103 protein-coding genes and 2 pseudogenes (1 of these 105 cut by a window edge) are annotated in these 111,784 nt (G+C 72.3%); 64 read left to right on the forward strand and 41 right to left on the reverse strand.

What is annotated here, in order from left to right; all coding sequences use genetic code 11:
* Positions 1–168: pseudogene (locus ACGF5O_RS45860) on the forward strand (DNA-directed RNA polymerase subunit alpha); the annotation flags it as partial.
* A gap of 153 nt (positions 169–321) precedes the next feature.
* On the opposite strand, the gene snpA reads toward ACGF5O_RS45860, so the two are convergent.
* Positions 322–1,128, reverse strand: a complete 807-nt coding sequence (gene snpA, locus ACGF5O_RS45865) for a snapalysin (protein WP_393815892.1) — start codon at positions 1,126–1,128, stop codon at positions 322–324.
* Between the two features lie 540 nt (positions 1,129–1,668).
* On the opposite strand from snpA, the gene ACGF5O_RS45870 reads away from it, so the two are divergent.
* The 3 genes from ACGF5O_RS45870 (at position 1,669) to ACGF5O_RS45880 (ending at position 6,205) form a co-directional block, all read left to right on the forward strand.
* Entirely contained in the window at positions 1,669–4,806 is a 3,138-nt protein-coding gene (locus tag ACGF5O_RS45870; RefSeq protein WP_393815893.1) for an FG-GAP-like repeat-containing protein, read from the forward strand.
* 220 nt (positions 4,807–5,026) lie between these two features.
* The gene (locus ACGF5O_RS45875) at positions 5,027–5,947 is read left to right on the forward strand and encodes an NADP-dependent oxidoreductase (RefSeq protein WP_393815894.1); all 921 of its coding nucleotides are present in this window, start codon (positions 5,027–5,029) and stop codon (positions 5,945–5,947) included.
* 54 nt (positions 5,948–6,001) lie between these two features.
* Entirely contained in the window at positions 6,002–6,205 is a 204-nt protein-coding gene (locus ACGF5O_RS45880; protein ID WP_393815895.1) for a hypothetical protein, read from the forward strand.
* Here ACGF5O_RS45880 and ACGF5O_RS45885 read toward each other — a convergent pair.
* Positions 6,180–6,773, reverse strand: coding sequence for a TetR/AcrR family transcriptional regulator (locus ACGF5O_RS45885; protein WP_393815896.1), 594 nt, complete (start codon positions 6,771–6,773; stop codon positions 6,180–6,182). The genes ACGF5O_RS45880 and ACGF5O_RS45885 overlap by 26 nt on opposite strands.
* Positions 6,766–7,602, reverse strand: a complete 837-nt coding sequence (locus tag ACGF5O_RS45890) for an alpha/beta fold hydrolase (protein WP_393815897.1) — start codon at positions 7,600–7,602, stop codon at positions 6,766–6,768. The genes ACGF5O_RS45885 and ACGF5O_RS45890 overlap by 8 nt, the downstream gene beginning before the upstream one ends.
* Positions 7,603–7,980: 378 nt before the next feature.
* Here ACGF5O_RS45890 and ACGF5O_RS45895 point away from each other — a divergent pair, with 378 nt between their 5' ends.
* From ACGF5O_RS45895 to ACGF5O_RS45915, 5 genes are all read left to right on the forward strand, one after another.
* A complete protein-coding gene (locus ACGF5O_RS45895) occupies positions 7,981–8,274 on the forward strand; it encodes a hypothetical protein (protein WP_393815898.1) in 294 nt (97 codons plus the stop codon).
* Positions 8,275–8,504: 230 nt separating this feature from the next.
* Positions 8,505–10,754, forward strand: coding sequence for a protein kinase (locus ACGF5O_RS45900; RefSeq protein ID WP_393815899.1), 2,250 nt, complete (start codon positions 8,505–8,507; stop codon positions 10,752–10,754).
* Positions 10,755–10,884: 130 nt separating this feature from the next.
* Positions 10,885–11,340 carry an ATP-binding protein gene (locus tag ACGF5O_RS45905; RefSeq protein ID WP_393815900.1) on the forward strand — a complete coding sequence of 152 codons (456 nt, stop codon included), beginning with the start codon at positions 10,885–10,887 and terminating at the stop codon, positions 11,338–11,340.
* 117 nt (positions 11,341–11,457) lie between these two features.
* Complete coding sequence (locus ACGF5O_RS45910) at positions 11,458–12,258, forward strand: DUF4239 domain-containing protein (RefSeq protein ID WP_393815901.1); 801 nt, start codon at positions 11,458–11,460, stop codon at positions 12,256–12,258.
* Positions 12,259–12,361: 103 nt separating this feature from the next.
* A complete protein-coding gene (locus ACGF5O_RS45915) occupies positions 12,362–14,224 on the forward strand; it encodes a glycoside hydrolase family 15 protein (RefSeq protein ID WP_393815902.1) in 1,863 nt (620 codons plus the stop codon).
* A 51-nt stretch (positions 14,225–14,275) separates the two neighbouring features.
* Here the strand turns inward: ACGF5O_RS45915 and ACGF5O_RS45920 are convergent, their stop codons facing one another.
* Positions 14,276–15,070 (reverse strand): SDR family oxidoreductase, encoded by a 795-nt coding sequence (locus ACGF5O_RS45920; RefSeq protein WP_393815994.1) that lies wholly within the window; start codon positions 15,068–15,070, stop codon positions 14,276–14,278.
* Between the two features lie 495 nt (positions 15,071–15,565).
* Between ACGF5O_RS45920 and ACGF5O_RS45925 the strand changes: the two genes are divergently transcribed.
* From ACGF5O_RS45925 to ACGF5O_RS45940, 4 genes are read left to right on the forward strand one after another with little or no spacing between them, the layout of a single operon-like run.
* Positions 15,566–15,805, forward strand: coding sequence for a ferredoxin (locus ACGF5O_RS45925; protein WP_393815903.1), 240 nt, complete (start codon positions 15,566–15,568; stop codon positions 15,803–15,805).
* Positions 15,802–17,196 (forward strand): NAD(P)/FAD-dependent oxidoreductase, encoded by a 1,395-nt coding sequence (locus ACGF5O_RS45930; RefSeq protein WP_393815904.1) that lies wholly within the window; start codon positions 15,802–15,804, stop codon positions 17,194–17,196. Before ACGF5O_RS45925 ends, ACGF5O_RS45930 begins: the two co-directional genes overlap by 4 nt.
* A 43-nt stretch (positions 17,197–17,239) precedes the next feature.
* Positions 17,240–18,472, forward strand: a complete 1,233-nt coding sequence (locus ACGF5O_RS45935; protein WP_393815905.1) for a cytochrome P450 — start codon at positions 17,240–17,242, stop codon at positions 18,470–18,472.
* Positions 18,473–18,505: 33 nt separating this feature from the next.
* Positions 18,506–19,138, forward strand: a complete 633-nt coding sequence (locus tag ACGF5O_RS45940) for a TetR/AcrR family transcriptional regulator (protein WP_393815906.1) — start codon at positions 18,506–18,508, stop codon at positions 19,136–19,138.
* Between the two features lie 339 nt (positions 19,139–19,477).
* On the opposite strand, the gene ACGF5O_RS45945 is transcribed toward ACGF5O_RS45940, so the two are convergent.
* On the reverse strand, positions 19,478–20,164 hold the full coding sequence (locus ACGF5O_RS45945; RefSeq protein ID WP_393815907.1) for a response regulator transcription factor: 687 nt from the start codon (positions 20,162–20,164) through the stop codon (positions 19,478–19,480).
* 87 nt (positions 20,165–20,251) lie between these two features.
* On the opposite strand from ACGF5O_RS45945, the gene ACGF5O_RS45950 reads away from it, so the two are divergent.
* From ACGF5O_RS45950 to ACGF5O_RS45970, 5 genes are read left to right on the forward strand one after another with little or no spacing between them, the layout of a single operon-like run.
* Positions 20,252–21,460, forward strand: coding sequence for a lipid II:glycine glycyltransferase FemX (locus ACGF5O_RS45950; protein ID WP_393815908.1), 1,209 nt, complete (start codon positions 20,252–20,254; stop codon positions 21,458–21,460).
* The gene (locus ACGF5O_RS45955) at positions 21,457–22,458 is read left to right on the forward strand and encodes a D-isomer specific 2-hydroxyacid dehydrogenase family protein (protein WP_393815909.1); all 1,002 of its coding nucleotides are present in this window, start codon (positions 21,457–21,459) and stop codon (positions 22,456–22,458) included. Before ACGF5O_RS45950 ends, ACGF5O_RS45955 begins: the two co-directional genes overlap by 4 nt.
* Positions 22,451–23,491 carry a D-alanine--(R)-lactate ligase VanA-Sc gene (gene vanA-Sc / locus ACGF5O_RS45960; protein WP_393815910.1) on the forward strand — a complete coding sequence of 347 codons (1,041 nt, stop codon included), beginning with the start codon at positions 22,451–22,453 and terminating at the stop codon, positions 23,489–23,491. The genes ACGF5O_RS45955 and vanA-Sc overlap by 8 nt, the downstream gene beginning before the upstream one ends.
* The gene (gene vanX / locus ACGF5O_RS45965; RefSeq protein ID WP_393815911.1) at positions 23,488–24,192 is read left to right on the forward strand and encodes a D-Ala-D-Ala dipeptidase VanX; all 705 of its coding nucleotides are present in this window, start codon (positions 23,488–23,490) and stop codon (positions 24,190–24,192) included. The genes vanA-Sc and vanX overlap by 4 nt, the downstream gene beginning before the upstream one ends.
* On the forward strand, positions 24,189–24,344 hold the full coding sequence (locus ACGF5O_RS45970; RefSeq protein WP_393815912.1) for a DUF6131 family protein: 156 nt from the start codon (positions 24,189–24,191) through the stop codon (positions 24,342–24,344). Before vanX ends, ACGF5O_RS45970 begins: the two co-directional genes overlap by 4 nt.
* 6 nt (positions 24,345–24,350) lie before the next feature.
* Here the strand turns inward: ACGF5O_RS45970 and ACGF5O_RS45975 are convergent, their stop codons facing one another.
* Together ACGF5O_RS45975 and ACGF5O_RS45980 are read right to left on the reverse strand one after the other, a co-directional pair.
* Complete coding sequence (locus ACGF5O_RS45975) at positions 24,351–25,028, reverse strand: GAP family protein (RefSeq protein ID WP_393815913.1); 678 nt, start codon at positions 25,026–25,028, stop codon at positions 24,351–24,353.
* A 123-nt stretch (positions 25,029–25,151) separates the two neighbouring features.
* A complete protein-coding gene (locus ACGF5O_RS45980) occupies positions 25,152–26,174 on the reverse strand; it encodes an aromatic acid exporter family protein (RefSeq protein WP_393815914.1) in 1,023 nt (340 codons plus the stop codon).
* A gap of 323 nt (positions 26,175–26,497) precedes the next feature.
* Between ACGF5O_RS45980 and ACGF5O_RS45985 the strand changes: the two genes are divergently transcribed.
* The gene (locus ACGF5O_RS45985; protein ID WP_393815915.1) at positions 26,498–26,812 is read left to right on the forward strand and encodes a hypothetical protein; all 315 of its coding nucleotides are present in this window, start codon (positions 26,498–26,500) and stop codon (positions 26,810–26,812) included.
* Between the two features lie 101 nt (positions 26,813–26,913).
* Here the strand turns inward: ACGF5O_RS45985 and ACGF5O_RS45990 are convergent, their stop codons facing one another.
* On the reverse strand, positions 26,914–27,642 hold the full coding sequence (locus ACGF5O_RS45990) for a DUF4232 domain-containing protein (protein ID WP_393815916.1): 729 nt from the start codon (positions 27,640–27,642) through the stop codon (positions 26,914–26,916).
* Positions 27,643–27,829: 187 nt separating this feature from the next.
* On the opposite strand from ACGF5O_RS45990, the gene ACGF5O_RS45995 reads away from it, so the two are divergent.
* The 3 genes from ACGF5O_RS45995 to ACGF5O_RS46005 all read left to right on the forward strand — a co-directional run bounded on the left by ACGF5O_RS45995 (position 27,830) and on the right by ACGF5O_RS46005 (position 32,560).
* Positions 27,830–29,263 carry a helix-turn-helix domain-containing protein gene (locus ACGF5O_RS45995; RefSeq protein WP_393815917.1) on the forward strand — a complete coding sequence of 478 codons (1,434 nt, stop codon included), beginning with the start codon at positions 27,830–27,832 and terminating at the stop codon, positions 29,261–29,263.
* A gap of 132 nt (positions 29,264–29,395) precedes the next feature.
* Entirely contained in the window at positions 29,396–32,062 is a 2,667-nt protein-coding gene (locus ACGF5O_RS46000) for a SpoIIE family protein phosphatase (protein ID WP_393815918.1), read from the forward strand.
* Between the two features lie 93 nt (positions 32,063–32,155).
* A complete protein-coding gene (locus tag ACGF5O_RS46005) occupies positions 32,156–32,560 on the forward strand; it encodes a cupin domain-containing protein (protein ID WP_393815919.1) in 405 nt (134 codons plus the stop codon).
* Here the strand turns inward: ACGF5O_RS46005 and ACGF5O_RS46010 are convergent.
* Complete coding sequence (locus ACGF5O_RS46010; protein ID WP_393815920.1) at positions 32,557–33,879, reverse strand: phosphatase PAP2 family protein; 1,323 nt, start codon at positions 33,877–33,879, stop codon at positions 32,557–32,559. The two genes, ACGF5O_RS46005 and ACGF5O_RS46010, sit on opposite strands and share 4 nt — an antisense overlap.
* A 275-nt stretch (positions 33,880–34,154) precedes the next feature.
* Here ACGF5O_RS46010 and ACGF5O_RS46015 point away from each other — a divergent pair, with 275 nt between their 5' ends.
* Entirely contained in the window at positions 34,155–35,501 is a 1,347-nt protein-coding gene (locus ACGF5O_RS46015) for a S8 family serine peptidase (protein ID WP_393815921.1), read from the forward strand.
* A gap of 208 nt (positions 35,502–35,709) precedes the next feature.
* Entirely contained in the window at positions 35,710–38,484 is a 2,775-nt protein-coding gene (locus ACGF5O_RS46020) for a SpoIIE family protein phosphatase (RefSeq protein WP_393815922.1), read from the forward strand.
* Positions 38,485–38,711: 227 nt separating this feature from the next.
* On the opposite strand, the gene ACGF5O_RS46025 is transcribed toward ACGF5O_RS46020, so the two are convergent.
* Together ACGF5O_RS46025 and ACGF5O_RS46030 are read right to left on the reverse strand one after the other, a co-directional pair.
* On the reverse strand, positions 38,712–38,948 hold the full coding sequence (locus tag ACGF5O_RS46025; RefSeq protein ID WP_393815923.1) for a hypothetical protein: 237 nt from the start codon (positions 38,946–38,948) through the stop codon (positions 38,712–38,714).
* Between the two features lie 71 nt (positions 38,949–39,019).
* A complete protein-coding gene (locus ACGF5O_RS46030; protein ID WP_393815924.1) occupies positions 39,020–40,060 on the reverse strand; it encodes a LacI family DNA-binding transcriptional regulator in 1,041 nt (346 codons plus the stop codon).
* A gap of 430 nt (positions 40,061–40,490) precedes the next feature.
* Between ACGF5O_RS46030 and ACGF5O_RS46035 the strand changes: the two genes are divergently transcribed.
* Positions 40,491–41,597 (forward strand): sugar ABC transporter substrate-binding protein, encoded by a 1,107-nt coding sequence (locus tag ACGF5O_RS46035; RefSeq protein ID WP_393815995.1) that lies wholly within the window; start codon positions 40,491–40,493, stop codon positions 41,595–41,597.
* A gap of 91 nt (positions 41,598–41,688) precedes the next feature.
* Here the strand turns inward: ACGF5O_RS46035 and ACGF5O_RS46040 are convergent, their stop codons facing one another.
* On the reverse strand, positions 41,689–42,996 hold the full coding sequence (locus ACGF5O_RS46040) for a hypothetical protein (protein ID WP_393815996.1): 1,308 nt from the start codon (positions 42,994–42,996) through the stop codon (positions 41,689–41,691).
* A gap of 176 nt (positions 42,997–43,172) precedes the next feature.
* Positions 43,173–45,455 (reverse strand): (Fe-S)-binding protein, encoded by a 2,283-nt coding sequence (locus ACGF5O_RS46045; protein WP_393815925.1) that lies wholly within the window; start codon positions 45,453–45,455, stop codon positions 43,173–43,175.
* A gap of 228 nt (positions 45,456–45,683) precedes the next feature.
* Here ACGF5O_RS46045 and ACGF5O_RS46050 point away from each other — a divergent pair, with 228 nt between their 5' ends.
* The 5 genes from ACGF5O_RS46050 to ACGF5O_RS46070 all read left to right on the forward strand — a co-directional run bounded on the left by ACGF5O_RS46050 (position 45,684) and on the right by ACGF5O_RS46070 (position 50,953).
* Positions 45,684–46,703, forward strand: coding sequence for an MraY family glycosyltransferase (locus tag ACGF5O_RS46050; protein WP_393815926.1), 1,020 nt, complete (start codon positions 45,684–45,686; stop codon positions 46,701–46,703).
* 94 nt (positions 46,704–46,797) lie between these two features.
* The gene (gene dnaK / locus ACGF5O_RS46055; RefSeq protein WP_359206418.1) at positions 46,798–48,633 is read left to right on the forward strand and encodes a molecular chaperone DnaK; all 1,836 of its coding nucleotides are present in this window, start codon (positions 46,798–46,800) and stop codon (positions 48,631–48,633) included.
* The gene (gene grpE, locus ACGF5O_RS46060; RefSeq protein ID WP_393815927.1) at positions 48,630–49,286 is read left to right on the forward strand and encodes a nucleotide exchange factor GrpE; all 657 of its coding nucleotides are present in this window, start codon (positions 48,630–48,632) and stop codon (positions 49,284–49,286) included. Before dnaK ends, grpE begins: the two co-directional genes overlap by 4 nt.
* A gap of 36 nt (positions 49,287–49,322) precedes the next feature.
* A complete protein-coding gene (dnaJ, locus tag ACGF5O_RS46065) occupies positions 49,323–50,501 on the forward strand; it encodes a molecular chaperone DnaJ (RefSeq protein WP_393815928.1) in 1,179 nt (392 codons plus the stop codon).
* 5 nt (positions 50,502–50,506) lie between these two features.
* Positions 50,507–50,953 carry a heat shock protein transcriptional repressor HspR gene (locus tag ACGF5O_RS46070; RefSeq protein ID WP_351713617.1) on the forward strand — a complete coding sequence of 149 codons (447 nt, stop codon included), beginning with the start codon at positions 50,507–50,509 and terminating at the stop codon, positions 50,951–50,953.
* A 50-nt stretch (positions 50,954–51,003) separates the two neighbouring features.
* On the opposite strand, the gene ACGF5O_RS46075 is transcribed toward ACGF5O_RS46070, so the two are convergent.
* Positions 51,004–52,266 (reverse strand): fibronectin type III domain-containing protein, encoded by a 1,263-nt coding sequence (locus ACGF5O_RS46075; RefSeq protein ID WP_393815929.1) that lies wholly within the window; start codon positions 52,264–52,266, stop codon positions 51,004–51,006.
* A 248-nt stretch (positions 52,267–52,514) separates the two neighbouring features.
* Here ACGF5O_RS46075 and ACGF5O_RS46080 point away from each other — a divergent pair, with 248 nt between their 5' ends.
* Positions 52,515–52,715 carry a hypothetical protein gene (locus ACGF5O_RS46080; protein ID WP_393815930.1) on the forward strand — a complete coding sequence of 67 codons (201 nt, stop codon included), beginning with the start codon at positions 52,515–52,517 and terminating at the stop codon, positions 52,713–52,715.
* 235 nt (positions 52,716–52,950) lie between these two features.
* On the forward strand, positions 52,951–54,057 hold the full coding sequence (locus tag ACGF5O_RS46085) for a sugar ABC transporter substrate-binding protein (RefSeq protein ID WP_393815931.1): 1,107 nt from the start codon (positions 52,951–52,953) through the stop codon (positions 54,055–54,057).
* 161 nt (positions 54,058–54,218) lie between these two features.
* Here ACGF5O_RS46085 and ACGF5O_RS46090 read toward each other — a convergent pair whose 3' ends face one another.
* Genes ACGF5O_RS46090 through ACGF5O_RS46100 form a run of 3 tightly spaced genes read right to left on the reverse strand, consistent with a single transcriptional unit; the run spans position 54,219 to position 57,539 of the window.
* A complete protein-coding gene (locus ACGF5O_RS46090) occupies positions 54,219–55,061 on the reverse strand; it encodes a transglutaminase N-terminal domain-containing protein (RefSeq protein WP_393815932.1) in 843 nt (280 codons plus the stop codon).
* A 1-nt stretch (position 55,062) separates the two neighbouring features.
* Positions 55,063–55,995 carry an alpha-E domain-containing protein gene (locus tag ACGF5O_RS46095; RefSeq protein ID WP_393815933.1) on the reverse strand — a complete coding sequence of 311 codons (933 nt, stop codon included), beginning with the start codon at positions 55,993–55,995 and terminating at the stop codon, positions 55,063–55,065.
* Complete coding sequence (locus ACGF5O_RS46100; protein ID WP_393815934.1) at positions 55,992–57,539, reverse strand: circularly permuted type 2 ATP-grasp protein; 1,548 nt, start codon at positions 57,537–57,539, stop codon at positions 55,992–55,994. Before ACGF5O_RS46100 ends, ACGF5O_RS46095 begins: the two co-directional genes overlap by 4 nt.
* A 394-nt stretch (positions 57,540–57,933) precedes the next feature.
* On the opposite strand from ACGF5O_RS46100, the gene ACGF5O_RS46105 reads away from it, so the two are divergent.
* Positions 57,934–58,998, forward strand: coding sequence for a LuxR C-terminal-related transcriptional regulator (locus tag ACGF5O_RS46105; RefSeq protein WP_393815935.1), 1,065 nt, complete (start codon positions 57,934–57,936; stop codon positions 58,996–58,998).
* On the opposite strand, the gene ACGF5O_RS46110 is transcribed toward ACGF5O_RS46105, so the two are convergent.
* Positions 58,961–59,950 (reverse strand): helix-turn-helix transcriptional regulator, encoded by a 990-nt coding sequence (locus ACGF5O_RS46110; RefSeq protein ID WP_393815936.1) that lies wholly within the window; start codon positions 59,948–59,950, stop codon positions 58,961–58,963. The two genes, ACGF5O_RS46105 and ACGF5O_RS46110, sit on opposite strands and share 38 nt — an antisense overlap.
* The gene (locus tag ACGF5O_RS46115) at positions 59,947–60,951 is read right to left on the reverse strand and encodes a helix-turn-helix transcriptional regulator (protein WP_393815937.1); all 1,005 of its coding nucleotides are present in this window, start codon (positions 60,949–60,951) and stop codon (positions 59,947–59,949) included. The genes ACGF5O_RS46110 and ACGF5O_RS46115 overlap by 4 nt, the downstream gene beginning before the upstream one ends.
* Before the next feature lie 355 nt (positions 60,952–61,306).
* Here ACGF5O_RS46115 and ACGF5O_RS46120 point away from each other — a divergent pair, with 355 nt between their 5' ends.
* From ACGF5O_RS46120 to ACGF5O_RS46130, 3 genes are all read left to right on the forward strand, one after another.
* Positions 61,307–61,642: a hypothetical protein gene (locus tag ACGF5O_RS46120; RefSeq protein ID WP_089100103.1), complete on the forward strand. Its 336-nt coding sequence runs from the start codon at positions 61,307–61,309 to the stop codon at positions 61,640–61,642.
* A 449-nt stretch (positions 61,643–62,091) separates the two neighbouring features.
* Positions 62,092–64,725, forward strand: coding sequence for an ATP-dependent chaperone ClpB (gene clpB, locus ACGF5O_RS46125; RefSeq protein WP_393815938.1), 2,634 nt, complete (start codon positions 62,092–62,094; stop codon positions 64,723–64,725).
* A gap of 102 nt (positions 64,726–64,827) precedes the next feature.
* Entirely contained in the window at positions 64,828–65,358 is a 531-nt protein-coding gene (locus ACGF5O_RS46130; protein ID WP_351486951.1) for a YbjN domain-containing protein, read from the forward strand.
* Between the two features lie 3 nt (positions 65,359–65,361).
* Here the strand turns inward: ACGF5O_RS46130 and ACGF5O_RS46135 are convergent, their stop codons facing one another.
* From ACGF5O_RS46135 to ACGF5O_RS46160, 6 genes and pseudogenes are all read right to left on the reverse strand, one after another.
* On the reverse strand, positions 65,362–66,543 hold the full coding sequence (locus ACGF5O_RS46135) for a hypothetical protein (RefSeq protein WP_393815939.1): 1,182 nt from the start codon (positions 66,541–66,543) through the stop codon (positions 65,362–65,364).
* A gap of 142 nt (positions 66,544–66,685) precedes the next feature.
* On the reverse strand, positions 66,686–66,997 hold the full coding sequence (locus ACGF5O_RS46140) for a hypothetical protein (RefSeq protein ID WP_393815940.1): 312 nt from the start codon (positions 66,995–66,997) through the stop codon (positions 66,686–66,688).
* A gap of 55 nt (positions 66,998–67,052) precedes the next feature.
* Positions 67,053–67,487: pseudogene (locus ACGF5O_RS46145) on the reverse strand (aminotransferase class I/II-fold pyridoxal phosphate-dependent enzyme); the annotation flags it as partial.
* A 79-nt stretch (positions 67,488–67,566) separates the two neighbouring features.
* Positions 67,567–67,974, reverse strand: a complete 408-nt coding sequence (locus tag ACGF5O_RS46150) for a PIN domain nuclease (RefSeq protein WP_393815941.1) — start codon at positions 67,972–67,974, stop codon at positions 67,567–67,569.
* Positions 67,971–68,162: a type II toxin-antitoxin system VapB family antitoxin gene (locus ACGF5O_RS46155; RefSeq protein WP_393815997.1), complete on the reverse strand. Its 192-nt coding sequence runs from the start codon at positions 68,160–68,162 to the stop codon at positions 67,971–67,973. Before ACGF5O_RS46155 ends, ACGF5O_RS46150 begins: the two co-directional genes overlap by 4 nt.
* Positions 68,163–68,180: 18 nt before the next feature.
* Positions 68,181–69,038, reverse strand: coding sequence for a PaaX family transcriptional regulator C-terminal domain-containing protein (locus tag ACGF5O_RS46160; RefSeq protein WP_393815942.1), 858 nt, complete (start codon positions 69,036–69,038; stop codon positions 68,181–68,183).
* A gap of 131 nt (positions 69,039–69,169) precedes the next feature.
* Between ACGF5O_RS46160 and ACGF5O_RS46165 the strand changes: the two genes are divergently transcribed.
* Positions 69,170–70,945: a CocE/NonD family hydrolase gene (locus ACGF5O_RS46165; RefSeq protein WP_393815943.1), complete on the forward strand. Its 1,776-nt coding sequence runs from the start codon at positions 69,170–69,172 to the stop codon at positions 70,943–70,945.
* Positions 70,946–71,294: 349 nt separating this feature from the next.
* Here ACGF5O_RS46165 and ACGF5O_RS46170 read toward each other — a convergent pair whose 3' ends face one another.
* Positions 71,295–72,485 (reverse strand): pyridoxal phosphate-dependent aminotransferase, encoded by a 1,191-nt coding sequence (locus tag ACGF5O_RS46170; protein ID WP_393815944.1) that lies wholly within the window; start codon positions 72,483–72,485, stop codon positions 71,295–71,297.
* 188 nt (positions 72,486–72,673) lie between these two features.
* Here ACGF5O_RS46170 and ACGF5O_RS46175 point away from each other — a divergent pair, with 188 nt between their 5' ends.
* From ACGF5O_RS46175 to ACGF5O_RS46215, 9 genes are all read left to right on the forward strand, one after another.
* Positions 72,674–73,090, forward strand: coding sequence for a hypothetical protein (locus ACGF5O_RS46175; RefSeq protein WP_393815945.1), 417 nt, complete (start codon positions 72,674–72,676; stop codon positions 73,088–73,090).
* A gap of 134 nt (positions 73,091–73,224) precedes the next feature.
* Positions 73,225–73,518: a hypothetical protein gene (locus ACGF5O_RS46180; RefSeq protein ID WP_393815946.1), complete on the forward strand. Its 294-nt coding sequence runs from the start codon at positions 73,225–73,227 to the stop codon at positions 73,516–73,518.
* 330 nt (positions 73,519–73,848) lie between these two features.
* On the forward strand, positions 73,849–74,379 hold the full coding sequence (locus ACGF5O_RS46185) for a DUF2617 family protein (RefSeq protein ID WP_393815947.1): 531 nt from the start codon (positions 73,849–73,851) through the stop codon (positions 74,377–74,379).
* An 85-nt stretch (positions 74,380–74,464) separates the two neighbouring features.
* Positions 74,465–76,108: a polyamine aminopropyltransferase gene (locus ACGF5O_RS46190; RefSeq protein ID WP_393815948.1), complete on the forward strand. Its 1,644-nt coding sequence runs from the start codon at positions 74,465–74,467 to the stop codon at positions 76,106–76,108.
* 58 nt (positions 76,109–76,166) lie between these two features.
* Complete coding sequence (locus ACGF5O_RS46195; RefSeq protein ID WP_393815949.1) at positions 76,167–76,913, forward strand: SRPBCC family protein; 747 nt, start codon at positions 76,167–76,169, stop codon at positions 76,911–76,913.
* A 275-nt stretch (positions 76,914–77,188) separates the two neighbouring features.
* Positions 77,189–77,977, forward strand: a complete 789-nt coding sequence (locus tag ACGF5O_RS46200) for an aldose 1-epimerase (protein WP_393815950.1) — start codon at positions 77,189–77,191, stop codon at positions 77,975–77,977.
* Positions 77,978–77,987: 10 nt separating this feature from the next.
* A complete protein-coding gene (gene pyrE, locus ACGF5O_RS46205; protein ID WP_393815951.1) occupies positions 77,988–78,560 on the forward strand; it encodes an orotate phosphoribosyltransferase in 573 nt (190 codons plus the stop codon).
* 163 nt (positions 78,561–78,723) lie between these two features.
* On the forward strand, positions 78,724–79,746 hold the full coding sequence (gene fbaA, locus ACGF5O_RS46210; protein WP_393815952.1) for a class II fructose-bisphosphate aldolase: 1,023 nt from the start codon (positions 78,724–78,726) through the stop codon (positions 79,744–79,746).
* 67 nt (positions 79,747–79,813) lie between these two features.
* Complete coding sequence (locus ACGF5O_RS46215) at positions 79,814–81,256, forward strand: MFS transporter (protein ID WP_393815953.1); 1,443 nt, start codon at positions 79,814–79,816, stop codon at positions 81,254–81,256.
* Positions 81,257–81,318: 62 nt separating this feature from the next.
* Here ACGF5O_RS46215 and ACGF5O_RS46220 read toward each other — a convergent pair whose 3' ends face one another.
* Genes ACGF5O_RS46220 through ACGF5O_RS46230 form a run of 3 tightly spaced genes read right to left on the reverse strand, consistent with a single transcriptional unit; the run spans position 81,319 to position 83,473 of the window.
* Positions 81,319–81,996, reverse strand: coding sequence for a hypothetical protein (locus tag ACGF5O_RS46220; protein ID WP_393815954.1), 678 nt, complete (start codon positions 81,994–81,996; stop codon positions 81,319–81,321).
* Positions 81,993–82,997, reverse strand: coding sequence for a metallophosphoesterase family protein (locus tag ACGF5O_RS46225; protein WP_393815955.1), 1,005 nt, complete (start codon positions 82,995–82,997; stop codon positions 81,993–81,995). The genes ACGF5O_RS46220 and ACGF5O_RS46225 overlap by 4 nt, the downstream gene beginning before the upstream one ends.
* Positions 82,994–83,473, reverse strand: coding sequence for a plastocyanin/azurin family copper-binding protein (locus tag ACGF5O_RS46230; protein WP_393815956.1), 480 nt, complete (start codon positions 83,471–83,473; stop codon positions 82,994–82,996). Before ACGF5O_RS46230 ends, ACGF5O_RS46225 begins: the two co-directional genes overlap by 4 nt.
* Positions 83,474–83,655: 182 nt before the next feature.
* On the opposite strand from ACGF5O_RS46230, the gene ACGF5O_RS46235 reads away from it, so the two are divergent.
* From ACGF5O_RS46235 to ACGF5O_RS46255, 5 genes are all read left to right on the forward strand, one after another.
* Positions 83,656–84,258: a sigma-70 family RNA polymerase sigma factor gene (locus tag ACGF5O_RS46235; RefSeq protein WP_393815957.1), complete on the forward strand. Its 603-nt coding sequence runs from the start codon at positions 83,656–83,658 to the stop codon at positions 84,256–84,258.
* Positions 84,259–84,283: 25 nt separating this feature from the next.
* Positions 84,284–85,069, forward strand: coding sequence for a zf-HC2 domain-containing protein (locus ACGF5O_RS46240; RefSeq protein ID WP_393815958.1), 786 nt, complete (start codon positions 84,284–84,286; stop codon positions 85,067–85,069).
* A gap of 73 nt (positions 85,070–85,142) precedes the next feature.
* Positions 85,143–85,274: a hypothetical protein gene (locus ACGF5O_RS46245; protein WP_393815959.1), complete on the forward strand. Its 132-nt coding sequence runs from the start codon at positions 85,143–85,145 to the stop codon at positions 85,272–85,274.
* A 240-nt stretch (positions 85,275–85,514) separates the two neighbouring features.
* Positions 85,515–85,943 (forward strand): ATP-binding protein, encoded by a 429-nt coding sequence (locus ACGF5O_RS46250; protein ID WP_393815960.1) that lies wholly within the window; start codon positions 85,515–85,517, stop codon positions 85,941–85,943.
* Positions 85,940–86,341, forward strand: a complete 402-nt coding sequence (locus ACGF5O_RS46255; protein WP_393815961.1) for a hypothetical protein — start codon at positions 85,940–85,942, stop codon at positions 86,339–86,341. The genes ACGF5O_RS46250 and ACGF5O_RS46255 overlap by 4 nt, the downstream gene beginning before the upstream one ends.
* 22 nt (positions 86,342–86,363) lie before the next feature.
* Here the strand turns inward: ACGF5O_RS46255 and ACGF5O_RS46260 are convergent, their stop codons facing one another.
* Complete coding sequence (locus ACGF5O_RS46260; protein ID WP_393815962.1) at positions 86,364–86,783, reverse strand: DUF3151 domain-containing protein; 420 nt, start codon at positions 86,781–86,783, stop codon at positions 86,364–86,366.
* A gap of 103 nt (positions 86,784–86,886) precedes the next feature.
* Between ACGF5O_RS46260 and ACGF5O_RS46265 the strand changes: the two genes are divergently transcribed.
* The 3 genes from ACGF5O_RS46265 (at position 86,887) to kynU (ending at position 90,255) form a co-directional block, all read left to right on the forward strand.
* Entirely contained in the window at positions 86,887–88,062 is a 1,176-nt protein-coding gene (locus ACGF5O_RS46265) for a M23 family metallopeptidase (RefSeq protein WP_393815963.1), read from the forward strand.
* Positions 88,063–88,205: 143 nt separating this feature from the next.
* Positions 88,206–89,048, forward strand: a complete 843-nt coding sequence (locus ACGF5O_RS46270; RefSeq protein ID WP_393815964.1) for a tryptophan 2,3-dioxygenase family protein — start codon at positions 88,206–88,208, stop codon at positions 89,046–89,048.
* Positions 89,041–90,255: a kynureninase gene (gene kynU, locus ACGF5O_RS46275; protein ID WP_393815965.1), complete on the forward strand. Its 1,215-nt coding sequence runs from the start codon at positions 89,041–89,043 to the stop codon at positions 90,253–90,255. The genes ACGF5O_RS46270 and kynU overlap by 8 nt, the downstream gene beginning before the upstream one ends.
* Before the next feature lie 123 nt (positions 90,256–90,378).
* Here the strand turns inward: kynU and ACGF5O_RS46280 are convergent, their stop codons facing one another.
* The gene (locus tag ACGF5O_RS46280) at positions 90,379–92,094 is read right to left on the reverse strand and encodes an RIP homotypic interaction motif-containing protein (RefSeq protein ID WP_393815966.1); all 1,716 of its coding nucleotides are present in this window, start codon (positions 92,092–92,094) and stop codon (positions 90,379–90,381) included.
* A 2-nt stretch (positions 92,095–92,096) separates the two neighbouring features.
* The gene (locus ACGF5O_RS46285; protein WP_393815967.1) at positions 92,097–92,522 is read right to left on the reverse strand and encodes a hypothetical protein; all 426 of its coding nucleotides are present in this window, start codon (positions 92,520–92,522) and stop codon (positions 92,097–92,099) included.
* Positions 92,523–92,902: 380 nt separating this feature from the next.
* Here ACGF5O_RS46285 and ACGF5O_RS46290 point away from each other — a divergent pair, with 380 nt between their 5' ends.
* The 4 genes from ACGF5O_RS46290 (at position 92,903) to ACGF5O_RS46305 (ending at position 96,950) form a co-directional block, all read left to right on the forward strand.
* Complete coding sequence (locus ACGF5O_RS46290; protein ID WP_393815968.1) at positions 92,903–93,778, forward strand: alpha/beta hydrolase; 876 nt, start codon at positions 92,903–92,905, stop codon at positions 93,776–93,778.
* Between the two features lie 95 nt (positions 93,779–93,873).
* The gene (locus ACGF5O_RS46295) at positions 93,874–95,241 is read left to right on the forward strand and encodes a sensor histidine kinase (protein ID WP_393815969.1); all 1,368 of its coding nucleotides are present in this window, start codon (positions 93,874–93,876) and stop codon (positions 95,239–95,241) included.
* The gene (locus ACGF5O_RS46300) at positions 95,238–95,912 is read left to right on the forward strand and encodes a response regulator transcription factor (RefSeq protein ID WP_362594037.1); all 675 of its coding nucleotides are present in this window, start codon (positions 95,238–95,240) and stop codon (positions 95,910–95,912) included. Before ACGF5O_RS46295 ends, ACGF5O_RS46300 begins: the two co-directional genes overlap by 4 nt.
* A 198-nt stretch (positions 95,913–96,110) precedes the next feature.
* The gene (locus tag ACGF5O_RS46305; RefSeq protein WP_393815970.1) at positions 96,111–96,950 is read left to right on the forward strand and encodes an MHYT domain-containing protein; all 840 of its coding nucleotides are present in this window, start codon (positions 96,111–96,113) and stop codon (positions 96,948–96,950) included.
* Between the two features lie 11 nt (positions 96,951–96,961).
* On the opposite strand, the gene ACGF5O_RS46310 is transcribed toward ACGF5O_RS46305, so the two are convergent.
* The 3 genes from ACGF5O_RS46310 to ACGF5O_RS46320 form a co-directional block, all read right to left on the reverse strand.
* A complete protein-coding gene (locus ACGF5O_RS46310) occupies positions 96,962–97,276 on the reverse strand; it encodes a hypothetical protein (RefSeq protein WP_393815971.1) in 315 nt (104 codons plus the stop codon).
* The gene (locus ACGF5O_RS46315; protein WP_393815972.1) at positions 97,273–97,563 is read right to left on the reverse strand and encodes a hypothetical protein; all 291 of its coding nucleotides are present in this window, start codon (positions 97,561–97,563) and stop codon (positions 97,273–97,275) included. Before ACGF5O_RS46315 ends, ACGF5O_RS46310 begins: the two co-directional genes overlap by 4 nt.
* Before the next feature lie 76 nt (positions 97,564–97,639).
* A complete protein-coding gene (locus ACGF5O_RS46320; protein WP_393815973.1) occupies positions 97,640–98,056 on the reverse strand; it encodes an ATP-binding protein in 417 nt (138 codons plus the stop codon).
* A 304-nt stretch (positions 98,057–98,360) separates the two neighbouring features.
* Between ACGF5O_RS46320 and ACGF5O_RS46325 the strand changes: the two genes are divergently transcribed.
* From ACGF5O_RS46325 to ACGF5O_RS46335, 3 genes are all read left to right on the forward strand, one after another.
* A complete protein-coding gene (locus ACGF5O_RS46325) occupies positions 98,361–99,137 on the forward strand; it encodes a DUF5753 domain-containing protein (RefSeq protein WP_393815974.1) in 777 nt (258 codons plus the stop codon).
* Entirely contained in the window at positions 99,134–99,316 is a 183-nt protein-coding gene (locus ACGF5O_RS46330) for a DUF397 domain-containing protein (protein ID WP_393815975.1), read from the forward strand. Before ACGF5O_RS46325 ends, ACGF5O_RS46330 begins: the two co-directional genes overlap by 4 nt.
* Positions 99,317–99,427: 111 nt before the next feature.
* The gene (locus ACGF5O_RS46335; RefSeq protein ID WP_393815976.1) at positions 99,428–99,898 is read left to right on the forward strand and encodes an RICIN domain-containing protein; all 471 of its coding nucleotides are present in this window, start codon (positions 99,428–99,430) and stop codon (positions 99,896–99,898) included.
* A 20-nt stretch (positions 99,899–99,918) separates the two neighbouring features.
* Here ACGF5O_RS46335 and ACGF5O_RS46340 read toward each other — a convergent pair whose 3' ends face one another.
* From ACGF5O_RS46340 to ACGF5O_RS46350, 3 genes are read right to left on the reverse strand one after another with little or no spacing between them, the layout of a single operon-like run.
* Positions 99,919–100,749: a hypothetical protein gene (locus tag ACGF5O_RS46340; protein WP_393815977.1), complete on the reverse strand. Its 831-nt coding sequence runs from the start codon at positions 100,747–100,749 to the stop codon at positions 99,919–99,921.
* Positions 100,749–103,634 carry a CHAT domain-containing protein gene (locus ACGF5O_RS46345; protein WP_393815978.1) on the reverse strand — a complete coding sequence of 962 codons (2,886 nt, stop codon included), beginning with the start codon at positions 103,632–103,634 and terminating at the stop codon, positions 100,749–100,751. The genes ACGF5O_RS46340 and ACGF5O_RS46345 overlap by 1 nt, the downstream gene beginning before the upstream one ends.
* Entirely contained in the window at positions 103,624–104,544 is a 921-nt protein-coding gene (locus ACGF5O_RS46350) for a chlororespiratory reduction 6 domain-containing protein (protein WP_393815979.1), read from the reverse strand. The genes ACGF5O_RS46345 and ACGF5O_RS46350 overlap by 11 nt, the downstream gene beginning before the upstream one ends.
* 172 nt (positions 104,545–104,716) lie before the next feature.
* On the opposite strand from ACGF5O_RS46350, the gene ACGF5O_RS46355 reads away from it, so the two are divergent.
* A complete protein-coding gene (locus ACGF5O_RS46355; RefSeq protein ID WP_393815980.1) occupies positions 104,717–105,922 on the forward strand; it encodes a cytochrome P450 in 1,206 nt (401 codons plus the stop codon).
* A 21-nt stretch (positions 105,923–105,943) separates the two neighbouring features.
* Here the strand turns inward: ACGF5O_RS46355 and ACGF5O_RS46360 are convergent, their stop codons facing one another.
* Positions 105,944–107,512, reverse strand: a complete 1,569-nt coding sequence (locus tag ACGF5O_RS46360; protein ID WP_393815981.1) for an ABC transporter permease — start codon at positions 107,510–107,512, stop codon at positions 105,944–105,946.
* Positions 107,509–108,468: an ATP-binding cassette domain-containing protein gene (locus ACGF5O_RS46365; protein WP_393815982.1), complete on the reverse strand. Its 960-nt coding sequence runs from the start codon at positions 108,466–108,468 to the stop codon at positions 107,509–107,511. The genes ACGF5O_RS46360 and ACGF5O_RS46365 overlap by 4 nt, the downstream gene beginning before the upstream one ends.
* 74 nt (positions 108,469–108,542) lie before the next feature.
* On the opposite strand from ACGF5O_RS46365, the gene ACGF5O_RS46370 reads away from it, so the two are divergent.
* Positions 108,543–109,058, forward strand: a complete 516-nt coding sequence (locus ACGF5O_RS46370) for a GbsR/MarR family transcriptional regulator (protein WP_393815983.1) — start codon at positions 108,543–108,545, stop codon at positions 109,056–109,058.
* A 39-nt stretch (positions 109,059–109,097) separates the two neighbouring features.
* On the opposite strand, the gene ACGF5O_RS46375 is transcribed toward ACGF5O_RS46370, so the two are convergent.
* Positions 109,098–110,621, reverse strand: coding sequence for an APC family permease (locus ACGF5O_RS46375; RefSeq protein ID WP_393815984.1), 1,524 nt, complete (start codon positions 110,619–110,621; stop codon positions 109,098–109,100).
* 160 nt (positions 110,622–110,781) lie between these two features.
* Here ACGF5O_RS46375 and ACGF5O_RS46380 point away from each other — a divergent pair, with 160 nt between their 5' ends.
* On the forward strand, positions 110,782–111,784 hold the 5' portion of the coding sequence (locus ACGF5O_RS46380; RefSeq protein WP_393815985.1) for an ethanolamine ammonia-lyase subunit EutB. The gene runs 380 nt beyond the window's last position; the window shows 1,003 of its 1,383 coding nt (coding positions 1–1,003); its start codon is at positions 110,782–110,784; its stop codon lies beyond the right edge, outside the window.

A 111,784-nucleotide genomic window follows, 5' to 3' on the forward strand; every position in this document is an offset into this window, starting at 1 on the left:
ATCCGCAACTTCGGTGCGAAGTCCATCGACGAGGTCAAGGCGAAGCTGGCCGGCATGGGCCTGGCCCTCAAGGACAGCCCGCCCGGATTCGACCCGACCGCCGCCGTCGACGCGTTCGGCGCGGACGACAACGGGGGCACGGGCTTCATGGAGACCGAGCAGTACTGAGGGCTCGGGCCTTCCGGTCCGTACTCGGGTGCGGGTGCGGGTCCGCTGTGGCTTGTCGCGCCCACGCGACGGAGTCGCATGTCGACACCGCCCCGCGCCCCTTCCGGAGGCGCCCCTACGGGGCTGCCTCCGGAGTTCCGGCGGTCCGGGGCGTCAGCCCCAGGGCGTGAGGACGAGCAGGCGCCCCGGGAGCTGGCCCGGTATCAGGGTCGGTACCTGGGGCGTGGTGCCCGGCTGGCCGGCCGGCTGGTTCACCGTGGTGCCCGGCTGGCCGGCGGGCTGGTTCGCCGTGGTGTTCGGGGCCTGCGCGCCCCCGGTGGCCCACAGCTGGTCGACGCGTGAGCGCTCGGCGGCGTCCGGGTAGCGGTTGGTGCAGGACGTGCCCGCGCCGCCGCCCGACATCAGCTCGCTGCACGGCCCGGTGTAGTCGTCCTGCAGGCCCAGCACGTGCCCGGTCTCGTGGGCGACGACGCGGACCGAGTCGTACTGCCGGCTCTGGCTGTAGTCGATGAAGATGTAGCCGCCTCCGTGGCCGTTGGTGGAGGCGTAGGACCCGCGCTGGTCGTTGCCCTCGTAGTAGGAGAAGTCGGCGCCGCTCGACGCCTCCTGGAGCTTGACGTTGGACTCGGAGCTGTTCCATATCGAGGCCGCGCTCGCTATCTGCGAGCGGAAGCTCGGTGCCCGGGAGTCGTCGTAGGTGATGGTCACGGCCTGCCCGGCGGGCTGGGCGGCGCGCTTCTCGGCGACCGACTTGAGTACGGCCTGGAAGAACGCCTTGTTGTTCGCGGCCTCCTCACCCGTCCCGTCGTACCGTGCCACGCGGGTACCGGCCGAGGCGGACGGGGCGGCGGCCGTCCGGGCGCTCGCCGGCGCCGCAGCGCCCAGCGCGCCGGCGGCCAGTCCCAGGCCGAGCGTGAGGGCGAGAGCGAGGGGTCTCGCGGACGTTCGGGACGAGTTCATGTGGGGGGCTCCTACTCACTCGGTGACGCCGCGCCCGGTGCACGGCCGACTCGGCGTACACACCGGTTCCGAACTGCGGCGACGTCCTGTGGGTCGACATTCTTAGAACTGCTTCACAGGGAGCGCAAAGGGGTCCCGCCACTACGCGGCCTCGTAGGTCCCCGGAGCGCGCGAAGGCGGTGCCCGGCTCTCCGGCCCGGGGACGGCGACGGGCGGAGAAACCGACGCGGCGTCAGAAGCCGTGCGGTGACGGGGTGGTGGGCCGGGCGGCCGGCCGGGCGGAGTTCCGGGACCCGCGTGCGGCTTCACATCAGGGCCAAGACGGACAAATGCCCAAATGTCTGCCGCGGCGTGTCTACTAAGCACACCGGTTGATCGGTCGAACCCTGTGACCGAGGTCATAGAACGTGAGCTTCCGTTTATTTCCTGCTTTACCGGCCATGAGTTGCCGTCGGCCGATCGCCGCCCGTCGGTAAGAGTCGAGTAAGATCCGGCCACTTGTGCGAGGGCGGGGGCCCTCGTGGGGGGAGGGAACTTCACGTGGGCAGACACGCCCTGGGACGGGGCGGGCTGACCGCCGCCGTCTCCTCGCTCGCGCTCGCCGTCGTGGCCGCGTCCGTCGCCGTCCTGTCGGAGAGCGGCGGCTCCGCCGCGGCGGCCGAGGCCGAGACCGCCGCGATCACCCTGGTCGACCCGGGCTCCACCACACCGCGCACCGACCGCCCGTACGTCGCGGGCGACACCGGCTTCCTGCACCGGCAGACCGGCAGGACCGGACTGCTGTGGACCGACTACGCGACCGGCAGGACCGTGACCGTGGCGAACGCCGGCGGCGTCTACACCCCGGGCACCGGCTGCACCAACATCGGCTCCGAGTGCCGTATCGCCTGGTACGGCGCGGACGGCGACCTGGTCGCGCTGCCGACCACGGCCAACGACACGTACGCCACCCTGTGGGACCCGGCGACGGCCACCTCCGAGAAGGTGAGCTGGAGCGCCTCCGGCGAGGGCTACTACCGGGCTCTCGCGGGCGACACGATCGTCACCACCCACTCCCTGATCGACAAGGTCGACGGCGGAGACGGCGGAGACGGCGGCGGCGCGTGGCGCACCCGCACCGTCACCGGTGACGCGACGAACCTCACGAGTGAGGACGTGCTCGCCGCGGACTCCGCCGGTGTGTTCGTCGCGGAACGCACCTTCGGCTCGCTCCGTTACATCGACATCGCCTCGGCCGTGAGCACCACCCTGTTCACCGAAGCCACCTATGCCGATCACTACGTGATGAGCGAGGACCGTGTCGGCTGGTACGACGCCGGCACCGCCGAGCTGCACCTGAAGTCCCGCACCGACCTCACGGCCGCCGAGCAGGCCGTCACGCTGCCCACCCACCCGGGCGCGCTCGACGGCGAGCCGGTCCTGGTCGGCGACTGGCTGGTGCTGCCGCTGTCCTCCAGCGCCCTCGGCTCCCGGCTGCTCGCGGTCGACGTGGACGATCCCTCGGTGCAGCAGACCCTGCTGGCGAGCGCGGGCGCGTACACGGTGGCGGCGGGGGACGGCGGTGCGCTGGTCACCGGCGGCACCGACGCCACCGACTGGTGGGTGCGGCGGGTGACCCAGGCCGCTGACGGCACGCCGAAGGCGGAGAAGGTCCAGCAGACCCCGGCGGTGGAGAACGCCAAGACGGGCATCGCGCTCAGCCGCGGCAGCCTGCGGGTCGCCGAGGACGACCCGGACGCCGTCGCGGACACCACCTCCGTGCGCACCCTCACCACCGACGGCTCCGCGACGCTCACGGCGTCCGAGGCCACGGCGAGTCGCTCGGTCTACGAGGCCCTCTGCCCGTACGCGGGCACCACGTGCTCGGCGCTGTGGGGCAACCTCGCCGCCCGGGACGTCTACCTCGACTCGAACGGCGGCACCGACGAGGGCGAGAGCCTCGGCGACGACCGGCTGGTGGAGATCGGCGGCCACGAGCTGGACTTCGGCGGCCGGGGCGGCCACATCGTCGACGTCTCCGACGACTACGCGGTCTTCGACTCCGGCGGCACCAGTCCGGCGCAGTACGTCGGCGAGTTCGGCCAGGGCCAGCGGCTGAAGCGGTCCGTGCGCGCCGCCGCCCTGAACGGCTCCACCCTGTGGAGCGCCACCACCACCGCCGGCAAGCTCACCTCGTACGGCATCCCGGAGGAGAAGACGCTCACCACCGTGACCGTCCCGGGCCTGGCCTGCGTGCCGAGCGAACTGCAGGCGGCGGGGCGCTGGGTGTACTGGGCCTGCGGGACGGACTCGGCGGGCGTGTACGACACCAGGTCCGGTACGTCCAGGGCGGTCACCCCCGGCGACGTGCTGCTCGGCGACGGGTTCACCGTCCGCCACGACCACGGCACGCACACCCTGGTCCGCACCGAGGCGGCCACCGGCACCACCCGCACCATCGCCTCCGACCTCGCCGACAAGGGCCTGACCGTGGACCGCCGTTACCGCTGGACGGTCGACGAGTACACCGGCCTGGTCGCCTGGTTCGACGTCTACGAGCGCACCCACGTCACCACCACGGGCATCGCCCCGTCCGCCGTGACGGCCTTCGAGACCTCGGCCGGCAGCTACGTGGACCCGGGGACGCCGTTCGAGGGCGGCTGGGTGCTGTCCCGCCCGGTCACCTCCTGGTCGCTCACCTTCACCTCGGTGCAGAGCGGCGCCAACGGCAGGGCCACCCGCACCCTCACCGGCGGCGCGACCACCGCCCGGGTGACGGCGAACTGGAACGGGAAGACGGCGGGCGGGAGTTACTTCCCCAACGGCCGCTTCACCTGGACCCTGAAGGCGACCGGCCTCGGCACCGCCACGCCGGACACCGTGACCGGCGGCGACGGCTTCCTGCAACGCGGGGCCGCGGTGCGCCGCGACTTCGTCAGCCCCGACGGCCCGGACGGCCGCGGCGACCTGCTCACCCTGAACTCCTCGGGCGGGCTGACCTTCCACAGCGGCACGGGCACGGGGAAGTTCGGCGACAGGTACACCGGCACCGGCTGGCCCACGACCGTCCTGGCGGTCCCCTTCGGCGACCTGAGCGGCGACCGCTGCAACGACGCCCTCGTCCGCTACAGCAGCGGCGCGCTGCGGCTGTACAAGCCGGGCTGCGGGGCGGCGGTCAAGCCGTCGACGAAGTACACCACCCTCGGGACCGGCGGCTGGACGCAGTACAACGCGCTCACCTCGCCCGGCGACGTGAGCGGGGACGGCCGCCCGGACCTGATCGCGCGGAACGCGTCCACCGGAGCGGTCTACCTCTACAAGGGGACCAGCACCGGCAAGCTCGCCGCCCGCGTGAAGCTCTACGACAACTGGAAGACGTACAAGAAGATCCTCGGCGTCGGCGACGTCACGGGCGACGGCAAGGCCGACCTCCTGGCCCAGGACAAGTCCGACAACCTCTACCGCTACAACGGCAGGGGCGACGGCACGTTCGCGGCCCGCGTCAAGGTCTTCTCGAACTGGGGCGGCTCGTACAACGCGGTCGTCGGGGTCGGCGACATCACGGGCGACGGCAGGCCGGACCTGGTCTCCCGCGACACCAGCGGCAAGGTGTGGCGCAACAACGGCGACGGCAAGGGCTCGTTCGGCGCGCGGGCGCAGATCGCGAGCGGCTGGGGCGGCTACAAGTCCCTTTCGTAGGCGGCGAGCCGGTTCCGTCGAGCCCGCCCTCGTGTTCCACTGCGAGGGCCGGATCTGCTCCGTCGGCACGGTGCAGATCACGGACGGCCTGACCGCCGCGTACCGTAGGGTCATCAACCCGGACAAACTGGTACGGGTCTGACACCCGGAGGGGCTGCCTCGTCTCCCTGGCGAGCGGGCAGCCCGCTCCCGTCACCCTCCCGGTAAGGAACGGACGCTTATGAAAGCCATCACCGTACGAGACCGTGACGCAGGCCTGGCAGGGCTGTCCCTGACGGAGCACCCCTACCCCCACGCGGCCGAGAACGACGTCGTCGTGCGGGTGCACGCCGCGGGCTTCACCCCTGGCGAGCTGGACTGGCCGGGCACCTGGACCGACCGTGCGGGACGCGACCGGACGCCGAGCGTGCCCGGTCACGAACTGTCGGGTGTCGTGGTGGAGTTGGGGTACGGCACCACCGGCCTGAGCGTCGGCCAGCGGGTGTTCGGGCTGGCCGACTGGACCCGCGACGGATCGCTCGCCGAGTACACCGCGGTGGAGGCCCGCAACCTCGCGCCACTGCCGGCGGACATCGACCACGTCACGGCCGCCGCGCTGCCGATCTCCGGCCTGACCGCCTGGCAGGGCCTGTTCGACCACGGCCGGCTGGCCACCGGGCAGACCGTCCTGGTCCACGGGGCCACGGGCGGGGTCGGCTCGATCGCCGTGCAACTCGCCCGCGAGGCCGGCGCCCGGGTGATCGGCACCGGCCGGACCGCCGACCGGGAGCGGGCGCTCGCCCTGGGCGTCGACGCCTTCCTGGACCTGCGGACCGAGAACCTGGCGGACGCCGGCGAGGTCGACGTCGTCCTCGACGTGATCGGCGGCGACGTCCTCGACCGCTCGGCGGCCCTGGTCCGGGCCGGCGGCACGCTCGTCACCATCGCCATGCCGCCCAAGGTCCGGCCCAGGGACGGGCGCGCGGTCTTCTTCGTCGTCGAACCCGACCGGGCCCGCCTCGCCGACCTGGCCGCCCGGCTGAGGGACGGCCGCCTCAAGCCGGCCGTCGGTGCCGTACGACCGCTCGCCGAAGCCCCCGCGGCGTTCGGCCCGGGCCCGCGCACCCCGGGCAAGACGATCATCCGCGTCGCGGAGGGGTGAAGAAGAGCGAAGGGGGGGGCGAAGGAGAGTGAAGAAGAGCGAGGGAGCCCCGCCGTGAAAGGCACCGTGCGCCGCGAACCCGACGGCAAGCCCGTGACCGCCTACCGGCAGGGCCGGAACCGGGTCGAGCGGCCCGGCGCCCACCACGTCCGCACCGAGAACACCGGCCGGACCGAGCGGGCCGAGCGGGCCGGACGGCTGGTCGCCTTCGTCGCGGACACCGGGGACGGGCTCAGGGCCGACGACCCGAAGGCGTAGCCCGGGCGTCGGCGCGCAGGCCCCGGTCGGCGAAGGCGATCAGCCATTCGAAGCTCGCGTCGATGCCGGAGCTCCACTGGAAGCCGTTGTCCGCCTGCAGCGTGGCGAAGCCGTGGCAGAGGCTGCGGAGCGTGCGCAGGGCGTGGTCCACCTCGGACTCCGGGATGTCGTAGCCGCGCAGGGCGTCCAGGAACGCGCCGAGCAGCCGCTGTCCCGCGACGGCCAGCGGATCGTCGGGGCCGGACGGTTCCACGCCGATCGTCGCGGCGTACCGGCCGGGGTGGTTCAGGGCGAAGGCCCGGAACGCGCGTGCCGCTGCCGCCAGGGCGTCCGGCCCCGCGCGCCCCCGGACCGCTCCGCCGACGGCGTCGGCCGCCTCGCCCAGCGCCCGGGCCGCGATGCGCCGGTTGAGGTCCTCCTGGCCGCCCACGTGTTTGTACAGGGACGGGGTGCGGACGCCCACCCGCTCGGCCAGCAGGCCCATCGTCAGGTTGGCGAAGCCCACCTCGTCGGCGAGGGCGGCAGCGGCCGTGACGACGGCCGCCGGGTCCAGGCCCGCCCTAGGCACGCGCGGCGGCCGGGCGGAGGAAGCGGAGCACGAGCGCGACCACCTGGTCGGGGAACTGGTCGTGCGGGTAGTGCCCGGCGCCCTCGACCAACTCCAGGCTGCCGAGGCCGGCGGGCAGGGCGTCGACGATCGCCGCCCCTTCGGCGCGCGGGTCGGCCCAGTCGGGGTCGAGGGTGCCCATCACGACCAGCACCGGGCAGCGGACGTTGCCGAGCTGCGCGCCCGCGTCGGCCGGGGTGCTGCGGCCCATGCCCTGCAGGGCCTTCATCCGGCCCGGCTCGCGCAGCATGGAGTCGATACGGCCGAGCCGCCCGGCCCAGTCGGCCGGCTTCGCCCCGGGGTAGGCGACGTCGAGGTACGAACGCCAGAGCGGCACGGAGCCGAACACACCCGCGCCGAGCAGCCGCAGCATGCCCCGCCGGAAGCGCCTGACCCGCAGGTCGCCGAGGCGGATCGACTGCGAGCGGGTGAACGGCGCCAGCTCGACGACCGCGGTGACCAGCGAGGGCTCCCGCGCCGCGGCGATGGTGGCGGCGCCGCCGGAGATCGAGTGGCCGACGAGCACGGCCGGGCCGCCCAGGTGGCGGATCACGGCGAGCAGGTCGCCGGCGATGGCGGTGCGGCTCCAGGCCGGCCAGTCGGCGCTGGACTCGCCGCAGCCGCGCAGGTCGACCGCGGCGACCCGGTAGCCCGCCGCCACCAGCCGCGGGACCACGGCACGGTACGCGGCGCGGCTGTCGCCCATGCCGTGCGCGAGAACGACCAGCGGGCCGGACCCCGCCACCTCGTATGCGATCGTGCCGCCGTCGACGGCGAGGTACTCGGTCATGGCATCCTCCAGCAGGCCCGGCCAGCTCGGCTAACAGTGTTAGCCCAAGCTAATGCTGTTAGCCGAGCCTGTCAACGGCGAACTGGGCATCGCCCGGTGGTCGGCCGGCTGTCGGGCGGTGGCGGACCCCATGAGCAGGACGGCGCGCCGCCTGCTCATCGCCCGACCCGGGCTCGCCATCGGGCCGTTGCGGCGACCGGGTCCTTCAGGCCGCGCCGGCGGAACGGCCCGCGGACGGGGCCCGTGGGACGCGCTGCGGGCGGCACTGGCCACGCTCTCCGCGTCGCTTGCGTACCCGCCCGACGAACTCCTCCGGATCACCGCCACGCTCCACGCGTCGCCGTCCCTGCGCGGACGGCAGCTGGGGAAGCGCCGGCAGTGGGCCGAACTGCTCGTGCCCGAGATCGTCGGACGCCTGAACGGCGCCCCCGCCCCCGCCTCCGCCCCCGCCTCCGCCTCCGCCCCTGGCCCGGCCCTGGCCCGGCCCTGGCCCCGCCCTGGCCCCGCCCCGGCCCCGGCCCCGGCCCGGGCCCCGGCGCCGAGATCCTGGCCCGCGCCCTCGTCGCCTGCGCCCTGGCTCGCGCCGAGGTCGCGACGGAGGCCTGGGTGCGCAGCGACGGTGCCATCGGCATGCAACAGGCCTTCGACGAGGCCGCCGCCGTCCGCGGCTGACACCCCGGCAGCGCGGTCGTGGAGCAGCCGGCCGGACAGGAGCACGTGTCGCGCGGGCAACTGCGGGCTCGGTCGGCGGACTTCACCAGCGGAGTCCACGACTGTCGGCGCACCGCGCACCGCGCACCGCGCACCGCGCACCGCGGACCTCGGCCGCCGGGGACCGGCCCGGCGGCAGGCCCTACTGTGATCCCCGTGAGGCAGGCAGGCGCTGGGAGGGATGATCGGCGATGACGCCCCTGAACACCGGGGACCCGGAGTCCATAGGCGGCTACACCCTGCTCGGCCGGCTCGGCGCGGGCGGCATGGGGGTCGTCTATCTCGGGGTCTCCGCCTCGGGACGGCAGGTCGCGGTCAAGCTCGTGCGCGGGGCCTACGCGCAGGAGGAGGAGTTCCGGACGCGCTTCCGGCAGGAGATCGCGGCGGCCCGCAGAGTCAGCGGCGCCTTCACCGCGCCGGTCGTGGACGCCGACCCGGACGCCGACCGGCCGTGGATGGCGACGCTCTACGTACCGGGCCTCAACCTCGCCGAAGTCGTCGAGAAGGACGGCCCGTTGAGCCCGCGGGACCTGCGCGCGCTGGGGCTGGGGCTCGCCGAGGCGCTGCGCGACATCCACCGGGCGGGCCTGGTCCACCGCGACCTCAAACCGCGCAACGTCCTGATGACCGACGACGGGCCGCGCGTCATCGACTTCGGCATATCGCGCGCGGAGGACAACCAGAGCCTCACCACGACCGGGCGGATGATCGGCACCCCGCCCTTCATGTCGCCGGAGCAGCTGGCCGCTCCCCGGGACGTCACCCCGGCCTCCGACGTCTTCTCGCTGGGGTCGCTGCTGGTCTTCGCGGCCGTCGGCACGGGACCGTTCGACGCCGACAGCCCCTACATCACCGGCTATCAGGTGGTGCACGGGAGCCCGGACCTCGACGGGGTGCCCGAGGCGTTCCTCGGCATCGTCGAGCGCTGCCTGGACAAGGACCCCGCCGCACGGCCGGAACTGACGGAGATACACCGCATGCTCCGGGCGCTGCCGGAGTCAGGCGCCGTCGCGTCCCCGGAGGCCGGGCAGCCCGCGAAGCCCCGGAGCCACCCCGCTTCCCGGACCACGGCCACCACGTCGGGGGGCGCCACGACCGGCACAGGCACAGGGGTCGGCACCGGCACGGGCACAGGCACCGGCACCGGCACGGGTGTCGCTCCCACCGCGACCGCGACCGCCACCGCCACCCCCACCGCCCCTGGCAAGCGGCGCCGTGCCCGGATGCTGCTCGCCGGCCTCGGCGCGGTGCTGGCGGTCGCCCTGCTGGGTGTCGGAGTGGCCGACTTCGTGGCGGGCCCGGACTCCACCGCCGCCTCCGGGCCCGCCACCGCCGGCGCCACCGCCCGTACCGCCTCACTGCCCGACGGCTGGCGGCCCTGGCAGAAGGCACTGCGGTACGACGTGCGGGGCGTCCCCCTCGACTACGGCACCCCCGGCTGCGTGGCGGCGGGCAGCGCCCTGTTCTGCGGCGGTACGGGCTTCACGGCCGCCAGGATCGACGCGTCCTCCGGCCGCACCCTGTGGCGGGCCGGGACCCGCCCCCAGGGGGTGCGGCCGATCGGCGTCCGCGACGGGCTGGTCTACGTGTACGAGGATCCGGACGACACCGTCAGGCGCGTGGTGGCCCTCGACGCCGGCACCGGGAACCGGCGCTGGCAGCGCGACATCAGCAAGTCCGAGGACGCGGTCCTGTACGACGGCGGGCTGCTCACCCTGTCTCCCGACGCCGCGTCGTTCGTGGCCTACGGGCCGTCCGGCGAGGAGCTGTGGCGGGCGCCCTCGCTGGACGAGTACTGCACCACGTCGGTGCTGGGCGGCGACCCCTACGCCCTGTGCACGAAGGGCACCGAGGCGGGCCGGGCCCCGGTCGAGCTGATGCGGCTCGGACCCGGCAGCCTGACGGAGACCGCCACCCTGCCCAAGAAGTCGGAGGCGCTCGGGGCCGTCGGCGGCCAACCCCTGTTCCTCGCCCCGCAGACCGCGAAGGACGTGTACGAAGCCGGGTACGAACGGCCGTACAACGCGCTGCTGCGGGTGGCCCCGGACACCGGGAGGATCACCCGGACACCGCTGGCCCGTCCGCTGACCGGCGCGGCCACCCTGGTGGACGGTGTCGTCTACTTCGTCCGGTCCGACGGGTCGGTCACCGCGGTGTCGGCCGACAGCGGCAGGGAACTCTGGCGGAAGGTGACGGACGTGGAGAGCCTCTCCGCGCCCGCGGTGTCCGCGTCGTACGGGCGGGTCTACTTCGCCAACCGGTTCGGCCGCCTGCTGGCCCTGGACAGCCGCACCGGGGCGGAGGTCTGGCGCACCTCCGCACTCGACGACCCCGGCGACAAGACGCAGAGCTACCCGCCGCAGGTGCTGCTCGTCAGGGACGCGATCGTCGCGACGGCCGGCGACACGGCCTTCTCCCGAAGCCCGGACGGCCCCGCCTGACCGGCCTGACCGGCCAGACCCGGCTGACCGGGCGGACCGCCCCATGAACGAGGAGACGGCGGGTAGGCGCATTCGTACGACGGCGAGAGCCTGTGTCGGACGACGAGGACGCCCACGGAAAGAGTTCTCTATGGTCACCCCGCTGAGGAACCGGGCTTCGGACGGAGAGGAGCCCGGGGCGCCGCTGCGCTACCGCGCCACCTGGGACACCGCGGACACCCCGGTCGCCGCCGCCCGGGTCGCCGTACGCGCGCTGCTGGACCGGGCCGGGCACCCTCCGGACCACCGGCCGAGCCAGGACGCCCAGCTCGTCGTCAGCGAACTGGTCACCAACGCGGTACGCCACGCACCCGGACCGGTCGGTCTGGCCCTGGAGGTGTCGGCCGACGCCGGCCTGCTGCGCATCGCGGTGAGCGACACTTCGCCCCGGCCGCCCGTACTGTCCGCACACGACCCCCGCCGCGTCGGCGGACACGGCCTGCACCTGGTCACCCGGCTGTGCGGCCGGCTGCACACCGCGGTCGCGCGGGAGACCGGCAAGCAGGTCGTCGCGCACCTCCGCCTGCGCGGGCCCGCCGCCCCCTAGGGCACCGGCGGGTGACCCGGCCCGCTCACCCGGTGGTGTGAACTTCTCCCCGTGCGCCCGGGGCCGCCAACTGAGCAGCGGTTTCGGGTCGTTGTGTCCGGCCTAGACTCCGGGCCCATGTCGCTCTGGCTGCTCAACCATTTCAGTACCTTCACGCTGGCCGTCGTCACCGTCGGCGGCACCGTTCTCGCGGCCGTCGCCGGCAGTGTGCTGCTGCGGCGCAGGTACCCGTCGCTGGCCGGCGGGGAGCACAACGACATGGTGGGGGTGACGCTGGGGATGTTCGGCGCCATCTACGGGATCATCCTCGCCTTCGTGATCGTCACGCTGTGGACGCAGCTGGAGGACACCCAGACCATCGTCGCCGCCGAGGCCACCGACGCGGCGCTGATCACCCGGGACGCCGCCGCGTTCCCGGCGGCGGTGCGGGCCGGCGTCGACTCGGCCATGAGCGGCTACGTGCACGCGGTCGTCGAGGACCAGTGGCCGCGGATGCGCGCGGGGCACCCCAGCTACGGGGCCACGGAGACCCATCTCCAGGCCGCCTTCCACGTGTTGCAGACGTACGACCCGAAGACCGAGCAGGAGCAGGTCTTCTACCAGCAGACCGTCGGCCACCTCGACGACGTCGCCTCCCAGCGGCGCGCCCGCATCACCATGGCCCGCCAGGAACTCCCCCCGCTGCTCAAGGCCCTGGCCGTCGGCGGCGCCCTCGTCCTGGTCCCGCTCACGTTCCTGTTCGGGATGCGCAAACTGCGGGTCCAGATCCTGTTCGTCGCCTCGGTCGCCGGGCTCGTCGGCTTCAGCCTGCTGCTGGTCTTCGTCCTGGACCGCCCCTTCTCCGGCGACCTCAGCGTCAGCCCGGCCCCGTACCGGGAAGGGGCCCTCGCCCGGTACTGGCCGGCGACGCAGCGCTGACACAGCCGCGGCCCCTGCCCCGTCCGACGAGCCGGGGCGGGGGCCGCGGCTTAGGCTGATGCGGGGGCATTCGGGTGAATCGCACACCGGAAGGGGCGCCCCGATGGACGACTACCCGCTGATCGAGAACCACGGGCTGATCGGCGACCTGCAGACCGCGGCGCTGGTCACCACGGACGGGGCGGTCGACTGGTTCTGCTCCCCGCGGTTCGACTCGCCGAGTGTGTTCGGGGCGCTTCTGGACAAGGACAACGGCGGCCACTGCACGGTCCGGCCGGCGCACCCGACCTATTCGACCAAGCAGTTGTACCTGCCGGACACGGCGATCCTGGTGACCCGGTTCATGACCGAGGCGGGCGCCGGGGAGGTCGTCGACTTCATGCCCGTGACCGGTACGACGGTCACGGACCGGCACCGGCTGGTCCGCCTGGTCCGCTGCGTGCGCGGCACCATGACCTTCGTCGTGGAGATCGCCCCGCGGTTCGACTACGGGCGCATGAAACACCAGTTGCACATCACCCGGCACGGAGCCGTCTTCGCCGCGGAGGACGGTACGGAGCTCACCGTGCACCCCGTCCGGGAGCCGGAGGACCGGCGGCTCGCCGACGTGCTGACGTACCGGGACGCCGACCTCCAGGTCACGCTCACCCTGGAAGCCGGTGAGCAGCGCGGGCTGATCCTGGAGACGGGGGCCGAGGCACCGCCCAGGGAGATCCGGGGGGCCGAACACGAACAGCTCTTCGACGAGACGGTGGCGTTCTGGCGGTCCTGGATGGCGCAGTCCACGTACACCGGGCGCTGGCGGGAGGTGGTGGAGCGGTCCGCGATCACGCTGAAGCTCATGACCTTCGCACCGAGCGGCGCGGTGGTGGCCGCCCCGACGGCGGCGCTCCCCGAGCAACTGGGCGGCGAGCGCAACTGGGACTACCGCTTCACCTGGATCCGGGACGCCTCCTTCTCCGTGTACGCCCTGCTGGGACTGGGTTTCACGGAGGAAGCCAGGGCGTTCGTCGGCTGGCTGGGCGACCGGGTCAAGGAGGGGGCCGACGGCGACCGGGGCACGGGCCCGCTCGACATCATGTACGCGGTCGACGGCTCCTCCGAGCTGAGCGAGCAGATCCTCGGCCACTGGGAGGGCTACGCGGGCTCCGCCCCGGTCCGGATCGGCAACGGCGCCGCCACCCAGCTCCAGCTGGACATCTACGGCGAGGCCCTGGACAGCATCTACTTCGCGCACCGGTACGGCTTGACGCTCGGGCACCGGGGCTGGGCCTCGCTGCGGACGGACCTGGACTGGCTGGCCGACCACTGGGACCAGGCGGAGGAGGGCATTTGGGAGACCCGCGGCGGCCGCCGGGACTTCACGTACGGCCGGGTGATGTCGTGGGTGGCGTTCGACCGGGCGCTGCGCCTCGCCGAGTCCAACGGGTGGCCGGCGGCGGCCGGCCGCTGGCAGGCCGCACGGGACGCCGTCTACGAGCAGGTCATGGCCAGGGGCTGGAGCGAGGACCGGCAGGCCTTCGTCCAGCACTACGGCGGCCAGGTCCTGGACTCCTCGCTGCTGCGGATGGCGACGGTCGGGTTCCTCACCCCCGGGGACCCGATGTGGTCGGCCACCCTGGACGCCATGGAGGAGGAACTGGTCAGCGACAGCCTGGTCTACCGCTACAACCCCAGTGCCTCGCCCGACGGCCTGCGCGGCTCGGAGGGCACCTTCTCGCTCTGCACGTTCATGTACGTCGACGCCCTGGCGCGCGCGGGCCGCACGGACCGGGCGCGGCTGGTCTTCGAGAAGATGATGGGGTACGCCAACCACCTGGGCCTGTACTCCGAGGAGATCGACCCGACGGGCCGCCAGCTCGGGAACTTCCCGCAGGCGTTCACCCATCTCGCCCTCATCGACTCGGCCCTCACCCTCGACCGGGCTCTCGACAGCCGGCGGTCCGGGCTCGTCCGGCACGCCTAGGCGCGACGGGAGCGCGCGGCCGGCCGCCGGTGTCACCCGGTGCCGTGGGTGTCACCCGCCGGTCGCGAAGCCCGGGAAGAGGGTCATGCCGCCGTCGACGTACAGGGTGGTGCCCACGACGTAGTCCATGAGGTCGGAGGCGAGGCCCACGGCCGCGTGGCCGATGTCCTCGGGGTCGCCGATGCGGTCGTAGGGGATCAGCCGCAGCAGGTCCTCCCGGGCCTCGGGGGTCTCCCAGGCGGCGCGGTTGATGGGGGTCCTGATGGCTCCGGGGGCGATCGCGTTCACGCGGATCTTCTTCGGGGCGAGCTCCTGGGCCAGCGTCTCCATCATCATCTGCACGCCGCCCTTGGAGGACGCGTAGTTGACGTGCCCGGCCCACGGGATGATCTGGTGCACCGAGCTCATGCAGATGATCTTCCCGGCGGCGCGCGACACCTCGGGGACCACTCCGCGGCGCAGGAACTCCTTGGTGGCCTCGCGGGCGCACAGGAACTGTCCGGTGAGGTTGACCTCCAGGACCTTCTGCCACTGGGCGAGGGTCATCTCGGTGACCGGGGCGTCCCGCTGGAGTCCGGCGTTGGCGACCAGGATGTCGATCGTCCCGAACTCCCGGACCATCCGGTCCGTCATGGCGACGACCTGCCGCTCGTCGGAGACGTCCGCCTCGTAGGCGGCGGCCCGGACCCCGAGGCCGGTGATCTCCTCGACCACCTCCTCGGCCTCCTCGCGGCCGGCCACGTAGTTGACGACGACGTCGGCGCCCGCCCGGCCCAGGGCGACGGCGGTCGCCCTGCCGATGCCGGAGTTGGCGCCGGTCACCAGGGCCTTCTGCCCGCGCAGCAGATGGGCGGGGATCACACCCCGGGACGCCCCGGACGCCCCGGACGCTCCGGACGTCTCCTCGGTGGAACTCACGATGTCCCGCTCCTCCACTGCGTACCCGCGTCCGCCGGGCCCGTCGCCCGGAGGTCCGGGCCTCAGCCAAGCACCGGGGTGCGGCGACGGCCTGCCGTGGCGGACCGCGTTGCGCTGCGCGGCGCAGGATCTTCGCCCGGTCGGAGTCCGCGGCGCGGGGGCGTCGGCGGCGGCCCGCAGCGTCGTGCGGGGCCGCGCGCACCGCACTTCCCGGGGTGCGGACGGTGTGTGCGCGGCATACGCTGATCGGGTGAAATAGCGGGATATCGGGGCGGTCTCGGCGACGCCGTTCGCCGTTGCGTGACGACCGCTCACTCCCGCTTTTCTCTCGCGTTCTCTCTCGCGATCACCAGATACCTCCTGCGGAGGCCCGACGGGTTCGGCGCGCCGCCTCCGCAGCCTGCAGCCCCTGTGGAGGCCGGGATGCGAGTCGTCGTTGATCTTTCCCGATGCGAAGGGTATGCGCAGTGCGCGTTCCTGGCCCCGGACGCGTTCCGGATGCACGGCGAGGAAGCGCTGATGTACGACCCGACCCCCGACGACGCCCAGCGCGAACGGGTGCTGCGGGCCGCGGCGGCCTGCCCCGTGCAGGCGATCCTGGTCGACCGGCTGGAGGGGCGGCCGGACCGGCAGGACGCACCGTTGGAGGCGTCGAGGCCATGACCAGCGCCGACAACCTGCGTGCGTTCAAGCGCGACGGCCGCATCGTGATCGTCGGCGCGTCGCTGGCGGGGCTGCGGGCCGCGGAGTCCCTGCGCGACGAGGGGTTCACCGGGTCGCTGACGATGATCGGCGACGAGCTGGGCGAGCCCTACGACCGTCCCCCCTTGTCCAAGCAGGTCCTGACCGGGTGGGTGCCGGCCGACGGCACCACGCTGCCGCGCCGCCGCGAGATCGACGCGGAGTGGCTGCTGGGCGTGCCCGCCACCGGTCTCGACCTGGCCACCGACCATGTGCGGCTCGCCGACGGACGCGAGGTCCCCTTCGACCGGGTGCTGATCTCCACCGGGGTGCGGGCCCGGCCCTGGTTCGTCGAGTCCGAGGCCGAGCTGGACGGGGTGTTCGTCGTCCGCACCCGCGAGCACGCCGAAGGGCTCCAGCGGGCGCTGGCCGCCGGGCCCTCCCGGGTGCTGGTCATCGGCGCGGGATTCACCGGCTCCGAGATCGCCTCCATCTGCCGGGAAAGGGACATCCCGGTGACCGTCGCCGAACTCGCGCCGTACCCGCTGGTCGGGGCGCTCGGCGCGATGGTCGGCGAGGTGGCGGCGGAGATGCAGCGCGCCCACGGCGTGGACCTGCGGTGCGGGGTCAAGGTCACGCAGCTGGAGGGCGACGCCCAGGGGCGGCTGCGCCGTGCCCACTTCGACGACGGCAGCACGATCGACACCGACGTGGCGGTGGTCGCGCTCGGCGGCATCCGCAACACCGAGTGGCTGCAGGGCTCCGGACTGGCGGCCGGTGTCTGGGGCGTCGCCTGCGACACGGGCTGCCGGGCCATGGACCTCAACGGCCTGATCACCGACGACGTCTTCGTCGCCGGGGACGTGGCCCGCTGCCCGAACCCGGTCTACGAGTACCGGCTCATCTCGCTGGAGCACTGGGCCAACGCCGTGGAGCAGGCCGAGGTCGCCGCCCACAACATGGTCCACGGCCAGGCGGAACGCTGGCCCCACCTGTCCATCCCGCGGTTCTGGTCGATCCAGTTCGGCGTCAACATCAAGTCCGTCGGTGTGCCGACCTTCGCCGACGAGGTGGTCGTCACCCAGGGATCGGTCTCCGACCACCGCTTCGTCGCCGCCTACGGCTACCAGGGCCGGGTCACCGCGGCGGTCACCTTCAACAACGCGAAGTGGCTGGACCACTACCGGCGTCTCATCGAGACGGCCGCGCCCTTCCCGCCGCCCTGCCCCACGCCGGACCAGCCCGTCGACACGAAACCCGTGCCCGTCGACTTCCCCGGCCCCACCCTGCTCGCCCAGGGCGCCACCGTGGTCGTCACCGGACACGACCCGGGCGAGCGCCGCGTCACGGCCGCGCACCAGCACCACCGTTAGGCCCACCGGCCGGAGTCCACCGTCAGGCGGAAAGGACAGCGAGATGACCACGACCGAGGCGCCCGACACGCTGCGCCGGATCCTCGACTACTCCTCCCGGGCCGACCCGTACCCGCTCTACGCGGAGCTGCGCCGGACGCCGGTGGCCCTGCAGGACGACGGCAGCTACGTCATCAGCACGTACCGCGAGCTGGAGGACGTCCTGCACAACCCGCACCTCAGCTCCGACGTGCGCAACCTGGCGCATCCGATGCCCTCGGCCCCGGGCGGGGACACTCCGGCGTTCATCAACATGGACCCGCCCGAGCACGACCGGCTGCGGCGGATGGCGATGCGCCACTTCGGCCCGCCGCACACCCCCGGGCTGGTGACCGGCCTGGAACCCGCCCTGGCCGACACCGTCGGCGGCCTGATCGACGACGTCGCGGGCAAGGAGCGGATCGACATCGTCGACGACCTCGCCTACCCGTTCCCCGTCACGGTGATCTGCCACCTGCTCGGCGTGCCACGCGAGGACGAACCGCGGTTCCGGGTGTGGGTCAACGACATCATCAACGCGATCGACTACGACGCCAGGACCGACCCGCAGGAGAAACTCGACAACGGGGTGCGGGCCCGGCACGACCTGCGCGAGTACCTCGGCGGCCTGGTCGAGCAGCGCCACGGCCGGCCCAGCGACGATCTGCTGTCCCGGCTGGCCAACGACGACGGGCCGGACGGGCGGATGACCGACGAGGAGATCATCAGCACCGCCAACCTGCTGCTGATCGCCGGCCACGAGACCACCGTCAACCTCATCACCAACGGCATGCTGACCCTGCTGCGCCACCCGCACCTGCTGCAACGGCTGCGCACCGAACCGGACCTGGTCGTGCCGCTGGTCGAGGAACTCCTGCGCTACGAACCGCCCGTGCACATCATCCCGTGGCGGGCGGCGTACAGCGACATCACCGTGGCCGACACCGTCATCCCCAAGGGCTCGCAGATCATGCTGATGCTGGCCTCGGGCAGCCGCGACCCCGACCGCTTCCACGACCCGGACCGCTTCGACCCCGACCGGCGGGACAACCAGCACCTCGGCTTCGGCAGCGGCATCCACCTCTGCTTCGGCGGCCCCCTCGCCCGCCGCGAGGCCCAGATCGCCCTCACCGAACTCACCCGCCGCCTCGACACCCCCACCCTCGTCACCGACCCGCCCCCGTACCGGCGCAGCCCCGTACTGCGCGGCCCGATCCATCTGCAGGTCGAGCAGCACGGTGGTCAGCGCGCCGCTTGACAGGGAAATCAAGCGGCTGTTTGAGTTCTGTGCATGGTGACGGAACGGACCGATCAGCGCCGTGAGGCCGGTCAGCGGACGCGGGACGGCCTGCTGGCCGCCGCGCAGGAGTTGCTCGCACGGCGCGGCCAGGAGGGCGTGACCCTCCGGGAGATCACGGATCGCGCGGGCGCCAACGTCTCCGCCGTCAGCTACCACTTCGGGTCGCTGAAGGCGCTGTGCGACTCGGCGATAGAGGACGCGCTGGAGCGGTACCTGGACGCGCAGATCGAGGAGGTCGCCTCGCTCGGCGCGGCCTCCGGCATGGAGGACCTGGCCAGGGCGTTCGCGCGGCCGATGATGCGCGCGCTGGCGGCCGGCGGACGGGATCTGGCGGTCATGCGGACGGTCGCCCGGGTCGGCATCGACCCCCCGGAGGGCTGGGGCCGGCTGACCGGGAAGTTCCATCAGTCCCGGCGGGACATCGTCCGGGTGCTCTCGGCGAGGCTCCCCGGAGTCGGCGAGCCGGAGCTGGACTTCCGCATCCGCTGCGCGGCCGGCCTGCTGAACTGGCTCGTGCTGGCACCCATAGCCACCGAACTCGTCGACGCACCCCCCGAACAGATTGAGCGCTGGCTGGTCCCCGTACTGGCCGGCGCCTTCCACGGCTCCCCGGAGACCGGCTGAAGCGAGCACACCCTCACTCCCGACGCCGACCGAACCGGGATCTGCCTGCGGCCCGGGCGCCGGCTGATCCGGTCCTGCCCTCGGCTTGGGCGCCGGCTGATCCGGGTCTGCCCCCGCCCCGGCCGCCGGCCGAACCGGGCCCGCCCCGCCCCGGGCGCCGGCTGAACCGGGTCTGCCCTCGGCCTGGGCATTGGCTGATCCGGGCGTGCTCCTGCCCTGGGCGTCGGCTGATGCGGGCGTGCTCCTGCCCCGGGCGGCAGCTGATCCGGGCCCGCCCCCTCCCCGGGCGCCGGCTGATCCGGGTCTGCCCTCGGCGCGGGTGCCCGGGCGCGGCTTGTCTCAGTGTTTCTTGTGCGTGGGGGGCGGGTCCGTGGTGATGCGGTAGCCGGTGCCGGGGACGGTGGTGATGATCCAGGGCTCGCCGAGGCGTTTGCGGAGGGCCGAGACGGTGATGCGTACGGCGTTGGTGAACGGGTCGGCGTTCGCGTCCCACGCGCGTTCCAGGAGTTCCTCGGCGCTGACGACACCGCCTTCGGCGCCGACGAGGACTTCGAGTACGGCGAACTGCTTCCTGGTCAGCGCGACGTACTGGCCGTCCCGGTAGACCTCCCGGCGGAACGGGTCAAGCCGCAGCCCCGCGATCTCCCGCACCGGCGGCCTGCTGTGGGCGCGTCTGCGGTCGAGGGCGCGGAGCCTGAGCACGAGTTCCTGGAGCTCGAAGGGTTTCGTGAGGTAGTCGTCGGCGCCGAGTTCGAAGCCGGACGCCTTGTCGTCGAGGCGGTCGGCCGCGGTGAGCATGAGGATCGGCATGCCGCTGCCGGAGGCGACGATGCGCCGGGCGACCTCGTCCCCCGACGGTCCCGGGATGTCGCGGTCCAGGACGGCGATGTCGTAGCCGTTGACGCCCAGCAGCTCCAGCGCCGTACCGCCGTCGCCCGCGATGTCGGCGGCGATCGCCTCCAGGCGCAGGCCGTCGCGGATGGCCTCCGCCAGATAGGGCTCGTCCTCGACGATCAGCACACGCATGCCTTCGAGGCTACGAGCCGGCACCTATGGCCGGCGTATCGAAATCCGCATACGCGCCGGCAACACCGCGCCGCCTTGGCTGGCCGCATGTCCTACAGCGAACCAGCACGAACAGCGGCAGCCGCGGCCGGTGCGGCCGGCGGTCCGGCGGGCCGGGCCGCACACCGTCCGGAGGCCGCCGGCCGGCGGCTGCGTGTCGAACCGATCGGCGCCGCCGAGCACCTGGCGTTCGTGCGGGCACAGCGGTCCGTCAGTTTCCTGCAGACCCCGGCGTGGGGCCGGGTCAAGACCGAGTGGCGCAGCGAGTCGCTCGGCTGGTTCGACGGCCGGCGGCTGGTCGGCGCCGGGCTCGTCCTGCACCGCCCGGTGCCGCGACTGGAGCGCTACACGCTGGCCTACCTGCCCGAGGGCCCGGTCATCGACTGGACCGGCGAGCTCGGCCCGTGGCTCGACCCGCTGGCGGCCCGGCTCCGGGCCCACGGCGCGTTCGCGATCCGGCTCGGGCCGCCGGTGCGCACGCACACCTGGAGCGCCGACCAGGTCAAGGAGGGCATCGCCGACCCGGGCGTCGGCCGTATCACCGACCTGCCCGGCGGGCCCGCCGACCCGGTCGGCGTCCACGTGACCGCCGGGCTCCGGGACGCCGGCTGGCTGCCGCAGAGCCCCGAGGACGGCTTCGGGGTCGGGCATCCGCAGTTCAAGTACGAGCTCCCGCTGGCAGGCCGCACCGAGGACGACCTGTTCGGGGGCATGAACCAGCTCTGGCGCCGCAACATCAGGAAGGCGGCAAGGGCGGGCGTGGAGGTCTCGGTCGGCACGGACCTGAAGGCGTTCCACGACCTCTACGTCCACACCGCCGAGCGCGACCGCTTCACGCCCCGGCCGCTGCGCTACTTCGAGACCATGTTCGCGGCGCTGGCCGCCGAGGACCCCGGCCGGATCAGGCTCTACCTGGCCCGCCACCGGGGCGACCCGGTCGCCGCCGCCGTCCTGGTCCGGGTCGGCGGTCACGCCTGCTACTCCTACGGCGCCTCCGCCACCGAGAAGCGCGAGGTACGCGGCTCCAACGCCTGCCAGTGGGCGATGATCCGCGACTCGCTGGCGGCCGGCTGCGACGTCTACGACCTGCGGGGCATCACCCCCACCCTGGACGCGGGCGACCCGCACGCCGGGCTGGTCCGGTTCAAGGCCGGCACCGGGGGCCGTGCGGTGCGGTACGCCGGCGAGTGGGACCTGCCGCTGCGCCCGCTGGTCTACCGGGCCTTCGACCTCTACATGAAGCGGCGCGGGCGGTGACGGCGCGCGGTACGGGGATCACCGTCTACGGATGCGGGCCGGACGAGGCCGTCCTGTTCCGGGAGCTGGCTCCCCGCCTCGGCGCCCTGCCGACCATCACGGCGGCGGCGGTGTCCGAGGCCAACGCCGCACTGGCTCCCGGCAACCGGTGCGTCAGCGTGGGGCACAAGACCCGGATCACGCACGCCACGCTCCGCGCCCTCGCCCGGGCCGGCGTCACGTACGTCTCCACGCGGAGCGTCGGCCGCAACCACATCGACGTGGCGTACGCGGCGGGGCTCGGCATCACCGTCGAGAACGTCGCCTACTCGCCCGACAGCGTGGCCGACTACACGCTGATGCTGATGCTGATGGCCGTACGGAACGCACGGTCCACCCTGCGCCGCGCGGACCTGCACGACTACCGGCTGAACGAGGTGCGCGGAAGGGAACTGCGCGACCTGACCGTCGGGGTGGTGGGAACGGGGCGCATCGGCACCGCCGTCGTGGTCAGACTGCGGGGTTTCGGCTGCCGGGTGCTGGCCCACGACAGACGTCCCAAGACCGCCGCCGACTACGTGCCGCTCGACGAACTGCTCTCGCGGAGCGACGTGGTGACGCTGCACGCACCGCTCACCGCGGACACGCACCACCTTCTCGACCGCGGGCGTATCGGGCGGATGAAACCCGGCGCGTTCGTCGTCAACACCGGACGCGGTCCGCTGGTGGACACCGAGGCCCTGGTCGCGGCACTGGAGAGCGGACGGCTCGGCGGCGCGGCACTGGACGTCCTCGAAAAGGAGGAGGGGATCTTCTACACCGACCACAGGAACAGCCCCGTCGAGAGCAAACCGCTGCTGCGGCTCCAGGAACTGCCGAACGTGGTCGTCACTCCGCACACCGCCTATTACACGGACCACGCCCTGCGCGACACGGTCGAGAACTCCCTTGCCAACTGCCTGGGATTCGTCGACTCCATGGAATTCGAGAGCCGGAACGAACGGAATGAGCATGGCTAAGCTGAAGGTCGGAGTCATATTCGGGGGCCGTTCCGAGGAACACCCCGTCTCCGTCAGGTCCGCGCAGGAGGTCGCGCGGAACCTCGACACCGAGAAATACGAACCGTTCTACGTCGGGATCACGAGGAACGGCGCATGGCGGCTCTGCGACGGCCCGGGACCCGGCTGGGAGAACGGCGGCGGCCGGCCGGTGCTGCTGTCGCCCGACAGCGACGTCCACGGCCTGCTCGTCCTGGAGCAGGGACGGTACGGCACGGTCCGCCTCGACGTCGTGCTGCCGGTGCTGCACGGCAGATACGGCGAGGACGGTGCGGTGCAGGGCCTGCTGGAGCTCTCCGGCATCCCCTACGTCGGCTGCGACGTGCAGAGTTCCGCGCTGTGCATGGACAAGTCCCTCGCCTACCTCGTCGCCGCGGGCGCGGGAATCGCCACGCCGGCCTTCCGGACCGTGACGGCGGACGAGGACGTCGATCCCGGACGGTTCACCTACCCCGTCTTCGTGAAACCGGCCCGTTCCGGGTCGTCGTTCGGCGTCGGCAAGGTGTCCCGGGCGGAGGACCTGCCGGGCGCGGTGGAGGCCGCACGGCGGTACGACTCCAAGGTGCTGGTCGAGGAGGCAGTCGTCGGCAGCGAGATCGGCTGCGCCGTGCTGGGGAACGGCGGGGATCTGGTCACGGGCGAGGTGGACCGTATCGCCCTCTCGCACGGGTTCTTCAGGATCCACCAGGAGTCCGCGCCGGAGAACGGCTCCGAGAACTCGACTGCGGTCGTCCCCGCCGACATCCCGGCCGAGTCCCGCGCCCGCGTCCGGGAGACGGCGAAGGCCGTGTACCGCGCCCTGGGGTGCGGGGGACTCGCGCGGGTGGACATGTTCCTCAGGGAGGACGGGGAAGTGGTCCTCAACGAGGTCAACACGCTGCCCGGCATGACCTCGTACAGCCGTTATCCGAGGATGATGGCGGCCGCGGGGCTGCCGCTCGCCGAAGTGATCGACCGGACGGTGGCGCTCGCGCTGACGGGGAAGAACCGGTGACGGACGGCTTCGCCTTCGTGGACGAGCTGGTCCCGGGAATCCGCTGGGACGCCAAGTACGCCACCTGGGACAACTTCACCGGCAAACCCGTGGACGGCTACCTGGCCAATCGGATCGTCGGTACGACGGCCCTCTGCGCGGCCCTGGAGAAGGCGCGGGAAGAGGCGGCGTCCCTCGGCTTCGGACTCCTGCTCTGGGACGGTTACCGCCCGCAGCGCGCCGTGGACTGCTTCCTGCGCTGGTCGCGGCAGCCGGAGGACGGCCGGACGAAGCCGCGGCACTATCCGAACATCGGCAGGGCCCAGATGTTCGACCTGGGATACGTGGCCGCGAGGTCGGGCCACAGCCGGGGCAGCACCGTCGACCTGACGCTGTATCACCTGGCCACCGGTGAACTCGCCCCCATGGGCGGCGGCCACGACCTGATGGATGCGGTCTCGCACCACGGAGCGCGGGGGATCACGCAGGCCGAGGCGGCGAACCGGCGGCGGCTCCGCTCGGTCATGGCGGCCTCGGGTTTCGACCCGTACGCCTGCGAATGGTGGCATTACTCGCTGAAGGACGAGCCTTATCCGGACACCTATTTCGACTTTCCCGTCACCTGGCCGACCGCCGCTGGAATGACCTCACCGCTTCGGGGAACCCGGAATACCGACAGAGGTCACAGAGGTCATGGAACGCACAAGGAGGCACCGTCATGATCGCTCTCGGAATCATCCTGCTCGTCGTCGGATTCTTCACGGGCATATCGATCCTGTGGACGCTGGGCATCATCCTGCTCGTCGTCGGGGCCGTCTTCTGGATCATGGGGTCCATGGGGCACGCGGTCGCCGGCCGGCGTCACTACTGGTGAGTTCCGTCAGGAGGTGAGGACGGAGATGCCGTCTCCGAGCAGTTTCAGCCCGAGGACGAAGAACAGGACCGCCATGACGGCGACGTTGTGCTGAGCCGCCCAGTCCTTCCAGCTGCCGAGCGTGGTCCTGGCCCGCTCGCCGCCGAGCAGGAAGACCCCCAGGGGGACCAGCAGGCCGAGGGTGGCGATCACGACGAAGACCGCCAGCGCCCCGACCTGCTGCGCCACCGGTAGTCCCGCCGAGCCGATCGCGGCGCCCGCGGCGATGGTCAGCGGGGCGTTCTTCGCGTTGAGCGCGGCCAGGGCCACGCCCAGCGCGAAGACCTTGACCGGGGTGAGCCGGTCGATCGCGCTCATCCACTTCGGCAGCCGGGCCTCCGAGGGATCCCGCGGGCGCCGGTGCCACAGCCGGGCGCCGAAGACGACGAGGAACAGGCCCAGGGCGAGCTTCAGGGCTCCCACCCAGGTGGCCGGATGGTTGTGTTCGGAGGCGTGCGCGGGGGAGGCGATGGCCAGCATGATCGCGCCCAGCACCGCGAGGCCCAGGATCCAGCCGACCGTGAACAGGACGCCGTTGAGGCGGCCCCGGGGCGTGGCGAGGATCAGGATGACCGCGATGATCGGCAGCGGGCTGACCGCGACGGCCGCCGCGAAACCCAGTACGTCACCGAGAACTGCACCCATGGTCGCCTCCGACGCCGCCGGCACGCCCCACCCCGTCCGTCGCTTCCGTCGCTTCCATCCTCCTGCCCCCGGCCGGATCTGTCCTCGGGAACCCGACGGCGCCCGGGACCCGCTTCGTGAAGGTCAGCTCCGGGAGCCGTCGCAGAGGTCGAGGATCCTGATGAACGGCCTGCGGAGCACCACGGCCCGCGGCTCCCTGTCCTGCTCGGTGTACCGGGCGAGGCCGGCGCGGGCGGCTGCGGCGTCGGCGCCCGGGTCCCGGCCCGCGAGGATCGCCGCCAGGGCGCGCCCGGTGGCCTCGGCGACCGGGAGGAGCGCGGTCCGGGCCCGGGCGAGCGCCGGGACGGGCCCGTCCCGCACGCTGAAGAACTCGGCCTCGGCGGCCAGGGAGAGCAGCTGGGGCACCGCCCGGACGGCGAGGTCGATCCGGTTGCCCAGCTCGGTCACCTCGGCGCGGTGGCGCCGCCGCAGCGGGTTGAACCGCATGGCCTTCTCCGCCTCCCGGGCCTCGGCCCCGCAGCCGCGCAGCCGGTCGGCCACCGCCTGCGCCGCCGCCCGGTTCGCGCGGGCGGCGTCCGGTGACCCGATCGCGCGCGTGCCGCGCACGAGGCCCTCCGCGAGACCGTCCGCGCACTCCCGGGCCAGCGCCGCCACCTCCCTGCGGGGGTCGCGCGGCCAGAGCACCGGGGCGAGGACGGCGGTGACGGCACCGCCCAGCGCGTTCTCCCACAGCCGGGCGACGCCGTACGACTCCGGCGCGGGGTTGGCGAAGACCAGCAGCGAGGTCACCGCGACCTGCACGTTCAGCGTCGTCCCCGAGCTGATCACGGTCCCGCAGAGCAGGGCCAGCCCGATCACGACGGCGAGGACGAGCGTGCTCGGCCGGAACAGGCCGACCACGGTGACGCCCAGGGCCACCCCGGCCAGCACGCCGAGGATCCGCAGCAGCAGTGCCGTCAGGGAGGCGGCCGAGTCACCGCGCAGGCAGAGCAGCGGAACGATGGCGGCGAACACCGGCGGCTGGTCGGCGCCGGCCCACAGCGCGGTCTGCCAGCAGAGCACCGCGATCACCAGGATCCGGGCCGCCGTCGGCCCCTGCACCCGGAGCCGGTGGCCCGCCCGCGCCCACGGGGAAACGCCCGTCACCCGCTCACCTTAGGCACAGGTCACGCCCCGCCGCCCACCGGTGACACCGCGTGGCGCCGGAGGTGCCGGTTCGGTCGCCTTCAGCCGCCGGCGGGGACCGGTGCGATCGGCTGGAGGAGCCGTCGCGGGGTGTTGGGTGTTGATCGCGGCGGAGACGGGGTCGGCGACGCCGCCCGCCGACCGGTATCCGGGGCCGGGTTCGCTCCGGATCTCCGGGACGGGGACGGCGGAACCGCACTCCCGGCAGCGCCCGTCGGCGTCGGGGAGGCCGCCGTCCACGACCGCAGTCCACCGACATCTGTCCACACAAGACGAGGCGCATCATGTCGTCCGTGCTCATCACCGGTGCGTCCCGAGGCATCGGGCGGGCCATCGCCGCGGAACTGGCCGACACGGTCGAACACCCCGACCCCCCGCTGCGCGTCCCGGCCGGTGCGCCCGCCGAGCGGATCCTGCGGGCCCGCAAGGAGGCACCGGAGGACGCGCCCTTCCTGGCGGCCGAGATCGGCTGCCAGACGTCCGGCCGTCCCGTCCGGGTGCCGTTCCGTCCCGGCTACCCGCGGCGGCGGACCGCCGCGGCCCGCGGCAGGTCGCCGGTGCCGCCCAGGACGACGACCTGGAAGGCGGCGCGGAGATAGGCGGTCACGAAGCGGGAGATCCTGCGGGTGCCGTGCATGGCGGGTCACCTTCCTGCCGGGGGGAGTTCCGAGGGCCGGTGCTGTGAACGGGGGCCGGTGCGTCACCAGTTGACGGCGTCGTCCATCGACTGCTGCCAGTAGGTGACCTTGAGCGAGTCGTCGACGTAGACGCCCTTCGCGGGCAGCGACGGGTGGGCGCCCTTGCCGACGCTCTCGTTGCCGGAGCGGCCGCGGAAGTAGACGTCCAGGGAGTTCACGGTGTGGCCGTCGCTGCCGCTGCCGTCGGTGGCGGACAGGCTGACCGAGGCGTAGCCGGACTCGCCCGGCGCGAGCGTGACCACGGCCTGCGGCTGCGAGTCCTCGATGACCGGGGGGACGGACTGGGCCTCGCCGAAGCGGACGGCCGGGTAGTAGTACAGGTAGCAGGTCTTGCTGCCGGTGTTGGTCACCGTGAGGAGCATGTGGTTCACGGGGCGGTTCAGCGGGGCCGCGACCGTCTTGGTGTTGGACCCCTCGCAGGTGACCGGCCGGCCGGTCGAGGCGGGCGCCTTGGCGGCGGGGGTGCCCGCGTCCGACTTCGGCGTGCCGGTGGTGGCCCCGGCCTGAGGGGCGGAGGTGGCGGCGGAACCAGAACCGGAACCGGCGCCGGCGCCCGTGGAGGCGGTGGCGGCCGGAACGGGGGAGGAGGTGTGCGCGGTGGGGGTGCTGGCCGCGACGCTCTCGGCGTGCACGCCCGTGCCGTCGGTGCAGGCCGTCAGGGACAGCGCGGCGAGTACGACGGTCGTGGCGGCGCCGACGAGACGGGTGCGGGAGGTGCGGAGGCTGGACATGTGGACGTGCCCCTTCGGTGTTCGGGTGGCGGTGGTGATTGGATGACCGAAGCCTGCGAGGCGATCTGTCCCAACCGCCAGCCACGACGGGCAGTTGGGGACGCTGGAACGCGGAAACGGGCTCTGACCAGGGCGAATACGGTGGCCCTGGAACGCGGGACTGGGACGCGAGGGGATGGGGGAACGGGTGTCAGGGGCGACAGGGGCCGACGCGACGGAGGCGTTCGCGCTGCTGCTGCGGGAGCTCAAGGACCGTTCGGGGCTCAGCTACGGGGTGCTCGCCAAGCGGATGCACATGAGCACGTCGACGCTGCACCGCTACTGCAACGGCACGGCGGTGCCCGTCGAGTACGCGCCGGTGGAGCGCCTCGCCCGGGTCTGCCGGGCGACTCCCGAGGAGCTGGTGGAGCTGCACCGGCGCTGGATCCTGGCGGACGCGGCACGGGGGAGCAGGGCGGACCAGGCCGCGGCGGCCGCGCCGCGGAGGGCCGGCGCCGACACGTCACCCGGGCCCGGTGCCGCGGGTGCGTCGGCGGGTGTGGGCTCCGGCGCGTCGTCCGGAGCCGGTGTCGCCGGTGCCGCCGGTGAGCCGGTCGTCGCCGACGCCTCACCGGGTGCCGGCGGTGACGGTGGTGACGGTGGTGACGGTGACGAGCCGGTCGTCGTCGACCTGCGGCGGGAGCCCGCGGCGGCGCCGCGCCGGCGCCGTACCGTGCTGATCGCCTCCGTCGCGGCGGCGGCCGTGCTGGGGGCCGTGGTGTTCGCCGTGCGTCCGTCGCTCGGAGGCGGGCACGACGGCGCGGGCGACCAGCGGGCGGCCGGTGACAGCGCCACGCTCACCGGCGCCCCGGAGACCCCGCAGAAGTCCCCCTCCCCGTCCCCGAGCACGACCGGACGCAAGCCCTCCGCGTCGTCCTCCGCCTCCCCCACCGGGTCCGCGGGGACCGGGGCGGGCGGTGCGGCGGACGACGGCAAGCAGGGCGGCGGAGCGCAGGGCGCCGACGGCACCACCACCGGCACCGCCGTGCCGCTCACCGTCAACACGCGGCCCTACGTCTACGACGACCCGTGCAGCCAGCACTTCCTCGTCGACAGTGAACCCGCGCAGGTCGGCCCGCCGGCGAGCGAGCAGGACGCCCCGCGCTGGGCCGCGGCGTACGGGGCGGTGTCCTCGGGCGAACAGGAGATCGCCCTCACCGTGCAGGGCACCGGCGCGGAGACGGTCGTCCTGGAGGCGCTGCACGTGCGCGTGCTCAGCAAGGGCGCGCCGCTCGCCTGGAACGACTACTCGATGGGCGTCGGCTGCGGCGGTGGCGTCGGCACCAAGTCGTTCGACATCGACCTCGACAACGGCAGTCCCACGGTCACCGCCAAGAACGGCCAGCGCGACTTCCCGTACAAGGTCAGCGAGTCCGACCCGGAGGTCTTCTACGTCTTCGCCCGCACCGGGGCCCACGACGTCCGCTGGGACCTCACCCTGGACTGGTCCAGCGGCAGCCGCCACGGCACCGTCCGCGTCGACAACGCCGGGACCGCCTTCCGGACCAGCGGAGATGCCGGCCGCCCGGGCTACGACTACCCGCTCGGCGGCAGCGAGTGGATCGCGCGGGAGGGCGGCTGACGGCGCGCGGAGCCGCCTGCTCACCTGCCGTACGCGCCCGGGCGCGGAGCGCGTCGGCGGGGTGGACGCAGGTGTGAACGGATCCGGCCCGGGGGTGATGGAGCCTTACCCGTTTGGTGTTATATGAGCCATATGCGCCATATGCTCCGGCAGGTGCGGTCCCGGTACGGGATACGCAGCGTTGCCGGTCAGATGTTCCTTCTGCAGGTCGGGGTCGTCCTGGTTCTCGTGGCGACGGCGGTCGCCGCCCTCCTGCTGCAGGCGCGCACCGACGCCGACCGGGAGGCCCGGAACCACACGGAGGCCGTGGCGGCCTCCGTCGCCGCGGACCCCGTCGTGCGCCAGGCGCTGACCGGCCCCCATCCGACCGCGGTGCTCCAGCAGCTGGCCGAGGAGACCCGTCGGCGCGCCGACGTGGACTTCGTCGTCGTGATGAGCCCCGACGGCATCCGCTACACCCATCCGACCCCCGGCGAGATCGGCCGCCGCTACATCGGCAACATCGCGGCGGCGCAGCACGGCGGCACCGTCACCGAGACGACGACCGGGACCCTGGGCCCCTCCGTCCGGACCGTCGTCCCGGTGACCGCCCCCGACGGCAAGGTCGTCGGGCTGGTCTCCGCGGGCATCACCGTCGACCGGGTGAGCCTCGCGGCGGCCCGGCAGGTGCCGCTCGTCCTGGGCGGCACGGGGCTGGCCCTCGCGGCCGCCACCAGCGGCACGGCGCTCGTCGGCAGGCGCCTGCGCCGCCAGACGCGCGGTCTGGGGCCGGTGCAGATCACCCGCATGTACGAGCATCACGACGCCGTTCTGCACTCGGTGCGCGAAGGCGTCCTGATCGTCGACCGGCAGGGCCGGCTGCTCCTGGTCAACGACGAGGCCCGGCGCCTGCTCGGACTCACGGCGGACGTGGACGGCCGGCCCGTCACCGGCCTGGGGATCGCCCCCAGGGCCGCGGAGCTCCTCGGGTCCGGCCGGGCGGTCACGGACGAGGTGATCGAGGTCGGCGACCGGCTGCTGGCCATCAGCCAGCGCCCCACGGACGGGCCGCCCGGACCGGGCGGCTGGGTCGCCACCCTGCGGGACACCACCGAACTCACCGCGCTGACCGGCCGGGTCGAGGTGGTCCAGGAACGGCTCACGCTGCTGTACGACGCCGGACTGCGCATCGGCACCACCCTCGACGTCACCCGCACCGCCGAGGAACTCGCGGAGTTCGCCGTACCGGGATTCGCCGACTACGTCACCGTCGACCTCGCCGACACCGTGCTGGGCGGCGAGGAACCGGACGAGGCGGGCGTGGCGGAGCTGCGCCGGGTCGCCCTGCACGGCATCCGGCAGGACGTGCCGCTCCATCCGCCCGGCGAGCTCATCCACTTCGACCCCTTCACCCCGCAGGGCGAGGGCTTCGGTTCCGGGCGGATGGTGCTGGAGTCCGACATGGCGGCCTTCTCCGGCTGGCAGGCCCAGGACCCCGACCGGGCACGCCAGCTGGTGGCCTACGGCATCCACTCCATGATCTCCGCCCCGCTGCGGGCCCGCGGCGTGATCCTCGGTGTGGTGACCTTCTGGCGCTCCAAGGAGCCGACCCCCTTCACCGAGGAGGACCTCTCGCTCGCGGAGGAACTGGTCGCGCGCGCGGCCACCAGCATCGACAACGCGCGCCGCTTCACCCGCGAGCGCACCATGGCGGTCACGCTGCAGCGCAGCCTCCTGCCGCACGCCCTGCCGGAGCAGAACGCGGTCGACGCGGCGTACCGCTACCTGCCGGCGGGGGCGGGGCTCGGCGGCGTCGGGGGCGACTGGTTCGACGTGATACCGCTGCCCGGGGCGCGCGTCGCCATCGTGGTCGGCGACGTCGTGGGGCACGGACTGCACGCCGCCGCCACCATGGGCCAACTGCGCACCGCCGTGCTCAACTTCTCGACGCTCGACCTGCCGCCCGACGAACTCCTCTGGCACCTCGACGAGTTGGTCACCCGCATCGACCAGGACCGGGACCGCGGCTGCGGCAGCCGCACCCTCACGGGCGCCACCTGCCTGTACGCGATCTACGACCCGGTCTCCCGTATCTGCACCATGGCCAGGGCCGGTCACCTGGAACCGGTCATCGTGCTCCCCGACGGCGACGCCCACCTGCCCGGCGTACCGGCGGGGCCGCCGCTGGGGCTGGGCGGGATGCCGTACGAGACGAGCGAGGTGCTGCTGCCCGAGGGCAGTGGCATCGTGCTCTACACCGACGGCCTGATCGAGGACCGGCGCGAGGACATCGACGAGGGCATCGAGCGCCTGCGCCGCGCGCTCGCCGTGCCGGGACGCACGCCCGACCAGATGTGCCGGGCGGCCATGGACGCCCTGCTGCCCGGGGCGGCCCGCGACGACGTGGCCCTGCTCGTCGCCCGTACCCGGGCGCTGGACGACCGGCACACCGCGTACTGGACCGTGCCGTCCGACCCCGCGGCGGTGGCCGGGGTCCGGGCCGCGGCCACCGAACTGCTGCGGGACTGGGGCCTGAAGGAGGAGGCGTTCACCCTGGAGCTGATCCTGAGCGAGCTGGTCACCAACGCCATCCGGCACGCGACGGGCCCCGTCGGGGTGCGCCTGATCCACGACCGCTGCCTCATCTGCGAGGTCTCCGACGGCAGCAGCGTCTCCCCGCACCTGCGCCGGGCCGCCACCATGGACGAGGGGGGCCGCGGGCTCTTCCTGGTGGCCCAGTTCGCCGACCGCTGGGGGACGCGCTACACACCCGCCGGAAAGGTCATCTGGACCGAGCAGTGGCTGGGCGCCGAGCCGTGAACCGGCACCGCGCGGGCGGAGGTTGCGCACGCGGTCCCGAGGCAAGAAGGATGCCCGGCGTCGATGTCCCGTGAGCGAGACCGGAGGCGGCGCGTGAGCAAGCCCGAACTGGAGTTCCATCTCCCCGACGGACCGTGGCGGACCCCGGCCGGCGCCGGCCCGGGCGTCGGGGAACGCGTCCTGGCCGACGACCCCGCGCACGGCTCCCGTACCGCGCTGGTCCGCTGGGCCCCGGGCACGGACACCTCGGCGGACGGGGTCACCCGGCACGACTTCTGGGAGGAGGTCTACCTCGTCGAGGGCGCCCTGCACGACCTGACCCTGGACCGCACCTTCACCGCCGGCATGTACGCCTGCCGCCCACCCGGCATGCCCCACGGCCCCTGGACCGCCCCGGACGGCGTCACGATGCTGGTGATCACCTACCGCCCCGAAAGGGGCGCGGGGAACTGCGCGACCAGCCACGACGGCGCCGCAGCCGACGGACGGACCTCCTAGACCAGTTCGGGTTGGGCGGCCGGCCGTCGCGCCGTAGGCGCCGGCCGCGGGTCCCAGCGGTTGACGGTGCGCATGTAGTGGTGGATCACCGAGGCCGTCGCCAGCACGAGCAGCGGCCCGGCCACCCACCGGTGCACGGCCATCTCCAGCGGCAGCCAGCGGTAGGCGACCAGGAGCGCCGCGAAGACCGCCGTACCGTGGGCGACCAGCCGGACGCCCGAGCGGTCCCAGCCGCGGTCGAACGTGCGCAGGCCCGCCTCGACCGTGAGCGCGAACACCGCGCCGGCGAGGAGGTCCGCGCCGTAGTGGTAGCCGAAGCCCAGCGTCGCGGTGACCGTGGCGGCCAGCCAGAACGCGCCCGCCCAGCGCAGCGCCCGGGGGCCCCTGCGGGAGTGCACGAAGATCGCGGTGGCCCAGGCCGTGTGCAGGCTGGGCATGCAGTTGCGCGGGGTGAACCCGTCGTACGGCACCGGGTGCGGGGCGGTGAGCCGAGGCACCGTGCGCGGCCACAGGTCGGGCACCGGCCAGTGCCCGCCGTGCGGCGGCCGTTCCGTCCAGAGGCTGAGCGACGTCCAGTGGTCGGCGCCGGTGCCGTAGGCGAAGACCGGGCCGACCACCGGGAAGAGCATGTAGACGGCCGGGCCGAGCAGCCCTATCACCAGGAAGGTGCGGACCAGGTGGTGGCGCGGGAAGCGGCGGTCGGCCGCGACACCGCGCAGCTGGTACAGGGCGACGGCGACCGCGGCCACGGCGAGCTGGCCGTAGACGACGTCGAGGAGGTTGAAGCCGACCGGTCCGGAGGCCGTGACGATCCGGCCCGCCAGCCACGAGGGGTTGCCCAGGGCGTGGTCGGCGGTGGCCACGTACTGGTCGAGCACCGTCGGGCGGGTCTTCGAGGTGATGAGCAGCCAGATGTCGCCGGTCTTGCGGCCGGTCACCAGCAGCAGGCCCAGTCCGGCGCCCTTCAGCAGCAGGACGCGGTCCGGGCCGGTGCGGCGGGTCACCGCGAGGACCGCGACGCCGAGCAGCACCCACAGGGCGCCGTTGCCGAACGGCTGGCCGTGGCCCACCCCGGCCCCGGTCGCCCACCGGACCGCCGCGAAGGCGAGGTCGATGCCGATCGCGGCGCCGAGCGCGACCCACCGCTCCCGCCAGGTGAGCGCCACCATCGTCAACGCCAGCCCCGCATACAGCAGGAAGCCGGACTTCGGCGGGCATATCACCTCGCGGGCCTGGTTGGTGAGCGGCCCCGGCAGACCGTAGTGACGTGCGGCGACCTCCAGTACGACGAGGAACGCGAAGGCCGTGGCAGCCGCCACGGCCCAGGGTCTCAGTGGTGTGTGTCTCAAATTCCGGCCGATTTGCTAGACGTTGAGGGAAGATCGAGGTCCTGTTCGCCGAGGGAAGACGGAAAGACCGCTGCCGGGGTTCCAGTTCTGCTCTCGACGGCCGGAAGGCTAGTGGCGGGACAACGCACGGTAAAGGGTTCGGCATCGTCGGTTCAACGTGCTTGATCTGTGCATGACCTCTCCGGTGTGATGCGCGAAGACCACTTCGAGATCACTTCGTGAGACTCCGAACCACAGGGGGATCCATGCACATAGCCCGTACCGGGCGGGGCCTCGCGGCCGCCACGTCGGTCGCCGCCCTCGCGGCCACCGCGCTCACGGCCGCCGCGCCCGTCGCCGCACCGCACACCCTCGCGGTGCCGGCCGTCGTCGGGCACACCCTGGCGCACCGCGTGAGCAGCCCGCTCTCCGACGCGCAGTGCCAGGCCAAGTGGCAGATCAACTGCTATACCCCGCTCCAGTACCGCACCGCGTACGACCTGAACGCCCTCTACCGCAAGGGTGTCACGGGCAAGGGCCGCACCATCGTCATCGTGGACTCGTACGGTTCGCCGACCGTCCAGCACGACCTGGACGTCTACAGCAAGCAGTTCGGGCTGCCCAGCACCAAGGTGAAGGTCGTCAAGTGGGGGCACGTCCCCGCCTTTGACCCCAAGAACTCGGACATGACCGGCTGGGCCGGCGAGACCACGCTGGACGTCGAGATGGCGCACGCGGTGGCGCCCGCCGCGAAGATCGTCGTCGTGGAGACGGCCGTCTCCGAGACCGAGGGCACCACCGGTCTGCCGGAGATGATGGACGCCGAGAAGTACATGATCGACCACGGGGTCGGCGACGTCATCAGCCAGAGCTTCGGCGCCACCGAGAACACCTTCCCCGGCTTCGCCAAGGGCGACTTCTCCAGCATCAAGAAGCTGCGGTACGCCTTCCAGGACGCCAACCGCAAGCACGTCACCGTGCTCGCCGCCTCCGGTGACGGCGGCGCCACCGACCTCCAGGCGGACGGCAAGACGTACTACAAGAAGCGCGTCAACTCCTGGCCGTCCTCCGACCCGCTGGTCACCTCCGTCGGCGGCACCCAGCTCCACCTCGACGACAAGGGCAACCGCGTCAAGCCGGACAGCGTCTACAACGACTACGGCTCCGGCGGTGGCGGCCAGTCCCACGTGTTCACCCGCCCGTCCTTCCAGAACGGCGTGAAGAAGGTGGTCGGCACCCGCCGTGGCACCCCGGACATCTCGATGTCCGCCGCGGTGAACGGCGGCGCCTGGATCTACTCCAGCTTCGACCCGACCGCCACCGGCTGGGACGTCAGCGGCGGCACCAGCGAGGCCACCCCGCTCTTCGCCGGCATCGTCGCCCTCGCCGACCAGGCCGCCGGCCACCGGCTGGGCAACATCCAGAAGCGGCTGTACGACCTCTCCTCCTACCGCTCCAAGCTCACCGGCGTCGTCGACGTCAACGACGGCACGGACAACAGCTACGAGGGCGTGACCGGCTACAAGGCCGTCAACGGCTACGACCTCGCCACCGGCGTCGGCACCGTGGACGCCCTGCGCTTCGTGCCGGCGCTCGTCAAGCAGAAGCCCTGACGATCACCGCACCGCACGGACGACGGCCCGGGTCGGGTACCCGGGCCGTTTCCCGTTCCCGCGTGACGTGCCGGGGCGGGCGAAGGAGGATGGGGGAGAGGTGTGAGGGCGACACGGTGAGACCGGCCGACCCCGGGACCCACGGCCTCCTCGGCGCCGGCCGGGGCCACGACGGACGGGCCGGGCCGGCAGAACGGCGGTGACGGGCATGCACGATGCCACCCCGGACGGCGAAACCAGCGCCGTACCGCCGGACCCGGCCGACCTGCGAGATCCGCTCGACCTGCGGGATCCGGCTGACCTGCGGGATCCGGCCGACCCGCCCGATCCGGCTGACCTGCGGGATTCGGCTGACCCGGCGGTCGCGGCGGGCTCGGGTGACTCGGGTGACTCGGCGGATCCATTCGTCCCGGCGGATCCATCGGTCCCGGCGGACTCGGGTGACCCACTGGCCCCGGCGGACCTGGCGGACCTGGCGGCCCCGGCGGACCTGGCGGCCCCGCCGGGCCCGGCGACCCCGCCCATCTCGGCGGGCCCGGTGGACTCGGCTGATCCATCGGACCCATCAGCCCCACCCGTCCCGGTGGACCCACCGGACCCGGCGGATCCGGTCACGGCGGTGGTCGACGACCGGGGGGTCGTGACGGGATGGAGTACGGGTGCCGAGCGGCTGCTCGGCTACCCCGGTCGGGAGGCGGTCGGCAGTCCCGTCAGCCGGCTGGTCGCCTCCGGCGGTGGTGCCGGGGACGGTCTCGCGGCCCCGGGCGGTACCGCGTCGACGGCCCTGTTGCGGCACCGGGACGGCCGGTCCGTGCCGGTGCGGGTGCGGGCGTACCCGTCGGTCGACGGCGCGGGCCGCGCCCAGCGGCTCCTCGTGGTGACGTCACCGGAGTCCCGGGAGCCGCCGCAGCCGGACGGGGTGACCGGGGACGAGGCGTTCGCCCAGTGCAGGCTGGCCCTGATGGTGTACGACTCCGCGCTGCGGGTCGTGAAGGCGAGCGCCGGCGCCGTACGCGAACTCGGCCTGCGCGAGGAGCGGATGCACGGCAGGCACGTCACCGGCATCCTGCCGCGGCACCTGTGCGACCGGATCGCGGACGGCATGGTCCGGGTGCTGGCGACCGGCGAGCCCGAGGAGTTCCGCCTCCGCGGCCGGGTCCGGCCGGACGGCCCCGAGCGGGTCTGGTCCGTCACCGTCTCCCCGCTCGTCACACCGGCCGGGCAGGTACGCCACGTGGAGGTCGCCGCGCTGGACGTCAGCGAGCAGTACCTGGCCAGGGAGCGGCTCGCGCTGCTCAACGAGATCAGTGCCCGGGTGGGCAGCACCCTGGACGTGATGCGCACGGCGCAGGAGATGGCCGACGTCACGGTGGAGCGGCTCGCCGACTTCATCACCGTCGACCTGCTCGACTCCCTGTACCGGGGCGTCGAGCCGAGGCCCTCAGGGACGGGCCGGGTGCCGCTGCGGCGGGCCGCCCAGCAGTCCGTGCTGCGCGGTGTGCCCGAGGCGCTGATCGCGCCGGGAGACGTGGACGAGTACCCCGCCTCCGCGCCCCCCGTCCGCTGCCTGGCCACCGGCAGGTCCTCGCTGCACACCACCGGGGACGCGGCGCTGCGGAACTGGGAGCTCGCCGATCCCGAGCGGTCGGGCGTGGTCCACCGGTTCGGGATCCACTCGGTCATGGTCATCCCGCTGCGCGCCCGCGGCATCACCCTCGGTGTGGCGGTCCTCGTCCGGCACCGGCGCGAGGAACCCTTCACCCACGACGACCTGCTGCTGGCCGAGGAGATCGGCGCGCGCACCGCCGTGGCCGTGGACAACGCCCGCCGCTACACCCTCGAACGCGGCACCGCCCTCGCCCTGCAGCGCAGCCTCCTGCCGAGCCGGCTCTCGGCCCAGGACGCGGTCGAGGCGGCCCACCGCTACCTGCCGGCCCGCACCCGGGCGGGGCCCGGCGGCGACTGGTTCGACGTGATCCCGCTCTCGGGCGCCCGGGTCGCGCTGGTGGCGGGGGACGTGGTGGGCCACGGGCTGCGGGCCTCGGCCACCATGGGACGGCTGCGGACCGCCGTACGCACCCTGGCCGACGTCGACCTGCCCGCCGACGAACTGCTCACCCACCTCGATGACCTGGTCACCCTGCTCGCGGTCGAGGAGGAGAGCACCGCGGAGCACGAACCCGAGGTCGAGGCCTGCACCGACCTCATCGCCACCTGCCTGTACGTGGTCTACGACCCGATCTCCCGCCGGTGCACGGCCGCCAGCGCCGGCCATCCGCCCCCCGTCGTCGTCGGCCCGGACGGCCCGGCGGACTTCCTCGACGTGCCGCCCGGACCGCCGCTGGGCGCGGGCGGGCTGCCCTTCGAGACCGCCGAGCGGGAACTGCCCCCGGGCAGCCTCCTCGCGCTGTACACCGACGGCCTGGTGCAGGACGCCGCGCACGACCTGGCCGGCGGTCTGGCGCGGCTGCGCCGTGCCCTGGGCCGGGCCGCCGCCCGGCCGCTGGAGGAGCTCTGCGACGACCTGCTCCGGACGCTGCTGCCCGCACAGCCCCAGGACGACGTCGCCCTGCTCGTCGCGCGCACCCGGTCGCTCGACGCCGACCGGGTCGCCACCTGGGACGTGCCGTCCGACCCGGCCCGGGTGGCCGACGCCCGGGCCCAGGCGCTGGCCCGGCTGGAGACCTGGCACCTGTCGGACGTGGCGTTCACGGCCGAGCTGGTGGTCAGCGAACTCGTCACGAACGCGATCCGCTACGGCCAACCGCCCGTCCAGCTGCGGCTGATCCGGGGCGCCGCGCTGATCTGCGAGGTCTCCGACGGCAGCGGCACCGCCCCGCACCTGCGCCGGGCCCGCACCTACGACGAGGGCGGCCGGGGCCTGCTGCTCGTCGCCCAGCTCGCCCGCCGCTGGGGCACCCGCCACCAGACCGGCGGCAAGACCATCTGGGCCGAGATCGAACTCCCCGTTCCGGACAGATGACGACGACAGTGGTAACCACGAACCCCGCCCACCCCTCCCCCTCCGCCGTCTCCGCCCCCCTCCGCTTAGCGACCGGGCCCCGGCTGCGGCTCGGCCCCGGCCTCGCTCGGCCTCGCCTCGTCCCGGCCCGGTCTCGCTCCGGTCTCGCCCGACCTCGGCCCGGCCCGGTCCAGCCTCGTCCCGCCCCGGCCCCGAGCCGGCGGCCCGGGCCGAGGTGCCGCGGTGGCTCAGCCGGCGTGGTCGAGGACGTTTCCGTTCACGCAGTGGTTGACGGTGTTGCCGTTCCACGCGCCGCCCACCGGGACCACGGCCAGTTCCTGGAAGCACACCGCCGCGGCGGAGAAGTTCCAGTTGTTGGCGGCGTTCACGCCGGAACCGAGGTTGCCGTCGTTGTCGGCGTGCGCGGGGGAGGCGAGGGCGAGGGCGGCGGCCGGCAGCGCGGCCAGCATCATGATCTTCTTCATGCCCGGCCAACGAACCCGCGCCCGGGAGGAAACGCGGCCGGGCACCCGGAACCGCCCGGGCCCACGCGCGGTCAGCGCACCCGTGCCGTGGTCCCCCGGACGACCAGGGTGGGCGCGAGGACGATCTCGCGGGGCTCCCCGCGGTCCTCGTCGAGGCGTCGCACGGCGGCGGTGACCGCCTGACGGGCCTGCTCCCGGGGGTTCTGGCTGACGGTGGTGAGGTCGAAGCAGCTCAGCCGGGAGAGGGTGTCGTCGTCGTACCCGGCGACGGAGACGGTCCCGGGGACGTCCACCCCGGCCGACCGGAGGGCGGTCAGCAGGCCGATGGCGCTCTGGTCGTTGTAGGCCACGACGGCGGTCGGCAGGACGCCGTCGTCGAGGAGGCGCCTGCCCACGGCCTCGCCGGCCTCCTCGGTGCTGCCGCCGGGCAGCACCCGGACGTGCTCGTGCAGGCCGTGCCGGCGCATGGCGCCCCGGTAGCCGCCGCGGCGGTCGGTGGCGATGACGCCCCTGCCGCCGTCGGCATGGGCGATCGCGCGGTGCCCGAGGCCCACCAGGTGGTCGACGATCCGGCTCACCCCGTCGTCGTCGGCGCTGCGGACGACGTCCGGGCCGGCGCCGGTGATCCGGCGGCCCACGCCGACGACGGGCGCCCTGCGGTCGAGGTCGGCGAGGGCGGCGGCGGAGGACACCGGCCCGAGCAGGATCAGCGCCTCGCAGCGGAACGCGAGCAGGGTCTCGACGGCCGTGCTCTCGTCCCGGGTCCGGGTCAGGGCGCTCAGCACGAGGTCGTAGCCGACCTCCTCGGCGGCGACGTGCAGGTGCTCGACCAGTTCGGCGTGGAAGGGGCTGTGCACGTCGACCACGACGCCGAGCAGCCGGCTGCGCCTGCTGGCCAGGGCGCTCGCGGTGCGGTCGGGGCGGTAGCCGAGCTCGGCGGCCGCCTTGAGGACCCGCTGCCGGGTGCGCTCGCTGGGTCCGGCCACGCCCCGCAGCACCAGGGAGACCGAGGCCGTCGACAGGCCGACGCGGGCCGCGACGTCCTCCAGCCGTGGGCGTACGGCCGGCCCCCCGGTGCCGCCCGCCGGGACGGCGGAGCCGGGCTCGTCCACACGACCTCCCGTGGGTGCGCGGTGGCGTCCTTGGCGGTTGCCTGTGAGGTCACTGATGGTAGCAGTTCTTAAAACGCTTTAAGATCTTGTTCCGCCGAGGTGGCGACCGTGAAGGCCCGGTAGCAACTGCGAAGAGTCGGTGAAGTCCCTGACGTGGGCGGCCGGTTGCTCCCCGTCCGGTGGGCCCCGCCCCGATCCCCGGCCCGCCGGGCGGCCCCAACTCCCGCCGCACTGCCCTGACCTGGGGTAACGGTCGCGTGCCGCGCACTCTTGGGTGACACCGGAAACCGACCTCAACTCCCTTCTTGTCCATACGTCTTGACGTATCCGGCCACTACGCGTTTGCTTCCTTCACACCATCGGTTGCGCATGACGCTCCCCCACCCGGAAGGCGCCTGATGTGAGCGTTTCCACCCGCCGCGGGATCCCCATGCCCCGCCTCGCGATGCCCCTGGCCGCCGCCGCGTCCGCGCTCACGCTCTCCGCGTGCGGTGTCGTCGACGGCATCGGCGGGGGCGGCGACACCGCGTCCGTGAAGAAGGGCGACGACGTCACGGTCGGGCTGCTCCTGCCCGACAAGGACACCGCACGGTTCGCGAACTTCGACCACCCCATCATCGAGAAGGAGGTCGCCTCCCTCACCCATGGCAAGGGCAAGGTCGACTACGCCAACGCCGAGGCGAGCGCGGCCACCCAGAGCAGGCAGTTCCGGCGGATGGTGGACCGGAAGGTGGACGTCATCCTGGTCGACGCGGTGGACGCCGCGGCCATCGCACCGGACGTCCGCAAGGCCAAGGCCGCCGGCATCCCCGTCATCGCCTACGACCGGCTCGCGCAGGGCCCGATCGACGCCTACGTCTCGCACGACAACGAACTCGTCGGCGAGGTCCAGGGCCGCGCCATCATCGGGGCGCTCGGCGGCAGGGCGGCGAGCAGCGAGGTCGTCATGATGAACGGCGACCCCGCGGACCCGAACACGGCCAGTTTCAAGAAGGGCGCCCTCAGCGAACTGAAGAACAAGGTCCGCATCGCCGAGGAGTACGACACCGACAAGTGGTCGCCCGACGTCGCCGAGGCCAACATGAAGAAGGCGATCCGGGCCGTCGGCCTCGACAGGATTGCCGCCGTCTACTCGGCCAACGACGGAATGGCCGGCGCCGTCATAGACGCCCTGAAGGCGGCGGGCGCCACCACGATCCCCCCGGTGACCGGGCAGGACGCGAACCTGGACGCGGTGCAGCGGGTCGTCTCGGGCGAGCAGTACATGACCGTGTACAAGTCGTTCCTGGACGAGGCCACCGACGCCGCGCAGATGGCGGTGTACAAGGTGCAGGGCCGCGACATCCAGTACGACGCGCTGGCCCAGGACAAGGTCGACAGCCCGACCGACAAGGACATCCCCGCGACGCTCGTCCCGGTGGTCGCCCTCACGAAGGACAACATCCAGGACACCGTGATCGCCGACGGCGTCTACACCGTGGGGCAGATCTGCACGCCGAAGTACCGGTCGGCTTGCGCCGCGATCGGACTGAAGTAGCCGGTCGGGCACTTCGTGAGAAGTCTGCGGCGCCGTCGTGGCTGGTCGCGCCCACGCGGCGGAGCCGCATATCGATACAGCCCCGCGCCCCTTAGGGGGCGCCAGGGCGGCCCGGGGACGGTGGCGTCGCGAGGAACTCCACCACCGCCAGTACGAACAGCAGGCACAGGGCGATGCCGACCACGACCCAGCCGGTGGGGTAGGGCCAGAGCAGGTAGGCGAGGACCGCCGCGGCCACCAGGAGCCAGGTGATCCAGGTGCGGTGGCGGCGGACGAAGGGGCCGGTCGGTCCGGTGTGCAGTCCTGCGTGGTCGGCGGTGCCGCGTACCGCGCCGATCCCGGAGATCCACAGGCCCCGGACCAGTCCGGCGTACCGGCCGGGGCCGGAGAGCCAGGCGGCCAGGGCGACGACGACGGCGAGGGCCACCACCATGCGGACTCCGGTGCGCAGGAAGTGGGTCAGCGCGTCGTAGACGGCGGCTGCCGCGCCCGGGGAGACGCTCGCGGGCAGCCGGTCCAGGTAGAACACGCGGAACACGCGCAGCCCGATGCCGAGCAGCCCGGTGGTGACCGCGACCCCGAGGCAGCCCGTCACCAGGGCCCGGCGCCGCCGGACCGCCAGCAGCACCCCGGCGGCGACCAGCAGCACAGCCAGCACGGGCAGCCAGTTCCCGGCGAGTTGCAGCAGCCGTACGTAGGTCTTGACCTTGCCGACCTGGTCGGACCTGGCGAGGGTGAAGTCGGTGTGCACGGCGGGGATGTGCGCGGCGGGGGTCAGCCCGGCGTCGACGAGGCGCTGCTTGACCTGGTCCACGAGGGGGCCGATGTCGAGGGTGACGCTGTCGTTCGTCAGCTGTACCGCGCCGCCGCCGCTGCCGGTGAGGGCCTTGTCGAGGCTGCTGTGGATCCGGCGGTTGGCGTCGGTCCAGACGGTCCGGAACGCGTCGGACGCGGCGACCTCGCGGGCCTTGTCGTGGACGAAGCTGCGGACGGCCCCTTCGAGCGCGTCACCGAGTCTGCCGCCCAGCGCCTGCTGAAGACGGGGCCGGTCCGCGGGGGCCACGTCGGCGAGCAGGGCGGGCAGGTCGAGGTGGGACATGAGGGCGTCGGTGGCCCGGTTGGCCACGGCGTTCTGCACGTCGGCGTCGGAGGCGAGCGGGGCGACCGTGCTGACGTAGCGGTCGGTGTCGCCCACCTGGTCGGCCGCCCACGAGGCGACCACGGAGAGCGGGGCGAGCAGGCAGCCGACGACGACCAGGACGACGGCGAGCAGGGACCTGCCGCGGTGCCGGGGCGGCCGGGCCCGTTCGCCCTCCAGGGCGGCGACCCGGGCCCGCAGCTCCCGTACGTCGTCGGAGCGGTCCCCGGCACCCTCGTCGTGCGCGCTGTCCTCCGCCACCCGTACCTCCCGCTCGATCCGGCCCTCCTGCCAGCCGAACCGCCGGGGAGCACGCACGCGAGCAGGAGAGGGCCGTCCGGGCTACGGACCTCCCACGAGGGCGGGAGACGCCCCCGCATACGACGGCGCCCCGTGCCCGGCGAGGGCACGAGGCGCCGTGACGACCGTAGGAGGAACTACTTCACCGGCTCCGGCTCCGGCTCGCTCTCCTGCTCCGCGGTGCCGGCCGGGTCGACCGGCGTCCTGACGGAGTCGAGGAGCAGCTGGGCCACGTCCACGACGGTGATGGACTCCTTGGCCTTGCCGTCGTTCTTCTTGCCGTTGACCGAGTCGGTGAGCATGACCAGGCAGAACGGGCAGGCGGTGGAGACGATGTCGGGGTTCACCGACAGGGCTTCGTCGACGCGCTCGTTGTTGATGCGCTTGCCGATCCGCTCTTCCATCCACATCCGCGCGCCGCCGGCGCCGCAGCAGAAGCCGCGTTCCTTGTGGCGGTGCATCTCCTCGTTGCGCAGGCCCGGGACGCTGGCGATGATCTCGCGCGGGGGCGTGTAGATCTTGTTGTGGCGGCCCAGGTAGCAGGGGTCGTGGTAGGTGATGATGCCCTCGACCGGGGTGACCGGGACCAGCTTGCCCTCGTCGACGAGGTGCTGGAGCAGCTGGGTGTGGTGGACGACCTCGTAGTCGCCGCCGAGCTGCGGGTACTCGTTGCCGATGGTGTTGAGGCAGTGCGGGCAGGTCGCGACGATCTTCTTGGCCGACCTGGGCTTGGCGGACTCGGGGACCACCTTGCCGTCGTCGTCGAGCTCCTCGCCGAACGCCATGTTCAGCGCCATGACGTTCTCCATGCCGAGCTCCTGGAACAGGGGCTCGTTGCCGAGGCGGCGGGCGGAGTCGCCGGTGCACTTCTCGTCGCCGCCCATGATCGCGAACTTGACGCCCGCGATGTGCAGCAGCTCGGCGAAGGCCTTGGTGGTCTTCTTGGCGCGGTCCTCGAGGGAGCCGGCGCAGCCGACCCAGTACAGGTACTCGACCTCGGTGAGGTCCTCGATGTCCTGGCCGACGACCGGGACCTCGAAGTCGACCTCCTTGAGCCACTCCAGGCGCTGCTTCTTGGCCAGGCCCCAGGGGTTGCCCTTCTTCTCCAGGTTCTTGAGCATCGTGCCCGCCTCGGACGGGAACGCGGACTCGATCATCACCTGGTAGCGGCGCATGTCCACGATGTGGTCGACGTGCTCGATGTCGACCGGGCACTGCTCGACGCAGGCACCGCAGGTGGTGCAGGACCACAGCACGTCCGGGTCGATGACGCCGTTCTCCTCGGCGGTGCCGATCAGCGGTCGCTCGGCCTCCGCGAGGGCGGCGGCGGGGACCCCGGCCAGCTGCTCCTCGGACGCCTTCTCCTCGCCCTCGGCGGTCTTGCCGCCGCCGGCCAGCAGGTAGGGCGCCTTGGCGTGCGCGTTGTCCCGCAGGGACATGATCAGCAGCTTCGGGGAGAGGGGCTTGCCGGTGTTCCAGGCCGGGCACTGCGACTGGCAGCGGCCGCACTCGGTGCAGGTCGAGAAGTCGAGCAGGCCCTTCCAGGAGAACTGCTCCACCTGGGAGACGCCGAAGACGTCGTCGTCACCGGGGTCGGTGAAGTCGATCGGCTTGCCGCCCGAGGTCATCGGGAGCAGCCCGCCCAGCGAGGTCCCGCCCGTCGCGTTCCGCTTGAACCAGATGTTCGGGAAGGCCAGGAAGCGGTGCCAGGCGACGCCCATGTCGGTCTTCAGGGCGACCACGATCATCCAGATGAACGAGGTCGCGATCTTCAGGCCGGCGAAGAAGTAGGTGAGGTTCTGGAGCGTGGAGACGTCCATGCCCCGGAACCAGGACACCACCGGGTACGAGATGAAGAACGACGCCTCGTAGGAGTCCACGTGGTGCTGGGCGCCCTCCAGGGCGTGCAGCGTGAAGATGCAGACGCCGACGATCAGGATGACCGTCTCGACGAAGTACGCCTGGCCGAAGTTGGAGCCGGCGAAGCGGGACTTGCGGCCGGGCCGGTTCGGCTTGCTCAGCTGGCGGATGACGATCAGCACCAGGATGCCGAGGACCGTCATGGTGCCGATGAACTCGACGAACATGTTGTACGGCGCCCAGTCGCCGATGACCGGCAGGATCCAGTCGGCCTGGAACAGCTGGCCGACGGCGTTGACGATCGTCAGGAGCAGGGAGAAGAAGCCGACCGCGACGAACCAGTGCGCCACGCCCACGATGCCCCAGCGGTTCATCCGGGTGTGGCCGAGGAACTCCCTGACCACGGTGACGGTCCGCTGGACGGGCTCGTCGGTGCGGGTGCCGGCGGGCACGTTCTGGCCGAGCCGCAGGAAGTTGTAGATCTGCAGCACGGCGCGGGCGAACAACGCCACGCCGACCACGATCAGTACCAGCGACACGATGATCGCGGCGAGTTGCATGGGGGCTCCTCGGGCCTGCGAGGGGTGGTCTCTTCGGGTCTCTTTCCAGAGGGTTCCCGAAATTACTAAGCGGTAACTTATGCAGTCCGTTCGAGACTACCCGCATCTTTACCCGCACTGTAGCCAGGTGCGGGGTGATCTGGATCGCTGAGGCTTGCCTGGGCGGTACGCCCCAACCCGATCGTGTTATTCGTACAGAATTGTTACATTTAGGTCTAATTTGGACCTGTGCTCTACGGGATCGCCGCCGCCACCACCGCCTTCCTGCTCGCCGCCTTCCTCGCCGCGCTGATCCGCCCGTGTGCCCTGCGGATCGGGCTCGTCGACCGGCGGCGGGCCCGGCGGGTGCCCGCGCTGGGCGGCTTCGCCGTGGTCGGCGCCACCTGCCTGGTCGCGTTCGCCGGCGACTGGACCGGCGTCGCCCCGCTCGGCACCGGCGTCGGGGAGCTGGTGGCCGCCGGGGGAGCCGTCGCGCTGCTCGGGGTGGTCGCCGACGTGTGGCGGCTGAAGACGCGGTTCCTGCTCTTCGGTACGGCGGTGGCAGCCGCCTGCGTGGTGCCGTACGGCGAGTTCGGGATCGTCGGCGGGGTGCTCGGCGCGGGCTGGATCGCCTTCGTCGCCGTCGCCTTCAAGGGGCTGGACCACGCGGACGGGCTGGCCGGGACCGTCGGGGTGGTGACCGCCTTCGGGGTCGGGGCCTGTGCCGCCGCCGAGGTGATGGACGGGCTCGCGGTGCTGCTGAGCGTGCTCGCGGCGGCGCTCACCGGGTTCCTGCTGCACAACTGGGCGCCCGCGCGGATCGCCCTCGGCGCCACCGGCTCCCTGTTCACCGGGTTCGTGCTGGCCGCCGCCGCGCTGGTCACCCGGTCCGGGTACGACCCCGCCGCCAGCGCGGGCGTGCTGTTCGCGCTCACCGCCGTGGCGAGCGCCGACGTCCTGCTCGTCGTGCTCTCGCGGCTCCTCGCCGGGCGGCCGGTGCTGCGGCGCGGGCCCGACCATCTCGCGCACCGGCTGCGGCGCCTCGGGCTCACCTCGCAGCGGGCGACCGTCGCCCTCGGTGCCGCGTCCTTCGCCGGGGTGCTCGTCGGGGTGCTCGTGCACGGCGGCTGGGTGGCCCGTACCGGCGCCACCTGCGTCGCCTGCGTCACCTTCAGCATCGTGCTGCTACTCCTTCGGGTGCCGGTGTACGGGCCCAGGAACGCCGTATCAACGCAGGTCAGCGGGCACTTGCGTGTAAGGAACGGATAAGACTTGAGTCTGCTCCACTCAGGTCTGTTGACCCAGGGCGAAGCTTGATGCACACTTGAGTCCGTTCCACTCAAGTCAGCTGGAGGAAATCACCATGGCACGTGCGGTCGGCATCGACCTGGGCACGACTAACTCCGTCGTCAGCGTTCTTGAAGGCGGCGAGCCCACCGTCATCACCAACGCCGAGGGTGCCCGGACCACGCCGTCCGTCGTCGCCTTCGCGAAGAACGGCGAAGTCCTCGTCGGCGAGGTCGCCAAGCGCCAGGCGGTCACCAACGTCGACCGGACCATCCGGTCCGTGAAGCGGCACATGGGCACCGACTGGAAGATCCAGCTGGACGGGAAGGACTTCAACCCCCAGCAGATCTCCGCCTTCATCCTGCAGAAGCTCAAGCGGGACGCCGAGGCCTACCTGGGCGAGAAGGTGACCGACGCGGTCATCACCGTCCCGGCCTACTTCAACGACTCCGAGCGTCAGGCGACGAAGGAGGCCGGCGAGATCGCGGGCCTGAACGTCCTGCGCATCGTCAACGAGCCGACCGCCGCCGCGCTGGCGTACGGCCTCGACAAGGACGACCAGACGATCCTCGTCTTCGACCTCGGTGGCGGCACCTTCGACGTGTCCCTCCTGGAGATCGGTGACGGCGTCGTCGAGGTGAAGGCCACCAACGGCGACAACCACCTCGGTGGTGACGACTGGGACCAGCGCGTCGTCGACTACCTGGTCAAGCAGTTCGCGGCCGGCCACGGCGTGGACCTCGGCAAGGACAAGATGGCCCTCCAGCGCCTCCGCGAGGCCGCCGAGAAGGCCAAGATCGAGCTGTCCTCCTCCACGGAGACCTCGATCAACCTGCCGTACATCACCGCCTCCGCCGAGGGCCCCCTGCACCTCGACGAGAAGCTCACCCGCGCCCAGTTCCAGCAGCTGACCGCGGACCTCCTGGAGCGCTGCAAGACGCCGTTCCACAACGTCATCAAGGACGCCGGCATCAACCTCGGCGAGATCGACCACGTCGTTCTCGTCGGCGGCTCCACCCGCATGCCCGCCGTCGCCGAGCTCGTCAAGGAGCTGACCGGCGGCAAGGACGCCAACAAGGGCGTGAACCCGGACGAGGTCGTCGCCATCGGCGCCGCGCTCCAGGCCGGTGTCCTCAAGGGCGAGGTCAAGGACGTCCTGCTCCTCGACGTCACCCCGCTGTCCCTCGGTATCGAGACCAAGGGCGGCATCATGACCAAGCTCATCGAGCGGAACACGACGATCCCGACCAAGCGGTCCGAGATCTTCACCACCGCCGAGGACAACCAGCCCTCCGTCCAGATCCAGGTCTACCAGGGCGAGCGCGAGATCGCGGCGTACAACAAGAAGCTCGGCATGTTCGAGCTGACCGGTCTGCCGCCGGCCCCGCGCGGGGTCCCGCAGATCGAGGTCGCCTTCGACATCGACGCCAACGGCATCATGCACGTGACCGCGAAGGACCTGGGCACGGGCAAGGAGCAGAAGATGACCGTCACCGGCGGCTCCTCGCTGCCGAAGGACGAGGTCGACCGGATGCGCCAGGAGGCCGAGCAGTACGCGGAGGAGGACCACCGCCGCCGCGAGGCCGCCGAGACCCGCAACCAGGGCGAGCAGCTCGTCTACCAGACGGAGAAGTTCCTCAAGGACAACGAGGACAAGGTCCCCGGCGAGATCAAGACCGAGGTCGAGGCCTCCCTTGAGGAGCTCAAGGAGACCCTCAAGGGCGAGGACACCGCCGAGATCCGCACCGCCACCGAGAAGGTCGCGGCCGTCTCCCAGAAGCTGGGCCAGGCCATGTACGCCGACGCCCAGGCCTCCGGTGCCGCGGCCGGCGGTGCCCCCGCCGGTGACGCCGCGGACGACGTGGTGGACGCCGAGATCGTCGACGACGAGCGCAAGGACGGTGCCGCGTGACGGAGGAGACCCCGGGCTTCGAGGAGAAGCCCGACGTCCCCTCCGGCGCCACCCCCGACGACGCCGGGCCGAAGGCCGCTCCCTCCCAGGGGGCGGCCCCGGCCGGGGACGCAAGCGCACAGCTGGCCGGTCTGACCGCGCAGCTGGACCAGGTACGCACCGCGCTCGGCGAGCGCACCGCGGACCTCCAGCGCCTCCAGGCCGAGTACCAGAACTACCGCCGCCGGGTGGAGCGCGACCGGATCACGGTCCGGGAGATCGCCATCGCGAACCTCCTGACCGAACTCCTGCCCGTGCTCGACGACATCGGCCGGGCCCGGGAACACGGCGAACTGGTCGGCGGTTTCAAGTCGGTGGCCGAGTCGCTGGAGACGGTCGCGGCGAAGATGGGCCTGCAGCAGTTCGGCAAGGAGGGCGAGCCCTTCGACCCGACGATCCACGAGGCGCTGATGCACAGCTACGCGCCGGACGTCACCGAGACGACGTGCGTGGCCATCCTGCAGCCGGGGTATCGCATCGGCGAGCGCACCATCCGCCCCGCGCGGGTGGCGGTCGCCGAACCGCAGCCGGGAGCGACGGCGGTGAAGGGCGAGGGGACCGAAGAGGCCCCCGCGGCCGGGGACGAGAAGGACAACGGCCCTGAGGAGGGCTGACGTAATAAGTACCGAGCGGAAGGAGGGGCGTCGGGGATGAGCACCAAGGACTTCATCGAGAAGGACTACTACAAGGTCCTCGGCGTCCCCAAGGACGCCACCGAGGCCGAGATCAAGAAGGCGTACCGGAAGCTCGCCCGCGAGTTCCACCCGGACGCCAACAAGGGCAACGCCAAGGCCGAGGAGCGCTTCAAGGAGATCTCCGAGGCGAACGACATACTCGGCGACCCCAAGAAGCGCAAGGAGTACGACGAGGCCCGCGCCCTCTTCGGCAACGGCGGGTTCCGCCCGGGACCGGGCGCGGGCGGCGGCAACTTCAACTTCGACCTGGGCGACCTCTTCGGCGGCAACGCCCAGGGCGGGGGCGGCTTCGGCGGGGGCGGCGGCGGCTTCAGCGACGTCCTGGGGGGCCTGTTCAACCGGGGCGGCGGCACGGCCGGCCGTACCCAGCCCAGGCGCGGCCAGGACATCGAGTCCGAGGTCACGCTCAGCTTCACGGAGGCCATCGAGGGCGCCACGGTCCCGCTGCGGATGTCCTCGCAGTCCCCGTGCAAGGCCTGTTCGGGCACCGGCGACAAGAACGGCACCCCGCGGGTGTGCCCGACCTGTGTCGGCACCGGACAGGTGGCGCGGGGCTCCGGCGGCGGCTTCTCGCTGACCGACCCCTGCCCCGACTGCAAGGGCCGCGGCCTGATCGCGGAGCACCCCTGCCTGGACTGCAAGGGCAGCGGCCGCGCCAAGTCGTCGCGCACCATGCAGGTCCGCATCCCCGCCGGGGTGACCGACGGCCAGCGCATCCGGCTGCGCGGCAAGGGCGCACCGGGCGAACGCGGCGGCCCCGCGGGCGACCTGTACGTCATGGTGCACGTGGACACCCACCCGGTGTTCGGCCGCAAGGAGGACAACCTCACGGTGACCGTCCCGGTTACCTTCACCGAGGCGGCGCTCGGCGGCGAGGTCAGGGTCCCGACCCTGGGCGGACCGCCGGTCACCCTGAAGCTGCCCCCGGGCACGCCCAACGGCCGCACCATGCGCGCCCGTGGCAAGGGCGCGGTCCGCAAGGACGGCACCCGCGGCGACCTGTTGGTCACCGTCGAGGTGAGTGTCCCGAAGGATCTGTCGGGGAATGCTCGTGACGCGCTGGAGGCGTATCGCGAGGCGACCGCGGGCGAGGACCCGCGGGCCGAGCTGTTCGAGGCCGCGAAGGGAGCATGACAGAGATGGACGGCCGTCGACGTAACCCTTATGAACTGACCGAGGAGACCCCGGTCTACGTCATTTCGGTGGCGGCCCAGCTCTCCGGACTGCACCCGCAGACGCTGCGCCAGTACGACCGCCTCGGCCTGGTCTCCCCGGACCGCACGGCCGGGCGGGGCCGGCGCTACTCGGCCCGCGACATCGAACTGCTCCGCCAGGTGCAGGCGCTGTCCCAGGACGAGGGCATCAACCTGGCCGGCATCAAGCGCATCATCGAACTGGAGAACCAGGTCATAGCGCTCCAGCAGCGCGTGGCCGAACTCCAGGCGGCCGTCGACGGCGCGGCGACCGCGATGCAGCAGCGCGAGGCCGCCGTCCACGCCTCCTACCGCCGCGACCTGGTCCCGTACCAGGAGGTCCAGCAGACCAGCGCGCTGGTGGTGTGGCGACCGAAGAAGGCCAAGGACTAGCAGCAGGCCGTGCGAAGGGGCCCGGAGGATTCTCCGGGCCCCTTCGTGTGTCACCGGCCGACGAAGAAGTTCAGCGACGAACTCTGCTCGCCCTGCCGCCCGTAGGCGTCCACGGCGTACACGGTCATCGTGCACGGCCCGTTGTAGGGAGACGTCCAGGAGAGGTTCCCGGTCGTCGACAGCAGGGTGCCGCTGCTCCCGCAGGCGCCGGCGACCTCCCAGGAGTACCCCTGGAGCCCGCGGTCCTCGTCGCCGGTACCCGGCGCGGCCGTCACCCTGATCGGGGAGCGGGCCGGGATCCCCTCGCTGACCAGGATGAGCTTCGGGGCGGCCGGGCCGGTCGCGGTGGCCGGGGAGAGCCGGTCGACGGTCAGCTCCGCCGAGGGCGCCGACTCGGCGCCGTCCCCGTCCACGGCGGCGACGTAGTAGTACGCCTTGTGCCGCGGGGCCGAGGTGTCCTCGTAGGACGCGTCGGCGCTGCTGCCCAGCAGGGTCCAGCCGCCGTTGGAGACGGTCCGCCGGTAGACCTGGTAGCCGGTGACGGCCGGGTCCTCGGACGGGGTCCAGCTCAGGCCGGTGGCGGCGTCCGCGGGGGTGCCCGTCAGGCCGGCCGGGGCGGCCACGGCGGAGGCGGCCGGGCGGGTCGCCGTCACGGCCGCCGACACCGGGGAGATGTTCCCGGCGGTGTCGACCGCCTGGACGGTGTAGGTGTAGGCCGTGCCGGCCTCCGCGGTGGCGTCGGTGTAGTCCGGGAGGCCCAGGAACTCGGGCCCGTCCGGGTCGGGCTCACCGGCCCGCGAGGCCCACAGCTCGTAGTGGTCGAGGTCCTTCGCCGAAGATGCCCGCCAGGTCACGACGTTGCCCGCGGTGCCCGCCCGGACGGCCACCCCGGTGACCCGCTCCGGAGCGGTGCGGTCGGCGGTGGTGACCTGCCGGTCGGCCGAGCCCGTCGACACGTTGCCCGCCTTGTCGTAGGCGCGCACCTCGTAGAAGTAGACCTTCCCGTCCACGGGCAGCGAGCTGTCGGTGTACGACGTGGCGCCGGTCGTCGCCAGTGGAGTGCCGAACGAGGCGCCCTGCGCGCGGCGGTAGACGCGGTAGCCGGAGAGGTCCATCTCCTTGTTCTTCGACCAGGTCAGCCCGGCCCTGCCGGTGACGGCGTCGTACGACACCGCCGTGCTGCCCGGGGCGAGGGGCTTGACCTTGTCGACGCTCGCCGAGGTGCGCGGTGTGTAGGCGAACCTGACCTTCGCGGCGCCGGTGAAGTTGGCGTAGTCGACGCGCAGGGTGTGCCTGCCGGACGGGACGGTCACGTTGACGGTCTTGGTGACCGTCGTGGTGGTGTTCTTCCACAGGTCGATGCGGCGGGTGCCGTCGACGTAGACCCGGATGCCGTCGAGGCCGGAGGCGGTGAGGGCGAAGGGGCCGCCGGAGCCGAAGTCGCGGGTGACGGTCCAGCGGACGCCGAAGCCGTCCTTGGGGAGGCCGGAGGCGGGGGGCGCCGCTCCAGCTCTCGTCGATCGCGGAGTCGCAGGCGGTTTTTTTCGGGGTGCCCTTGAACGTGGTGTTCGCGAACATCTGCCGTGTGAAGACCGGCGAGTTGCAGGTCGTGGCCGCCGACGCGGTCACGAAGGCGCCGCCGAGCAGTGTGCCGGCGGTGGCGAGCACGACGGTGACGGCCGCGCTGCGTCTGGCTTGGTTCATTCGATCCTCTGGTCGTATCCGAACGACGGGGGCAGTCGTTCCGGATGTCGACTCGTGAGGAAGCGCGTTGGTTGTACGGATCTTTGCCTACCCATGAACTCCCTTTGGATGGAGGGTCCGTAAAGAGTGTTTGGAGGGGGTTCCGCTCATCCTTCACAGGTGCAGCGGAGCGTGGTGTTGCGCACTCGTTAAGTAGTTCCGCTTGACGCCGGGTGTGACGTACGCGTTGGCTTTTCAGACATCTGGGTCGCAAAGCAGCCCACGTCCGGAACGCACCTGAAGTGAGCCCCCGTATGCGTCGTATAGCCATGTTTGTGGCCGCGTCCACGATGACCCTTTCGCTTGCCGGTTGCGGCGTGCTCAACGCGACAGGATCGTCGACGTCCGCGAGCCCGACGAAGGGCAACGACATCACGGTGGGCGTGCTGATGCCGGACAAGATCAACACCCGGTACACCAACTTCGACTACCCGATCATGTCGGCGAAGATCGCCGAGCTGACCAACAAGCAGGGCAAGGTCGACTACCAGAACGCCGCGTCGTCCGCCACCACGCAGGCGACGCAGATGCAGAAGATGATCGACGACAAGGTCGACGTGATCATCCTGGACTCCGTCGACGCGCACGCCATCGCGGGCACGGTGAAGAAGGCGAAGGCCGCGGGCATCCCGGTCATCGCCTACGACCGCCTCGCCGAGGGCCCGATCGACGCCTACGTCTCCTTCGACAACGAGCTGGTCGGCGAGGTCCAGGCCCGTACCCTCCTGGAGGGCATCGGGTCGAACGTCGACACCTCCGACAAGGTCGTCATGGTCAACGGCTCGCCGACCGACCCGAACGCCAAGCAGTTCAAGACGGGCGCCATGTCCGAGCTGAACGGCAAGGTGACGATCGCGGACTCGTACGACACCAAGGACTGGAACCCGGACATCGCCGAGCAGGAGGTCACCAAGGCGATCGGCTCGCTCGGCAAGGACAACATCGCCGCCGTCTACTCCGCCAACGACGCGATGGCCGGCGGCATCGTCAAGGCCCTCAAGGCGGCCGGCGTCACCGAGATGCCGCCGATCACCGGCCAGGACGCGGACCTCGAAGCCATCCAGCGGATCCTCATCGGCGAGCAGTACATGACCGTCTACAAGCCGTACCCGGACGAGGCCGAGGCCGCCGCCCAGATGGCCGTCTACAAGGTGCAGGGCAAGGACATCCAGTTCGACGCGCTCACCCAGGACACCGTCGACAGCCCGACCAACAAGGACATCCCGTCCCAGCTGGTACAGGTCAACGCCGTGACCAAGAGCAAGATCAAGGACACCGTCGTCGCGGACGGCATCTACAAGATCTCGCAGATCTGCACGGCCGCGTACAAGACCGCTTGCGCGGAGGCGGGGCTCAAGTAGGCCCTGCCCAAGGGGGCGGACGGGGGGTGGGTCGCTTACCGGCGCTTGCCGGGTGCCGCTTCGCCCACCCGTGCCGCCCTGCGGCACGCCTGCCCGCGGCTGGGTAGCCCCGCAAGGGGTGCGGGGAACTGCGTGAGCAGCCCCCACGCTCCCGCGGGCGGCTACGCGACCCTCGTGAACTCCACGGTGACCTCCGGTGCCCCTCCCGGCACCCCCCGGTAGATCCCCTTGTGCGGGGTGACGTCGTCGTAGTCGCGGCCCCGCCCCACCACCACGTGGTCCTCCCCGGCCCGCACCCGGTTCGTCGGGTCGTACCCGCACCAGTCGCCGGCCCAGTACTCGATCCACGCGTGGCTCTGCCCGGCGACGGGCCGGTTCGGCTCCGCCTCCCGCTCCGGGTGCAGGTACCCGGAGACGTACCGGGCCGGCAGCCCCAGCCCCCGCAGCAGGGCGATGGTGAGGTGGGTGATGTCCTGGCAGACGCCCGCCCGCTGGGCCCACGCCTCCGCGGGGGAGGTGTTCACGCCGGTCGCGCCCGGCAGGTAGGCCACGCGGTCGGCGACCAGCTCCGAGACGGCCACCGCGGCCTCGTGCGGGCCCAGCCCCTCCGCGGCGGCCAGCGCCTTCCGCACCAGCTTCTTCGGCACCGAGGTGCGAGCCGTCGGGTTCATGAGTTCCAACAGCCGTGACCCCGATGCCCGTTCGGCCAGCTCCGCCCACCCCGGCGCGGCCGGCAGCGGCCCCGGCGCCGTCGTCTCCACCAGGCTCGACGCGGTGATCGTCAGGTCCTCGTGCGGCTCAAGCAGGTCGAAGCCGGTGACCTGGGTGCCCCAGTAGTCCCAGTACGACCAGACGGCGGTCGCCGGCTGCACCGTGACCCGCGCGTCCAGCGTGGTCTGCCCCGGCAGGGTCAGCGGGGTCATCCGGACCTCGTTGTGCGAGGAGGCCGCGGGCTGCGCGTAGGAGACCCGGGTGGTGTGCCGGATCCGGAGGCGACGAGCCATCTCAGGCTCCTTCCTGGGCCCACTCGACGGGCCCCTGGTACGGGAAGAACCGCTCCGCCACCGCGTCGGCGCACGCCATGCAGGCCTGCTGGAGATCGCGCAGCAGGACCGGCAGCTGTGCCTCCAGGGAGGCGGTGTCGAGGTATTCGAGGCGGGTGCGGGCCCGCCCGACCGGGGAGCGGGCGGGGTCCTGGCGGGGCCGCCCGAGCGCGGCCAGGCACTCCTCGGCCGTGGTCAGCGCGTGCAGCGCCGAGCGCGGGAAGTCCCGGTCCAGGAGCAGGAATTCGGCCACCCGCGGGGTGTCGCCGAACCCGGTGTGCACCCGTGCGTACGCCTCGTCGGCGCCGCTCGCGCTGAGCAGCGTCGGCCAGTCCGGCGCGTGCGCCGCGTCCAGCACCCGCACCGAGAGCAGCCGTACGGTCATGTCCACCCGCTCCAGGCTCCGCCCGAGGACGACGAACCGCCAGCTGTCGTCCCGGCTCATGGTCGAGTCGGCGAGGCCGAAGAAGAGCGCGGCCCGGCTGCGGACCAGCTCCAGGTAGGCGTAGGGGCCGGTACGGCGGGCCGCGCGGCGCCGGTCGCCGAGCGCGTGCCAGGTGGAGTTGAGGCACTCCCACATCTCCGAGGAGACGGCCTCGCGGGCGCTGCGCGCGTTGAGCCGGGCGGCGCCAAGCGCGCCCTCGATGGAGCAGGTGGAGCGGGCGTCGAAGGCGAGCTGGTCCAGGACCTGCTGCATATCCACCCGTGCCGCGCCGGCGTCCACGCCGAGGATCGCGTACAGCGACCGGCAGGCCGCGTCCTCGTCGCGCCAGGGGTCCTCCAGCATCCGGTGCAGGTAGGCGTCGAGGATCCGCCCGGTGGCGTCGGCCCGTTCGACGTACCGCCCGGTCCAGGTCAGCGACTCGGCGATACGGGAGAGGATCACGTCGTTCACTGCTGCTGCGCTCCTTCCGGTACGACCGCACGGGTGCCGTCGGGGCCGAGGCGGCGCGGGGCGACGGCGGGGATCGGGCCCGCGTCGACCGGCTCGGGGCGTTCGGCGGGGCCCTCGGCGAGCACCCAGGTGTCCTTGGAGCCGCCGCCCTGGCTGGAGTTGACGATCAGGTTGCCCTCCTGGAGCGCGACCCGGGTGAGTCCGCCGGGCAGCACCCAGATGCCGTCGCCGTCGTTCACGGCGAACGGCCGCAGGTCAATGTGGCGCGGGGCCATCCGTTCACCCGAGAGGGTGGGGGAGGTGGAGAGGGCGACCGGGCGCTGGGCGATGAAGCCGCGCGGGTCGGCCGCCACGGCTTTGCGAGTGCGTTCCAGGGTCGCCCGGTCGGCCTTCGGGCCGATCACGATGCCCTGTCCGCCGGCCCCGTCGACGGGCTTCACGACCAGCTGGTCGAGCTGGTCGAGGACGGCCTCCAACTGGCCTGGTTCGTCGGGTCGGTAGGACTCCACGTTGGGAAGGACCGGCTCCTCCCCGAGGTAGTACCGGATCAGGTCCGGGACGTAGGTGTAGAGGAGTTTGTCGTCCGCGATGCCGTTGCCCACGGCGTTCGCGAGTGTGACGTTCCCCGCGATGGCGGCGCTCAGGATGCCGGGGCAGCCGATCACCGAGTCGGGGCGGAAGTGCAGCGGGTCGAGGAAGTCGTCGTCGAGGCGCCGGTACACGACGTGCACGGGCACCTCGCCGCGGGTCGTGCGCATCCAGACCCGGTTGCTCCGGCACACCAGGTCGTGCCCCTCCACCAGCTGCACGCCCATCAGCCGGGCCAGCAGGGCGTGTTCGAAGTAGGCCGCGTTGCTCGGCCCGGGGGTGAGGACGACCACCCGGGGATCGCTCGCCGCCCCGCCCGGCGCGGCGGCCCGGAGGGCGGCGAGCAGCCGCCCCGGGTACCCGTCCACCGGCAGCACGTGCTGCTCGGCGAAGAGCGAGGGGAAGACCCGGGTCATCGCCCTGCGGTTCTCGATGACGTACGACACCCCGCTCGGCACCCGCACGTTGTCCTCGAGGACCCGGAACGCGCCGGCCTCGTCGCGGACCAGGTCGATTCCGGCCACATGGATGCGCACCCCGCCGGGTGGCTCCACCGCGTGTGCCGCCCGGTGGAAGTGCGGTGAGCCAAGGAGCAGCCGCCACGGGACCACCTCATCCTCGAAGGCCCGCGCGTGTCCGTAGGCGTCGGCCAGATAGGCCTCCAGGGCCCGCACGCGCTGGGCCACGCCTCTTCGTATGAGATCCCATTCCAGGGCGTCGAGGATTCTCGGCACCAGGTCCAGGGGCCAGGGCCGTTCCTCGCCCGCGAAGGCGTAGGTCACCCCCCGGTCGGTGAAGGCCCGGGCCATCTGGTCGGCCCGGAACCGCAGTTCACTCGGTTCGATCGGCTGGAGCGCAGCCAGTACCGGCTCATAGGCGGTCCTGACCTCACCCGGCCGCACAAACATCTCGTCCCACGCGTCGGCCAACGCGTACGCGTCGAATATGTCCGCCATGCAGGGACGTTAGAGCGGGCACGTAACGCGGCGATCACTGGCGGATTTCGGGGATTCGCCGGGACCGCCGCGTCACGCGCCCGCGAGCGACCCTCCCTGCAACGCACCTCCCCCGTGGGTGCGTTGCACGGGGCCCCGGCCCGATCGGGGGAGGATGGCCCGGGGCCCCGCCGGGCGTCCGGGGACACCCGTGGGAAGCGGCACCCACGATGCCGCGCACACCCCCCTGCCACCACCGTCATCTTGTTGCAACGCGACCGGCGGAGGCGGTGTGATATCCGGTCACATCCGGGTATTACGGCGCCCCGCGCGAGGGGAGCTGTGTTGCGGACCTGGTCCGGACCGCTCATAGTTGCGCTGCGGAAGAGGCAGCAAATCGGGGGTGGAATGGGCGATGGCCGGGCACGGGACGGAGGAGCATCCACACGGCGCCGACCGGCTGTGCGCCGTCGGGGACCGGGTGTACTCCCGGGCCGTGCGCCGGGGCCGGGTGCCGCGCACGGACGCCGACGCGGTGCCCTGCCTGCTCGAACTGGCGCTGCTGCACCCCGACCCCGATGACATGGACTGGCTGGTGCCGACGGCGCCGCAGGAGGTCATGACCCGGCTGCTGCGCGGGGTGCACGACGAGGTGACGGAGAGCCAGCGGCGGGTGGGTTCGGCGGTCGAGGCGTTCGAGTGGTACGCCGGTCTGGGACGGCAGTTGCAGGCCGTGTCGCCCTCCGCGGAGGGCACGGCGGCCATCCGGGTGCTCGACGGGCTGTCCCGGATCCAGGCGGCCATGGACGAGGCGACGGAGGCCTGCACGCAGGAGGTGCTGACCGTGCAGCCGGGCGGCATCCGGCGGGAGTCGGAGCTGACCGAGGGGCTGCACCGCGCCGTCGCCCTGCGCGGGCGGGGCGTGCGGATGCGCGACCTGTACACGCATGTCGCCCGGCACGGCCAGGGCCTGCTCAACTACCTGGAGCTGATGGGCGACGCGGTCGAGGCCCGCACGCTCGACGAGGTCATCGACCGGCTCATCCTCTTCGACCGCACGGTGGCGTTCATCCCCGCGAACGCGGACCGCACGATGGCCCTGGAGCTGCGCCACCCCGCCCTCGTCGAGTACTTCGTCACGGTCTTCGAGCGCCTCTGGCGCCTCGCCATACCGCTCACCGCCCCGCTTCCCGACACCGGCATCGAGGGCATCTCGCACCGGGAGCAGTCCATCGCGGCGCTGCTCGCGGAGGGCCACCAGGACGCGGTCATCGCCGAACGCCTCGGCATCAGCGTCCGCACCTGCCGTGCGCACATCGCCCGCCTCTCCGAGACCCTCGGCGCGGCCAGCCGTACCCAACTGGGCGTGCGCATAGCCCAGGTGGGACTGGACCGGCCACCGGGCGGGGCGAGCACGGCCCCCGGCACGGCCTCGGACACGGTCAGCCTTCCTGACCAAGGATCCCCGAGCGTGCGATGAGGTAGCCGAGCTGGGCGCGGCTCTCGCTGCCGAGGGTGTCGGCGAGTTTGGCGATGTGGACGCGGGCGGTGCGGATGTTCATGCCGAGGCGTTCGGCGATGACCGCGTCGGTGTGGCCTTCGACGAGGAGTGCGGCGATGGCCTGCTGGCGGGGGGTGATGCCGTTGACGGTGGGGCGGAGCTCGGCCTTGGGGAACATCGGGGTGGCCAGGCGCCAGAGCCGGTCGAAGGCGGTGATCAGGTAGTCGACCAGTGCCGGGTGGCGGACTTCCAGGGCGAGGGTGCCGTCGCCGTTGGCGGGGAGGAAGGCGACCGACCGGTCCATGACGACGAGCCGGTCGGGTACCTCGTCGAGGCCGCGGGCCGTGCTGTCGCCCCTCAGGTCCTCGGCGTAGGCGTACACGTTGGGCACATGGCGCAGGGTGTTCTGGTAGAGCGTGCGGAACCGGCCGCCGCGGTCGAGGAACGCCTGGTCGCGTCCGAAGGCGGCGGGCAGGGCCTGGGCGCCGCGCTCGCCGATCAGACCGGCGTGCGGCTGGACGCACAGGACTTCCTGCCGGGCCTCCGTCATGGCCTCCCCGATGGCCTGGTTGATCCGCCGCGTGCCGCTCAGCAGCCGCAGTGCGGGGGAGTCCGTCGTCGTGCCGGGCGGTCCCTGGACGGTCATCAGCGGCTCGAAGAGCTCCACCAGGCGCTGCTCCAGCCGCCATTCCTCGGTGATGCGGGCGCGGGCCCCGCGCAGCAGCCGGTGCAGGGCGACGTCCGGGGCGACGGGCTCCAGCCGGCCGAGGTCGTCGAGCGCCGGGTGGAGCAGGCCGAGGTCCACGAGGCAGGGGGCCCCGGCGGCGTCCTTCGTGGACAACTGCCCGGAACGTAGGGCGAGTTCGTACAGTTTCGTCCCCGCGTCGCACAGGTCCTCGACGCCGTGCTCGGCATGAGAGTCGGTGGTCACGGCCTGCCGGCCTCCTCGGGGGGCGTCTGGTCCAGGATCCCGGACTGGGCTATCAGGAAGCCCAGCTGTGCGCGGCTGCCGCTGCCCAGGAGCTGGGCCAGCTTGGCGATGTGGGCCCGGCAGGTGCGGACGTTCATGCCGAGGCGCCGGGCGATGGCCTCGTCGACATGGCCCTCGATGAGGAGCTTGGCGATGGAGTGCTGGATCTCGGTGATGCCGTCGGGGGCGGTCTCGTAGGGCGCGCCGGCGCTCAGCGGGACCGCGCGGTTCCACATGAACTCGAAGACCTTGATCAGGTAGCGGACGAGTCCCGGGTGGCGGAGTTCGAGGGCGATCTCCCCGTCGTCGCGGGTCGGGATGAAGGCCACGGACTCGTCGCAGATGATCAGCCGCTCGACGAGTTCGTCGATCGTGCGGTACTCCACCTTGCCGTCGGTGAACTGGGCGACGTAGGCGAGCGTCTCGGGGCTGTAGCGGGCCGGATGCTGGTAGAGCGTGCGGATGCGGCAGCCGCGTTCGATCAGCGGCCGGTCGCGGTCCAGGGCCTTGGCGAGGGTGTGTTCCAGGCGGCGGCGGCTGGGCTGGACGGTGAGCATCTCGGTCTGGCACTGGGCGGTGGCCAGGTCCAGGGCCGCGTTGATCCGGTCCAGGCCCTCCAGCACCGTGATGGAGTGGGTGGTCGTCGTGGACTGGGCGCTGAGCGTCATGAACGGCTCGAAAGCGTCGGCCAGTTCGATCGCCGTCCGCCTGCGGTGGGTGATCTCGCTCTCGATCGGGTTCAGCCGCTGGGCGAGGGCGATCGAAGGGGGGACCGGGCGCAGCCAGTTCGGGTCGTCGGGATCGGCATGAAGGAGGGCGAATTCCATCAAACAAGGCGCGGGTTCCACATCCGCACGGGCGACGCGTCCCGTCCGGAGAGCGTTCCCGTAGAGACGGCGCCCGTCCTCGCACAGGTCGGTCAGCCCGTGGGGATGTGTCCGCTTAGTCTCGTTTGTTGTCAAATCTCCACCCCCCAGGGTCCTGAACGTGCAGGAACATGATGCATCGATTGTGTGGCCACGACGTGCCGGAATGCGCCATCGTCGTATTCGGACGGGGGAGAGGTGACCTTCAAATGAGGACGAAGCCGACTATGCATAAGAGAATGCTTCGCTCGGCGCTTGTCGCCGCCTTCTCCGCCGTTGTGGCCTTCGGGGCACTCGGCGGCCTCTCGGCGACGAAGAGTGATGTCGCGGGGGACAGTAGCTGGAGCGTTACTGCCGCCCGCAGTGACAGCAGTTGGGTGATCGTGGCGTCCGACGTCCCCGGGGACAGCTCCTGGGTCGCCCCGGCAGACAGCAGCTGGGCCGTCTCGTCATGACCACCCCACCCGACGACCGCTCCTTCCGCCGCGAAATGGCCACGGCCTACCGCTCGGGCTGGCACTTCATCGACCTTGTCACCGCGATCCCCCACTCCGGTGACTCGTTGATGGTGACCGTCTTCGGTGAGCCGGTCGTCGTCACGCGCGACGAGGACGAGGACGTACGGGCGTACCGGTGCCTGCGCAAGCCGCGGGGTGCCCCGCAGCCCGTGCGGTGCGCGATCCGGTACGGAATGATCTTTGTGAACCTGGACCAACGGGACCACCGGCTGGCTGAGCCGGATGTCCCGGACGTGAGGACCATCTCGGCCACCCCCCGCAGTGCCTGACGCGATTCCCCCGTCGTAAAAAGATCGCTCAGGTGCTTCCCCCCGCAGCGGCGTCACCGTGACCTGAACACGGTGACGCCGCTGCAGTTTTGGGCGGACATTTCGCGGTATCGACTGGATTCGGCCGAACTCCACCGTGGCTGAAACTGGCCGCCGGAACAGGGCGGCCGACCCGGCCCGCGCCCACCTCGCCCGCACCTCTCGCTTCCACCCGTCACCCCCGCTCCGCCGTGCCGCTCGGCACGCCTCCGGCTCCGCCCCGGCCGTCGGCCCTGCCCCGCCCCGGATGCCGGCCCGCCCCCCGGCGTCGCCCGCCGCCGCCCCGCCGCCCGGCACTCCTTCGCACTCGCTCCCCGGAAGGGCTCCCGCCCACACCTTGAGTGGAATAGACTCAACTTTGTGTACGTTGGCTGAGTCAGCCGAACGACGCCGAGGAGGAGAACGCGAACGTGGACGCCGAGCTGACCAACAGGAGCCGGGACGCGATCAACGCGGCCAGCAGCCGGGCCGTGACCGAGGGGCACGCGGACCTCACCCCTGCCCACCTGCTGCTGGCTCTGCTGGCCGGGCAGGACAACGAGAACATCACCGACCTGCTCGCGGCCGTCGACGCCGACCAGGCCGCCGTACGCCAGGGCGCCGACCGCGTACTGGCCGCGCTGCCCAGTGTGACCGGCTCCACGGTCGCGCCCCCGCAGCCCAACCGCGAACTGCTCGCGGTCCTCGCCGACGCCGGCGAACGCGCCAAGGAGCTCGGCGACGACTTCCTCTCCACGGAGCACCTGCTCATCGGCATCGCCGCGAAGGGCGGCGCGGCCGGCGAGGTGCTCGACCGGCAGGGCGCCACCGCGAAAAAGCTGGTGGAGGCCTTCCGGAAGGCGCGCGGCGGGCGCCGGGTGACCACCGCCGACCCCGAGGGCCAGTACAAGGCGCTGGAGAAGTTCGGCACCGACTTCACGGCCGCCGCCCGGGACGGCAAGCTCGACCCCGTCATCGGCCGCGACCAGGAGATCCGCCGGGTCGTGCAGGTGCTGTCCCGGCGCACCAAGAACAACCCCGTGCTCATCGGCGAGCCGGGCGTCGGCAAGACCGCCGTGGTCGAGGGGCTGGCCCAGCGGATCGTGAAGGGGGACGTCCCCGAGTCGCTGAAGGACAAGCGGCTGGTCTCGCTGGACCTCGGCGCGATGGTCGCGGGCGCGAAGTACCGCGGCGAGTTCGAGGAGCGGCTGAAGACCGTCCTCGCCGAGATCAAGGACTCCGACGGCCAGATCATCACGTTCATCGACGAGCTGCACACGGTCGTCGGCGCGGGCGCGGGCGGCGACTCCGCCATGGACGCCGGCAACATGCTGAAGCCGATGCTGGCCCGCGGCGAACTGCGCATGGTCGGCGCCACCACGCTCGACGAGTACCGCGAACGCATCGAGAAGGACCCGGCGTTGGAGCGCCGCTTCCAGCAGGTGCTGGTCGCCGAGCCGACGGTCGAGGACACGATCGCCATCCTCCGTGGCCTGAAGGGCCGTTACGAGGCCCACCACAAGGTGCAGATCGCGGACTCGGCGCTGGTCGCCTCCGCGACCCTCTCCGACCGCTACATCACCTCCCGCTTCCTCCCGGACAAGGCGATCGACCTCGTCGACGAGGCGGCCTCCCGCCTCCGCATGGAGATCGACTCCTCCCCGGTCGAGATCGACGAACTCCAGCGCTCCGTCGACCGGTTGAAGATGGAGGAGCTGGCGCTGGAGAAGGAGACCGACCCGGCCTCCCGGGACCGCCTGGAGAAGCTGCGCCGCGACCTCGCCGACAAGGAGGAGGACCTGCGCGGCCTCAACGCCCGCTGGGAACGCGAGAAGCAGTCCCTGAACCGGGTCGGCGAGCTGAAGGAGAAGCTCGACGCCCTGCGCGGCACCGCCGAACGCGCCCAGCGCGACGGCGACTTCGACACCGCCTCCAAGCTGCTGTACGGCGAGATCCCGCAGCTGGAGAAGGAGCTGGAGGCCGCGTCCGAGGCCGAGGAGGAGACGGCCAGGGACACCATGGTCAAGGAGGAGGTCGGCTCCGACGACATCGCCGACGTGGTGGCCGCCTGGACCGGCATCCCGGCCGGCCGGCTGCTGGAGGGCGAGACCCAGAAGCTGCTCCGGATGGAGGACGAGCTGGGCCGCCGCCTGATCGGCCAGACCGAGGCCGTCCGCGCGGTGTCGGACGCCGTACGGCGGTCCCGCGCCGGGATCGCCGACCCGGACCGGCCCACCGGCTCCTTCCTCTTCCTCGGTCCGACCGGCGTCGGCAAGACCGAACTCGCCAAGGCCCTCGCCGACTTCCTCTTCGACGACGAGCGGGCGATGGTCCGCATCGACATGTCGGAGTACAGCGAGAAGCACAGCGTGGCCCGGCTGGTCGGCGCCCCGCCCGGGTACGTCGGCTACGAGGAGGGCGGCCAGCTGACGGAGGCGGTCCGCCGCCGCCCGTACACCGTGGTGCTTCTGGACGAGGTGGAGAAGGCCCACCCCGAGGTCTTCGACATCCTGCTCCAGGTGCTGGACGACGGCCGCCTCACCGACGGGCAGGGCCGCACGGTCGACTTCCGCAACACGATCCTGGTGCTGACGTCGAACCTGGGCAGCCAGTACCTGGTCGACCCGGTCCTCGGTGAGGAGGAGAAGAAGCGGCAGGTCCTGGAGACGGTCCGGCAGTCCTTCAAGCCGGAGTTCCTCAACCGGCTCGACGACCTGGTCGTCTTCTCCGCCCTGGCCAAGGACGAACTGGCCCGGATCGCCCGGCTCCAGCTCGACCGGCTGGCCAAGCGCCTCGCCGACCGCAGGCTCGCCCTGGAGATCACCCCCGAGGCCCTGGCCTGGCTCGCCGAGGAGGGCAACGACCCGGCCTACGGCGCCCGCCCGCTGCGCCGCCTGGTCCAGACCGCCATCGGCGACCGGCTGGCCAAGGAGATCCTGGCCGGCGAGGTCAAGGACGGCGACACGATCCGGGTGGACGCGTTCGGGGAGGGGCTGATCGTGGGCCCGGTGACGGCGGAGGAGGCCGTGGAAAACGCCGGTCAGGAGACCGGAAAAACGCTCTGAGCGGAATTCCGCCAACGCGAGATGAACCCGCCGGGGCGGGGGTTGCCACCCCCCTCCCCGGATGGGGGAGGATGGCGGGATCCGTATGAAGGGAAAAACACGGTGACCATCGACCCGTCCTCGATTCCGAACTTCGGGGGCCAGCCCGAGCCGCAGCCCCAAGGACCGGCGGGCCCCGTCGTCCCGGATCAGGATCTTGTGAAGCAGCTCCTCGACCAGATGGAGCTGAAGTACGTCGTCGACGACGAGGGCGACCTCGCGGCGCCGTGGGAGCAGTTCCGCACGTACTTCATGTTCCGCGGCGAGGACGAGCAGGCAGTCTTCTCGGTGCGGACGTTCTACGACCGCCCCCACAAGATCGACGAGAAGCCGCAGCTCCTCGAGTCGATCGACGACTGGAACCGGCGGACCCTGTGGCCCAAGGTCTACACCCACACCCACGACGACGGCACCGTCCGTCTCATCGGTGAGGCCCAGATGCTGATCGGCACGGGCGTCGACATCAACCACTTCGTCTCGTCCACGGTCAGCTGGGTGCGGGCCGCGATCGAGTTCGACAAGTGGCTGGTCGAGCAGCTCGGCCTGGAAGAGGCCGTCAACGAGGCCGACGAGCCGGAAGACGGCGACGAGTAGGACCTACAGCGGTGTGTGCGCGTACACGACGAGGTACGTGCCGTAGCCGAACGAGAGCCCGGCCAGGGCCGTGACCACCACCGTCGCGTGCCAGGGCCGGGCTCTTGCCGTGCGGACCAGCGCCCGGGCCAGCGGCAGCAGCAGCGGGAAGGCCGGGAGCAGGAACCGCGGCTTCGACTCGAAGAAGCCCGAGCCGCCGAGCGCGATCAGCAGGAGCACGGCGGTATAGGCGAGCAGCGGGAGCGGGGCGCGGTCCAGGGCCAGCAGGGCGAACAGGACCACCGCCGCCGCCACGATCACCATCGTCATCGGGAAGACGAACCGGTCGCCGCGCAGCAGCAGCGTACGGACGAACGCCAGCGAGCCCCGGCCGAAGTCGAAGCGCGAGCCCCACAGCCGTTGTACGCCGAAGTAGCCGCCCAGCGCGTCGCCGGTGCGGCGGCCGACCCACAGGACGTACGCGGTCCAGCCCAGCGGGGCGAGCGCCGCGCCCGTCCACAGCCTGTGGGTAACCCGGCCGCGGGCGCGGTACACCTCGTGGCCGGCGGCGAGCAGGACGGCCGCCGCGACCGCGAAGCCGTTCGGGCGGGACAGGCCGGCCAGCGCGGCCAGGGCGCCCGCCCACAGCCAGTTCCGGGCCAGCACCGCGTACAGCGACCAGGCGGCGAAGGCGGTCAGAACCGGTTCCGTGTACGCCATGGACAGCACCACGGAGTGCGGGAGCAGCCCCCACAGCAGCACCAGCGCGGTGCCCACCGCACGGCCGTGCAGCCGGGCCCCCACCGCGTAGATCCCGCCCGCGGCGACGCCGGCGGCCGTCCACGACACCAGCAGCCCCGCGCCGGCCCCGCTGAGCGGGGTCACGGCCGTGAGGGTCCGGATGAGCGCCGGGTAGAGCGGGAAGAACGCCAGGTCGCTGTGGACGATGCCGGGGCCGAAGTACAGGGTGCGGCCGTAGCCGTGCGCCGCGATCCCCAGGTACCAGGCCGCGTCCCACGACCTGCCCAGCAGCGTCAGCGGATGCCGCCCGCCCGCCCAGGCGACCACCGCCAGCAAGGCCATGCCGGTGAGCCGGGCCGCCGCGAACAGCCCCACGGCCACCCCGCCCGCGGTGACGAGGGACAACCGGGTCTCGGGCCGCTGCGCGACGGGCGGGGCGAGGGCGGTGGTGCTGAGGTGGCTCACATTGGCACAGTGCCGGGCGAACGGGACACGTGCGAGAAATGTGCGCCCGATGGGGGCAGCGCCCCGTGTCGTGCCCCGTAAGGGGCGCGGGGAACTGCGCGACCAGCCCCCCCACGCACCCGCACGAACGGTGAACCCGAGGTCAGCCGTCCTCGGCCTGGTCCTCTTCCTCTTCCTCGTCCGCGTCGAAGCGCGGCAGCACGTTGGTGTCCATGCCGTACTCGCCGAAGAGATCGACCAGGGCCCTGGTCATGGCGTCCGGGCCGGGCTCGCGGACGATCACGAGGTCTGCGATCTTCCGGGGTGTCATGAAGCTGGCGGTCCACCCCTTGCCGTCACGGGCGCGGATGACCGCGTCGGCATCCTCGACGGTGTCGGCGTCGTCCTCCAGGCCGAGTACGTACGTGACGGAGAAGTCGTCCGTCTCCACGGTCACGAGCGGCTCATGGGCCATAGATCTTCTTCAACTCCTGGATGACGTTCGGCAACCCGGGCTCACCGGGTCGGTCCTAGGCGAGCTGCCGCAGCCGCTCCGCCGCCTCCTTCAGGACCTCCGCCCGCTTGCAGAACGCGAACCGTACGAAGGGTGCCCCCGCCTCCCGGTGGTCGTAGAAGACCGCGTTCGGGATGGCGACGACGCCCGCGCGGTCCGGCAGGGAGCGGCAGAAGGCGAAGCCGTCGGTCTCGCCGAGCGGGCGGATGTCGGTGGTGATGAAGTACGTCCCGGCGGTGTCGTAGACCTGGAAGCCCGCCTCCGTCAGGCCCGCCGCGAGGATGTCCCGCTTGGTCTGCATGTCCCGGCGGAACGCCTCGAAGTACGCGTCCGGGAGGGCGAGGGCTTCGGCGACCGCGTACTGGAAGGGGCCCGAGGCCACGTACGTCAGGAACTGCTTCGCCGAGCGCACCGCCGTGACCAGCTCCGGCGTCGACGTCACCCAGCCCACTCCGCGTTCACGCACCCATTCGACTGCGGGCGAAGGTCGGGATGTCTGTGGTGGCGGTGGATCTCGGGGAGCTGACCGGCTACTTGAGGTCGATCGTTCGGACCGGTTGCCCGGTGGTGCGGGCGATGGTTTCGAAGTCGTGGTCGTGGTGCAGCAGTGTGAGTCCTGCTTCTTCTGCGGCTGCGGCCACGAGAAGGTCGACAGCTCCGGCGCTTCGGTGCTCGCCCTTGGCGGTGAGCTCGCGCTGGACGACGCGGGCGCGCCGGTGGACGCCGTCGGGCATGGGGCACCAGGCGAACTGGTTCAGTCGTTCCTGGACGGCCTCGCGCCCTTTCGCGGAACGTGCGGAGTGGAGGACTTCCAGTTCCGTGAGGTCACACAGGGCGATCAGCCCGGCGCACATCCGCTGTTCCCATTCTTCGGTTGCCTGACCCAGCAGAACGCGAGCCAGGGCCGACGTATCGATGAGGTAGTCGGCAACGCTCACCGGGCGGAACCACCCCGGTAGTCGCGCTTGTCCAGGAGGAGTGCGACATCGAGGGTGCCTTCCTCCGCGAGATCCTGCAGTTCGTGCAGGGCACGCAGGCGCCGGTTGCGGGCGACGATCTCCCGTAGGGCGGTGTTGATGGTGTCCCGTTTCGTGGAAGTGCCCAGCTCCTTCGCCGCGGCTTCCAGTGCGTTCTCGCCAGGCTCTCAGCTTGCCGTTTCGAGGGGCATCAGCTTGCGTAGGCGCTCCTCGGCGAGGGGGCCCAGGAGTGCGTCGAGACGTCGGAAGATCTGGGCAGACCGCACTGACGGGCGGTCCTCTCCCGGTTCGGAGGCCGGCAGCCCAGGGTCGGTGCGCAGGAGTCGCCCCCAGTCCTCGGCGAGCAGGAGGAAGCGCGACAGGGCCTCCTCGGGGGAGGCGGGGGCCTCGTCCGTCCAGCGGTCGGCGAAGCCGAGATGCGCCTGGCGGAGCGCCTTCAGGTCCCAGGCCAGCGGTACCAGGCTCTCAGGCGAGGTCGGTGGGGTCGGGACGCCGTGGAAGGCCTGGACGAGGCCGAGGGAATCGGGTGGGAAGAAGTCGCCCACCAGTTCCTCGACGTCGATCCGGCCGGGGGCGACCCACAGGTTGGCCTGGGCCATGCCGAAGCCCGACCAGGCGAGCCGGGCGTGCAGTTGGTAGCGCAGGTTCCGCAGGCTTTCGGGGATCGGGCAGTTGAGGATCGTCCAGCCGCCATCGGCCTGCTCGAACGGCGTGGGCGAGAACATGCGCCTGCGGCCCCGGTCGAGCATCGCCACCGTGACGTCGGTCGGGGAGAACGCACTTGTCCGGCCCTGCTTGTGCCGCGTGAGCAGACCGCGGGTGACCATGCGGTTCAGCGCCGCGCGCCCGGCGGCATCAGAGACGCCAAGCGCCCCGAGGACCGTCAGGAAGACCTGGGCGGGCACCGGCCGCACCCGGGGCTCGACCGTTCCCGCCCGGCCGAGCACCTGAAGGCCGAGGAACTCCAGCACCAGTTCCTGGGGTGGCGGGGAGGACGGCGCCTTCCTCTCGATCGACGTGCTCATGACCTGATCCTACTCTGGCGACATTGGGCATAGTTTTGTGTTGACGCAAAATAATGCAACATGTTTCGATGGTGTCGAGCCGCCCGGAACACACCCACCCGCCCGGCGGCCACGGAGACGGGAGCAGAGCCATGACCGACGAAAGCCCGCTGGACGGCTTCGGCATCGGGGTGCGGTTCCGGTCGGCGAACCCGCTTGAGCAGTCCGACCCGCCGGTCCCCGACCTCGCGCCGGGCACGCGGATCCTCCCGGCCGGAAGCGTCCACGCCGAGGGTGCCCGCCCCCTCACCATCGACATCGAGGTCTTCGACGATGTCGCGATACCCCTGCGCGACGGCGTCACCCTGTACGGCGACGTCTACCGCAAGGCCGGAGACGGACCCGTTCCGGCCGTGCTGATCTACACCCCGTACGTGAAGCGCGGCGGCTGGTGGAACCACAGCCATGCCGTCGCCAACTTCGGCGTGCCCGCCGAGCACGTCTCCGGCCTCCAGCCGTTCGAGGCGCTCGACCCCGCCTACTGGTGCGAGCACGGCTACGCGATCGTGGTGGTCGACGCCCGTGGCACCGGCCACTCCGAGGGCGACATGCTGTTCATGGGCACGGCCGAGGGCCGCGACGCCTACGGCACCGTCGAGTGGATCGCCGCCCAGGAGTGGTGCACCGGCAAGGTCGCGATGGCCGGGAACTCCCAGCTCGCCATGGTCCAGTGGGCCGCCGCCGCGCTCAGGCCCCCGCACCTCACCGCGATCGCGCCGTGGGAGGGCCTCACCGACACCTACCGCTACGTCATCGGCCGCGGTGGCATCCCCGACACCGCCTTCCACGACGACGACATCATCGGCAACCTCGTCGGACTCGGCCGCTTCGAGGACATGACCGCGATGCTCGCCGAGCACCCCACCGACAACGCCTACTGGGCCGACAAGCGCGCCGACCTGTCCGCCGTCGACATCCCCGCCTACGTGGTGGCGAGCTGGACGAACGCCATCCACAGCGGCAGCACCGAGGCCGGATTCCGGCAGCTCGCCTCGACCGACAAATGGCTGCGGATCCACAACACGATGGAATGGGTCGACATCGCCACCCCCGACAGCGTCGACGACCTACGCCGCTTCTTCGACCACTACCTCAAGGGCGCCGACAACGGCTGGGAGACCACCCCCCGCGTCCGCTACGCCATCATCGACCCCGGCGGCCAGGACACCCACCACACCGCCGACACCTGGCCGCCGGCCCCTCTCACGGCGACCACCCTCTACCTCGACGCGGCCACCGGCACTCTCACCCCCGACCGGCCGACCACCCCATCTTCGATCTCCTACGACTCCACCGACCCGGCCGCCGCCGCGACCTTCCGCTACACCGTCACCAGGACCACCGAACTCCTCGGCCCGGTCAACCTCCGTCTCTGGGTCGAGACCAGCGAGGGCAACGACCTCGACCTCTTCGCCGCCGTCTACAAACTCGGCACCGACGGCGAACTCGCCTACCACGTCCCCTTCCCCGGCCTGGCCGACCTGATCGACGCTCTGGCCAAGGAAGGTCCGCTCCCGGCCCCACTCGCCTACTCGGGCCCCGCCGGACGCCTGCGCGTCTCCCACCGCGCCCTCGACCCTGACAAGTCCACCAACCTGGCCCCCTACCTCAGCCACGCCCGCGAGGAACCCGTCGAGCCCGGCACGCCCGTCCAGGTCGACCTCGGCCTGTGGCCTACCGGCATGCGCGTCAACCCCGGCGAGACCCTCGTCGTCGAGATCGCCGGCCACTACGCCGGCCCCTTCACACCCCCACGCGGCACAGGAGGCGACCCCAACACCCCGATCCCCACCCTCAACACCGGCACCCACACCATCCACACCGGCGGCCACCACACCTCCGCCGCCCTCCTCCCCATCACGCGGTGAACATCCACCACTAGCGAAAACCGAAGGGTGCGGCGCTTGGCCGGGTAGCCCGGGGGAATCTCACCCCCGGGCTACCCATTGATCCGTACGTGACAGTCTTCCGTCATACGGCTCTTGTCACTCTGGTCACTTGACGGCCGGTTTCACCCAGATCCAGTGCACGGAGTACCGAGGTCTTCGGGCTGCGGCCCGTCACCCACCGATTACCCGGTGAAGGTTTGCGTACTGGCGGCTGCCGAGTTCGATCGGCCGGTCTGCACTTGTTCGAGTGCAGACCACCTTGGGAGTCGACCCGTTCATGCCAGTGACTGCCTTGCCTCGGTCTCATTCGGGGCGAAGGCGCGTGAGTTCAGGACGCCAGGCGTCGCAGGCGGTTGCCTGCCTCGTCAAGGACTTCGTCCTTCTTGCAGAAGGCGAAGCGGACCTGGCTGCGGCCGACGGCGGGGTCGTCGTAGAAGACGGAGTTGGGGACGGCGACGACGCCGCAGCGTTCGGGGAGCGCGCGGCAGAAGGCGTAGGCGTCCTTCTGGCCGAAGGGGGTGATGTCGGTGGTGATGAAGTACGTGCCCTGGGGCTGGTAGACCTCGAAGCCGGCCGCGCGCAGGCCGTCGCCGAGCAGGTCGCGCTTGCGGCGGAGGTCGGTGCGGAAGCTGTCGAAGTAGGAGTCCGGCAGGCGCAGCGCCTCGGCGATCGCGTACTGGAAGGGACCCGACGCGACGTACGTCAGGAACTGCTTGGCGGAGCGTACGGCGGACGTGAGTTGTTGGGTCGCTGTGACCCAACCGACCTTCCAGCCGGTGAAGGAGAACGTCTTGCCGGCCGAGCCGATGGTGACCGTGCGCCCGCGCATGCCGGGGAGGGTGGCGAGGGGCACGTGCTCCGCCTCGTCGTAGACCAGGTGCTCGTACACCTCGTCCGTGACGACCAGCAGGTCGCGCTCCACCGCCAGTTCGGCGATCGCGGTCAGCTCGGCGCGGGTGAGGACCGTGCCGGTCGGGTTGTGCGGGGTGTTGACGAGGAGGAGGCGGGTGCGCGGGGTGACGGCCGCGCGGAGTTCGTCCAGGTCGAGGCGGAAGGCGCCGGCGTCGGGCCGCAGGGTGACCGGGACCCGGGTGCCGCCCGCCATCGCGATGCTCGCCGCGTAGGAGTCGTAGTACGGCTCCAGGGCGACGACCTCGTCCCCGGGCTCCACGAGGGCGAGCAGGGCGGCCGCGATGGCCTCCGTGGCGCCCGCCGTGACCAGGACCTCGGCGTCCGGGTCGTACGACAGCCCGTACCGGCGCGCCTGGTGCGCGGCGATCGCGGTGCGCAGTTCGGGGACGCCCGGGCCCGGCGGGTACTGGTTGCCGCGGCCCTCGCGGAGCGCGCGTACGGCCGCCTCGCGGACCTCCTCCGGGCCGTCGGTGTCCGGGAAGCCCTGGCCCAGGTTGATGGCGCCGGTGCGCAGGGCGAGGGCGGACATCTCGGCGAAGATCGTGGTGCCGAACTCGGCCAGCCGGCGGTTCAGGAGGGGGCGTTCGCTGGAGGTCATGCCGGTCATCCTGACCCCGGGCCCCGGGGTTCCTCAACCCGGCCCGGCCGCCGGGCGGCACCTGCGGCGATGCCCCGACGGCGGTACCGGCTGCGGTCGCGGTGCCGGGGGATTGCGGCCATGCTGGCAGGAGAGCATGGCCGACTTCGCGCGGGCACCGCGCCCCGGTGACCGCGCTGCACAGGAAGGCTGCCGCCATGACAACGGTGCCGAGCACGCCACAGCGAGGACACGGGGAGCCGGGCGGCGGCGCGACGGTCGACGGCGCGTCCATGTTCGCCGGGAGCATGATGATGCTCAGCGGCCCCCTCAGCATCCTGATGGGGGCGTCCGGCATCGCCCACGACACCCTGTTCGCCGCGTCCCGGTACTCCTACCGGTTCGACCTGACGGCCTGGGGCTGGATCCACCTCGTGATCGGGCTGGCCCTCGTCGTCGCCGGCCTGGGCGTGCTGACGGAGCAGGGCTGGGGCCGCGGGGCCGGCATAGCCGTGGCGGCGCTCAGTCTGATCAGCCAGTTCATGTTCGTTCCGTACTACCCGCTGTGGGCCATCCCCGTGATGACCCTCGACCTCCTGATCCTGTTCGCGCTGACCAGGGGCCGGCTGTCCTGAGGGACCCTCAGAAGTTCCTCAACTCCGCTTTGGCCGCCACGACGGCCGGGCATCCCCAGTCCACGCCGCGCTCTCGCGGCGGCCGGGGCGCCCACGGGGGGTCGCCTTCGGGGGAACGGAAAGAAGGTGACGCCATGGGCACCGTCTTCATCGTGGTGGTGGCAGCGGTCGTCTGCCTCGCGATCGTCGCGTCGGCGGTCCGCCGGGGCGGCGGGACCAAGGGGGCGTACCGCAGCGGCGGTTCCTCGTCCTACGACAGCTCCGGCAGCTGGTGGGCCGGGGGCTCGGGTGGGTCGTCCTCGCACGGCGGAGGTCACCACGGCGGTGGCCACTCCTGCGGCGGCGGGCACTCCTCGTGCGGTGGCGGGTCGTCCTGCGGGGGCGGCTCGTCGTGCGGCGGTGGCGGGGGCTGCGGCGGGGGCAGCTGAGCCGTCCGGCGGTGACCGGGAACCGGGGCGTCCGGACGGAGAGCAGGGGAGCTCTCGCCGGACGCCCCGGCGCGCGCCGGAATCGGTGGGGCGCACAACTTGGTTGAACAGTTGAGCTGTGGAGCCCTCTGAGGGATGGAAACCCCACGAAGTTGGGTAAAAACGCTGTGGCGGCACCACAGTTCATGATTCCCTCTAAATCACCAAAGCGGCGCCTCGGACGTCCTGACGACACCCTCCCCCGGCTGGGCCGGCCGGGCCGATCTCCCGGTGTCGACCGAGGTGCGCCGGACCACCCTCCTCCCCTTTGCGTTTTAGCGGAGCCGATCCATGCTCACGACCCTGAACACCTCCTACACCGATACGCGCGCGGCCGACCTCGCCTGGGCCCTGGGGCGCGAGCCGCTGCCCGCCCTGGCCACCCTCGACCTGGAGCTGACCGGGGCGAAGCTGCAGCTGAGACTGCTCGGCGCGTCCCACCAGGTACTCCTGGAGGAGGAGTGCGGCGGCTGTTCGGAGACGGTGGCGTGCATCCCGGGGTCCAGCACCCCCCTGCCGCTCGGGGTCGCCAAACGCATCGGCGACTGGGAGTACGAGTTCGCGGCCCGCGTCGAGGTGCTGTCACCCGGCTCCTTCGCGGGCCGCGCCCAGGAACTGCTGGCCCTCGTCTCCGAGCATCCGCACGGCCTGGCCGGGGTCTTCCCGGGCAGCCCGCACGCGTTCACGGCGATGCTGGCCCAGCGCCACGAGGGCCAGGTGCACTGGCGCACCTGGCACGCGTACCCGCAGGACGGCCAGCTGGTCGCGACCCGGACCCGGGTCGGCGTACGGGTCCAGGTGTCCCAACCCGTGGCCGGATGACATAAACCAACGGGGCGTCAAAGGGCCCCGAGTTCCACACGTGTGGGTGACGAAGCGTACCGAGCGAGTGACGTAACGTCGCAGAGTGATCGATCCGCACGCACCGGCCCCTCCCGGCACACCGCCGCCCTGGGGCTCCCCCGCGCCGCTGCCCGTGCGGCCGGGGACGGGCCGCTTCCTGGTCCTGGCGTGCGTGTTCGTCTGCGCGGCCTGCGGACTGGTGTACGAACTCGAACTGGTCGCCCTCGCCTCGTACCTGATCGGCGACTCGGTCACCCAGGCCTCCGTCGTGCTGTCCGTGATGGTCTTCGCGATGGGCGTCGGCTCGCTCGGCGCGAAACGGCTGCGCTGGCACGCGGCGGCCGGGTTCGCCGCGGTGGAGGCCGCGCTGGCACTGGTCGGCGGGTGCAGCGCCATGGCGCTCTACGCCGTCTTCGCCTGGACCGGCGGCTGGGGCGGCCTGTGGGCGGCCGGCCCGCGCTGCCTCCTGGTCGCCTTCTCCCTCGCCATCGGCCTGCTCATCGGCGCCGAGGTGCCGCTGCTGATGGAGCTCATCCAGCGCATCCGCCGCCAGGACGCGGGCGGCGCGGTCGCCGACCTGTTCGCCGCCGACTACGTGGGCGCGCTCGTCGGCGGCCTCGCCTTCCCGTTCCTCCTGCTGCCCTTTCTCGGCCAGCTGACCGGCACCCTGCTCACCGGCACCGTCAACGTGGTCGCCGGGGGCGCCCTGGTCCTCGGCCTGTTCCGCCGCGACCTGTCCCGGCGGGCCCGCTGGACCCTGCTCGTCGCCAACGTCACCGTCCTCGGTCTCCTCGCCTCCGCTGCCGTCCTCGTCGGCGACTTCGAACGGGCCGCACGGCACGCCGTCTACGGCGCCGACGTCCGGGTCGCCCTCCAGACGGACGTCCAGGAGATCGTCCTCACCGGCGGCACCCGCGGCCGGCCCCTCGACCTCTTCCTGGACGGCCGCCTGCGGGTCGGCGGCCGGGACGAACGCCGGTACCACGAAGCCCTCGTCCACCCCGCGCTGACCGGCCCGCACGCGCGCGTGCTGATCCTCGGCGGCGGCGACGGCATGGCCGCGCGCGAGGTGCTGCGCCACCCCGGCGTCGACCGCGTCGACATCGTCGAACTCGACGCGGGCCTGGTCCGCCTCGCCCGCCACGACCCCGCCCTCTCCGCGCTCAACGGCCACGCCTACGACGACCCGCACGTCCACGTCTTCACCGCCGACGCCTTCCACTGGCTGCGCGAGGCCCCCCGCTCCGGCTACTCCGGTTACGACGTCGTCATCGCGGACCTGCCCGACCCCGGCATCACCGCCAGCACCAAGCTGTACTCCCAGGAGTTCTACGGCCTCGTCCGCCGCGCCCTCGCCCCCGGCGGCCGGCTGGTCGTGCACGCCGGACCGGTCCAGGCCCGCCCGCACGCCTTCTGGACGGTCGCCGCGACCCTGCGGGCGGCGGGCCTTGCCACCACCCCCTACCGGGTCCTCGGCGAGGACGCCGGGTTCACCCCGGGCCCCGACCGCTCGGCGGGCGAGTCCAGGGCCCCGCACGACTGGGGCTTCATCCTCGCGACGGCGGGTTCCCGCGGGCCGCCGCTCCGCCTCCCGGCGGACGGCGCGCGGCTGCGGACGCTCACGGACGGGGGACTGCGGCGGGACGCCCTGCCGACGCCGCCGGCCGGGCTGCCACCGCCGTCGACGCTGGTGCACCCGCGGTACTGAGCGGACCCGTGCGTCGGGGAGGGTGTGCCGGACCGACTCGTGGGTAGGCTCAGTCGCCATGGAGCACCAGGTGTACGTCCCGGCCCCCGCCTCGCGGCTGCGGGAGGCGCTGGCCGACCCCGCGCGGGTCGCCCGGGCGGTCCCCGGCCTCCAGCAGGACGCGGGCGCGGACCCCGGCACCGGCCGCCTCAAGGTGCGTATCGGCAGCCACTCGATCACCTACCGGGGCTCCCTGCGCGTGAGCGCCCACGACGACGGTTCCTACGCGGTCGACGGCGACGCCACCGAGGCCCGCGGCACCGGCACGGTGAAGCTGGCGCTGACCTTCCGCCTCGCGGAGACGGGCGAGGGGTGCACCGTCACGGTGACCGGGACGGCCTCCGCCGACGGGCGGGTCGCGGAGCTGCCGGCGGAGGCGGTGGAGTCGGCGGCGACGAGGCTGCTGAGCCGCTTCGCGGAGGGGCTGGGGGAGGCGCCCGCCGCCGAACCGGCTGCCACGGTCTTCGAGACGGAGGTCCCGCCGCCGTCGCTCGCGCCGGAACCGGAGCCGGAACCCCAGCCGGGGCCGGAGCCGGTGGTGGAGCCGCTTCCCGAGATCTTCGCCGAGGCGGCGCACGCACGCCGCACGATGATCGGCCGCAGCGCGGAGGAGGTCGACCACGCGCCGCCGCGAGGCCGGTACGCGCCGGTCCCGGCGCCCCAGACGGTGGTCGGAAGCTCGGCCCTCCGCTGGGCCGCCCCCGCGGCAGCACTGGCACTGGCCTCGGCGATCGTGGTGACGAGAGCACTGCGGCGACGCCGGTGAGCCGTGCGAGTGGGCTGGAGCCGGGGGGTGGGGACGCTTCCCCGGCGCTAGCCGAGTGCCGCCGCGCCCACCCGTGCCGCCCTGCGGCACGCCTGCCCGCAGCTAGGTAGCCCCGCAAGGGGCGCGGGGAACTGCGCGACCAGCCCCCACCGGCCCGCGGTGGACCGGCTGCCCGCAGCTGGGTCGTGCCCCGCAAGGGGCGCGGGGAACTGCGCGAGCACCCCCCACCCACCCGCACCCGAAACACGAGGCGTGTCCCCCACTACTCTCGTCACGTGAGTAACGAAGACATCACGCTGACCGCAGGCGACGTCACCCTGCACCTGCATCCCGGCAACGGCGGCCGGATCGCCGGACTCGAGGTCGGGGACCTCGAACTGCTCCGGCAAGGCGAGCGGTTCGGCTGCTTCCCGATGGTGCCGTGGTGCGGCCGGATCAGGGACGGCCGTTTCCTCGACGGCGCCACCGTCGTCCAGATGCCCCTCAACTCCCCACCGCACGCCATCCACGGCACCGCCCGCGACGGCGCCTGGCGCACCGCGCGGGTCTCCGCGACCGAGGCCGTGATCACCCGCGAACTCGGCGCCCCCTGGCCGCACCCCGCCCGCGTCACCCACGTCGTACAACTCGCTGAGGACTCGCTGACGCTGACGATGTCCGTGGAGACGTACGACGACTCCTTCCCGGCCCAGATCGGCTGGCACCCCTGGTTCAACCGGAACCTCGGCGGCCAGGACGCCCAGGTGGACTTCGCCCCCGCCTGGCAGGAGGAGCGCGGCAGCGACCACCTGCCCACCGGCAACCGGATCGACCCGAAGCCCAGCCCCTGGGACGACTGCTTCGGCATGCCCGACGGAGTCGACGTCACCCTCACCTGGCCGGGACAGCTGCGGCTGAAGGTCGCCAGCCGCGAACAGTGGGTCGTGGTCTACGACGAGCAGGCGGAGGCCGTCTGCGTGGAACCGCAGACCGGACCGCCCAACGGGCTGAACACGCTGCCCCGGCTCGTCACCCCCATCGAGCCCCTGGAAGCCACGACCACCTGGACGTGGACGCGCCTCTAAGCTGGTCGGCATGACGGACGTCAACGAAGTAATGCCGCAAGGCACCCGCGCTGAGCTGCTGCAACAGATCAAGGACAAGGCCGTGGTGCACGGCAGGGTGACCCTGTCGTCGGGGCTGGAGGCCGACTACTACGTCGACCTCCGCCGCGTCACCCTCGACGGCGAGGCCGCCCCGCTGGTCGGCCAGGTGCTGCTGGACCTGACCGCCGACCTGGAGTTCGACGCCGTCGGCGGGCTCACCATGGGCGCCGACCCGGTCGCCGGCGCGATGTTGCACGCGGCAGCCGCCCGCGGCAGGCGTCTCGACGCCTTCGTCGTACGCAAGGCGGCGAAGGCGCACGGCATGCAGCGCCAGGTCGAGGGCCCGGAGATCAAGGGCCGGCGCGTCCTGGTCGTCGAGGACACCTCCACCACCGGCGGCTCCCCGCTCACCGCCGTGGAGGCCGTGCGCGCGGCCGGCGCCGAGGTGGTCGCCGTCGCCACCATCGTGGACCGGGCGACGGGCGCCGCCGAGAAGATCCAGGAGGGCGCCGGGGTGCCGTACCTGTTCGCCTTCTCGAAGGATGAACTGGGGCTGGACTGACACCCCTGTTGACGAGTGGGATTGACCCGGATTTGACCTGCGCCCGGCGCATCGGTTCATGTCTGGAAAGATGGGGACGACGATGACGTCGCCCCCACACAGGTCTAGGTCAGGGCCGTAGAGAACCAGCAGTACCCGACCCGCACACCCAAGGAGCGGACAGATGCCCATCGCAACCCCCGAGGTCTACAACGAGATGCTCGACCGGGCGAAGGCAGGCAAGTTCGCCTACCCGGCCATCAACGTCACCTCGACCCAGACCCTGCACGCGGCGCTGCGCGGCTTCGCGGAGGCGGAGAGCGACGGCATCGTCCAGATCTCCACGGGTGGTGCCGAGTTCCTGGGCGGCCAGTACAAGAAGGAGATGGTGACCGGCTCGGTCGCGCTCGCCGAGTTCGCGCACATCGTCGCCGAGAAGTACCCGGTCAACGTCGCGCTGCACACGGACCACTGCCCGAAGGACAAGCTCGACGGGTACGTGCGTCCGCTGCTCGCGATCTCCGAGGAGCGCGTGAAGAACGGCCGCAACCCGCTCTTCCAGTCGCACATGTGGGACGGCTCGGCCGAGACCCTCGCCGACAACCTGGCCATCGCGCAGGAGCTCCTGGAGCAGGCCCGCCGCGCCAACATCATCCTCGAGGTCGAGATCACCCCGACCGGCGGCGAGGAGGACGGCGTCTCGCACGAGATCAACGACTCCCTCTACACCACGGTCGACGACGCGATCCGCACCGCCGAGGCGCTCGGCCTCGGTGAGAAGGGCCGCTACCTGCTCGCCGCCTCCTTCGGCAACGTGCACGGCGTGTACAAGCCGGGCAACGTCGTGCTCCGCCCCGACCTGCTCAAGGAGCTGAGCGACGGCGTCGCCGCCAAGTTCGGCAAGCCGTCGCCGTTCGACTTCGTCTTCCACGGCGGCTCCGGCTCCACCGAGCAGGAGATCCGCACCGCGCTGGAGAACGGCGTCGTGAAGATGAACCTGGACACGGACACCCAGTACGCCTTCACCCGTCCGGTCGCCGACCACATGTTCAGGAACTACGACGGCGTCCTGAAGGTCGACGGCGAGGTCGGCTCCAAGAAGACCTACGACCCGCGCACCTGGGGCAAGCTCGCCGAGGCGGGCATGGCCGCGCGTGTCGTCGAGGCCACACAGAACCTGCGCTCGGCGGGCAACAAGATCAAGTAAGCCGCATTACGGTCAGGACCCGGCGTTCGTCTGTCTACGGCGCCGGGTCCGCTGTATACCTGGAACCATGCCCGACGTCCGGATCGCCTCAGCCCAGGGCAAGTGGATCCTGCTCACCACGGTCCTCGGCTCCAGCATGGCGCTGCTGGACTCCACCGTCGTCAACGTGGCGCTGCCGCGCATCGGCGACGACCTGGACGCGAGCCTGTCCGCGCTCCAGTGGACGATCAACGCGTACATGCTGACGCTGGCCGGCCTGATCCTGCTCGGGGGCTCGCTCGGCGACCAGTACGGCCGCCGGAAGATCTTCGTGATCGGCGTCGTCTGGTTCGCGGCGGCGTCCCTGATGTGCGGCCTCGCCCCGACCGACGCCGTACTGATCGGCGCCCGCGCCCTCCAGGGCATCGGCGGCGCCCTCCTCACCCCCGGTTCCCTCGCCCTCATCCAGGCCTCCTTCCACCCCGACGACCGGGCCCGCGCCGTCGGCCTGTGGTCCGGCTTCGGCGGCATCGGTGCGGCGATCGGACCGTTCCTGGGCGGCTGGCTGGTGGACGGGCCGGGCTGGCGCTGGGTCTTCCTCCTCAACGTCCCGCTGGCGCTGCTCTGCGTCCCCGTCGCCCTGCGCCACGTCCCCGAGTCCGCCGACGGCCGCGCCCACGGCCGCTTCGACGTCCTCGGCGCGGTGCTGGGCGCCCTGGCCCTCGGCCTCGTGACCTTCGCGCTGATCGAGGCCGGGACCGCGTCCCTGCTCGCCGTGGCGGGCGTCGCGGCCGGCGTGGCCTTCGTGTACGTCGAGAAGCGCCGCCAGGACCCGATGCTCCCGCTGGACATCTTCGGCTCCCGCCAGTTCACGGCGCTCAACGTCGTCACCCTGTGCGTGTACGGCGCGTTCGGCGGCTACTTCTTCCTCACCGCGCTCCAACTCCAGGTGGTGGCGGGCTACTCGGCCCTGGCCGCCGGTACGGCGCTGCTGCCGACGACCGCCCTGATGCTGCTCTTCTCGGCCCGCTCGGGTGCCCTCGCCGACCGCATCGGCCCCCGCATCCCCCTCACGGTCGGCCCGCTGCTGTGCGCCACCGCGATGCTCCTGATGCTGCGGGTCGGCGAGCACGCGAACTACCTGACGGACGTCCTCCCGGCGGTCCTGGTGCAGGGCGTCGGCATGGTCGTCCTGGTGGCCCCGCTGACCGCCTCCGTCCTCGCCTCCGTGGACACGACCAGGGCGGGCATCGCCAGTGGCATCAACAACGCGGCGGCCCGCGCCGCCAGCCTGATCGCGGTGGCGGCGCTGCCGCTGCTCGCGGGGATGGGCCCGGAGGCGTACCGGTCGGCCTCGGCGTTCGACGCGGCCTTCCACCGGGCAATGCCCATCTGCGCCGGCGTCCTGGTCGTCGGCGCGGCCCTGGCCTTCGCCCTGGTCCGCAGGCCGGCCCCGGGCTGCGTACGCCCGGAGTGCCGTACCCACGGGAACGTGACGTCACCGCCGATCGAGGCGGAGGGCCGGCCCTAGGCGCCGGTGGCCGCTGCTGGTGGCTGGGGCCGGCGGCCAGGGCCGGTGGCTGCTGCCGGTGGTTACTGCCGGCGGTGGAGCAGGGCGGTCCGCAGGTCGTGCTCGGTGATCTGGTCGGCGGAGCGGTGGAGCGTCCAGCGGTGCGGCTCGCCGCCGTCCATGGGCAGTACCTCGACGACGGTCTCCGGCGGTGGGCAGCCCCGTGCGTCGCCGCTGAGCTGGCGGATCACGACGGCGGTGTCGTCGTCCAGGCCGAGCAGGACGCGCACGGTATTCCTCAGTTCGCGCAGACGCGGGCTCGGCCAGGCGCTTCCCGGGCGTGGTTCCAGGCGCACGGGCGGTGCCTCTCGGCGTCGGGCCCGGAACACGGCCGCCTGCCAGAGCGCGAGGCACAGCAGCGTGCCGGTCTCGGCGAGGAGGCTGAGGGCGGCCTGCGGCGCGGGCCGCAGACCGCGTTCGGTGAACCCGAACACGCCCACCGTGCGCGAGGCCGCGAAGCCGCCGAGGGCGCCGAGCGCGACGCCGGCCGCGGCGGCCCGCAGCAGCGGGGGCGGTGTGCCCGCCGCCAACAGGACGGCGAGGGCGAAGGAGGCACCGGCCTGGAGGAGGAACAGCGGGCCGACGACATGGACGAAGCGGTAGCCGTCGGCGTAGAGCTGCGCGTGGATGTAGCCGCCGGCGGCGAGGGTCGCGGCGGTCGCCCACCGCAGGGCGCGGACGAGGAGTGTTCGGCTCTTCATGCCAGCCTCTGATCCTTGACGGCCAGTTCGCGGTCGCCCCGGTGGTAGCCGACGCTGCGGATGCCGAGCGCCGCCTTGAGCTGCCGGGCGGGGACCACCTGCGGGGTGGGGGCGGGGGCACGGCCCGGTTTCGGCAGGGGGTAGGCGGTGGTGGTCGCCGAGTGGAAGGTGATGTTGCCCTCGGTCTTGCTGAACAGCTGGTGGACATGGCCGTTGAGACAGGTGACCGAGGAGAAACGGCGCAGCAGGGCGATGACCTTGAGGGCGTCGTCGGTGCTCCAGCCCCACTTCGGGTACATCGCGAACAGCGGGATGTGGCTGAAGACCACGACGGGGGTGTCCGAGGACAGGCCGGCGAGGTCCTTGCGGACGAAGTCGATCTGGTCGTTGCCGAGGTGGCCGAGCTTCTCCAGGCTCAGGGTGTTGACCAGGGCGACGAAGTGCACGCCGTGGGTGTCGAAGCTGTACCAGCCGTCGCCGAGGGTGCCCGTGCCGAAGGTCCGCCGGTAGGCGCGGCCCGCGTCGCCGATGGAGTCGTGCTCGCCGGGCACGGTGAAGACGCGGTCCGTCCTCAGTTTCGCCATCATCTGCTTGACCTGGTCGAACTGCCCGGCCGTGGACAGGTGGGTCAGGTCGCCGCTGTGCATGACGAAGTCGGGCCTGAACCCGAGCGAGTTGACCTGGTTCACCGCTTCGGTGAACGAGCCGGCCACGTCCGTGTTCGCCGGTCCCTGGAAACCGATGTGGCTGTCGGAGACCTGCACGAACCGGAGCGTGCCGCTGTCCGCGGCGGCCGTACGGGCGGCGGTACCGGCGGTACCCGCGCTACCGGTGGCGGCCGCCGCGGTGGAGCCCCGGGCGCCGGCGATCTGGCTGATCACCTCTCCACCGGCCACGGTCAGCACCACCGCACCGCCGAACCACCCGGCGTGCCGCATGAGTTGGCGACGCGTCATGCCGTGTTCCGCGGCGGGTTCGTCGTGGGCGTCGTATGCGGTCATCGGGTCACCTCCACGGTGGCGGTCATGAACGGATGGACGGTGCAGAGGTAGGCGTAGGTGCCGGGCTTGGTGAACGTGTAGCTGTAGGCGGCGTGGGTGGCCAGGGCGGCGGAGTGCAAGGGGCCGCCCGGACTCGTGCTGGTGACCGTGTGGGCGTCGGTGTCCTGGTTGGTCCAGGTCACCGTCGTGCCCGCCGTCACCTTCAGCGTGGCCGGGGAGAACGCGAAGTTCTTGATCGCGACGGCGGTCCCGGTCACCGGCGTGCCCGTGCCCTTGCCCGCGATCGAGTGGCTCGCGCGCATGTCCATGCCGGGCATCGAGGAGGGGTGCGGCGACGGGGCGTGCGGCGAGGGGGCGTGCGGCGAGGGGGCGCAGGAGCTGAGGAGCCCCAGCGTGCCGGCGGTGGCCAGGGCGGCGAGGGCCAGCCCCGCCGCGGTACGTGATCGTCGGCCTGGTATGCGGAAGTTCGGGTGCATGGCGCTCGGTCCGTCCTTTGCCGGGTGGGAAGTCGGTTCCTGTCCGGCTCCACGGACGGCGAGGGCCATACGGTTCGGCATATGTACACTTTTGCGAGATTTCTTCGCGGTGGCGCGGAGCGTCACCTGTGCCGATCTGTGCGTTACGGGACAAAGAACCGCATGTGCGCGATGATCGACTTATGCCCCGGAGTTTCCGAAAGCGCGATCAAAGGGTTGATCCGGATCGCTCCGCGCGCCGTGTCTCCGGTAGAGGAACGCTTTCGACCGCGGACGAGGAGCTGCTGCGCACTCTGTACGCGGAGCACGCAGGGCCCCTGTTCCACTACGTGCTGCGACTGACATCGGGAGACCGGCAATGGGCGGAGGACGTGGTCCAGGAGACGCTGCTGCGGGCGTGGCAGCACCCCGCCGCGTTCGAGCCCGCGCGCGGCCCGGCCCGGGCCTGGCTGTGCACGGTCGCCCGGCACCTGGTCATCGACGCCCACCGGGCCCGGCGGGCCAGGCCGGCCGAGACGGGCGGCGAGGCGCTGGAGTGGGCCGCCGAGCAGACGCCGGGCGAGGACGAGATCGAGCAGGCACTGCAGAGCTGGGCGGTCGCCGACGCCCTGCGGGCGCTGTCCCCGGACCACCGCGCGGTGCTGCTGGAGACCTACTACCGGGGGCGCACCATGGCGGAGGCCGCGCAGGCGCTGGGCATTCCGCTGGGCACCGTGAAGTCGCGGACGTACTACGCCCTGCACGCCCTGCGGCTGGCGCTCCAGGAGCGGGGGATCGAGCCGTGACCGTGATGTGCGGGAGGTGGTGACCGTGAGCGCGGAGCATGACGCTCTCCGGCTGGCCCTGGGTGGATACGTCCTGGGCACACTGCCCGATGCGGAGCTGGAACAGGTACGCGTCCACCTCGCCGGGTGCGACGAGTGCCGGGCGGAACACGTCCGGCTGGCGGGACTGCCCGCGCTGCTGGCGACGGTGACCGAGGCGGAGGCCGAAGCCGCGGGCCGGACGATGCCGGCGGCCGACGGCGCCCTGGCCGACCGGCTGGTGGCTCAGGCGGCCGAGAGCGCGCAGCTCCCCTCGCCCACGCGGCCCGTGGTGGAGCCTGCGCCGCAGGCGGGTGCGCTGGAGGGCCTGTTGCGGCGGGCCGCGGCCCGGCGGCGCAGGACCTGGCGTCTGCAACTGGCCGGTGCCGGCGCCTCCCTGGCGTTCGTCGCGGCAGCCGCCGGCGGCACCTGGCTGGCGACGGCCGGGTCCGTGACCAGCCAGGCGACGCCGCCCGGGGCGACCGCGCCGACGGCCTCACGCACGTTCTCCGGAAGCGATCCCGCCACCGGCGTCTCCGCCTCGGTGCAGGTCTACCCCTCCGCCTGGGGCAGTGTCCTCCAGGTCCACGCCAAGGGGGCGCCGGCCGGAATCACCTGCCGGTTGCAGGCCGTTGGGCCCGGCGGCGCCAGAGCGGACGGCGCCACCTGGCTGGCCGGCGCATACCCTCCCGGCACCACGGTCCCAGGGGCGGTCGCCATGTCCCCCGGCGACATCCAGCACTTCGAGATCCTCGCGGGCGACGGCCAGAAACTGGTCACCATCCGAGCGTGAGGCACCGCCCGCCGCCTGATCCGGCGGAGCCGGCGAGACGTCCGGCGAGGAGTCCGACGAGGAGTTCGGCGGGATGCCCGGCGAGGAGTCTGGCGAGGAGTCTGGCGAGGAGTTCGGCGGGAAGTCTGGCGAGGAGTCTGGCGAGGAGTTCGGCGGGAAGTCTGGCGAGGAGTCCCGCGGGATGCCCGGCGAGGAGTCCGACTAGGAGTCTGGCGGGAAGTCTGGCGAGGAGTCCGGCGTGAAGTCCGGCGAGAGGGCTGGCGAGAAGTCCGGCGGGAATTCCGGCAAAAGGTGCGAACGGCTCGAACCGTTGGCTGTGTCCCGTCCGTGGAACTGAATGAGCGCGCCCCCGCAGGACCGGCACACCGACCGACGCCCCGGCGCCGACGGCGACAGCCTCCGTCCCGGTCTCCGCACCCCACCTCCACGGAAGAGCCTGAAGACCATGTTCGTGACCGATTCGCCCCGCCCGAGTCCACTGCCCGGCCCGCCCTGCCGCCACCAGGCGCTGCTCACCCTCCCCGCACAGGAGGCACACGTCTCCGCCGCCCGCCACTTCGCGGCCGATCTGCTGGAGACCTGGAGCGTGCCCGCGACCGAGCGGGACTCCGCCGTCCTCATCGTCGACGAACTCGCCGCCAACGCGGCCCGGTACGGCCGCGAGCACATGACCCTCTCGCTCGCCCTCGACCACGGCACCCTGCACATCGTGGTCACCGACTCCGGTACGACGGTGCGGCGCCGCCACGGCGACCTGGCTCCCGACGAACACGGCCGCGGCACCGGCATCGTCCAGTACCTCGCCCAGTCCACCGAGATCCACCAGACCCGCACCGGCCGCGAGGTCCGCGCCTGCCTGAGGTGCTCGGCATGACCGGCCGTACGGAGCCCGGCGCCCCGCCGGTGCACAAGGCCTACGCCGACGCGCCCGACCTGCGCCGCGAGATGCACCAGCTGCTCGCGCTCGGCGCCGAACGCGACGGCCGCCAGGCAGGGCCGGTCAGCGGCCCCCCGGCCGACCCGACGGCCGCCGAACGGGCCTGGCTGCTGCGCCGGGCGGCCCTCATGGACCGGATGGCCCTGGGCGGCGGCCCCGGCCCGGCCGCGGCCGCCGCGGAAACCGCCGAGCAACTCGTCCGGCACGACCGCCGCCACCCCGGCCTGGTGGCCGGCCCGTGGTACCCCGACGCGACCACGCCCGCCCCCGGACGGCAGCACTACGTCCGCCAGGAGTACGCCGCCTGGACGGCCGCCGGGCGCCCCGGAACCTGAGGCGCGCGCGACCGCCCGCGTGCTATCCGTGCAGTTCGGCGTACGCCTCCGCGCTGCTGTCCTTCAGGAACTGCCAGCACCGCTCGTGCTCGTCCTTCTCACCGATCTCCCCGGCGGCGCGGCCCAGCGCGGCGAGACAGCGCAGGAAGCCCTGGTTGGCCCGGTGCTCCCAGGGGATGGGGCCGTGCCCCTTCCAGCCGGCGCGGCGCAGGGCGTCCAGCCCACGGTGGTAGCCGGTGCGGGCGTACGCGTACGACTCGACGACCGCGCCGCGTCCGAACGCCTCCTCGGCGAGCAGCGCCCAGGCCGGCGAGAAGGTCGGGAACCGTGCTGCGACCTCGGCGGGAGTCAGGGACTCCTCGTCCAGCAGGCGGTACGCCTCTTCGTTCTCCGGCAGATACGTCGGCTCCGGACCACCGAGCAGGTTCTTGTGCGTCGTCATGGCGCCAGTCTGCCACCGCCGAGAACCTCACCCCGCGTCCCGTCGTCTTCCAGAACGCCCGTCCCACAGGTGACGGCCACAGGTGACGGCAGGGGGAGCACACGTGCGTGATCCGATGCCCGGCGGGCAGCCGCCGGAGGCCCTCGCCCTGACCCGGTTCCTCACGGCCGCCCCGGAGCAGTGGCCGCGGCTCGCCCCGCGGGTCACGGCGGCGGTCGGGGTCGTGACGCTGGAGCGGATCGTGCACGCCACCGCCGCCCGGATCGGCGAGTTCGGCACCGTGACGGACGGCCCGGACGGGCTGATCGTGTCCGGCAGCGCGGGCCGGGTGCGGGCCTGGGCCCAGACGGCCCCCGACGGCGAACTCACCGCCCTGCGCATCGAGGGCGCCCGGTACACCCCGACCGGGCGCCGGCTGCCCGCACGCCTCCTCTGGGCGGTCTGTCTCGTCCTGGTCGCCGCCTGGAACGCCCTGACCCTGTGGACGGCCGGCGATCGCACCGCCTGGACCGCCGGACTGGCGACCCTCGCCGCGTTCTACGTGGTCGTGGAGGGCTGCGGCGCCCCGGCGATGCAGCCCCGTCCGCTCAGGCTCGCGGTGGAGACGGGTGCCGCAGCCGCCCTCGCCTCGGCATGGCGGCTGCCGGGACTCCCGGCCGGCCACGGCGTACTCGGCCTCGCCGTCGGCGCGGTACTCCTCGCCCTGGGCGGTGTCCTGGTCGCCACCGCCCGGCTGCACCGGCGGCGGGCCCCGCTGTCCCGGCCGCTGCGGTTCCCGCTGGAGGGCGCCTGGTACGTCGTACAGGGCGGCGGCCCGGCGGTGAACCACCATGCCCGGGTGCCGGAGCAGCGCGCCGCCCTCGACCTGGTCGCGCTCGGCCGGTACGGCACCCGTACCGGGCCCGGCCGCGAGCTGACCGCGTACGCCGCCTACGGGCAGCCGGTCCGTTCCCCGTGCGACGGCAGGGTGGTCTCCGCCGCCGACGGCATCGCCGACCAGCGCCCGGGGGAGATCCGCTACCAGCCGCCCTACGGCAACCATGTGTTCCTCGACACCGGCCGGGAGATCGTGAAGCTCGCCCATCTGCGCCCCGGCTCGGTGACGGTGGCCGAGGGGGACACGGTCCGGGCCGGTCAGCCGCTCGGCGAGGTCGGCAACAGCGGCAACAGCACCGAGCCCCACCTGCACCTCCACGCGGAACGCGACGGGGTCGGGCTCGACCTGGCGTTCGAGGGGATGTCCGGGCGGCTGTACCGGGGGCGGACGGTCCGCGGCTGAGCGGTGGCCGCCGGACGGGGGGTCCCGACGGGCGGGCCTTGCCGTTTCCGGGTTACGTTGCGGAAGATGCCGGTGGGGACCGGGGCCCCCGTGTCGGCATCGGCAGGGGCGGACCGCTACCCGGAGTACAACAGGAGACAGCGATGTCCCATGAGGCTCTAGAGACCAACGAGCCCGAGACCCCGCATCTCGACTTCGCCGGCACGACGCCGTACGAGGACTACGTCAAGGCGGACGTGCTCACCCACCTCCAGCACACCCTCTCCGACGATCCCGGAGAGATGGTCTTCCTGGTCACGACCCAGGTGATGGAGCTGTGGTTCACCGTCATCGTCCACGAGTGGGAGACGGCCGCGGCGGCGCTGCGCGGCGACGACATCCCGACCGCGGTCGCCGCGCTGAAGCGTTCCACCCGCGAGCTGGAGGCGCTGAACGCCTCCTGGAAGCCGCTCGGCCAGCTCACCCCGGCCCAGTTCAACTCCTACCGTTCCGCCCTCGGCGAGGGCTCCGGCTTCCAGTCGGCGATGTACCGGCGGATGGAGTTCCTGCTCGGCGAGAAGTCCGCGTCCATGCTCGTCCCGCACCGCGGCGCGCCCCGCGTCCACGCGGAGCTGGAGAAGGCGCTGCACGAGCCGAGCCTGTACGACGAGGTGGTGCGGCTGCTGGGGCGGCGGGGGTACCCGATCCCGGACGCGGTGCTGGTGGAACGTGACATATCACTGCCGTATACACCTTCCGACGCCGTCGAGGCCGCCTGGACCGCCGTCTACTCCGGCGCCGAGGACGCCGACGTCGCCCGCCTCGGCGAGGCGCTGACCGACGTCGCCGAGCTCGTCTGGCGCTGGCGCAACGACCACCTGGTCGCGACCCGCCGCGCGATGGGCGCCAAGCCCGGCACCGGCGGCTCGGCCGGGGTCGCCTGGCTGGAGAAGCGCGCCCGCAAGAACGTGTTCCCGGAGCTGTGGACGGCGAGGTCCCATGTCTGAGCTGGCCCTGAGGGCGGAGAAGCTGGACGCGGAGGACGGGCTGGCGGGGCTGCGCGACCGCTTCGTCCTCGACACCGCGTCCGATCGTGCGGCCGACGCCGCGGGCGTCTATCTCGACGGCAACTCCCTGGGCGCCCTGCCCGCGCACGTCCCCGGCCGAGTCGAGGACGTCGTCCGGCGGCAGTGGGGCGAGCTGCGGATCCGGTCCTGGGACGAGAGCGGCTGGTGGACGGCGCCGGAGCGGATCGGCGACCGGATCGCCCCGCTGGTCGGCGCGGCGGCCGGGCAGATCGTGGTCGGCGACTCGACAAGTGTCAACATTTTCAAGGCACTTGTGGGTGCGGTACGGCTGGCGGGGGAGGGCCGCGACGAGATCCTGGCCGACGCGACGTCCTTCCCCACGGACGGCTACATCGCCGGGTCGGCGGCCCGCCTGACGGGCTGCACCCTGCGGCCGGTGACGCCCGCCGAGGTCCCCGCGGCGCTCGGCGACCGTACCGCGGCCGTACTCCTCAACCACGTCGACTACCGCACCGGACGCCTCCACGACCTGCCCTCCCTCACCGCCGCGATCCGCGCGGCCGGGGCCGTGTCCGTCTGGGACCTGTGCCACAGCGCGGGCGCGCTGCCGGTGGGCCTCGACGAGCACGGGGTCGACCTGGCGGTCGGCTGCACCTACAAGTACCTGAACGGCGGCCCGGGTTCGCCGGCGTACCTCTACGTACGGCGGGAGTTGCAGGACCGCTTCGACTCCCCGCTGCCCGGCTGGAACTCGCACGCCGAGCCCTTCGGGATGCGCCCGGCGTACGAACCGGCGGACGGGGCGGTGCGCGGTCGCGTCGGCACCCCGGACATCCTCTCCATGCTCGCCCTGGAGGCGGCGCTGGAGGTGTGGGACGAGGTGCCGGTGGCGGCCGTACGCGCCAAGTCGCTCGCCCTGACGGACTTCTTCCTGGAGTGCGTCGAGGCGTACGTGCCGGCCGGCCGCGTCGAGTGCGTGACCCCGGTGGCCCACGAGCGGCGCGGCAGCCAGATCGCGCTGCGCTGCCCCGACGCCGGGGACGTGATGAAGCGGCTGATCGACCGCGGCGTGGTCGGCGACTTCCGCCACCCCGACGTACTCCGCTTCGGCTTCACCCCGCTCTACGTCGGCTTCGCGGACACGGAGCGGGCGGCCCGGGTGCTGGGAGAGGTGCTGGGGAGCTAGCGCTGTGACCCCCTGGGTTCGCCGGGTCGTTCAGGCCGTCCCCACCTCCAGCGGTCGGAGCGGATGTCACCGCACATCCAACCGCCATGACCGCCGACCCGGCGAACCTGTGCAGTCACAGCACTAGAGACCGAACCCCCGTCCCGACGAGGGGCTTTCGGGACCCGACGGAGGTTCCGGCCCGCGGTTCGGGCTTCGTGGGCGATGGGGCGGCGGCAGCCTGTCCGGGTCAGGCGCGCTCGTGGCGCTCGGGCGCGGTTCGTTCGGGACGCTCGGGCGCGATGCGTTCGCAGAAGGTTCGGACGGCCTGGACGGCCCGGAGGGCTCTGAAGGCGCAGGTGGCACAGACGGCGAGGACGGAGGCTCCCGCCTCGGCGAGACCTGACGTCGTAGTTGGGCTGCCCACAGGCGCCTGGACTCCTTGACCACGCACTCGGGCAGGTTGCTTGGCTTCCTGAGCTCGACCATGACGGCTTTGAAGGCGGCGGTGCGGCACCTGTTTCCGATGCTGACCCCGTCATGGTCGCGTAGGACACCGGAGCTCCGGGGGCTGACGTTGATCGACCGGTCCGGGATCGCGTCGAGTGACTCGGGTGAATTGAGCGCGGCACGCACCGCGGCGTTCAGCTTCTCGCCCGGTTCCTTCCACTCCTTCTGCGATGGCGTGACCACGGCGTCGATCAGCGAACTCGCCACCTCTGGATGTGCTTTGAGCAGGGAAGAGGCGTTGACGGTCGCCCGAGGGCAGACGTAGACGAAGTCGTTCCGCTGGTAGCACCTGTTCCCCGCCTGGACTCCTTGGCAGTTGCGTACGGTGATGAATCCCTGCATCGCCTTGAGATCACGGGTGACATCGGAGTGCGGGGACCGCCTGCCGAGCGGCCCGAGATCGAGCAACTCCTTCTCTTTCAGGGTCCATTTGCCCGCGCACAACGCCTCTGCCGCCTTGGCGCGGAGCTCGTCGTTCTCCGGGTCCATGATCAGACGGCTCAAGGCATCGCGCACGGCTGGGCGGCCCAGGACCTTCGCGAAGTCCACGGTGGGTTCGTGAAGTTTGTACGTGTATGTGTTGAACTGCTGGTTTTCATCGCCGATCTGGACCCCACGGCAGGCGAGGACGAGCAACGCCGGGACCGGTGGGGCCGGTGGCGCTGGTAGGACCTGTGGGGTCCGGGGGATCGACGGCGGCGGCGTTGGGGGGTTCTGGGGCGCGGATACGGCCATCGGAACATGGCGCCGGTTGATGATCGGCGCGTCCTCGCTGACGGGACTCGGCGGCGTCGCCGACCGGACTTTCGTGACCGGCAGCCAATGGTCCTCATCACCGGACCTGCCAGGACCGAATTCGTCGTACGGCAGCGTCGGCGGAACCGCTCCGATCACCGGCCCGGCATCACGACCGGACCCGCCGGGATCGCGGTTGCCGAGCAGCTCACCGATCTTGGTCAGGTGCTCCACCGGTCCCAGGACAGGCTGTTCGAGCACGGGCTCGGTCAGGGGATCGACCACGGGGTCGCCGGCGGCCGGCATCGGCGAGGTGGCCGGAGCCGCTTCCTCGGGGGCGGGACGGGGAGATGCGGCGACCGGGCGTACGGGTCGAGCCGCCCGCCGCTTCAGGTTGCGCCGGTCGTGAAGTTCGGCAGCCCCGTGTGCGAGCGCGGCAAGCAGCCACAGGCCGGCCAGAGCGGCCACCGTCCAGGCCGCGAACACGACCGCGTCCATCACCGCATCTGCCAGGACACCCGCCGCGACCGCGGACACATGCCCCGCTCCCGCGAGAACCCAGGCACCCACCCGAATGACGACGAGCCCGACGAGAATCCACCCGAGGAGCCTCACCTTCACTCCTCCCCTGGCGTCACCGGTGGCGCCGAGCCGATGATGTAGGTGTTCCTCTGGTACAAGCCGTCGCCGAAGCCGGTGCCCGGGCTGTTGCTGAGCCGCACGTTCCAGACGCTGCCGCCCCGCGCACCCGCCCGCTGCTGCAGTACCCCGTCGGCGAGTGCCCGCAGTTCCTCGTCCTGTCCGGCCTGGACAGCCTCCAGCAACCGACGTAGCTCGGGAGCCACCGGGTCCGGGGCGGAGGTGTCCCTGTCCCGCTGGGCCGTGATCGCGTCGTCCAGTTCGGCCGACCGCCTGCCCAGCCGCTCCCGGACCCGTTGGAGCAGGTGAGCGTACAGACTGCTTACGGCCTCGGACGTACTGTCCTGCACTCCGGCGGCGGCCCCTGCGGCCAGGGCCGTCGCGATCAGCGCGAGGGTTTCCATGATCTCCCCCAATACAGAGCGTGCACGGGATGAAAGCGGGGTCATACCTCGCGAAATGATCCCTAATCCCTCGGAGGCCAACGCGGGGAACGGGTGACGGGCGAGAACCACGGGGTTCCCATCGGGATGTCGCCGTTCGGCCCAGCACGAGCCTGCGGCCGACCTGATCCTGAGCGGACGGCGCCGGGAGCGGCTCTCGTCTGGCGACATGGCGACATAGTCATCCCCGGGCAGGGGCCGGGACGGTACAGAACCGAGCAATCCTCACCGTGCGTGACATCCGCGTGTCCCCGCACGTCACCGGGCTGATACCGTCCCGGCCAACGGCCGATTTCCCCACCTGGTCCGCCAACACACTTACGTTTCTGAGAGGTTGGAGCATGCCGGACGACGACGCAGCAGTACGGGCCGCCGCCGAGGAGGAGTCGGCCTTCTCGCACCCGCACGTCGCGCCGGACGCCACGGCCGCCTACGGCGACCATCCCGACCAGGTGATCGACTTCTACGCCCCGCGTACCGAGGACCCGCTGGCCCCGCTGGTGGTGGTCCTGCACGGGGGCGCGTGGCGTGCGCCGTACGACCGCGGCCACATCACCCCGTTCGCCGACTACCTGGCCCGGCGCGGTTTCGCGGTGGCCAACGTCGAGTACCGGCGCGGCGCGAAGCTCCCCGCGCAGGGCGGTACGGCCCCGGTGGCGGGCCGCTGGCCGGACACCTTCGACGACGTGGCGGCGGCGCTGGACGCCCTGCCGGACCTGGTCCGCACGGCGGTGCCGCAGGCGGACCTGCGCCGTACGGTCCTCACCGGCCACTCGGCGGGCGGCCACCTGGCGCTCTGGGCGGCGGCACGGCACGTCCTCCCGGCGGACGCCGTCTGGCGCACCTCGGGCCCCGCCCCGCTGCGGGGTGTCGTGGCGCTGGCGCCGATCGCGGACTTCGCGATGGCCGAGAAGCTGGACGTCTGCGGCAACGCGGCCCTGCAACTCCTCGGCGGCGACGAGAAGTTCGCCGACCGCCAGCCCTACGCCGACCCCGCGCTGCTGCTGCCGACCGGCATCGCGACCACCCTGGTCCAGGGCCGTACGGACGTGGTCGTCCCGCAGGCGGTCGCCGAGTCCTACGCGGACGCGGCGGCGAAGGCGGGCGAGGTGGTGGGCCTGACGCTCCTGGAGGAGGTCGGCCACTTCCCCCTCATCGACCCGGCGGCGGACGCCTGCGCGGTGGCGGCGGAGGAGATCGCCCAACTGGCCTGGTGAGCCCGGCCGGCCTCGCGTAGTACCTGAGAGGGAGGCCGCAGGACCCTTCTCACTGGTGACGACGGTGACCCCGTCCGGCGCCTACGGTCGGGTACGTGACCGAGACGACCCACACGCAGCCGCTGCCGCCGCAGCCACCCGACGGCGCGTTCGAGCCGTACAAGCCGCGCAGCCCGGAGGTCCGGGCGGTGCTGGACGCCCTGGGCAGGTTGCGGCAGGACCTGTTCCAGGACGCCTTCGCCTACCGGCCGTTGCCGCCGCTGAGCACCGAGCGGCCGTTCGCCCGCCGGCTGCCCGCCCCGCTGCGCGCGTACGCGCCCTGGACCACGCATCTGGCGGTGGCCGCGGCCGGCGTGCTGGCGCTGCTGGTGTCCGTCGCGGACCGGCAGTCGCAGGGGCCCGCCATGGCCCTGCTGTCCGGGCTGCTCGTCCTGGCGCCGGTGCTGCTCACGCTGGCGCGTCCGGTCGCCGCCTTCTGGCTGTCCCTCGTCGTGACCTGGATCGGCGCCGTGCTGTCCAGCGCCTGGGACGAATGGCCGTGGCAGCCGGGCAACTTCCTCTCCCACCTGGTGGTGCTCACGGTCGTCGCGGTCCGCACCCGCCCGCGCACGGCGGCCTGGATGTGGGCGATCACCGCGTTCTACGGTGTCGTGAGCGTCCAGCTCCTCGGCGCGGGCCACTACGACAACGACGTCGGCTCGATGCTGGTCGCCTCCGCGATAGCCCTGCTGGCGCTCACCATCCGGCAGATCCGCAGGGAGGCCGAGCAGACGGTGACCGCGCAGCAGACGCAGACGGCACACGAGCGTTCCCGGCGCACGCTCCTCGAGGAGCGCACGACGATCGCCCGCGAACTGCACGACGTGGTGGCCCACCACATGTCCGTGGTCGCCATCCAGGCGGAGGCCGCCCCCTACCGGGTGGAGAACCCGCCGCCCGAGCTGGAGAAGGCGTTCGTCACGATCCGGGAGAACGCGGTGGCGGCGCTCACCGAACTGCGCCGCGTCCTCGGCGTGGTCCGCGCGGAGGACTACGAGGCGCCGGACGCCCCGCAGCCCACCCTCGCCGACCTGGACGCGCTGCTCGACAACGTGCGGGAGGCGGGCCTCACCGTGGACAAGGGGGTGACCGGCGCGGTCCGTGAACTCCCGCAGGGCGTGGAGCTGTCGGCGTACCGGATCGTCCAGGAGGCGCTGAGCAACACGCTGCGCCATGCGCCGGGAGCGGGCGCCCGCGTCGAGATCGGCTATGTCATCGGCGGCCTGGGCCTGCGCGTGGTCAACGGCCCGCCGCCGCGGCCCGCCCTCGTCAAGCCGTCCCCGGGCGCCGGCCACGGCATCACCGGTATGCGGGAGCGGGTCTCCATGCTGAACGGCGAGATGACGGCGGCCCCGACCGCCGAGGGCGGCTACGAGGTGACGGTCTTCCTCCCCGTGGCCACCACCCGTGAAGGCGACGCATGACCGACCGAGCCATCCGCGTCCTGATCGCGGACGACCAGATGATGGTGCGCGAGGGCTTCTCGGTCCTGCTGAACGCGATGCCGGACATCGAGGTCGTCGGCGAGGCGGTCAACGGCCGTGAGGCGGTGGACCGCGTCCGGGAACTCGCCCCCGACGTGGTCCTGATGGACATCCGCATGCCCGAGCTGAACGGCATCGAGGCGACCCGCGAGATAGTCGCGGCCGACGGCACGGCGAAGGTCCTCGTCCTGACCACCTTCGACCTCGACGAGTACGTCTACCAGGCCCTGCGCGCCGGCGCCTCGGGCTTCCTCCTCAAGGACGCCTCGGCCCGCCAACTCGCCGACGGCGTCCGGGTGGTGGCCGCCGGCGAGGCCCTCCTGGCGCCTTCGGTCACCAGGCGCCTGATCACGGAGTTCTCCAGGCTCTCCGACACCCCGCGCCTGATGCCCGCGGCCCACGCCGCCTACGGCGGCCTCACCGACCGCGAGACCGAGGTCCTGGTCCTCATCGCCCAGGGCCTGTCCAACGCGGAGATGGCGGAGCGGCTGGTGGTGGCCGAGTCGACCGTGAAGACCCACGTCAGCCGGATCCTGGTGAAGCTGGGCCTCAGGGACCGTACGCAGGCGGCGGTGTTCGCCTACGAGGCACGGCTGGTGACCCCGGGGTAGCACAGGAAACGCACATGCCAGGCGCACGGTCGCCGCGCACAGTCGTTGTTGCGATTCGATCGCAGGCGGTACAGGTGTGGACACAGCGCGCTCAAGTTGTGTTTGAATGGTGAAGGAACCAGCCAGGTGGCTGGTTCCAGCCGTCTCCCGTCCCCACCTTCCCCATCGTCCCCGTTTCGCGTGAAGAAAGTTGCCGCGATGACCGCTGACGTGTCCGAGTTCCACTACGGCCTGATCACCCCGATAGCCGCGTACCTGATGGCCTGCCTCGGTGCCGTGCTGGCCCTGCGCTGCACGACCCGCTCCATCGGCCGCGGCCGTGGGGAGAAACGTTTCGGCTGGCTCGCCCTGGGGGCGGTCTCCCTCGGCTGCGGCATCTGGACCATGCACTTCATCGCGATGATCGGCTTCAGCGTGGACGGTGCTCTGGTCAGCTACGACACCGGCCGGACGGTGCTGAGCCTGTTCGTCGCCATCGCGGTGGTCGCCGTCGGCGTCTTCCTGGTCGGCTACCGGGGCGCCGGCCCGGTCACCCTGGGCACCGCGGGCCTCATCACCGGGCTCGGCGTGGCGGCGATGCACTACCTCGGCATGACCGCGATGAACAGCGGCGGCACCGTGCACTACAACACCGCGGTCGTCGTCCTCTCCGTGGTGATCGCCGTGGTCGCCGCGACCGCCGCGCTCTGGGCGGCGGTGTCGATCAGCGCGGTCTGGGCGACCGTCGGAGCCAGCCTGGTGATGGGCGCGGCCGTCGCGACCATGCACTACACCGGCATGGCCGCGGTGAGCGTCCACGTCGCCCAGACCCAGGCCGGCGGCCAGTCCTCCACCAGCCTGCTCGCCTTCCTCCTGGTCATGCTGGCAGGCCCGGTGGCGGCCCTGGTCCTGGCGGCGGCGATCGTCATGTTCGACCCGGAGGTCGTGGGCGGCCAGCGCGACCGGACCACCCCGGAACCCCTCACCCCCGCCACCCCGCCCTGGCCCCCCACCGACCGCCCCCAGCAGTCCCTGGCGGACCGGCGCTACACGTCCTGACCCCGAGCGCCTCAGAGTCCGGTGTCGCCACCGGCGAAGCGCACGGGCGAGACGAGAGCGATACGGATCAGGCCCGGCTCGGGAGGAGGAGCGTCGTAGACGTAGGTGACGGTGAGCGTGGGCCGGACTCCGTTGCCTTCCAGGCGGGTCGTGTAGATCTTCATGCCCCCGACGGCGCTCTGTGCTCGGCGGCCGAGTTCCGGGCTCTTCTCCAGTTCGGCTCGCAGCGCCTCGACCGCCTGCAGTGCTCCGCCGCCGATGGCGAGACAGCGAGCGTGCGCCTCGCCGGTGATCTCGGCGACGACCGGCAACCGGTCGTCGCTCACCGGCCGCTTTCCCGGGTCTTGCGGATTCCGGCGACGGCCGCGGCAACGGCTGTGTCGAACTCGGGGTCCTGGCGCGCGACGACGCGACCGCGGAACTCCTCCACGACGTGGACCACCCCGGAGAGATCCGCGGGATCGGCATGGTTGATCTCGCGCGCCAGCTCGGCCTCGAAGTCGTCGGCGTCGCCGGGAAAGCCGTAGCCCATGGTGAGCGCGGCACGGAGTTCTCCGATGGTGCGCATGGGGGGGAGCTGGGACTGGCCGGGCGCTTCCGGTTGGGTGGTCATGGCGTCGGCTCCGTTTCGCGATGTGACTCTCACCGTACCGGGCCGCCTCCGTGGGCGGCGGACCTCGGCAGGCGCCTCACGCCGCGACAAGGTCACACCACACGTACTTGCCCCGGTTCCCGAACCGCGACAACGGCTGCCACCCCCACAGGTCGGAGCATGCCCGGACGAGGGTGAGGCCTCTGCCGCCGTCCTCTTCGTCGCCCTCGGCGGGCGCGTTCGACCCGCTGGGAAAAACGGGAGGCTCGGGGTCCGCGTCCCACGCGCCGACCCGCAGCACCCCGCCCGCCCGGCGCACCCGCAGGGCCACCAGGCCCTTCGTGTGCCGAACGGCGTTGGTGACCAGCTCCGCCGCGAGCAGTTCCGCCGTGTCGGCCAGCGAGATCAGGCCGTGCATCGTGAGGATCAGCCGCAGGGTACGGCGGCAGATCGGGACGGCTCGGGGGTCGTTGGGGAGGTAGAGGGAGTACTCCCAGGAGCCGCTTTCGGGCATGCGTGAACTCCGTTCGGGTGGTGGGGGGTTGCGGTCGCCGGACGGTGGCATTGCCGCAGCCGCCGTGGCAGGGCGGAGCGGTGCGCTTCCGGGGTCCCGGAGTTTCGCAGCGTGTGCGTCGCGTCACTGACGGTATTTCCTATACTTAGGAAAGTGCAACCCGCTGCCGTATTCTGACCCTCTAACGAGGTACGTCCACGGGGAAGTTGGAGCGAGGGAGGCCCGGTTGCCGCCGAAGAGGCATCTCACGGCCCGGCGGGTGCGGCTAGGCGCTGAACTGCGGAAACTGCGCGAGGCGACGGGCATGACGGCCAAGGAGGCGGCCGGGCTGCTGGAGGCCGACGCCGTCCAGATGAGCCAGATCGAGTCCGGCACCGTAGGGGTGAGCGCCAAGCGTGTGCGCCGCCTGGCCGCCAACTACGCCTGTACGGACGAGCCTTTGATCGAGGCGCTGGTCGCGATGGCGACGGATCGCACGCGAGGCTGGTGGGAGGACTACCGGGACGTCCTTCCCCAGGCGTTCCTGGACGGAGCCGAGGCCGAGCATCATGCGGCTTACCTGCGCGAGGTAGTGATCCACTACGTCCCGGGGCTGTTGCAGACCGCCGATTACGCCCGTTCGGTGTTCGGCTACACGAATCCGGGTCTGTCCGAGGAAGAGGTGGCCCTCAGGGCGGAGCACCGTATGCAGCGCCGTGCTGTCATCGAACGCGACGACCCGACCCCGTACGAGACGATCGTCCACGAGTTCGGCCTGCGGGTGCATGTGTCCGACCGCCAGGCCTCGCTGACTCAACTCCGCTTCATCCTGGACAAGATCGAGGCGAGACAGGTGACCGTGCGGGTCATCCCCGTCGAGCGGGAGCACTTCGCGGGCGCCGGGGCCTCGATGCTGTATCTGGGCGCTCCGGTGCACCAGTTGGACACGGCACTCAGGGATGCCCCCACGGGCGCGCGGTACATCGATGAGCAGCCACGACTGGAACAGCTTCGTACGCTCTTCCGTAGGGTGCAGTCAGCGTCGCTGGACCCCACCGCGTCGCGTGACTTCATTCACCGACTGGCCAAGGAACTGCGATGAACTGGCGGAAGTCCACCTACTCCGGCGGAGGCGACGGGGACGCCTGTGTCGAGATCGCCCCCCTCCCCCCTCGAATAGCCGTCCGCGACTCCAAATCCCCCACCCGCGCCCCCCTCACCTTCCCCGCCCCCGCCTTCGCCGCGCTCGTCGGGCACCTCAAGGCCGCGTCGGACGAGTGAAGGCAGCCCACGCGACGATCAACCGGACCCGGTGAAACCGCTCCGCCGATCGGGTGAAGCCCCGGCTCGCGGTCTGTCGGCGGCAGGTGGGGCGCCGCTACACAGAAGATCATGATCAAGCACTTGGAGCGCGGCCTCGCCGTGCTCGCGCTGACCGCTGTCCCCCTGGTCGTCACCGCCCTGCCCGTGCAGGCGACGGCGGTGCCGCAGTACTTCCAGATCACCACGCACCTCAACGGCAAGTGCCTCGCCTCCAACGGCGACAACGTCGAGGTGCAGACCTGCAACGCCGGTACCGGCAACCAGCTCTGGTACTGGTCGGGCAGGAAGCTCGTCAACGGCGCCGAGCAGCAATGCCTCGACGTGAGGAACGGCGAGGTCAACGCCGCCGCCCAAGTCGTCGGCGACTGCCACGGGCTGGCCAACCAGCGCTGGTACAAGGACGGCGACCGGCTGCGCACCGAGGTCAACAACCAGTGCCTGAGCATCCAGAACAGCGGTGACCCGAGCGAGCACGCGGGTATCAACCTCCGCAACTGCGGCCCCTACGCCTGGCAGTACTGGAACCTGCCCGCCGCCTGAGCCCTGCCGGACGGCCCGTGTCAGCCCGCGTTCCCCTCGGTGTCCGGCGGTGGTGTCGGCTGGGTCGGGTGTTCCAGGGCCGCGTCCGGGGCGTTCTCGACCTCGTGCAGGAGGCCCGGCGGTACCTCGGCCGGGCGGCCGGCCGGGGTCCGCAGGCCGCGGGCTCCGTACTCGGCCTCGATGCCGCGCAGGAACCTGCGGCGCAGCCGGAGCACCCGGTAGAAGGGGGTCAGCTCGCGGCCCACCAGCTCGCACTGCAACGCGGCGGACCGGGTGGCGCTGACCTGCGTGGCCAGGTCGGCCAGGGCGGCGGGCCCGGCGGTGGCGGAGCCGCTCGCGCCGAGTTCGACCGTGGCGCCCTTGTCGGCCGCCATCAGCACGGTGCCGGACCGCGCCGTCACCAGATGGCTGACGACACACCAGTCCGGGTCCCAGTCACCGGCCCAGTAGCGCCTGAGCAGCGCCTGCGCCAGGCGCGGCTGGTCGGCGAGCCGGGTCTCGGTCAGCCCTCGGTAGACGACGAGCAGGGCGTTCTTGCGGGTGAACTCCACGACGGCGCCCGCCCGGACGTCCGCGAGGGCGCCCGCCGGGTCGGCGGCCCCCGCCGACCCCCGGAAGGAGACCTTGACGGCCCCTTCCGTGTTCCAGGTCAGGGTGGAGCGGCCGTTCGGCGTCACCTCGGGCGGCACGGTGCCGTCGTCCGGAAGCTTGTCGATGGGGACGATTCCGGGATACCGGGCCGGACCGACGGCGCCGAGCGCCAGCCGGGACGAGGGATGCCAGGTGACCCAGTAGTCCGGGCCCCACACGCCGGCGAGGGCACGGACGAACGCGCGGGAGGGGTCGTTCATCAGTCGACTCCGTAGTGCTGGAAGCAGTCGGTGTACACGGTCTCCGCGAACGGCGGGTCGAAGGGCGGGAGTTCGTCGGTGCCCAGCAGCTCCGCCGCCTCCGCGCGGCTCGTCCCGGCCAGCCGCCGCCGCGCCGCGGCCAGCGCGGCGGACGGGCTGCCGGCCGGGGTGACGGACGGGCTGCCGACGGAGGTGGCGGGACGGTCGTCGTCCAGTGCGGTGTAGAAGGAGCGCATCAGCAGGGCCGCCGCCGCGTCGCTGGCCGGCCACAGGGAGGCGACGACGTTGCGCGTGCCGGACATCAGGAACGCCCCCGGCAGGCCGGTGAACTCGCTCGCCGGGTGCAGCCGGGGCAGGCCCGACGTGCAGGCGGAGAGGACCACCAGGGCGCAGTGCGGCAGGTGCAGCCGGCCGGAGATCTGCGCCACCGTGAAGCGGCCCAGGGGGCCGGCACCGTCCCCGGGCGGCGCGCCCAGCGGATCGGCTTCCGCACCCGGGGCCGGGAGCACCTCCAGCCCCGACAGGTGCGAGTTGTCCTCGTCGAAGCTCCCGTGGCAGGCGAAGTGGACGCGGCCCGCGCCGGGCAGCGTGCTCAGCAGCGCCCCGGTCTCCGGGGGACACGGCAGGTAACCCAGCTCGGGGGAGAGGTCCCGGGCGGCATGGCGCAGCGTCCCCGACGGGTCGCCCACCGAGATCCACGGGCGCCGCGCGTCGCGGTGCCTGGCCCGCAGCAGCGGCAGGGCGCCCGGTGTGGGCAGGACGCTCACGACACAGCCGTCCGGCCCGGTCGGCCCGTCCGGCCCGGCCGAGAGTTGCCAGTACGGCAGATGGAACAGCTCGTTCTCCGGACTGACCAGCATCCGCCGGGGCGGGTCGGGGGACACCCGCCGTACGGTGTCCCGCACCGCGGCCAGCAGAGCCGTGTCCAGGTCGGCCAGGGCGGACCGGAGCAGCAGCCGGGTCTCCGCCAGGTCGTCGGGGTGCGCGCCCAGCCGCTCCCGGTAGGCGCGCCTGAGCCGCAGGAGCATGCCGCGCCGGTCCTCCTCCGGCCAGCGGACGAGTTCGACCGCGGACCGCCCGGCGGGGGTGAGGCAGGTGATGACCACGCCCTCGGGGACGGTGAGCAGGTCGACGAGGACCTCACCCGGCCGCAGCGCGGCGGCGAGCTCGCCGGCCGGCACCGGCTCGGCGCTCACCGCCAGGGACACCCCGGCGGAACCCGCGGTGGCCGTGAGCCGTGCCGCGGACCGGTCCCGTGCCGAGAGCGCCGACGCCAGGTTCCCGGACCGCGCGGCCGCCAGCTGTACGGCGGCCTCCGCGGCGCGCAGTCCGAGCATCGCCGGCACCAACTCCGGGGCCGCGTCGGCATGGTGCTCCACGATCTGCCCGACGCGCAGCGCCTCGGTCATCGTGGCGGCACGGGCCCGCTGGCCCAGCTCCAGCAGCTCCTCGGGCTGCCTGCGCGCGAGGCCGGCGTAGGTCGCGTCGGCCGCGTCGAGCCCGACCTCGTACAGGGCGGCGGCGACGAGGATCGCGGTGTCGTAGGCGCGGGCGAGCGTGATGGCGACGTTCTGGCCGAGTTCGACGGTGGCCGCGTCCGCGCGCAGCCGTTCACCGAGTTCGAGGGCCGAGGCGATCTCCTTCCGGGCGTCCTCGACGTCGTCCTCGGTCTCGCCCTCGAACAGGAGGTGGCGGGCGAGGTTGGTGACGTAGCGGACCTCGCGCAGGAGGTCGCCGGAGCGCCGGGTGGTGGCGATGGCCGCCCGCAGCGCCAGCTGTGCCTGCTCCGGCCGGCCGCACTGCTGGAACGCGGCGGCGAGCTGGTTGCGGGCGTCCGCCTCCAGATCCGGCTGGTGGGAGGCGCGTGCCGTGGCGATCGCCGTACGCAGCAGGGGGATGGCGTCCGCGGCCCGGTCGGGCGCCGTGAGCATGAGGGACGCGGCGCGGTGCCAGGGCGCGGACTCCTCGCCGTCGCCGTACCGCGGCTGGTCGGGGGTCCGGTGCCGCCAGTGGTCGGCCCAGTCCCGGCGGCCGGTCCGCTCGGCCTCCTCGGCCGCCTCCGTCAGGAGTTCCTCGGCCCGCCGGCCGTCGCCGAGCAGGTCCCAGGTGATGCCCAGCTCGCTGAGGGCCCAGGCCGCGGCCGGCCGCTGCCCGGCCGCGAGCGCGAGGCTCCGCATGTCCTCCAGGGCACCGAGCGCCTCCTCGAACCGTCCGCTCTGCCGGGCGATCAGGGCGTGCTGGAGCGCGAACGAGGCGGGGCTGCGCACGTACCCGCTGTCCTCCGCGGCGACCCCCGCCCGGATCCGGCGGGCCTCGCGCACGCTGTGCAGCGCGCTCCCGTGGTCCCCGGCCCGGGACGCCAGCAGCGCCCGGTCGTACAGGACCGTGCAGAGGTCGGCGTCGCCGCCGAGGCGCTCCGCCTCCGCCAGGAACGCCGGCAGGTCGCGTTCGAAGTCCGCGCGGCGGTCGAGGTCGCACAGGGCCCGCAGCCGGAGTTTCCCGGCCTCCAGCGCGAGGAGGGCGTCGCCGGCCAGCAGCGGCCGGGCCTCGTCGAGCAGCGCCAGTGCCGTCCGGGGTGCCTTGAGGTCGAGCAGCCGGGCCGCTCCCTGGCCCAGGACGTTCCCGCGCGCCCCGGCTCCGAGGGGCTCGGCGGCCACCGCGGCCAGGTCGGTGAGCGCGCGGGTCCGCTCGATGCTCTGGGCCTGCTCGATGAGTTCCCCGAGCCGGACGACCTCGGCGTGCCGCAGGTGCAGCCGGGCCGTGCCGTCCAGCGGGCGCCGCAGCAGTTCCGCCGCGTCGGTCCTGGCCAGCCGCCCGTCCAGGACAGCGGTCACGGTCTCGACCCCGTCGGCGTACGGCTGGGCGTAGGTGTCGTCAGAGGGCATCGCCGAGCTGCTCCTCCAGTCGGCGGTGCATCTCGCGGACGTACGGCATGAACTCCTCGGGCAGCGTGGAGAACACCTCCCGCACCACCGCGTCGGGGTCGTCGCCGAGCCACTGCGCGAAGCGCCAGGTGTAGTGGTAGGCGAGGGCGGCGTGCAGCAGGACGTCGGGATGCAGGAGCTGGATGCCGCCGCCGGATCTGGCCTCCTGCGGTGCCAGACAGGCCAGCCAGGTGAACAGCGTGCCGAACTCGCGGGGCAGGAAGTAGTAGGGCAGGTACGGCATCCGCTCGGCGAGCAGGGCGACGTAGGCCCGCACCTCCGGAACCTCCCACACCTCCCTGGGGTCCGTCGTCGGGATGTCGAAGGTGAACATCACCCGGCACCGGTGCTCGCGGAGCCGCCGCACCTGCTCCCGGTCCCGGCCGTCGGGGTCGGGGTGGTGGGAGAAGAACGAGACCAGCGGATAGATGTCCCCGGAGTCGATCAGCCGCCGTTCGACGTCGAGGACCACGGGACGGTCGTCGGGGTGGTCGTCGGGACCGGACAGGTCGCCGGTCTCCGGGTCGAGGACGGCCATGCGGGGCTGCTGGACGGTGACGCCGGCCCGCTCGAACTCGTCGGTGACCCAGATGGTCAGGGTGTCGTCGTCGAAGATGCTCTCGTAGAGCTGGGCCAGGGTCAGCGCGACCTGTGCGTATCCGTGCCAGTGGCGGCCCCGTCCGACGGCCCGGCGGACACAGGACCTGCACGTGACCGCGGTCTGCTCCGGGTCGGACTCGACCAGCTCCCGGAGGGAGTTGAGATCCACCCGCCGGGTGCCGTCGCCGACCGACACGCACAGCGCGTCGACGCGTTCCTGGAAGGTGGGTTCTCTCGCACCCCTGCTCCGGTCACCCTCTGCTGCGGGCAAGCGAGCCCCCGTCCCCCGGCCCCCGTGGCGGAAACCCGCCGTGCTGCGATGCCGTCATTTTATATGCGCTGCGGGTTTTTGCTGCCGGTTCGCACCATACGTACATGCTGTCGGCCCCGCTCCCTCCGGACACCCCTGGTCAGGGCCGGGACCGGCGGTCTAACGTCCGTCCATGGCAGCCTTCGACCCCTGGGACCCGGACTTCCTGGCCGACCCGTACCCCTCCTACGCCGAGCTCCGCGCCCAGGGCCGGGTGCAGTACTTCGAGCCCACGAACCAGTGGCTGGTTCCGCACCACGCCGACGTCTCGGCGCTGCTGCGCGACCGGCGGCTGGGGCGGGCGTACCAGCACCGGTTCACGCACGAGGAGTTCGGGCGGACGGCGCCCGTGCCGGAGCACGAGCCGTTCCGCACGCTCAACGACCACGGCATGCTCGACCTCGAACCGCCGGACCACACCCGCATCCGCCGCCTGGTCTCGAAGGCGTTCACCCCGCGCACGGTCGAACAACTCAAGCCGTACGTGGCGAAGCTCGCGGGCGAACTGGTCGACGGCCTGGTCCGGCGGGGCGGCGGCGACCTGCTCGCCGACGTCGCCGAACCGCTCCCCGTCGCCGTCATCGCCGAGATGCTCGGCATCCCGGAGGCGGACCGCGCCCCGCTGCGGCCCTGGTCGGCCGACATCTGCGGCATGTACGAGCTGAACCCGTCCGAGGACACGGCGGCGAAGGCGGTCCGGGCCTCGGTCGAGTTCTCCGACTACCTGCGCGAACTCATCGCCGAGCGGCGCAAGGAGCCCGGCGACGACCTGATCTCCGGACTCATCGAGGCACACGACGAGGGCGACCGGCTCACCGAGCAGGAGATGATCTCCACCGCCGTGCTGCTCCTCAACGCCGGCCACGAGGCGACCGTCAACGCCACGGTCAACGGCTGGTACGCCCTCTTCCGCAACCCCGCCCAGCTCGCCGCCCTGCGCGCCGACCACTCCCTGGTCCCCACCGCGATCGAGGAGCTGATGCGCTACGACACCCCGCTCCAGCTCTTCGAACGCTGGGTGCTGGACGACATCGAGATCGACGGTACGACCGTCCCCCGCGGCGCCGAGATCGCCATGCTCTTCGGCTCCGCCAACCACGACCCGGCCGTCTTCCAGGACCCCGGCCGCCTCGACCTGACCCGCCGCGACAACCCGCACATCTCCTTCAGCGCCGGCATCCACTACTGCATCGGCGCCCCGCTGGCCCGCATCGAACTGGCGGCCTCGATGACGGCCCTGCTGGAGAAGGCCCCGACCCTGACCCTGGCGACGGAGCCGCAGCGCAAGCCGAACTTCGTGATCCGGGGGCTGGAGGGGCTGCGCGTGGAGGTGGGGTGACCGCCCGCGGGCCGGCCGAGGTCAGCCGGTGACGTCCCGGCGCCTCAGTCCGGCCAGCCCCGCCCCCGCCAGCACCACCGCCAGCACGGTCAGGGTCAGTACCGGCGTCCACTCCATCCCGCCGCCCGGCAGCTTCGGCAGGTGGCCGAAGGGGGAGAGGTCGAGGACGAGCCGGGGGGCGTTGAGGGCCGGGCCGACCCAGCCGATCAGGAGGGCCGCGACGGCCACGCCCCAGGCGGCCGGGGCGAGGCGGGGGGCCAGGCCGTACAGCAGGACCGCGACCCCGCCGATCACCCATACCGCGGGGAGCTGGACCAGGCAGGCGCCCAGGATCGGGGCCACCTCCTTGCCGTAGCCGACGGCGAAGCCCGCCCCGGCGAGGAGCATGATCAGGGCGGCGCCGGCGAAGGCGATCGTCAGGTGGCCGGCCGCCCAGCGCAGGCGGCTCACCGGGCCGGCGAGGAGGGGTTCGGCGCGGCCCGAGGTCTCCTCGCCGTGGAGGCGGAGCACCGACGCGACGACGTACAGCGCGGCGACCAGGCCCAGCATCCCGACCATCGAGGCGAGGAACGCGTCCGTCAGCCCGCTCTGGCCGCCCATCCGCTCGAAGATCTCCCGGGCGCTCCTGTTGTCGCCGACCAGGTCGGCCGCGCCGTCCGTCAGGCCGCCGTAGACCACGCCGGCCAGGAAGAAGCCGAGCGACCAGCCGAGCACGCCGCCCCGCTGGAGCCGCCAGGCTAGCGCGGCGGCGGAACCGAGGCGGCCTGCGGCCGGGCCGGGGCGGGCCGGGAAGAAGCTCATACCGAGGTCCCGGCGCCCGGCCAGGGCGTAGGCCGCGAGGCCTTGCAGCAGCACCGCCGCCGCGAAGACCAGGAGCACCCACCAGCGTTCGGCGGCGAACGGGCGCAGGTTCTCCAGCCAGCCGAGCGGGGACAGCCAGGTCCACACCGAGGAGCCGTCGCTGCTCGCGGAGTCGCCCGCCGCGCGGAGTACGAAGGCCGCGCCCAGGACCGCCGACGTCAGGCCCCTCGCCAGGCGGGCGCTCTCGGTGAGCTGGGCGACGATCGCCGCCGTCGTGGCGAAGACCATGCCGGTCGCGCCCAGGCCGAGGCCGAAGGCGAGCGCACCCGCTGCGCCCTGACCCGCGAGACCCGCGGTGACGAGCAGTGCCAGCACGGCGTTCGCGACCGCCGCCGCCAGCAGGGCCGCGGTCAGCGACGCCCGGCGGCCCACCGCACCCGACGCCACCAGTTCCGCGCGGCCGGTCTCCTCCTCGTCGCGGGTGTGCCGTACGACGACGAGCAGGCTGGTCACGGCCGCGAGGAGCCCGGCGTACACGCCGACCCGCCACGCCGTCAGGGCGCCGAGCGAGGTGTCGTGGAGCGGGCCGATCAGGGCCCGGTAGGAGGCGTTGGTCTGCAACTGGCGGACCAGGTCGGTGCGTTCGGCGTCCGTGCCGTACAGGCTCTCCAGGGTGTTCGGCATGGAGAGGACCATCAGCGCGTTCACCGCGATCCACACCGGGGTGGTCACGCGGTCGCGGCGGAGCGCGAAGCGCAGCAGGGTGCCGGTGCCGGCGAGGGTGCTCATCGGACCGCCACCCCGCCCTCGGCCTCGGGCTGGTAGTGGCGCAGGAAGAGTTCCTCCAGGGTCGGGGGCGTGGAGGTGAGGGAGCGGACCCCGGTCTCGGAGAGCGCGCGGAGTACGGCGGTGAGCTGGTCGGTGTCGACCTGGAGGCGGATCCGGTGGCCCTGGACGTCGAGGCCGTGGACGCCGGGGAGGTGCGCCAGCCCGTTGGGCGGACCGGCGAGTTCGGCGGTCACGCTGGTCCGGGTGAGGTGGCGCAGGTCGGCGAGGGAGCCGGACTCGACGGTCCGGCCGGCCCGGATGATGCTGACGCGGTCGCAGAGTTCCTCGACCTCGCTGAGGATGTGCGAGGAGAGCAGGATCGTCCGGCCCCGGTCCCGCTCCTCCTCGACGCAGCGCTGGAAGACCTCCTCCATCAGGGGGTCGAGGCCGGAGGTCGGTTCGTCGAGGATCAGCAGGTCGACGTCGGAGGCGAAGGCGGCGACCAGGGCGACCTTCTGCCGGTTGCCCTTGGAGTACGCGCGGCCCTTTTTCGTCGGGTCGAGTTCGAACCGGTCGATCAGGTCGGCCCGGCGGGACCTGTCCAGGCCGCCCGCCCGTCGCCCACCACCACCCTGCCTGACGCCCTTCGCGCGGCTGCTCTGATGCAGGCGGCCGTAGAGGTCGATGACCTCGCCGCCGGAGAGGTTGCGCCAGAGGGTCACGTCGCCGGGGACGTAGGCGATCCGGCGGTGCACCTCCACGGCGTCCTTCCAGGGGTCGCGGCCGAGGATCTGGGCGGCGCCCGAGTCGGCGCGCAGCAGGCCGAGCAGGACCCGGATCGTGGTGGACTTCCCGGCGCCGTTGGGGCCGAGGAAGCCGTGCACCTCGCCGGCCTCGACGGCCAGGTCGAGGCCGTCCAGGGCGTGGGTGCGGCCGAAGGACTTGTGGAGCCCGGCGACCGTGATTGCCTTCGTCATGGTTCAGAACGTACGCTGTCTTCAGAAATTTGTGAAGTTAAGGAAGTATAGAAACCCCGGCTAGGCTGGTGACCATGACTACGGATGCGATGGGGCGCGATCAGGAGGCCGTCTCGAAGTTCGTCGAGAGCTTCGCGGCACAGCTCGTCGAGGCCGGGATGCAGCGCATGCCGGCCCGGATCTTCGCGGCCCTGTTGTCGTCCGACTCGGGCGCCCTGACCTCGGCGGAACTGGGGGAGCAGTTGCAGGTCAGCCCGGCGGCGGTGTCCGGCGGGGTGCGCTATCTGGCCCAGCAGCACATGGTCGCGCGCGAGCGGGAGCCGGGCTCCCGGCGGGAGCTGTACCGGGTGCACAGCAACCAGTGGTACGAGGCCCTCACCAACCGGGAGGCCGTGATCAAGCGGTGGGAGGGGGCGCTGCGGGAGGGCGTGAGCAGCCTCGGCCCCGACACCCCGGCGGGGCGGCGGATGGCCGAGACGCTGGCGTTCTTCGAGTTCGTCGACGACGAGATCGCCAAGATGATGGAGCGCTGGCGCGTCCACCGAGACCAGCTCTTCGGCGAGGGGCGCCCCCTCGCCGAAGACCGCTGAGCCTGCCTACCTCCCGCCCCCGCACCTGCCGCCCCCCGCCTACCGCTCCCGCGTCTCCTCCAGTACCGTCCGGCCCAGCAGCGCGTACCGCTCCGGCGAGCGCCGCTTGAGGTACTGCGCGTAGCCGACGCCCGTAGCCGCCACCAGGGCCACCAGCCACGGCGTCGCCTTCAGCAGCAGCGAGCCGGACTCGGTGCCGGCCGCGACGCTCATGTTGGACACCAGCAGGACGACCACGGCGAGCATCGCGACACCGCCGACGAGCGGGGCGGTGAAGGTCCGGAACCAGTGCCGGCTCTCGGGGTGGTTCTTGCGGAAGTAGACGAGGACCGCGAAGGAGCAGACCGCCTGCACGACCAGGATCGCCATCGTGCCGAGGATGGCCAGCAGGACGTAGAGGGCGTTGTACGGGTCCTTGCCCGCGATCCAGAACGCGGCGATCAGGACGGCGGAGACCAGCGTCTGGACCAGGCCCGCGATGTGCGGGGAGCCGTGCCTGTCGTGGGTGCGGCCGACGGTGTTCTGCAGCTTCGGCAGGACGCCCTCGCGGCCCAGCGCGTACATGTAGCGGGCGGCGCAGTTGTGGAAGGCCATGCCGCAGGCCAGCGAGCCGGTGACCATCAGCCACTGCATGAGGACGACCGCCCAGTGGCCGACGTAGTGCTCGGTCGGGTTGAAGAAGAGGGCGAGCGGGTTCGCGGAGGAGGCCGCCTTCACCGCCTCCGACTCGCCGTTGCCGGTGATGGCCATCCAGGAGACGAAGACGTAGAAGACGCCGACGCCGAGGACCGAGATCATCGTCGCCTTGGGGATGATCTTCTTCGGGTCGCGGGACTCCTCGCCGTACATCGCCGTCGACTCGAAGCCGACCCAGGACCAGAAGGCGAAGAAGAGGCCGAGCCCGGCGCTGGTCCCCTTGAAGGCGTTGACCGGGTTGACCGGGCCGAAGGTGAAGCCGTGCGGGCCGCCGCCGTGCAGGGCGACCGAGATCGCCATCGCCGCGAGGACGGTCACCTCGGTGCCGAGCAGCACGACGAGCAGCTTCTCGGCGACGCTGACGCCGAACCAGGTGCCGGTCGCGTTGATCGCGAGCATCAGGATCGCGAACGCCCACCACGGGACGTCGAGCCCGGTCTGGTCCTTGAGCGTCGTGTTGGCGAAGACCGAGAAGATGCCGATCAGCGCCGGTTCGAAGACGGCGTACGCGAAGGTGGCGAGCAGCCCCGAGGCGAGGCCCGCCGTGCGGCCGAGGCCGTAGGAGATGAAGCCGTAGAAGGCGCCCGTCGAGGTGATGTGCTTCGCCATCGACGTGAAGCCGACGGAAAAGATTGCCAGGACGACCATTGCGACGAGATAGCTCGCCGGGGCGCCGATGCCGTTGCCCGACGACACCATGAAGGGCACGTTGCCGGTCATCGCGGTGATCGGCGCGGCGGTCGCTACGGCCATGAAGACCACCCCGAGCAAACCGATCGCGTTCGGCTTGAGCCGGTGGACCGCGCCTTCGCCGTCGCTGCTCCCGCCTGATTCCGTCGCCGGGGCGACTCCCTCGTCCACTGCCATCGGGGTGGCCCCTCTCCTGCTGTTCGCTGGCTGTACCGAACCGGAACTCTGTAGGCCGAATGAGTCCGCCGAGGGTCTCGGCGCGTTAAATGTTTGTCAACCAGACCTTTAGAAATCTGGCGCAATCTGTCGGCAACACCCGGCTCGTACGGTCGCCGCCATGACCACGTACACGGCCACCCTCGGTGGCGAACGCCACCGCTTCGGCTCCCTGGCCCGCCTGCTGGCCGCCGCGAGCCCCGAACGCTCCGGCGACCGGCTGGCCGGCCTCGCCGCCGCGAGCGCGCGGGAACGGGTCGCGGCCCGGTGGGCGCTGGCGGAGGTGCCGCTCGCCGCCTTCCTGACCGAGCCGGTGATCCCGTACGAGGACGACGACGTGACCCGGCTGATCCTGGACACGCACGACGCGGTCGCCTTCGCGCCCGTCGCGGGCCTCACGGTGGGCGAGTTCCGGGAGTGGCTGCTGATGGCGGACACCGCGGCGCTGGCCGCGGTGGCGCCCGGGGTCACGCCGGAGATGGCCGCCGCGGTGTCCAAGCTGATGGGGAACGCGGACCTGGTCGCCGTCGCCCGCAAGGTCCGGGTGGTCACCGCGTTCCGCTCGACGATCGGCCTGCCGGGGCGGCTCGCCACCCGGTTGCAGCCCAACCACCCCACCGACGACCCGGCGGGCGTGGCCGCCGCCCTCCTCGACGGCCTCCTCCTCGGCTCCGGCGACGCGGTGATCGGCATCAACCCGGCGACCGACAGCCCCAAGGCGGTCCGCGACCTGCTGGAGCTCCTGGACGGCGTGATCACCCGCTACTCGATCCCCACCCAGTCCTGCGTGCTGTGCCACGTCACCACCAGCGTGGACCTCATGGAGCGCGGCGCCCCGGTCGACCTGGTCTTCCAGTCGATCGCGGGCACCCAGGCCGCGAACGCCTCCTTCGGCGTGACCCTCGGCCTGCTCGACGAGGCGTACGAGGCGGCCCGCGCGCTCGGCCGCGGAACCGTCGGCGACAACGTCATGTACTTCGAGACCGGCCAGGGCAGCGCCCTCTCCGCGGACGCGCACCACGGGGTGGACCAGCAGACGGTGGAGGCGCGCGCGTACGCGGTCGCCCGCCGCTACCGCCCGCTCCTGGTCAACACCGTCGTCGGCTTCATCGGCCCCGAGTACC

This window comes from Streptomyces sp. NPDC048291 (assembly GCF_043201715.1).
GTDB lineage: Bacteria > Actinomycetota > Actinomycetes > Streptomycetales > Streptomycetaceae > Streptomyces.

What these genes read in the sequence shown, in the direction of transcription:
- snpA (WP_393815892.1), bottom strand. Translation starts at nt 1,128, where the DNA reads ATGAACTCGTCCCGAACGTCCGCGAGACCCCTCGCTCTCGCCCTCACG.
- ACGF5O_RS45875 (WP_393815894.1), top strand. Translation starts at nt 5,027, where the DNA reads ATGAAAGCCATCACCGTACGAGACCGTGACGCAGGCCTGGCAGGGCTG.
- ACGF5O_RS45890 (WP_393815897.1), bottom strand. Translation starts at nt 7,602, where the DNA reads ATGACCGAGTACCTCGCCGTCGACGGCGGCACGATCGCATACGAGGTG.
- ACGF5O_RS45900 (WP_393815899.1), top strand. Translation starts at nt 8,505, where the DNA reads ATGACGCCCCTGAACACCGGGGACCCGGAGTCCATAGGCGGCTACACC.
- ACGF5O_RS45905 (WP_393815900.1), top strand. Translation starts at nt 10,885, where the DNA reads ATGGTCACCCCGCTGAGGAACCGGGCTTCGGACGGAGAGGAGCCCGGG.
- ACGF5O_RS45910 (WP_393815901.1), top strand. Translation starts at nt 11,458, where the DNA reads ATGTCGCTCTGGCTGCTCAACCATTTCAGTACCTTCACGCTGGCCGTC.
- ACGF5O_RS45915 (WP_393815902.1), top strand. Translation starts at nt 12,362, where the DNA reads ATGGACGACTACCCGCTGATCGAGAACCACGGGCTGATCGGCGACCTG.
- ACGF5O_RS45925 (WP_393815903.1), top strand. Translation starts at nt 15,566, where the DNA reads ATGCGAGTCGTCGTTGATCTTTCCCGATGCGAAGGGTATGCGCAGTGC.
- ACGF5O_RS45930 (WP_393815904.1), top strand. Translation starts at nt 15,802, where the DNA reads ATGACCAGCGCCGACAACCTGCGTGCGTTCAAGCGCGACGGCCGCATC.
- ACGF5O_RS45935 (WP_393815905.1), top strand. Translation starts at nt 17,240, where the DNA reads ATGACCACGACCGAGGCGCCCGACACGCTGCGCCGGATCCTCGACTAC.
- ACGF5O_RS45940 (WP_393815906.1), top strand. Translation starts at nt 18,506, where the DNA reads ATGGTGACGGAACGGACCGATCAGCGCCGTGAGGCCGGTCAGCGGACG.
- ACGF5O_RS45945 (WP_393815907.1), bottom strand. Translation starts at nt 20,164, where the DNA reads ATGCGTGTGCTGATCGTCGAGGACGAGCCCTATCTGGCGGAGGCCATC.
- ACGF5O_RS45950 (WP_393815908.1), top strand. Translation starts at nt 20,252, where the DNA reads ATGTCCTACAGCGAACCAGCACGAACAGCGGCAGCCGCGGCCGGTGCG.
- vanA-Sc (WP_393815910.1), top strand. Translation starts at nt 22,451, where the DNA reads ATGGCTAAGCTGAAGGTCGGAGTCATATTCGGGGGCCGTTCCGAGGAA.
- ACGF5O_RS45970 (WP_393815912.1), top strand. Translation starts at nt 24,189, where the DNA reads ATGATCGCTCTCGGAATCATCCTGCTCGTCGTCGGATTCTTCACGGGC.
- ACGF5O_RS45975 (WP_393815913.1), bottom strand. Translation starts at nt 25,028, where the DNA reads ATGGGTGCAGTTCTCGGTGACGTACTGGGTTTCGCGGCGGCCGTCGCG.
- ACGF5O_RS45985 (WP_393815915.1), top strand. Translation starts at nt 26,498, where the DNA reads ATGTCGTCCGTGCTCATCACCGGTGCGTCCCGAGGCATCGGGCGGGCC.
- ACGF5O_RS45990 (WP_393815916.1), bottom strand. Translation starts at nt 27,642, where the DNA reads ATGTCCAGCCTCCGCACCTCCCGCACCCGTCTCGTCGGCGCCGCCACG.
- ACGF5O_RS46000 (WP_393815918.1), top strand. Translation starts at nt 29,396, where the DNA reads ATGCGCCATATGCTCCGGCAGGTGCGGTCCCGGTACGGGATACGCAGC.
- ACGF5O_RS46015 (WP_393815921.1), top strand. Translation starts at nt 34,155, where the DNA reads ATGCACATAGCCCGTACCGGGCGGGGCCTCGCGGCCGCCACGTCGGTC.
- ACGF5O_RS46020 (WP_393815922.1), top strand. Translation starts at nt 35,710, where the DNA reads ATGCACGATGCCACCCCGGACGGCGAAACCAGCGCCGTACCGCCGGAC.
- ACGF5O_RS46025 (WP_393815923.1), bottom strand. Translation starts at nt 38,948, where the DNA reads ATGAAGAAGATCATGATGCTGGCCGCGCTGCCGGCCGCCGCCCTCGCC.
- ACGF5O_RS46035 (WP_393815995.1), top strand. Translation starts at nt 40,491, where the DNA reads ATGCCCCGCCTCGCGATGCCCCTGGCCGCCGCCGCGTCCGCGCTCACG.
- ACGF5O_RS46045 (WP_393815925.1), bottom strand. Translation starts at nt 45,455, where the DNA reads ATGCAACTCGCCGCGATCATCGTGTCGCTGGTACTGATCGTGGTCGGC.
- dnaK (WP_359206418.1), top strand. Translation starts at nt 46,798, where the DNA reads ATGGCACGTGCGGTCGGCATCGACCTGGGCACGACTAACTCCGTCGTC.
- dnaJ (WP_393815928.1), top strand. Translation starts at nt 49,323, where the DNA reads ATGAGCACCAAGGACTTCATCGAGAAGGACTACTACAAGGTCCTCGGC.
- ACGF5O_RS46070 (WP_351713617.1), top strand. Translation starts at nt 50,507, where the DNA reads ATGGACGGCCGTCGACGTAACCCTTATGAACTGACCGAGGAGACCCCG.
- ACGF5O_RS46085 (WP_393815931.1), top strand. Translation starts at nt 52,951, where the DNA reads ATGCGTCGTATAGCCATGTTTGTGGCCGCGTCCACGATGACCCTTTCG.
- ACGF5O_RS46090 (WP_393815932.1), bottom strand. Translation starts at nt 55,061, where the DNA reads ATGGCTCGTCGCCTCCGGATCCGGCACACCACCCGGGTCTCCTACGCG.
- ACGF5O_RS46100 (WP_393815934.1), bottom strand. Translation starts at nt 57,539, where the DNA reads ATGGCGGACATATTCGACGCGTACGCGTTGGCCGACGCGTGGGACGAG.
- ACGF5O_RS46105 (WP_393815935.1), top strand. Translation starts at nt 57,934, where the DNA reads ATGGCCGGGCACGGGACGGAGGAGCATCCACACGGCGCCGACCGGCTG.
- ACGF5O_RS46120 (WP_089100103.1), top strand. Translation starts at nt 61,307, where the DNA reads ATGACCACCCCACCCGACGACCGCTCCTTCCGCCGCGAAATGGCCACG.
- ACGF5O_RS46140 (WP_393815940.1), bottom strand. Translation starts at nt 66,997, where the DNA reads ATGGCCCATGAGCCGCTCGTGACCGTGGAGACGGACGACTTCTCCGTC.
- ACGF5O_RS46160 (WP_393815942.1), bottom strand. Translation starts at nt 69,038, where the DNA reads ATGAGCACGTCGATCGAGAGGAAGGCGCCGTCCTCCCCGCCACCCCAG.
- ACGF5O_RS46165 (WP_393815943.1), top strand. Translation starts at nt 69,170, where the DNA reads ATGACCGACGAAAGCCCGCTGGACGGCTTCGGCATCGGGGTGCGGTTC.
- ACGF5O_RS46170 (WP_393815944.1), bottom strand. Translation starts at nt 72,485, where the DNA reads ATGACCGGCATGACCTCCAGCGAACGCCCCCTCCTGAACCGCCGGCTG.
- ACGF5O_RS46175 (WP_393815945.1), top strand. Translation starts at nt 72,674, where the DNA reads ATGACAACGGTGCCGAGCACGCCACAGCGAGGACACGGGGAGCCGGGC.
- ACGF5O_RS46180 (WP_393815946.1), top strand. Translation starts at nt 73,225, where the DNA reads ATGGGCACCGTCTTCATCGTGGTGGTGGCAGCGGTCGTCTGCCTCGCG.
- ACGF5O_RS46185 (WP_393815947.1), top strand. Translation starts at nt 73,849, where the DNA reads ATGCTCACGACCCTGAACACCTCCTACACCGATACGCGCGCGGCCGAC.
- ACGF5O_RS46195 (WP_393815949.1), top strand. Translation starts at nt 76,167, where the DNA reads ATGGAGCACCAGGTGTACGTCCCGGCCCCCGCCTCGCGGCTGCGGGAG.
- pyrE (WP_393815951.1), top strand. Translation starts at nt 77,988, where the DNA reads ATGACGGACGTCAACGAAGTAATGCCGCAAGGCACCCGCGCTGAGCTG.
- fbaA (WP_393815952.1), top strand. Translation starts at nt 78,724, where the DNA reads ATGCCCATCGCAACCCCCGAGGTCTACAACGAGATGCTCGACCGGGCG.
- ACGF5O_RS46215 (WP_393815953.1), top strand. Translation starts at nt 79,814, where the DNA reads ATGCCCGACGTCCGGATCGCCTCAGCCCAGGGCAAGTGGATCCTGCTC.
- ACGF5O_RS46220 (WP_393815954.1), bottom strand. Translation starts at nt 81,996, where the DNA reads ATGAAGAGCCGAACACTCCTCGTCCGCGCCCTGCGGTGGGCGACCGCC.
- ACGF5O_RS46225 (WP_393815955.1), bottom strand. Translation starts at nt 82,997, where the DNA reads ATGACCGCATACGACGCCCACGACGAACCCGCCGCGGAACACGGCATG.
- ACGF5O_RS46230 (WP_393815956.1), bottom strand. Translation starts at nt 83,473, where the DNA reads ATGCACCCGAACTTCCGCATACCAGGCCGACGATCACGTACCGCGGCG.
- ACGF5O_RS46235 (WP_393815957.1), top strand. Translation starts at nt 83,656, where the DNA reads ATGCCCCGGAGTTTCCGAAAGCGCGATCAAAGGGTTGATCCGGATCGC.
- ACGF5O_RS46245 (WP_393815959.1), top strand. Translation starts at nt 85,143, where the DNA reads ATGCCCGGCGAGGAGTCTGGCGAGGAGTCTGGCGAGGAGTTCGGCGGG.
- ACGF5O_RS46250 (WP_393815960.1), top strand. Translation starts at nt 85,515, where the DNA reads ATGTTCGTGACCGATTCGCCCCGCCCGAGTCCACTGCCCGGCCCGCCC.
- ACGF5O_RS46255 (WP_393815961.1), top strand. Translation starts at nt 85,940, where the DNA reads ATGACCGGCCGTACGGAGCCCGGCGCCCCGCCGGTGCACAAGGCCTAC.
- ACGF5O_RS46260 (WP_393815962.1), bottom strand. Translation starts at nt 86,783, where the DNA reads ATGACGACGCACAAGAACCTGCTCGGTGGTCCGGAGCCGACGTATCTG.
- ACGF5O_RS46270 (WP_393815964.1), top strand. Translation starts at nt 88,206, where the DNA reads ATGTCCCATGAGGCTCTAGAGACCAACGAGCCCGAGACCCCGCATCTC.
- kynU (WP_393815965.1), top strand. Translation starts at nt 89,041, where the DNA reads ATGTCTGAGCTGGCCCTGAGGGCGGAGAAGCTGGACGCGGAGGACGGG.
- ACGF5O_RS46285 (WP_393815967.1), bottom strand. Translation starts at nt 92,522, where the DNA reads ATGGAAACCCTCGCGCTGATCGCGACGGCCCTGGCCGCAGGGGCCGCC.
- ACGF5O_RS46290 (WP_393815968.1), top strand. Translation starts at nt 92,903, where the DNA reads ATGCCGGACGACGACGCAGCAGTACGGGCCGCCGCCGAGGAGGAGTCG.
- ACGF5O_RS46300 (WP_362594037.1), top strand. Translation starts at nt 95,238, where the DNA reads ATGACCGACCGAGCCATCCGCGTCCTGATCGCGGACGACCAGATGATG.
- ACGF5O_RS46305 (WP_393815970.1), top strand. Translation starts at nt 96,111, where the DNA reads ATGACCGCTGACGTGTCCGAGTTCCACTACGGCCTGATCACCCCGATA.
- ACGF5O_RS46315 (WP_393815972.1), bottom strand. Translation starts at nt 97,563, where the DNA reads ATGACCACCCAACCGGAAGCGCCCGGCCAGTCCCAGCTCCCCCCCATG.
- ACGF5O_RS46320 (WP_393815973.1), bottom strand. Translation starts at nt 98,056, where the DNA reads ATGCCCGAAAGCGGCTCCTGGGAGTACTCCCTCTACCTCCCCAACGAC.
- ACGF5O_RS46325 (WP_393815974.1), top strand. Translation starts at nt 98,361, where the DNA reads ATGACGGCCAAGGAGGCGGCCGGGCTGCTGGAGGCCGACGCCGTCCAG.
- ACGF5O_RS46330 (WP_393815975.1), top strand. Translation starts at nt 99,134, where the DNA reads ATGAACTGGCGGAAGTCCACCTACTCCGGCGGAGGCGACGGGGACGCC.
- ACGF5O_RS46335 (WP_393815976.1), top strand. Translation starts at nt 99,428, where the DNA reads ATGATCAAGCACTTGGAGCGCGGCCTCGCCGTGCTCGCGCTGACCGCT.
- ACGF5O_RS46340 (WP_393815977.1), bottom strand. Translation starts at nt 100,749, where the DNA reads ATGAACGACCCCTCCCGCGCGTTCGTCCGTGCCCTCGCCGGCGTGTGG.
- ACGF5O_RS46345 (WP_393815978.1), bottom strand. Translation starts at nt 103,634, where the DNA reads ATGCCCTCTGACGACACCTACGCCCAGCCGTACGCCGACGGGGTCGAG.
- ACGF5O_RS46355 (WP_393815980.1), top strand. Translation starts at nt 104,717, where the DNA reads ATGGCAGCCTTCGACCCCTGGGACCCGGACTTCCTGGCCGACCCGTAC.
- ACGF5O_RS46360 (WP_393815981.1), bottom strand. Translation starts at nt 107,512, where the DNA reads ATGAGCACCCTCGCCGGCACCGGCACCCTGCTGCGCTTCGCGCTCCGC.
- ACGF5O_RS46365 (WP_393815982.1), bottom strand. Translation starts at nt 108,468, where the DNA reads ATGACGAAGGCAATCACGGTCGCCGGGCTCCACAAGTCCTTCGGCCGC.
- ACGF5O_RS46370 (WP_393815983.1), top strand. Translation starts at nt 108,543, where the DNA reads ATGACTACGGATGCGATGGGGCGCGATCAGGAGGCCGTCTCGAAGTTC.
- ACGF5O_RS46375 (WP_393815984.1), bottom strand. Translation starts at nt 110,621, where the DNA reads ATGGCAGTGGACGAGGGAGTCGCCCCGGCGACGGAATCAGGCGGGAGC.